The organism is Chryseobacterium sp. WG23, from assembly GCF_024586575.1.
GTDB lineage: Bacteria > Bacteroidota > Bacteroidia > Flavobacteriales > Weeksellaceae > Chryseobacterium.
Genome location: NZ_JALCZE010000007.1, coordinates 1 through 115,343, shown reverse-complemented (window position 1 = coordinate 115,343; position 115,343 = coordinate 1). Strand labels below are relative to the sequence as shown.

The 115,343-nt window shown below is 35.2% G+C and carries 94 protein-coding genes, 1 tRNA gene and 1 pseudogene (1 of these 96 running past the window's edge); 40 read left to right on the top strand and 56 right to left on the bottom strand.

What is annotated here, in order from left to right; translation table 11 throughout:
* The 3 genes in view from MP477_RS12255 to MP477_RS12245 are tightly spaced (at most 31 nt apart) and all read right to left on the bottom strand, a layout consistent with a single transcriptional unit that may run on beyond the window.
* Nucleotides 1-304, bottom strand: partial view of a D-arabinono-1,4-lactone oxidase gene (locus MP477_RS12255; protein ID WP_257190667.1) — the 5' end (the start) only. The gene continues 1,046 nt to the left of window position 1, outside the view; the window shows 304 of its 1,350 coding nt (coding positions 1-304); the start codon lies at nucleotides 302-304; the stop codon falls past the left edge of the window.
* Entirely contained in the window at nucleotides 297-1,871 is a 1,575-nt protein-coding gene (locus tag MP477_RS12250; protein ID WP_257190666.1) for an NAD-dependent epimerase/dehydratase family protein, read from the bottom strand. The genes MP477_RS12255 and MP477_RS12250 overlap by 8 nt, the downstream gene beginning before the upstream one ends.
* 31 nt (nucleotides 1,872-1,902) lie before the next feature.
* The gene (locus MP477_RS12245; RefSeq protein ID WP_257190665.1) at nucleotides 1,903-2,826 is read right to left on the bottom strand and encodes an aldo/keto reductase; all 924 of its coding nucleotides are present in this window, start codon (nucleotides 2,824-2,826) and stop codon (nucleotides 1,903-1,905) included.
* Between the two features lie 345 nt (nucleotides 2,827-3,171).
* Between MP477_RS12245 and MP477_RS12240 the strand changes: the two genes are divergently transcribed.
* The 5 genes from MP477_RS12240 (at nucleotide 3,172) to MP477_RS12225 (ending at nucleotide 7,110) form a co-directional block, all read left to right on the top strand.
* Nucleotides 3,172-3,245 (top strand) — tRNA-Asp (locus tag MP477_RS12240).
* A 618-nt stretch (nucleotides 3,246-3,863) separates the two neighbouring features.
* Nucleotides 3,864-4,076, top strand: coding sequence for a phage integrase SAM-like domain-containing protein (locus MP477_RS22835; RefSeq protein WP_373567428.1), 213 nt, complete (start codon nucleotides 3,864-3,866; stop codon nucleotides 4,074-4,076).
* A gap of 462 nt (nucleotides 4,077-4,538) precedes the next feature.
* Complete coding sequence (locus MP477_RS12235) at nucleotides 4,539-5,441, top strand: alpha/beta hydrolase (protein ID WP_230034840.1); 903 nt, start codon at nucleotides 4,539-4,541, stop codon at nucleotides 5,439-5,441.
* A gap of 197 nt (nucleotides 5,442-5,638) precedes the next feature.
* Nucleotides 5,639-6,094, top strand: a complete 456-nt coding sequence (locus tag MP477_RS12230; protein ID WP_257190664.1) for a hypothetical protein — start codon at nucleotides 5,639-5,641, stop codon at nucleotides 6,092-6,094.
* A 209-nt stretch (nucleotides 6,095-6,303) separates the two neighbouring features.
* The gene (locus tag MP477_RS12225; RefSeq protein WP_257190663.1) at nucleotides 6,304-7,110 is read left to right on the top strand and encodes an AraC family transcriptional regulator; all 807 of its coding nucleotides are present in this window, start codon (nucleotides 6,304-6,306) and stop codon (nucleotides 7,108-7,110) included.
* A 336-nt stretch (nucleotides 7,111-7,446) separates the two neighbouring features.
* Here MP477_RS12225 and MP477_RS12220 read toward each other — a convergent pair whose 3' ends face one another.
* The gene (locus tag MP477_RS12220) at nucleotides 7,447-7,599 is read right to left on the bottom strand and encodes a hypothetical protein (RefSeq protein ID WP_257190662.1); all 153 of its coding nucleotides are present in this window, start codon (nucleotides 7,597-7,599) and stop codon (nucleotides 7,447-7,449) included.
* Nucleotides 7,600-8,241: 642 nt separating this feature from the next.
* On the opposite strand from MP477_RS12220, the gene MP477_RS12215 reads away from it, so the two are divergent.
* Both MP477_RS12215 and MP477_RS12210 read left to right on the top strand, forming a co-directional pair.
* Nucleotides 8,242-9,000: a response regulator transcription factor gene (locus tag MP477_RS12215; protein WP_257190661.1), complete on the top strand. Its 759-nt coding sequence runs from the start codon at nucleotides 8,242-8,244 to the stop codon at nucleotides 8,998-9,000.
* Nucleotides 9,001-9,121: 121 nt separating this feature from the next.
* A complete protein-coding gene (locus MP477_RS12210; protein WP_230034949.1) occupies nucleotides 9,122-10,159 on the top strand; it encodes a L,D-transpeptidase in 1,038 nt (345 codons plus the stop codon).
* On the opposite strand, the gene MP477_RS12205 is transcribed toward MP477_RS12210, so the two are convergent.
* The 4 genes from MP477_RS12205 to MP477_RS12190 form a co-directional block, all read right to left on the bottom strand.
* The gene (locus MP477_RS12205; RefSeq protein ID WP_230034854.1) at nucleotides 10,152-10,679 is read right to left on the bottom strand and encodes a hypothetical protein; all 528 of its coding nucleotides are present in this window, start codon (nucleotides 10,677-10,679) and stop codon (nucleotides 10,152-10,154) included. The genes MP477_RS12210 and MP477_RS12205 overlap by 8 nt on opposite strands.
* Nucleotide 10,680: 1 nt before the next feature.
* Nucleotides 10,681-12,003, bottom strand: a complete 1,323-nt coding sequence (locus tag MP477_RS12200; RefSeq protein WP_257190660.1) for a PDZ domain-containing protein — start codon at nucleotides 12,001-12,003, stop codon at nucleotides 10,681-10,683.
* Between the two features lie 240 nt (nucleotides 12,004-12,243).
* Entirely contained in the window at nucleotides 12,244-13,566 is a 1,323-nt protein-coding gene (locus MP477_RS12195) for a PDZ domain-containing protein (RefSeq protein WP_257190659.1), read from the bottom strand.
* Between the two features lie 114 nt (nucleotides 13,567-13,680).
* Complete coding sequence (locus tag MP477_RS12190; RefSeq protein WP_230034861.1) at nucleotides 13,681-14,325, bottom strand: alpha/beta hydrolase; 645 nt, start codon at nucleotides 14,323-14,325, stop codon at nucleotides 13,681-13,683.
* Between the two features lie 248 nt (nucleotides 14,326-14,573).
* Here MP477_RS12190 and MP477_RS12185 point away from each other — a divergent pair, with 248 nt between their 5' ends.
* Nucleotides 14,574-14,993 carry a hypothetical protein gene (locus MP477_RS12185; protein WP_230034863.1) on the top strand — a complete coding sequence of 140 codons (420 nt, stop codon included), beginning with the start codon at nucleotides 14,574-14,576 and terminating at the stop codon, nucleotides 14,991-14,993.
* A 53-nt stretch (nucleotides 14,994-15,046) separates the two neighbouring features.
* On the opposite strand, the gene MP477_RS12180 is transcribed toward MP477_RS12185, so the two are convergent.
* The gene (locus tag MP477_RS12180) at nucleotides 15,047-15,679 is read right to left on the bottom strand and encodes a response regulator transcription factor (protein WP_257190658.1); all 633 of its coding nucleotides are present in this window, start codon (nucleotides 15,677-15,679) and stop codon (nucleotides 15,047-15,049) included.
* Complete coding sequence (locus MP477_RS12175; RefSeq protein ID WP_257190657.1) at nucleotides 15,669-17,642, bottom strand: sensor histidine kinase; 1,974 nt, start codon at nucleotides 17,640-17,642, stop codon at nucleotides 15,669-15,671. The genes MP477_RS12180 and MP477_RS12175 overlap by 11 nt, the downstream gene beginning before the upstream one ends.
* A gap of 200 nt (nucleotides 17,643-17,842) precedes the next feature.
* On the opposite strand from MP477_RS12175, the gene MP477_RS12170 reads away from it, so the two are divergent.
* Nucleotides 17,843-18,262 carry a hypothetical protein gene (locus MP477_RS12170; RefSeq protein ID WP_257190656.1) on the top strand — a complete coding sequence of 140 codons (420 nt, stop codon included), beginning with the start codon at nucleotides 17,843-17,845 and terminating at the stop codon, nucleotides 18,260-18,262.
* Between the two features lie 71 nt (nucleotides 18,263-18,333).
* On the opposite strand, the gene tyrS is transcribed toward MP477_RS12170, so the two are convergent.
* Complete coding sequence (tyrS, locus tag MP477_RS12165; protein ID WP_230034870.1) at nucleotides 18,334-19,629, bottom strand: tyrosine--tRNA ligase; 1,296 nt, start codon at nucleotides 19,627-19,629, stop codon at nucleotides 18,334-18,336.
* A 149-nt stretch (nucleotides 19,630-19,778) separates the two neighbouring features.
* Here tyrS and MP477_RS12160 point away from each other — a divergent pair, with 149 nt between their 5' ends.
* The 6 genes from MP477_RS12160 (at nucleotide 19,779) to MP477_RS12135 (ending at nucleotide 25,021) form a co-directional block, all read left to right on the top strand.
* Entirely contained in the window at nucleotides 19,779-20,339 is a 561-nt protein-coding gene (locus tag MP477_RS12160; RefSeq protein WP_230034872.1) for an RNA polymerase sigma factor, read from the top strand.
* 281 nt (nucleotides 20,340-20,620) lie between these two features.
* Nucleotides 20,621-22,390 (top strand): aminopeptidase P family protein, encoded by a 1,770-nt coding sequence (locus MP477_RS12155; RefSeq protein WP_257190655.1) that lies wholly within the window; start codon nucleotides 20,621-20,623, stop codon nucleotides 22,388-22,390.
* 408 nt (nucleotides 22,391-22,798) lie between these two features.
* A complete protein-coding gene (locus MP477_RS12150) occupies nucleotides 22,799-23,365 on the top strand; it encodes a Crp/Fnr family transcriptional regulator (RefSeq protein ID WP_257190654.1) in 567 nt (188 codons plus the stop codon).
* 54 nt (nucleotides 23,366-23,419) lie between these two features.
* Nucleotides 23,420-24,226 carry a saccharopine dehydrogenase gene (locus MP477_RS12145; protein WP_257190653.1) on the top strand — a complete coding sequence of 269 codons (807 nt, stop codon included), beginning with the start codon at nucleotides 23,420-23,422 and terminating at the stop codon, nucleotides 24,224-24,226.
* Nucleotides 24,189-24,446 (top strand): hypothetical protein, encoded by a 258-nt coding sequence (locus tag MP477_RS12140; RefSeq protein WP_257190652.1) that lies wholly within the window; start codon nucleotides 24,189-24,191, stop codon nucleotides 24,444-24,446. Before MP477_RS12145 ends, MP477_RS12140 begins: the two co-directional genes overlap by 38 nt.
* Complete coding sequence (locus MP477_RS12135) at nucleotides 24,443-25,021, top strand: NAD(P)H-dependent oxidoreductase (protein WP_257190651.1); 579 nt, start codon at nucleotides 24,443-24,445, stop codon at nucleotides 25,019-25,021. Before MP477_RS12140 ends, MP477_RS12135 begins: the two co-directional genes overlap by 4 nt.
* Before the next feature lie 76 nt (nucleotides 25,022-25,097).
* Here MP477_RS12135 and MP477_RS12130 read toward each other — a convergent pair whose 3' ends face one another.
* The 3 genes from MP477_RS12130 to MP477_RS12120 all read right to left on the bottom strand — a co-directional run bounded on the left by MP477_RS12130 (nucleotide 25,098) and on the right by MP477_RS12120 (nucleotide 28,106).
* Complete coding sequence (locus MP477_RS12130; RefSeq protein WP_257190650.1) at nucleotides 25,098-25,820, bottom strand: FAD-binding oxidoreductase; 723 nt, start codon at nucleotides 25,818-25,820, stop codon at nucleotides 25,098-25,100.
* An 82-nt stretch (nucleotides 25,821-25,902) separates the two neighbouring features.
* Nucleotides 25,903-26,775 (bottom strand): AraC family transcriptional regulator, encoded by an 873-nt coding sequence (locus MP477_RS12125; protein ID WP_257190649.1) that lies wholly within the window; start codon nucleotides 26,773-26,775, stop codon nucleotides 25,903-25,905.
* Nucleotides 26,776-27,200: 425 nt separating this feature from the next.
* Nucleotides 27,201-28,106 carry a type II CAAX endopeptidase family protein gene (locus tag MP477_RS12120; RefSeq protein ID WP_257190648.1) on the bottom strand — a complete coding sequence of 302 codons (906 nt, stop codon included), beginning with the start codon at nucleotides 28,104-28,106 and terminating at the stop codon, nucleotides 27,201-27,203.
* A gap of 215 nt (nucleotides 28,107-28,321) precedes the next feature.
* Here MP477_RS12120 and MP477_RS12115 point away from each other — a divergent pair, with 215 nt between their 5' ends.
* Nucleotides 28,322-28,885: a helix-turn-helix domain-containing protein gene (locus MP477_RS12115; protein WP_257190647.1), complete on the top strand. Its 564-nt coding sequence runs from the start codon at nucleotides 28,322-28,324 to the stop codon at nucleotides 28,883-28,885.
* Between the two features lie 87 nt (nucleotides 28,886-28,972).
* Entirely contained in the window at nucleotides 28,973-30,457 is a 1,485-nt protein-coding gene (locus tag MP477_RS12110; protein WP_257190646.1) for a beta-lactamase family protein, read from the top strand.
* A 95-nt stretch (nucleotides 30,458-30,552) separates the two neighbouring features.
* Here the strand turns inward: MP477_RS12110 and MP477_RS12105 are convergent, their stop codons facing one another.
* The 8 genes from MP477_RS12105 to MP477_RS12070 all read right to left on the bottom strand — a co-directional run bounded on the left by MP477_RS12105 (nucleotide 30,553) and on the right by MP477_RS12070 (nucleotide 39,139).
* Complete coding sequence (locus MP477_RS12105) at nucleotides 30,553-31,098, bottom strand: hypothetical protein (protein ID WP_257190645.1); 546 nt, start codon at nucleotides 31,096-31,098, stop codon at nucleotides 30,553-30,555.
* 73 nt (nucleotides 31,099-31,171) lie between these two features.
* Nucleotides 31,172-31,642, bottom strand: a complete 471-nt coding sequence (locus MP477_RS12100) for a hypothetical protein (protein WP_257190644.1) — start codon at nucleotides 31,640-31,642, stop codon at nucleotides 31,172-31,174.
* Nucleotides 31,643-31,647: 5 nt separating this feature from the next.
* Nucleotides 31,648-32,415, bottom strand: a complete 768-nt coding sequence (locus tag MP477_RS12095) for a hypothetical protein (protein WP_257190643.1) — start codon at nucleotides 32,413-32,415, stop codon at nucleotides 31,648-31,650.
* 148 nt (nucleotides 32,416-32,563) lie between these two features.
* On the bottom strand, nucleotides 32,564-34,129 hold the full coding sequence (locus tag MP477_RS12090) for an ABC transporter permease/substrate-binding protein (RefSeq protein ID WP_257190642.1): 1,566 nt from the start codon (nucleotides 34,127-34,129) through the stop codon (nucleotides 32,564-32,566).
* On the bottom strand, nucleotides 34,126-35,046 hold the full coding sequence (locus MP477_RS12085; protein WP_257190641.1) for an ABC transporter ATP-binding protein: 921 nt from the start codon (nucleotides 35,044-35,046) through the stop codon (nucleotides 34,126-34,128). Before MP477_RS12085 ends, MP477_RS12090 begins: the two co-directional genes overlap by 4 nt.
* Nucleotides 35,047-35,055: 9 nt before the next feature.
* On the bottom strand, nucleotides 35,056-36,231 hold the full coding sequence (gene egtB, locus MP477_RS12080) for an ergothioneine biosynthesis protein EgtB (RefSeq protein WP_257190640.1): 1,176 nt from the start codon (nucleotides 36,229-36,231) through the stop codon (nucleotides 35,056-35,058).
* Between the two features lie 66 nt (nucleotides 36,232-36,297).
* A complete protein-coding gene (gene egtD, locus MP477_RS12075) occupies nucleotides 36,298-37,281 on the bottom strand; it encodes an L-histidine N(alpha)-methyltransferase (protein WP_257190639.1) in 984 nt (327 codons plus the stop codon).
* 724 nt (nucleotides 37,282-38,005) lie between these two features.
* Complete coding sequence (locus tag MP477_RS12070; RefSeq protein WP_257190638.1) at nucleotides 38,006-39,139, bottom strand: 1-acyl-sn-glycerol-3-phosphate acyltransferase; 1,134 nt, start codon at nucleotides 39,137-39,139, stop codon at nucleotides 38,006-38,008.
* Between the two features lie 712 nt (nucleotides 39,140-39,851).
* Here MP477_RS12070 and MP477_RS12065 point away from each other — a divergent pair.
* Nucleotides 39,852-40,883 carry an HNH endonuclease domain-containing protein gene (locus MP477_RS12065; RefSeq protein ID WP_257190637.1) on the top strand — a complete coding sequence of 344 codons (1,032 nt, stop codon included), beginning with the start codon at nucleotides 39,852-39,854 and terminating at the stop codon, nucleotides 40,881-40,883.
* On the top strand, nucleotides 40,883-41,248 hold the full coding sequence (locus MP477_RS12060) for an HIT family protein (protein ID WP_257190636.1): 366 nt from the start codon (nucleotides 40,883-40,885) through the stop codon (nucleotides 41,246-41,248). The genes MP477_RS12065 and MP477_RS12060 overlap by 1 nt, the downstream gene beginning before the upstream one ends.
* A gap of 123 nt (nucleotides 41,249-41,371) precedes the next feature.
* Here the strand turns inward: MP477_RS12060 and MP477_RS12055 are convergent, their stop codons facing one another.
* The 11 genes from MP477_RS12055 to glsA all read right to left on the bottom strand — a co-directional run bounded on the left by MP477_RS12055 (nucleotide 41,372) and on the right by glsA (nucleotide 63,961).
* Nucleotides 41,372-43,540 carry a DNA/RNA helicase domain-containing protein gene (locus MP477_RS12055; protein ID WP_257190635.1) on the bottom strand — a complete coding sequence of 723 codons (2,169 nt, stop codon included), beginning with the start codon at nucleotides 43,538-43,540 and terminating at the stop codon, nucleotides 41,372-41,374.
* A gap of 8 nt (nucleotides 43,541-43,548) precedes the next feature.
* Entirely contained in the window at nucleotides 43,549-43,875 is a 327-nt protein-coding gene (locus MP477_RS12050; protein WP_257190634.1) for a nucleotide pyrophosphohydrolase, read from the bottom strand.
* Between the two features lie 173 nt (nucleotides 43,876-44,048).
* Complete coding sequence (locus tag MP477_RS12045) at nucleotides 44,049-44,507, bottom strand: hypothetical protein (RefSeq protein ID WP_257190633.1); 459 nt, start codon at nucleotides 44,505-44,507, stop codon at nucleotides 44,049-44,051.
* 71 nt (nucleotides 44,508-44,578) lie between these two features.
* Nucleotides 44,579-45,832 carry a condensation domain-containing protein gene (locus MP477_RS12040; RefSeq protein ID WP_257190632.1) on the bottom strand — a complete coding sequence of 418 codons (1,254 nt, stop codon included), beginning with the start codon at nucleotides 45,830-45,832 and terminating at the stop codon, nucleotides 44,579-44,581.
* Nucleotides 45,829-47,100 carry a condensation domain-containing protein gene (locus tag MP477_RS12035; protein ID WP_257190631.1) on the bottom strand — a complete coding sequence of 424 codons (1,272 nt, stop codon included), beginning with the start codon at nucleotides 47,098-47,100 and terminating at the stop codon, nucleotides 45,829-45,831. The genes MP477_RS12040 and MP477_RS12035 overlap by 4 nt, the downstream gene beginning before the upstream one ends.
* Before the next feature lie 89 nt (nucleotides 47,101-47,189).
* Nucleotides 47,190-49,592: a glycosyltransferase gene (locus MP477_RS12030; RefSeq protein ID WP_257190630.1), complete on the bottom strand. Its 2,403-nt coding sequence runs from the start codon at nucleotides 49,590-49,592 to the stop codon at nucleotides 47,190-47,192.
* On the bottom strand, nucleotides 49,585-50,367 hold the full coding sequence (locus MP477_RS12025) for an alpha/beta fold hydrolase (protein WP_257190629.1): 783 nt from the start codon (nucleotides 50,365-50,367) through the stop codon (nucleotides 49,585-49,587). Before MP477_RS12025 ends, MP477_RS12030 begins: the two co-directional genes overlap by 8 nt.
* Nucleotides 50,358-50,657 (bottom strand): acyl carrier protein, encoded by a 300-nt coding sequence (locus tag MP477_RS12020; protein ID WP_257190628.1) that lies wholly within the window; start codon nucleotides 50,655-50,657, stop codon nucleotides 50,358-50,360. Before MP477_RS12020 ends, MP477_RS12025 begins: the two co-directional genes overlap by 10 nt.
* Complete coding sequence (locus tag MP477_RS12015) at nucleotides 50,645-54,883, bottom strand: type I polyketide synthase (protein WP_257190627.1); 4,239 nt, start codon at nucleotides 54,881-54,883, stop codon at nucleotides 50,645-50,647. Before MP477_RS12015 ends, MP477_RS12020 begins: the two co-directional genes overlap by 13 nt.
* 19 nt (nucleotides 54,884-54,902) lie before the next feature.
* Complete coding sequence (locus MP477_RS12010; protein WP_257190626.1) at nucleotides 54,903-61,967, bottom strand: type I polyketide synthase; 7,065 nt, start codon at nucleotides 61,965-61,967, stop codon at nucleotides 54,903-54,905.
* Nucleotides 61,968-62,947: 980 nt separating this feature from the next.
* On the bottom strand, nucleotides 62,948-63,961 hold the full coding sequence (gene glsA / locus MP477_RS12005) for a glutaminase A (protein ID WP_257190625.1): 1,014 nt from the start codon (nucleotides 63,959-63,961) through the stop codon (nucleotides 62,948-62,950).
* A 581-nt stretch (nucleotides 63,962-64,542) separates the two neighbouring features.
* Here glsA and MP477_RS12000 point away from each other — a divergent pair.
* The 6 genes from MP477_RS12000 (at nucleotide 64,543) to MP477_RS11980 (ending at nucleotide 68,888) form a co-directional block, all read left to right on the top strand.
* Complete coding sequence (locus MP477_RS12000) at nucleotides 64,543-65,241, top strand: DUF1826 domain-containing protein (RefSeq protein WP_257190624.1); 699 nt, start codon at nucleotides 64,543-64,545, stop codon at nucleotides 65,239-65,241.
* Nucleotides 65,242-65,362: 121 nt separating this feature from the next.
* Nucleotides 65,363-65,830: a cupin domain-containing protein gene (locus MP477_RS11995; protein ID WP_257190623.1), complete on the top strand. Its 468-nt coding sequence runs from the start codon at nucleotides 65,363-65,365 to the stop codon at nucleotides 65,828-65,830.
* Between the two features lie 412 nt (nucleotides 65,831-66,242).
* Nucleotides 66,243-66,542: a hypothetical protein gene (locus MP477_RS11990; protein WP_257190622.1), complete on the top strand. Its 300-nt coding sequence runs from the start codon at nucleotides 66,243-66,245 to the stop codon at nucleotides 66,540-66,542.
* A gap of 399 nt (nucleotides 66,543-66,941) precedes the next feature.
* Entirely contained in the window at nucleotides 66,942-67,058 is a 117-nt protein-coding gene (locus MP477_RS22830) for a deoxyribodipyrimidine photo-lyase (protein ID WP_373567423.1), read from the top strand.
* 64 nt (nucleotides 67,059-67,122) lie between these two features.
* Nucleotides 67,123-68,151 (top strand): ferrochelatase, encoded by a 1,029-nt coding sequence (gene hemH / locus MP477_RS11985; protein ID WP_257190621.1) that lies wholly within the window; start codon nucleotides 67,123-67,125, stop codon nucleotides 68,149-68,151.
* A 62-nt stretch (nucleotides 68,152-68,213) separates the two neighbouring features.
* Nucleotides 68,214-68,888: a MarR family winged helix-turn-helix transcriptional regulator gene (locus MP477_RS11980; protein WP_230041140.1), complete on the top strand. Its 675-nt coding sequence runs from the start codon at nucleotides 68,214-68,216 to the stop codon at nucleotides 68,886-68,888.
* A 36-nt stretch (nucleotides 68,889-68,924) separates the two neighbouring features.
* Here MP477_RS11980 and MP477_RS11975 read toward each other — a convergent pair whose 3' ends face one another.
* From MP477_RS11975 to MP477_RS11950, 6 genes are all read right to left on the bottom strand, one after another.
* Nucleotides 68,925-69,215, bottom strand: a complete 291-nt coding sequence (locus MP477_RS11975; protein WP_257190620.1) for a hypothetical protein — start codon at nucleotides 69,213-69,215, stop codon at nucleotides 68,925-68,927.
* 148 nt (nucleotides 69,216-69,363) lie between these two features.
* Nucleotides 69,364-70,368, bottom strand: coding sequence for an NAD-dependent epimerase/dehydratase family protein (locus MP477_RS11970; protein WP_257190619.1), 1,005 nt, complete (start codon nucleotides 70,366-70,368; stop codon nucleotides 69,364-69,366).
* A 38-nt stretch (nucleotides 70,369-70,406) separates the two neighbouring features.
* On the bottom strand, nucleotides 70,407-71,174 hold the full coding sequence (locus MP477_RS11965; RefSeq protein WP_230041137.1) for a succinate dehydrogenase/fumarate reductase iron-sulfur subunit: 768 nt from the start codon (nucleotides 71,172-71,174) through the stop codon (nucleotides 70,407-70,409).
* A gap of 369 nt (nucleotides 71,175-71,543) precedes the next feature.
* Complete coding sequence (locus MP477_RS11960) at nucleotides 71,544-72,410, bottom strand: cyanophycinase (protein WP_230041136.1); 867 nt, start codon at nucleotides 72,408-72,410, stop codon at nucleotides 71,544-71,546.
* Nucleotides 72,411-72,429: 19 nt separating this feature from the next.
* The gene (locus MP477_RS11955) at nucleotides 72,430-73,257 is read right to left on the bottom strand and encodes a hypothetical protein (RefSeq protein WP_257190618.1); all 828 of its coding nucleotides are present in this window, start codon (nucleotides 73,255-73,257) and stop codon (nucleotides 72,430-72,432) included.
* 6 nt (nucleotides 73,258-73,263) lie between these two features.
* Complete coding sequence (locus MP477_RS11950) at nucleotides 73,264-73,458, bottom strand: hypothetical protein (RefSeq protein WP_230041134.1); 195 nt, start codon at nucleotides 73,456-73,458, stop codon at nucleotides 73,264-73,266.
* 375 nt (nucleotides 73,459-73,833) lie between these two features.
* Between MP477_RS11950 and MP477_RS11945 the strand changes: the two genes are divergently transcribed.
* On the top strand, nucleotides 73,834-75,072 hold the full coding sequence (locus tag MP477_RS11945) for a cation:proton antiporter (protein ID WP_257190617.1): 1,239 nt from the start codon (nucleotides 73,834-73,836) through the stop codon (nucleotides 75,070-75,072).
* Nucleotides 75,073-75,172: 100 nt separating this feature from the next.
* A complete protein-coding gene (locus MP477_RS11940) occupies nucleotides 75,173-75,625 on the top strand; it encodes an Hsp20/alpha crystallin family protein (RefSeq protein WP_257190616.1) in 453 nt (150 codons plus the stop codon).
* 127 nt (nucleotides 75,626-75,752) lie between these two features.
* On the opposite strand, the gene MP477_RS11935 is transcribed toward MP477_RS11940, so the two are convergent.
* Nucleotides 75,753-76,106, bottom strand: coding sequence for a nuclear transport factor 2 family protein (locus tag MP477_RS11935; protein WP_230041131.1), 354 nt, complete (start codon nucleotides 76,104-76,106; stop codon nucleotides 75,753-75,755).
* 405 nt (nucleotides 76,107-76,511) lie between these two features.
* Between MP477_RS11935 and MP477_RS11930 the strand changes: the two genes are divergently transcribed.
* From MP477_RS11930 to MP477_RS11885, 9 genes and pseudogenes are all read left to right on the top strand, one after another.
* A complete protein-coding gene (locus MP477_RS11930; RefSeq protein ID WP_257190615.1) occupies nucleotides 76,512-77,156 on the top strand; it encodes a hypothetical protein in 645 nt (214 codons plus the stop codon).
* 367 nt (nucleotides 77,157-77,523) lie between these two features.
* Nucleotides 77,524-78,963, top strand: coding sequence for a hypothetical protein (locus MP477_RS11925; protein WP_257190614.1), 1,440 nt, complete (start codon nucleotides 77,524-77,526; stop codon nucleotides 78,961-78,963).
* A gap of 205 nt (nucleotides 78,964-79,168) precedes the next feature.
* Nucleotides 79,169-82,231, top strand: a complete 3,063-nt coding sequence (locus MP477_RS11920; RefSeq protein WP_257190613.1) for a non-ribosomal peptide synthetase — start codon at nucleotides 79,169-79,171, stop codon at nucleotides 82,229-82,231.
* A 779-nt stretch (nucleotides 82,232-83,010) separates the two neighbouring features.
* Nucleotides 83,011-83,988 (top strand): aldo/keto reductase, encoded by a 978-nt coding sequence (locus MP477_RS11915; protein WP_257190612.1) that lies wholly within the window; start codon nucleotides 83,011-83,013, stop codon nucleotides 83,986-83,988.
* A 12-nt stretch (nucleotides 83,989-84,000) separates the two neighbouring features.
* Complete coding sequence (locus MP477_RS11910) at nucleotides 84,001-84,738, top strand: SDR family oxidoreductase (RefSeq protein WP_257190611.1); 738 nt, start codon at nucleotides 84,001-84,003, stop codon at nucleotides 84,736-84,738.
* A 19-nt stretch (nucleotides 84,739-84,757) separates the two neighbouring features.
* The gene (locus MP477_RS11905; protein WP_257190610.1) at nucleotides 84,758-85,672 is read left to right on the top strand and encodes an AraC family transcriptional regulator; all 915 of its coding nucleotides are present in this window, start codon (nucleotides 84,758-84,760) and stop codon (nucleotides 85,670-85,672) included.
* 511 nt (nucleotides 85,673-86,183) lie between these two features.
* On the top strand, nucleotides 86,184-86,819 hold the full coding sequence (locus MP477_RS11900) for a DUF4304 domain-containing protein (protein WP_230041119.1): 636 nt from the start codon (nucleotides 86,184-86,186) through the stop codon (nucleotides 86,817-86,819).
* A 258-nt stretch (nucleotides 86,820-87,077) separates the two neighbouring features.
* Nucleotides 87,078-87,884: pseudogene (locus MP477_RS22825) on the top strand (IS5/IS1182 family transposase).
* Nucleotides 87,885-88,709: 825 nt separating this feature from the next.
* Nucleotides 88,710-89,330 carry a DUF6134 family protein gene (locus tag MP477_RS11885; protein ID WP_257190607.1) on the top strand — a complete coding sequence of 207 codons (621 nt, stop codon included), beginning with the start codon at nucleotides 88,710-88,712 and terminating at the stop codon, nucleotides 89,328-89,330.
* A gap of 399 nt (nucleotides 89,331-89,729) precedes the next feature.
* Here MP477_RS11885 and MP477_RS11880 read toward each other — a convergent pair whose 3' ends face one another.
* From MP477_RS11880 to mnmE, 15 genes are all read right to left on the bottom strand, one after another.
* Nucleotides 89,730-90,959: a type II toxin-antitoxin system HipA family toxin gene (locus MP477_RS11880; protein WP_257190606.1), complete on the bottom strand. Its 1,230-nt coding sequence runs from the start codon at nucleotides 90,957-90,959 to the stop codon at nucleotides 89,730-89,732.
* On the bottom strand, nucleotides 90,956-91,261 hold the full coding sequence (locus MP477_RS11875; RefSeq protein ID WP_257190605.1) for a helix-turn-helix domain-containing protein: 306 nt from the start codon (nucleotides 91,259-91,261) through the stop codon (nucleotides 90,956-90,958). The genes MP477_RS11880 and MP477_RS11875 overlap by 4 nt, the downstream gene beginning before the upstream one ends.
* 504 nt (nucleotides 91,262-91,765) lie before the next feature.
* Nucleotides 91,766-92,479: a hypothetical protein gene (locus MP477_RS11870; protein WP_257190604.1), complete on the bottom strand. Its 714-nt coding sequence runs from the start codon at nucleotides 92,477-92,479 to the stop codon at nucleotides 91,766-91,768.
* The gene (dgt, locus tag MP477_RS11865; protein ID WP_257190603.1) at nucleotides 92,463-93,959 is read right to left on the bottom strand and encodes a dGTP triphosphohydrolase; all 1,497 of its coding nucleotides are present in this window, start codon (nucleotides 93,957-93,959) and stop codon (nucleotides 92,463-92,465) included. The genes MP477_RS11870 and dgt overlap by 17 nt, the downstream gene beginning before the upstream one ends.
* Before the next feature lie 80 nt (nucleotides 93,960-94,039).
* Nucleotides 94,040-94,759, bottom strand: coding sequence for a UPF0489 family protein (locus MP477_RS11860; protein WP_257190602.1), 720 nt, complete (start codon nucleotides 94,757-94,759; stop codon nucleotides 94,040-94,042).
* 1 nt (nucleotide 94,760) lies between these two features.
* Complete coding sequence (locus MP477_RS11855; RefSeq protein ID WP_257190601.1) at nucleotides 94,761-98,516, bottom strand: hypothetical protein; 3,756 nt, start codon at nucleotides 98,514-98,516, stop codon at nucleotides 94,761-94,763.
* Nucleotides 98,517-98,699: 183 nt separating this feature from the next.
* Nucleotides 98,700-100,085: a hypothetical protein gene (locus MP477_RS11850; protein WP_257190600.1), complete on the bottom strand. Its 1,386-nt coding sequence runs from the start codon at nucleotides 100,083-100,085 to the stop codon at nucleotides 98,700-98,702.
* 808 nt (nucleotides 100,086-100,893) lie between these two features.
* The gene (locus MP477_RS11845) at nucleotides 100,894-101,373 is read right to left on the bottom strand and encodes a hypothetical protein (RefSeq protein ID WP_257190599.1); all 480 of its coding nucleotides are present in this window, start codon (nucleotides 101,371-101,373) and stop codon (nucleotides 100,894-100,896) included.
* A 15-nt stretch (nucleotides 101,374-101,388) separates the two neighbouring features.
* On the bottom strand, nucleotides 101,389-101,868 hold the full coding sequence (locus MP477_RS11840) for a hypothetical protein (RefSeq protein ID WP_257190598.1): 480 nt from the start codon (nucleotides 101,866-101,868) through the stop codon (nucleotides 101,389-101,391).
* Nucleotides 101,869-101,873: 5 nt separating this feature from the next.
* Nucleotides 101,874-102,161, bottom strand: coding sequence for a helix-turn-helix domain-containing protein (locus MP477_RS11835; RefSeq protein ID WP_257190597.1), 288 nt, complete (start codon nucleotides 102,159-102,161; stop codon nucleotides 101,874-101,876).
* 135 nt (nucleotides 102,162-102,296) lie between these two features.
* The gene (locus MP477_RS11830; protein ID WP_257190596.1) at nucleotides 102,297-103,409 is read right to left on the bottom strand and encodes a hypothetical protein; all 1,113 of its coding nucleotides are present in this window, start codon (nucleotides 103,407-103,409) and stop codon (nucleotides 102,297-102,299) included.
* Nucleotides 103,410-103,422: 13 nt separating this feature from the next.
* A complete protein-coding gene (locus MP477_RS11825) occupies nucleotides 103,423-104,583 on the bottom strand; it encodes a site-specific integrase (protein WP_257190595.1) in 1,161 nt (386 codons plus the stop codon).
* A 401-nt stretch (nucleotides 104,584-104,984) separates the two neighbouring features.
* The gene (locus MP477_RS11820; protein ID WP_257190594.1) at nucleotides 104,985-105,584 is read right to left on the bottom strand and encodes a helix-turn-helix domain-containing protein; all 600 of its coding nucleotides are present in this window, start codon (nucleotides 105,582-105,584) and stop codon (nucleotides 104,985-104,987) included.
* Nucleotides 105,585-106,565: 981 nt separating this feature from the next.
* Nucleotides 106,566-106,943, bottom strand: coding sequence for a helix-turn-helix domain-containing protein (locus MP477_RS11815; protein WP_257190593.1), 378 nt, complete (start codon nucleotides 106,941-106,943; stop codon nucleotides 106,566-106,568).
* A gap of 258 nt (nucleotides 106,944-107,201) precedes the next feature.
* Nucleotides 107,202-108,587, bottom strand: a complete 1,386-nt coding sequence (gene mnmE, locus MP477_RS11810; protein ID WP_230041115.1) for a tRNA uridine-5-carboxymethylaminomethyl(34) synthesis GTPase MnmE — start codon at nucleotides 108,585-108,587, stop codon at nucleotides 107,202-107,204.
* 426 nt (nucleotides 108,588-109,013) lie between these two features.
* Here mnmE and MP477_RS11805 point away from each other — a divergent pair, with 426 nt between their 5' ends.
* Nucleotides 109,014-110,066 carry a hypothetical protein gene (locus tag MP477_RS11805; RefSeq protein ID WP_257190592.1) on the top strand — a complete coding sequence of 351 codons (1,053 nt, stop codon included), beginning with the start codon at nucleotides 109,014-109,016 and terminating at the stop codon, nucleotides 110,064-110,066.
* Between the two features lie 19 nt (nucleotides 110,067-110,085).
* The gene (locus MP477_RS11800) at nucleotides 110,086-110,601 is read left to right on the top strand and encodes a hypothetical protein (protein ID WP_257190591.1); all 516 of its coding nucleotides are present in this window, start codon (nucleotides 110,086-110,088) and stop codon (nucleotides 110,599-110,601) included.
* 1,247 nt (nucleotides 110,602-111,848) lie between these two features.
* Here the strand turns inward: MP477_RS11800 and MP477_RS11795 are convergent.
* Nucleotides 111,849-112,319 carry an Lrp/AsnC family transcriptional regulator gene (locus tag MP477_RS11795; RefSeq protein ID WP_257190590.1) on the bottom strand — a complete coding sequence of 157 codons (471 nt, stop codon included), beginning with the start codon at nucleotides 112,317-112,319 and terminating at the stop codon, nucleotides 111,849-111,851.
* A gap of 142 nt (nucleotides 112,320-112,461) precedes the next feature.
* On the opposite strand from MP477_RS11795, the gene MP477_RS11790 reads away from it, so the two are divergent.
* Together MP477_RS11790 and MP477_RS11785 are read left to right on the top strand one after the other, a co-directional pair.
* Nucleotides 112,462-113,853 (top strand): MFS transporter, encoded by a 1,392-nt coding sequence (locus tag MP477_RS11790; RefSeq protein WP_257190589.1) that lies wholly within the window; start codon nucleotides 112,462-112,464, stop codon nucleotides 113,851-113,853.
* 471 nt (nucleotides 113,854-114,324) lie between these two features.
* Nucleotides 114,325-115,074, top strand: a complete 750-nt coding sequence (locus MP477_RS11785) for a metallophosphoesterase (RefSeq protein ID WP_257190588.1) — start codon at nucleotides 114,325-114,327, stop codon at nucleotides 115,072-115,074.
* Nucleotides 115,075-115,343 lie beyond the last annotated feature (269 nt).

Genomic DNA, 115,343 nt, shown 5'->3' with positions numbered 1-115,343 from the left:
ATGTGTTTGCTTTTAAAATAGTATACAGTTCATGCAGATACATTCCACCTTGGCAGGTAACAGAGTCTTTTCCCACCGAAATTAGTTTCCGGTAGTTTTTTAAAGAAACCAGAATCTCATTACTGATAGCAATGGGAGAAAAGGAATGTCCTGAACCGATTACACGAATCTTTTTTTTGTTTTTTTCTGCGAAACAGACTATTTCTATGATCTGTTCTTCAATTTCCGGTTCAAAATAATTTTCAGCAATACAGGATTGATTTCCTGCCCAGTTATTCCAGCTGTAATTCTCTTCTTTAATCATTAATATTCGATGCTTCAGTGGCTACTATTGTTGATTCGCTGTATGCAGAGGTATTGATGCCGGTATGTTTTTCTGCTTCTACCTGTTCTTTGACCCATCTGTATGTTTTTTCTATTCCAACGGATAAAGAAATAGAAGGCTTCCAGCCAAGCACTTCCTCAATAAGACTATTGTCAGAATTTCTTCCGCGGACACCTTCTGGTCCTGCGATATGCTTCAGAGGCAGACTTCTGTCCGCAATTTCCATAACAAGTCTTGCAAAGTCATTCATTGAGATCATCTCTTCGGAACCCAGGTTGAGAGGTTTGTTATAATCTGATTTCATGATACGGATCACACCTTCCACGCAATCATTAATATAGCAAAATGAACGTTTCTGTTCACCATCACCCCATATTTCGAAAACGGATTCTGATGCAGCAGCTTTACGACAGAAGGCGGCAGGAACTTTTTCTCTTCCTCCTTTCCAGGTTCCGCATTCTCCATAAATCCCATGAAATCTTGCAATACGTACTTGCATTTGTGGGAATTCTTCCGAATACTTCATGGCAATTTCTTCACCATATAGCTTTTCAAGTCCGTAAATATCTTGTGGATAGGCTGGCCAGGCATCTTCTTCTTTCAATCCAATAGTGTGTTCAGAATTATCCTGTACATGCAAAGGGTAGACGCAGGCACTCGAAGAATAAAAATAACGTTTTACATTGTGATGTCTTGCCGCTTCCAACATATTTAAGCTAATCATTGTATTATTATATCCGATCCGGCTATGGTTGCTTTGAATAAAACCCATGCCTCCCATGTCTGCTGCGAGGTTGAAAACCCAGTCGACTCCTTCACAGGCTTTCAGGCAATTTTTCATATTACGGAGATCAATTCTGAGGAATTCATGGCAGAACTCTCCTGGTTGCATAAATTCAGGACTTATCCAATCTGCCCCTATTACATAGTATCCTTCGCGTTTTAACCGCTTCCCCAAATGGGAGCCTATAAATCCACTTGCTCCGGTTATCAATACTTTAATTTTATCATTCTTCAGAATACGTTTAGGCTCAATTAATTTTAGTATCTCAGCGATATAGGGATGATGGGTATAGACTCCCTCTAATTCTATTGGGAGAGTTCCGTTAATATCAAACCATTGGCCATCCGAATGATCAAGATCAAATCCCAAAGGGATATCCTCAACCTCTGCCTGGAAAGTAATGTTTACCGTATGGGAAGAAGCTCCCTGCTCAGAATCGTTAAATTCTGTAGAGAATGTACCCAGATACTTGGTTATTTTTATTTTGTCTTCCGGGATATTCAGTTCTAAAGCGGCTTTTCTAATTCCACAGGCTTCTATCCCTTCATTTTTCAGCATTCTGCCGCCCTGCATCCAGTAAATGTCTTTACTCGGCTTATTTTTACGTTTGGTAAGGAAAGCTTTATTATCTTTGACGATGATAAGGTCCACACAAATTAAAGGGACATTGTCAAGGATAGAGCGGTAAAGATCGGTAGGGATCATTCCGGCAGAAGATTTTAAAATGTTTTCATCTTTGTAATGTAGCGGGTTCTTTTCCATTGATTAGTTTCTTTAAGTTATTTAATGATTTTTATAAAAGATTGAATTGTTTTTGAAAATTGTTCATAATAGAAGAGCTGATATTTTCTTTATAGGCATGTATGCTTTTTTCTACCTCTTGTTTAGAAGATGCTCCTATTACTATGGTGTTCACGGCAGGATGATTCAGAATGAATTTGTAATTAAGTGCCATTAAGCTGATCTCGTTTTTATTGCACCATACATACATCTGCATGGCTTTTTCTAGTGAAACATCTTTTTCTATGGCATAATGACAGATGTTGATATCCAAAGGATTTTTACCGGAAAGTAACCCCATGCATAAGGCTGACCCCAGCATAACGGCAACATTATTTTTGTGGGCAGTGTCCAGTAAAACATCTGCCTTGGTACATAAAAGATTATAATCGAGATAAGGCAGGATAACATCGGCATAACCAGAAGAAATGAATTGATAGTGGAGATTATGATTCCGGACACCAAGGCCAATATTATGAATCACCTTTTCTTCTTTTAGCCTTAAAAGAGTCTCCATGCCGTTGTTTTTCAACATGCTTTTAAAATCAGTATCAGAAGGATCGTGGATGTGCACAATGTCCAGATAGTCTGTTTGTAATGTCTTTAAACTGTTATCAATACTCTTCAGGATAGCGTCTGCTGTAAATCCCTTATATTTAGGATGGGTACCTACTTTTGTAGAAAGGATAAAAGATGAGCGGTTTCCGTATTCTTGTAATGAAATACCAATCTTTTTCTCACTATCCCCATAAAAAGGCGAAGTATCAATGAGAGTTATACCATTTTCCAATGCGAATAATACGGTTTCTACTGCTTGTTTTTCCGATATTGGACCTTGAAAGAATACACTTTCATTGCAGGAACCAATACCCGCCCCACCGAGAGAAATTGGAAAAACAGGAGTTTTATTGATATATTTTATTTCTTTTATCTCCATATTGTGAATTATTTATAATTCAAAAATAATGATTTTATGTTGATAATATTTAAATTGACTGTTTTTTTTGAATAAACATGGGAAAGATGTAAATCGTAACTATTGTGGATCATATTTCGGTACAAAAACATGATAACTTGAGAGGTGGAATATTGAAAATAGCCTATAAATGGGACTTTATACAATGTTTGTCAATAGCTTTTTTTTAAAATTTTTATAATTGATAACCTGTAGTTTATATAAATATTATAGAAAAAAAGCTTATGTTTGTTTGGAGGGACTAAAAAAAGATGTATTTTTGCAATCACAAAAAGAAACTGAGTTCTTTCAAAAAAAATAAAACATGATCCGGTAGTTCAGCTGGTTAGAATGCCGCCCTGTCACGGCGGAGGTCGCGGGTTCGAATCCCGTCCGGATCGCAACTATTTAATCAAAATAGTACAAAATGCTGTAAAATAGATGTTTTACAGCATTTTTTGTTTTGTGCCTGTTCCAAAAGAAACTTAAAAACCACAATCTGAAAGTGACCTGTTGAAAAGGAATAAAAATGTCACTGAAAAATAAGAAAAAGCTTGTTCATAAATTGAACATCTTGTGGGACATTTTTAATGAATTTAATTTTAAATTTTTAAAAGTGGTACATATATGAATAAGACATTCAACTTTTTTTTCTTAAAAAAAGCTAAGATCAACACTCAGGGAAAAGCACTCATATACCTGAGAATTACTATGAAGGTAAAATTTCTGAGATCAGTACAAAACATACCATATCACCACCGAAATAGAACTGCAAGACTCAAAATGTAAAAGGCTCTTTAGAAGAATATAATTCACTTAATTTTATCTTAAAACATTTGAGCAGAAAGTTTATGATACCTACCATACACTCATAAGAGAAAGTGGACCGATAAGCTGTAAAATTCTTAAGAATAGGTTATTGGATAGAGATCAAAAAAAAATCGAATACTGATTCCAATATTTCAAGATTATGACGACAGAATGGAGAAGTTGGTAGGGAAGGAGTTTGCTAAAGAAACATTAGCAGTTATAATAGCTACTTAAGTCTTACCAAAGAGTTTTTAGAATGGAAGTATGACATTTCTGATATTGATATTAGAAAAATTGATTATGTCTTTCTTAATGATTTTGAATTTTTTCTGCGGACCGAAAAGCTTTGTAATAACAATACAGCTGTGAAGTATATTATAAATTTTGAGAAGATCATCAGTATTTGCTTAGCCCACGGTTAGCTGAATAGAGATCCATTTATGGATGATGAAGAAAAGCATTACTAAACTTTCCTATAAAATTTCCTGACAGTCTTATTAATTTTCGCTAAATAGTACTATATTTAAAAACCCTGACAAATAATTAACTATGGCTAAAACAACACAAATCATGATCAAACCTTGGAAATAAATGCACGAAAAGCATTAGCAGCAATGGTAGCAACCGCCCGCAACTCGACAAATAAGACACAATAAGCAATTAAAAGCCCATTGCACAGCAACTTTTTTAGTCCACACTATTGACACATTTGGTTTTGCCAAACACTCAAGCCAGTGTTTTGCAGTCCAAAAGATTCAATTCCCATACAGAACAAAACTTAGATAACGCAAAAAGATGAGCTATACAGCAAGTGTTATTTGAGCCATACAGCAAATAATATTTCTGACTTTGTCTTGAACTTTACAGCAATAAAAAAAATACAAATGGAAAATTCAATTTCAAAAGAAAAAGTTTACTTCAATGCAGAAGGAGTAAAATTATGTGGTAATTTATATAAGCCGGCAAATTTCGACGATACAAAACAATACCCTTCAATCATTACGCAGGGGTCTGCTTTTTCAATTAAGGAGCAAATGTCGGGAGGCTATGCCCGGAAAATGGCAGAAAATGGATTTGTTGCGTTGGCATTTGATTATCGTACTTATGGGGAAAGTGAGGGACAACCCCGCCAATATGAAAACCCCGAAATCAAAAGAAATGACCTTGAAGCGGCTGTCACCTTTCTGATTTCTTTACCATATGTCAATAAGGTAAATGCTCTTGGCGTATGTGCTTCAGGCGGCAATGTTGCTCATTTGGCTGCAACCGATGATAGATTAAATGCGATTGCCATTGTAGCAGGAATGGTGGGTGGACCTTCCGAACTTGGAGAAGCAAGAGGAAGTAATGAAGAAGAAATGAATGCCTTAATCCAATTCATTCAACAAGCCAAACAAGATTATGAACAAACAGGAGAAGCTAAAACGGCTACGGGATATAGTAGTACAGACAAAAATGCTTTTTATTATAATGAAGTGGATTATTATGAAAACGAAAAAAGGGGTAATATAAAAGAATTTAAAAATGAATATGCAATTATAAGTCTCGAACCTTTGTTTCAATTTGACCCAATGAGTAAAGCGGAAAATATAAATATCCCTGCCATTGTTTTTCATTCAGACAATTGTGTACTTCCAAATGCATCTAAAAATTTTTACAGCAAGCTAAAAGGTGAAAAAGAATTGGTTTGGGGAACAGAAACACAATTTAATTATTATGATAAACCGGAACTCGTAAATGATGTAACAACTAAGGCTACCGAATTTTTTAAAAAATACTTAAATTGATTTTCACAAAACAATAAAGATGGAAAACAAAGAAAACAACATTAGCGAATTAACGGCTGAGCAACAGCAAACCCTTATTACTTTTACGAATTTTTTGCCAAGCCAATTCGTACTGAAATTGCCAGAAATCCGACTGAGTATGGGTTAGCATATGAAGAAGTTAGCTTTCCAGCAATGGATGGAATAGAATTAAAAGGTTGTTTATACCCACTGAATCCGATAAACTCCTTATCGTAAATCATTTTCTTGATGCAAACCGCTATGGCTATCCCGGATACAAAATCCCGAATGATATTGTCGGTTTTGAAGTCAATCAGGTAGCACAGTATAAAACACTACATGATGCAGGGTATAATATTTTGGCTTACGATTTACGCAATCATGGCGAAAGCGAATCTGCTCATGATGGTTGCGGGGGTAGTGGAGTGTATGAACACATGGATGTTATTGGCTATGTATGCTACGCCAAATCAAGAAAAGATACTGCTCAGATGAAAACTGCGCTTTATAGCATATGCTATGGATGCAATTCTACCTTTGCAGCCTTCAGCAGGCATCCCGAAGAATTCAGCCATATTAAGGCATTGGGTTGGATTGCAGCCTGCATCGATAGGTATTATGATGGAACGACTGTGCAACAACCTCGGTATTGACAAAAAAGCTGGGATAGCTTTATCAGAAAAGACGATGTATGACATAACAGGTTTAAATTTCGAACAGTTATCTCCAGTTGAGCACGCAAAATCGGTAACTATCCGTGCAGGTACATGATGACTATCTTTTTTTGTTGGAATGATTACCATTCGTATTCTCTGTGCTGTTATCTTTGAAAATGAAGTGAATTGAATGGTCAAATAGTAAAATGGGAGAAAATAAAAATGACATATTTGACAACCTGCTATTTTCCTGTGCTTGTGAAAAATACAGGTCGGATGAGCAAATTTTGCCTGAACATTTTTTAGCTATTCATCTTTCGGGCGAAACACACATGCAAATAACCGGTAAAAACTTAGTATTCAAAGAGGGCAGTATAATTTTGGTTCGTAAAAACCAATTGTTCAGGGCTGTTAAAATACCTGGAAGCAACGGCGAATACAAAGCAGTTGCCATTTTTTTAAACGAGGATGTATTGCGTAAATATGCATCACTCCATAGAATTCCCGAACAGGAAAGATATATAGGTGAAAGCACAATAATTATCAAAAAAAATCCTTTCATACAAGGTTATTTTAAGTCGTTACTCCCTTATGAAGACAGTACGATAAAAAAAACACATTCGCTTTCCGACATAAAAATTAATGAAGCCATTGAATTACTGTTACAGTACAATCCCGATTTTAAAAAATTCCTGTTCGATTTCAGCAAACTGCACAAAATTGATATTGAAAAATTCATGTTGCAAAATTATAAATCCAATGTTCCCATTGAACAGTTTGCCAAGCTAACAGGACGAAGCTTAGCTTCTTTTAAACGCGATTTTAAAAAAACATTTGGACAATCACCCCGACAATGGCTACAGGGACAACGGCTTACGGAAGCTCACCGATTAATTACAAAGGAAAATCAAAAACCCACAGATATTTATTTAGATCTCGGTTTTGAAAACCTATCGCACTTTTACTTTTCTTTTAAACAAAAATATGGAGTGACCCCTACAGAATTAAAATGAACTTTGCTAACCTACACAAAGGAATGGTTAAAGGATTCCATTTTTTAATATTGTTATTCATTTCAATCAAGACTTTCAGCCTCCAGCTCTAAACCCTTTGCTTTCTTAACCGAACGTACGTTATTTAATAAACTGTACATTTTGTACATTCCATAGTTTATGTTATTTTAGTAAAAAATATAGCTCTTTGATGTCAAAAAGAAAATTTATTCTGTTGTCTATACTTAAAACATGGTTTTTTGCTACGTTTATTTCCGTTGTTTTTCTAATCGTGTTTTTAGGTATTACCAGAGAAATCATAAAAGAACCTAGGAATTGTGATATGAGTGGTCTCGCCTATGGCTTTATCATCTTTTGGCTGTTTTTCCTGAGCTTAACTTCCTTGAGCAGCTTATTTTCTTTTTTAAAACAATTCCAGGGAAAAATACAAATAGCTTTGTGTTGGTTTTTACTTCCCGTTATTGCTTCAGCTTCTTCATTTTTTTTCATTTTAGATGGGGAAATTGATGGGCAAGAGATTATGGTTTTTCTGATTATTAATCTACCCTGGCTGGCCCTATGGTTACTTTATTATTATAGATTTAATTCTTTATTCAGGTAATTGTATTATAAAAATATAAAAGTATATCCCGGAATTTCCGGTTTCTTCAATCCAATTCAAAAAAAATCATTACCCGGCAAGACTGTAATAGAGAAATATCAATGACACGGAGCTTCGATCAGTCTGGAGCTTTTCATAAGCTCAGCTTGCAATGTTGCTTTAAAACGGATTTTTGAAGGCTGCTCTAATTCGGCCGTTGTTTTAATATTTTCAGTCTGAATAATCCTCCATTATCCGAGGCGATTACGATAAAAACTTCATTGTTGAAATCTACTTTTTACGATGACCGAATTGTTTTGGCAGCTTCTTTATATCATGGTTATTGATAACAGTAAAGGAGTTTTTTGATAGTTTCTTTAAAGCTATCTTCAAACCCATCTTGTATCGATCTTCTAAAATGGTACAATCATGAAAATCTTTTCGCAAAAGTAAATCACGGTATTTTGAAAACTGCTACACTTTTGTGTAGATTTGTGGTACCAAAGCTAAAACTACTCCTTTGTGTAGTGTGTAGATTTGTATTTAAACCTATGGAAGATATTAATAGATTTTTTAATGATAAAAATGAAGTCGGTAAAGATGCGGATATCGACTTCAGCCAGTCCGGAGATTATCTGGAGGCCGTAAAAGCACTGGCAAGAACTACTTATCAGAGTCTATACGTTATTAATTATCAAACGAAAGCATTTGAATATGTTTCTGAAAATCCTCTTTTCCTGTGTGGAAAAAGCTCTGAGGAAGTAAAGGAGCTGGGCTATGCTTTTTATTTTCAGAATGTAAAACCTGAAGATGTAGAGATGCTGATTAAGATCAATAAAGCCGGATTTGATTTCTATGAAACCATTCCTGTAGAGGAAAGGAAACTGTATTCCATCTCTTACGACTTTTATCTTATCAACGGTAAAAAGAACCTTATTCTTGTCAATCATAAACTTACCCCGATGTTTCTTACAGAAGAAGGGCAGGTGTGGAAAGCTTTATGTATCGTTTCACTCTCTAACAGCAGCTCTTCCGGAAATGTTGTCCTTAGCAAAGAAGGATCGGATACCCTATGGAAGTATGATTATATAACAGATATCTGGGAAAAAACCGAAAAAATAAAACTCTCCTCCAGGGAATATGATATTTTAAGTCTATATGCAAGTGGTTTGACGATTAATGAGATCTCTGAAAAACTTTTTATTACGGCCGATACCGTGAAATTTCACCGGAAAAAGCTTTTTGAAAAAATTGGGGTAAATAATATTGCGGAAGCGTTAACTTATGCTAAAACCAATAAATTGTTGTAAAAAATATACTTTATTACCGTTTTTTTACGGTATTTTCTATAATGTCTTTTTTGATTCGATTTTAGGTCTGATATTTGTACTGGGTAGCCAAACTAAGTGACCTAATTTATTTATGAAGAACATGTCTGTGAAAAAATTATTTCTATACGCATTCTTATGCGCAGTATTTCTTGTTTCCTGTAAAAAAGAAGTAGAAAAAATAAGTGATACTTTTAAAGATACAGTTTCTTCCGTATCGGGAAATCCTGACGCGGAGACTGATTCCATCAAGAAAGATTCCGTACCGGTAGTTAAGAAAGAATCTGTACCACCGGTGATGCAGGAAAATGGATTCTACAATGCTTTCGTTATTCCAAAAGATAAAAAAATGAGGGATTCCCTCTATGCGGAATTCAGCAAAAAATACAACGAAAAAGAACGTACCGCTATTTTAGCCTTAAACAGATTGGATTCTAAAAGTAAGTGGAATGCAGATACCTTAGTGGTTCCTGCAAAAATAGATACCACCCTGATGGCTTATTCACCTTTTCCTATGCAGCTTGATGTATTAAGTGGTGTAAAGAAATTTGTCATCTTTTCATACCCTATACAGGCTTATGCTGTCTATTCTAACGGAAGTCTGGTGAAATGGGGCCCTACAAGTATGGGGAAAAAAGCAGCGCAGACAACAAGAGGACTTACTTTTGCCAATTGGAAAAAGAAACTCTCTATTTCTACTGTCAGCACTGAATGGAAACTTCCTTACAATTTTAATATCCATAATATTGGAGGAATCGGATGGCATGAATATACGCTTCCGGGATATCCTGCATCACACTCATGCTTACGGTTATTGAGAAAAGATGCCCAATGGTTGTATTCTTATGCAGATACCTGGATATTGAATCCGGGAGGTGCTACCACAAAAGCCAAAGGAACAGCAGTAATGGTATTTGGTGACTATAATTGGGGAGGAAGAAGACCTTGGAAGAAACTACTGGACGATCCCAATGCCAATAATATTTCTGTAGAAGAGCTGACCAAATTATTGGAACCGGATGTGCCCAAAATGCTGAAAGAACAAAGCAACAGAGAAAAAGTAGCAGATTCTATCAAAGCGGCTAAAGCAATGGCGACTCCGGTTGATAATGAAAGTCCTGTAGAACCCGAATCTAATTAATCTTTTTTTCAAACTGTAACGTAGATTCTTCAGCGAATCTTCTCAGTTTAAGCATCTCTTCTTTTCCTTTATGCTGCCCGAATCTTGCTGCAGCATAGGTAAGCAGAATAAAAAATAACATAACAAAAGAAGCGCTCAGTGCCCACGGGTATTCGGCGCTTTTTATTTGCTTTTCTACATAATACATTGTAAAGAAAGTCATCCACAGAATGGAAAAAGAGAAATAAAGAAACATGAAAAATGTCCAGACTGCTGAGCTGGGACCAAATACTCCACGGATTACCGTATGGTCATCTTCCATTTCTACCCGCAAAGAAAGGCGTGGTTTCCAATAATTGTCATATTCTGTTTCTACACAGATGGTAGCAACCTCTTTGTTAATGTTTCCGGAAAATTCATCCTTATGTCCGGCAAGGTATGTTTTTAAATTTTCCGCATATTCTTCTTTGGTAAGATGCGTAAACATTTTAAATCTCGGCCGGGTTCTTATCCTGTCTAAAGTAGTTTCTTCTGTTTTCATATTAATCTTGATAAGGTATTGGATCTTCTAAAGTGAAACTTATTTTTAATGTTTCATTTTTTCTTTGAACAACAATGGTAATATCACGGCCTTCAGAAGATTTCATTAATTCAATAATTTTTTGTAATGTCATATTTGATGCATTTTTACCGTTGATGCTGATAAGTCTGTCATCTGTTTTTAAACCTGCCTTATAGGCGGGAGAGTCTTTTCTGACCCCTGCAATTGAAAAAAGCGGTTTTAAACTGAAATTATACTGAAACGATTCTGCTTTATAGGTTTCATTCATAGAACCGGCATAAGGTTTGGGTTCAATTTTCACTCTTTCTTCAGCCCATTGCATACCGTCTTGCTTGAAATCAAGTCCGCTCATATTAAAATGAAAAGGATCATCAAAATTTCTATTTTTTTTAAGGTATAACTTTTTATTATTATAATCAAAAAAAATGGTAAAACGACGCATAATTTCTCCACCTATAGATCCTTTCCGGTCTTTTACAAGATTCACATGCTGGATAGAAAACTCATCGGGCATTGCAGTCAATGGTTTTTCAAACTGAAATTTTCCAATATAAAAATTATGAATTCTGCTTCTCTTACCATAGATATCTCCATTAAAGCCACGCCCCAGGAAATCATCAATATTGGGTCTGTTATAAACAAAGTTTTTAATGAGAGAAGGGAATAGCCATATGGCATCGCTGTTTCCGAGGTCAATTAATAATTTTGAACTTTTCTTTTCATTGGTCATCTCTATATCGGTATAGAGATAGGGTTTATCTTTTTCTATGGTAATCGGAAGTTCTTCAAATTTTTTGATTTTCTTTTTAAACAGGTCAGTATCTTCATATACCGTTAGCTTCTTAGCCAGATAATCTATTGAAACCGGATGGTTTTTGAAAAAATGGTACCCAATCACTCCGTTTACAGGAATCCCTACATGGGGTGAAATGTTGAATTCTTCATTGGTAACAATATAAAGAGACATAGAGGTATTGATAATAGCATCACCTATTCTGGCGGTATTGCGTTCAGACTTGAATCCATCAAGGCTTAAACTTCCGCCCAGGCCTGAAAACTTTATTTTTTCAACGTTTTCAAGCTTTATTTCCTTGTTTTCCAGACTGAAAAGCATGGTTTCAGACACTCCCGTATCTACTAAAAAAGTAAGCTCTGCCCCATTGATATTAATAGGAATAAAGATCAGATTATTGATAAGTTTAAAAGGAATAACCGCTTTTTTAGCGTTGATTAATTCAAAAGAATTCTGTGCATTACCTAAAATGCCAAAGAAAAAAAATAATAAAATAAATTTTAATTTCATTTACTGAATTTAACGAAATTATCTTAATTGTAAATAAAAACATTCCAAATGATGAATATTTACAGGGATTCGGTGCTTTTTATTTGTTTTCTACATAATGCATCGTAAAGAAAGTCATCCTGAGAATGGAAAAGAGAAAAAGAAAGGTGTGATTTACCTGCTTTGCTGGTACTTCCGGAAACTCATCCTTATACCCGCATATTTTTCTTTGGTGAGAGGTGCTTCCCCGGTTTTTATATATTAATCTTGATAAGGTATTGGATCTTCTAAAGTGAAACTTAAGGTTAGGGTTTCATTCTTTCTCTGAACAACAATGGTGATACTTTGCCCTTCGGATGATTTCATAAGCTCTATGATGGCCTCCAGGTTCATATCGGAAGCTTTATTTCTGTTGATGCTGATTACTTTATCATCTTTTTTGAGACCCGCTTTATCGGCTGGGGAATCTTTTCTTACTCCTGAAATTGAAAAGAGAGGCTTCAGAGTAAATTTATATTGAAAAGAATCCCCTTTATAAACCGAATTTGTACTGGTAGTGGATGAATGAGTTTCAATTTGTACTCTTTCATGTCCCCATTCTAACCCATCCTGTCTGAAATCCAGTCCGCTCATATTAAAATGAAAAGGATCATTGAAATTTCGGTTTTTCTTTAAAAATAATTTTTTGTTGGCATAATCAAAAACAATACTAAACCTCCGCATAATTTCTGAACCCACAGAGCCTTTTCTATTATCCACTAAATTAACATGCTGGATAGAAAATTCATCCGGCATAGCAGTCAGTGGTTTTTCAAACCGAAAGTCTCCAAGATAAAAATTATGTATCCTGCTTCTTTTACCATAGATATCTCCATTGAATCCGCGGCCCAGAAAATCTTCAATATTAGGTCTGTTATATACAAAATTTTTGATAAGAGTAGGGAAGAGCCATATCGCATCGCTGTTTCCAAGGTCAATCAAAAGTTTTGAACTATTCTTTTCATTGGTCATCTCTACATCAGCATAAACATAAGGTTTATCTTTTTCAATCGTGATAGGGAATTCATCATATTTTCTTATTTTCTTTTTTAGCAGGTCTGCATTTTCATAGATGGTAATTTTCTTTGCCTGGTAATCTATAGAGATAGGATGATTTTTAAAAAAATGATATCCAATGACTCCATTTACGGGAATTCCTACATGAGATGAAATATTAAACTCTTCATCAAGAATAATATAAAGAGACATCGAGGTATTGATGACTGCATCACCAATGCGGGCTGTGTTACGCTCAGATTTGAATCCATCAATGCTTAGGCTTCCTCCGAGACCTGAAAATTTTATTTTTTCAACGTTTTCGAGCTTAACCTCTTTGTTTTCCAGGCTGAAAAGCAGTGTTTCCGCTACACCCGTATCTACCAGAAAGGTTAATTCTGCTCCATTAATGGTGATAGGAATGAAGATAAGGTTATTGATAAACTTAAAAGGGATAACAGCTTTTTTGGTGTTGATCAGCTCAAATGAGTCCTGGGCATTTATAAAAATGCTAAACAATACACCCAGTAAAAGAAGCTTGAATTTCATTTACTGAATTTAGCGAAATTATCTTGATTGTGAATGAAAAAACATTCCAAAAGCAGGAATGTTTATATAAACTACAATAATGTAGTGTTTATCTTGAAATTATTTCAAATAAGATTATGCGTTTTTTGAATAAAAATCCATAAGGTCCATATAATTTTTTTGATTGACACCGTGTCCGCTCATATACTCCCTGAAAGTAAAATAACAGCTTAGATCATACAACAGGTCGGCAGCTTTTCTTCCCCATTCTAACGGAATGACCGCATCATCTGTTCCATGTGATATGAAAAAACGTAATTTTTCAAGTTTCTTCTTATCTTTTACAATACCATCTAACAGTTTCTCTTCCGGATATGAACTGAGACAGGCAATATTATTAAATAATTCAGGGTGCTTCAACGCCAGGGCATAACATAATATTCCTCCCTGGCTGAAACCACACAAATGAACCTTACTTTCTGTAAGACCATAATGATTGATAATTTTTAATATACTTTCCAATGCACCATCCAATGATTCTTTGGCCTGGTCCACATCAATGAAATTTTCTGGGTTGTTGAAGTCAATATCAAACCATGAATACCCTTCAAATTGGGTATCTCTGGGTGCTCTGAAACTTATGATAAGCCAATCAGCAGGTAATGTTTCTCTGAAACTGAAAAGATCCTGTTCATTGCTGCCATATCCGTGGAGCATAAAAAGAATAGGAGTACTGGCTGTAATATTCTCTGGTTCTCTTACTAGATAATCTAAATTCATACAGCAAATATAATTAATAAATCACATTGTAATCCTACCTTTTATAATTCGTTTGGGCAACTTATCAAAGAATATATTGTATGTGTAATGATTAGCTGGTTGTGCTGTATTATTACGTTTTACAGATTTATTTTAGTTTTTATTGATTTGATATTATTTACAATTTTTTATTGGAAATTTTTCATAAAAGTTATTTTTATATTAATAAAAAACTTATATTTGAAACATTAAAAAATCTATTTGAAGAAATGAAGCAATTTTACAAATCAAAAAGTTTACTTAGACTTTCTTTTTTATTCGTTTTATTATTTTCTGTGATTACCGTTGTAAGTTCTTGTAAAAAAGATGACGATGATGAATTTCAGGATCATGTGGTTCAGTTCGAAGTGAAAACAACTACCGGAGGAGTACTTAAAACTATTGTAACACAGGTGGGTACTAATAAAACCGATATTTTTGATCCAGTAGGAACCTCATGGAAAAGCGAAGAGTTTTTCGTAAATTCCAGTCAGGCACAATTGAATCTGGATGCCAATGCGTTACTTCCCGAAGTGGATTCAGAATTGACCATCAATCTTTGGATAGACGGTGAAATTGTAAGAACCAGCAAAAAGAAAGGAAAAGGAGTTTTAGTAGCTTCTATTGATTACAGCTTCTTAGAATTGTAAATAAAAATATTTAATATATCATTTAAAACCGCTTTTAAAGCGGTTTTTTATTTTCAGATCATATTCTGCTGTACAGCAATATTGATAAGTTCGGTAGAATTTTTTGCCTGAAATTTCTGTAATAGATTTTTACGGTGGGTATCTACAGTAAGAGGGCTCAGAAACAGTTCATTGGCAATCATCATGCTTGTTTTTCCTTCTGCTACCATCTGCAGGATCTGTTTCTCTCTTTTGGTAAGTCTGGGTACAGGATGGTCATGTTGCGACGGTTTACTGATAATCTGTCTGGATTCATTACAGAAAACAATATTTCCTGAGTGGGCTCCCTGTATACAAACCACCAATTCATCAATCGAGGTATTTTTAAGAATATAACCACTGGCACCGTTTTGAAGGGACTGCATAATGATGCTTCTCTCAGAACGGTTACTGAACATAATGACTGAAGTATCGGGGGATATTTTTTTGATTTCCCTGCAGAGCTCCGTCCCATTAGCATCAGGCAGCGTAATGTCTAAAAGGATAATATCAACTTTATGAGATCTTATAAAATCAATAATTTCCGAACCGGAAGTAAAACTTTCTGAAACTGTAAAATGCAGCTGATTGTTCAGCATCATTTTCAATCCTTCAATAACGATAGGATGATCATCTACAATGACAATATTTATTTTTTTATTCTCCATCAATATTGAGTTCTATGTTTATCGTTGTCCCTTGAATATCTGAACTTACCTCCATTTTTCCTCTCAGGTAATTGACCCTGTTTTTTAGATTCAGGAGTCCCATACTTTTACTGGTCTTTTCTATATCTTTTTCAAATCCTTTTCCATTATCCTCAATAGTGATCAAAAAGCTCTTCCCCGATTGTGAACATTGCAGCAAAATATTACTGGCTTCAGCATGTTTAATGGCGTTAGCCAACAGCTCCTGAACAATACGGTAAATATTAAGCTGAATCGTTACTGGCAGATTTTTTTCAATACCAATAGCCTGGAAATCAATCTCGAGGTCTTTTCTGATATAAAACTCACAAAGGTCCTGTAACGCGGTTTCCAACCCAAAATTAAGTAAGGATTCCGGCATTAGGTTTCTTGCCACATGGCGGAGTTCACTCACAGAGCTATCTAATTGTCCCAGAATTCTATAAAACTCCTGATCTTTTTCAGCATCTAAATGGCCGGATGACCACGTGGAGAAATTAATTTTAACGCCGGCAAGCATGCCGCCCAAACCATCATGAAGATCTCTTGCAATACGTTCCCTCTCTCTTTCTTCACCATCCAGAATGGCTTTGGTGAGTGATAGTTCTTCCTTTTGTTTAATATCGTTGATCTTTTGCTCAGATATTTTTTTGTTTTTTCTGAATAAGATAAAAAAGAAAATTAAAAGACTTAACGCTAATGCCAGGATGAGACTCAATCCCCATAAGTAGGAATTTTTCTTATTTACTTCTAATTCTTTTTGTTTTTTTTCAGCGTTTAACGTGGCTATTTTTCTTTCTTTTTCAGCCGTATTAAATTTTGATTCAATCTTATTAATCTCAAGCTTTGTATTTTCGGTATTCAAACTATCACTAAGCCCGGAATATCTTTGTTCCCATACCAGCGCTTCCTTCGCATTTCCCATTTCTTCACTGAGTATGGAGAGCTGCTTATAAATAGTCTTTCGGTTATTAAGGTCAAGGGCAAGTGATTTTTCTGTTAAAATACCTTCCAGTACATTTTTAGCCTCATTGTATTTCTTTAATTTTCTTAGAATATCATATTTGTTGAAATAGAACATTTGTGCCAGCAGATTCTGATTGAATTTTTTCGCATAAAAAATGCCTTTTTCAATCACAGGCAGTGCTTCAGTATTTTTTTGTTTGGTAATGCAATACAGTGTTTTGCTGTAATAATAAAATGCATTGACGGAGGATTCCGGATAAGGGCTGATCAGCTTTTCGGCTTTATCCAAACATTTCTTTGCTTCATCTCCATTAATCTGGTAGCAGAAATTGTTGGCAGCATTGAGATAGGTGAAAAATAGTTCTGAAGAATTCGGATAATTTTTTTCAAGAATTTCTAACGCTTTATTATTATAATTTTCAGCTTTTTTTAATTCGGCATTATACATGAGAACGACGGCAAGTTGTGTATATAGAAACCCGAGACTTCGGCTGTTTTCATATTTTTTAGCCAGCGGAATGCTTTTTTCAAGGATAATCTTAAGCAGGAAAGGGTAGCCCTTCTTATCTTTTTGTGCTACTCCATAGCTGTACCATGCTGAAGATTGAAGGAGATCCGTTTCTTCAGTCCTGAACTTCGATAATCCTTTAATGGCCTGCTGATAAAAAAGAGCTGCTTTTCCCTTATTACGGTCCAGGTAATATTGCGCTTTATAAAAATCATATTTTGCCGAAAGCAAAGGATTGTTTTTGATGAGTGTTTTCCCGTTTTCCAGGTACTTTCTGCTCAGAAGAGAATCAATATTCCTGTAATAATTGGACAGCAGAAAGTAAGCATCGGCTTTTGGAATATGGGAAGTCTGAGTTTTTGTAATGTTTTGCAGACTGTCTAAATAAGGTTGTTCATGAAGAGGAATAATTTGCTGTGACCGTAAACCGAAAGACAGGAATAAGCTTAATAGGATAAGTAATCTCTTCATGATGGAGCAATTCTGTATAATATTTTAAAAAATGCTCAATTTAATTAAAAATTTCAGCAAAAAAAATACCTGAATTTAGGTAGAAAAAATTACTCATTTTTCAGGATTGATAAAGTTTAGCGACTCTAATAGCTTTGCAGTTATCAAATCAATGATCATAGAATATTAAATATAGTAACTAAAATTTAAACAAAAAGATTATGAAAAAAATGAGAATGAGTCAACTGTTGAGAGGTACATTCGTGGTATTATTGGCAACCATGTTCATCGGTTTTGTTTCATCTTGCAATAAAGATGACGACGATGATAATGTTCCTGGAAGTGGGAAAAGCCATAAAGTGGTTTTTAAAGCGATTGCTTCTACAGGAGCTGACATTAATGTAGCGGTATACGGAATAGATGGTAATCCTACAACGGCTTCAAGTCTTAGCGGTACAACCTGGACAAGCCCTGAAGTAACCTCAGAAGCAGGAGCTTATAATGCCAATGTTGCAGTAAATGCCATTGGGGCAGATGCTTCTTCAACGTTGAAAGTTCAAATCTGGGTAGACGGAGAATTAAAAAAAGAAGGTACTTCCAGCGGCCAGTATTTATCGGCTTCTGCAAGCTACACATTTTAAAATCAATTATTTTCGAACGAAAAACGGCGCTGAGATAAAATCTCAGCGCCGTTTTAATAGTATATTCAGCATTAAATTACTTTTACAATAAAGTAGCTTTTTTTACCTTTTTGAAGTAACAGGAATTTACCGTCAATAAGGTCGCTTTCGCTAGCTGCAAAAGTATCATTTACTTTTTGTTTGTTTACAGAAATAGAATTTCCTTTTATTTCTCTCTGTGCTTCACTCTTAGATTTTAAGAACCCTGATTTTTCAGAAAGAAGATCAATGATGTTGATTCCCAATACCTCTGCCTTAGCAACTTCTTTTTGTGGAACACCTTCAAAAACCTCAAGGAAAATTTCTTCATCAAGGCTTACAAGATCCTCAGCGGTAGAACGTCCAAAAAGAATTTCCGAAGCTTTTAATGCCTTTTCATATTCTTCTTTTCCGTGTACCCAAATAGTAACTTCTTCAGCAAGTTTCTTCTGAAGTTTTCTCTCATGGGGAGCTGTTTTGTGTTCTTCAATTAAAGCTTCAATTTCTTCTTTTCCTAAGAATGTGTAGAATTTAATGAATCTTTCAGCATCCGTATCCGTAGCATTCAACCAGAACTGATAGAATTTGTAAGGTGAAGTTTTCTTTTTATCCAGCCAATAGTTTTCTCCACTTTCAGATTTTCCGAATTTAGAACCGTCAGCTTTTGTAATCAAAGGAACGGTTAATGCAAATGCTTCACCCTGCGCCTTTCTACGGATCAGTTCTGTTCCTGTAGTGATATTTCCCCACTGGTCAGAACCTCCCATCTGAAGTTTTACATTATTGTTTTGGTACAGGTGAAGGAAATCATATCCCTGGATCAGCTGATACGTAAACTCAGTAAAGCTCATTCCGTCTGCACCTGCTTCTCCTGAAAATCTTTTCTTTACAGAATCTTTAGCCATCATATAGTTGACCGTGATATTCTTTCCGATATTTTTAGCAAAATCAAGGAACGAAATATTCTTCATCCAATCATAGTTGTTGACTAATTCTGCTTTATTAGGTTCGTTTCCATCAAAATTTAAAAACCTTGAAAGCTGGTTCTTTAAACAGTCAACATAATGTAAAAGCGTCTCTTCATCTAAAAGATTTCTTTCTGCAGATTTTCCTGATGGATCTCCAATCATACCTGTGGCGCCTCCTACAAGAGCAATAGGTTTGTGTCCATGCTGTTGGAAGTGAGCAAGAATTTTTATCTGGATAAGACTTCCGATATGTAAAGAGTCAGCTGTCGGATCAAAACCAATATATGCAGTAGTTACCTCTTTATTCAGTTGTTCATCGGTTCCGGGCATCATATCGGCATAAAGACCACGCCATTTAAGTTCTTCTATAAAGGAATTCATTGATTTTTTCTTTAAAAATTTTACGGGGCAAAGATAGTAAATTCAGAAGTATGAAGGGGCAAAAGGGGAAATTTGCTGATTGATATATTTACCAATTCAGTTTTCCTCTCTCTTTGAATTTTCATCCAAATATGCTATATTTGTTAGTAATGAACGACGAACAGCTATTTCTGCTCATTCAAAAAGCCAAGGACAAGGACCAAAAGGCTCAGACTAAACTCATTAATGTTTTTTGGGTGGATGTTTTCTCTTTTGTGATGAAAAAAGTAAAAGATGAAAATGATGCTGACGAAATTACCGTGAACGTCTTTTCCAAAGTCTTGTCGAAGCTGGATATGTTTGATCCTCATTTCCAGTTTAAAACCTGGGTGCTTACCATAGCACAGAATACGGTCATTGACTTTTGGAGAAAAAGAAGCCGTGAAAATGAGGATGCCGTTGAAAACCTTGATGAGGTTAAAAATCAATATGCGAAATCTCCTGAAGAACTGATGATTTCCAATGAAGAGCAGAAAAAGATTATTAAGACTATAGAATCTTTAGATGCCAACTACCAGGATATTATCAAGCTGAGATTCTTTGAAGAGAAAAGCATCAAAGAAATTGCGGAAGAACTTGGCATTTCTGTTGCCAATACCAAAGTGAGGGTGATGCGTGCCAAGAAAGTATTGGCCGAGCTGCTTAAAAATAATGAGTTTGACGACAACTAAACGCTATCTGTCTTTTTAAGAATAAGTAAATTAAATATTTCAATTATAAATTACCCATTCCTGAACTCGGAGTGGGTTTATTGTGATAAAATATAGTGAGAAACTCCTCCAGAAGACTTAATTCATTGAAAAGGCTTATGGTATATTATAAGATTCAATATGTAATGGCTGTTTATTGGGAAATTAAGTAATAATAACAGATTATTACGGAAAATAGACGGTGGAATTGATCCTTCGGGTTCTATTTTTTCGTAACTTTCGGTGTTTTAAAAATGAAAAGAATGACTTCAAAGGAAAAAGTTGCTGCGCTTCGTGAAGAAATGCAGAAAAATAATGTTGATGCATTTATAGTATATTCTGCAGATCCCCATATGAGCGAGTATCTGCCCGAAGAATGGCAGGAGAGAGCCTGGTTGTCAGGATTTCTTGGTTCTGCCGGTTTTGTGGTAGTAACCAAAGATAAAGCGGGACTGTGGACAGACGGAAGATATTTTACACAAGCTGTGGATGAACTGGAAGGCTCGGGAATCGAACTTTTTAAAGACGGAATAGAAGGAACTCCCCATTATATGGATTGGATTATTTCGGAAATTCCTGCAGGAGGTAAAGTGGCCGTCAATGCTTTAGCAGCTTCTCATGCTAACTGGGAACTACTTTCTCAAAAATTTAATTCAAAAAATATTGTACTGGCTGATATTCCTCTTTTAAAAGAAGTTTGGAAAGAAAGAGGTACACCTTCAAAAAATCCAATCTTTGTACATCCTGTAGAAAGAGCAGGTCAGTCTGTAGCGGATAAAATTTCTGCTATCCGTCAGAAAATGGAGGATCAGGATGCAACTGTTCACATTATTTCAAGTTTGGATGATGTAGCATGGACTTTAAACCTTAGAGGAAGTGATGTACAGAGTAATCCTGTATTTTTAGGATATGTTGTGATCACTAAAAATGATGCAGTTTTATTCACAGACCTTGATAAAATGGAGGTTGCTGCCAGAAAGCAAATGGATGACTCTTTTGTGAAAATGATGCCTTATGAAGAGTTATATAATTATCTGAAAGCATTCAAAAATGAAAAAATACTGGTTTCTCCAAACACAAACCAACAGATTTTTGAAATTTTAAAAGCAGATAACCAGTTTATTAAAGCTCCCGTTCCCGGAAATCTGATGAAGGCTCAAAAAAATGAAACTGAGCTGGAAGGTTTCAGAAAAGTAATGGCGAGAGATGGAGTCGCTATGGTGAAATTCCTTTACTGGCTGACCCATAATGCAGGAAAAGAAGCCATGAACGAATATTCTATCGGTGAAAAGCTGAGAGGCTTCCGTGCAGAAGGAGAGAATTTTGTGGGCGAAAGCTTCGGTTCCATTATAGGGTATAAAGGTAATGGTGCTATCATTCACTATTCTGCAAAGAAAGAAGGAAGCAAAGAAGTGACTAATGATGCAAGTATCCTGGTAGATTCAGGAGGACAGTATCTTGAAGGCACTACAGATATTACAAGAACTTTTGCTTTGGGAACTGTTTCCGAAGATTTCAAAAGAAATTCAACATTAGTATTACAGGGGCTGATCCGTTTATCCATGGTAAAATTCCCGAAAGGAACTAAAGGTGTACACCTTGATGCTATTGCCAGACTTCCGTTATGGATGGATGGTAAAGACTACAACCACGGAACAGGACACGGTGTGGGAAGTTTTATGAATGTTCATGAAGGACCGCAAAGTATCAGAAAAGATCTGAATCCACAGGATCTTCTTCCGGGAATGGTATGTTCCAACGAACCTGGATATTATCTTGAAGGAGAATACGGGATTCGCCATGAGAATCTGATTGCCGTAAAAGAAGCAGAAACAACAATTCACGGGACTTTCTATGAATTTGAAACACTGACATTCTGCCCATTCTTTAAAGATACCATAGTGAAAGAAATTCTTTCAGAAAGTGAAATTGCATGGTTAAATGGTTATCATAAAACTTGTGAAGAAAAGATTGCTCCTTATTTAGAAGGAGAAGTTAAAGAATGGTTCCTGCAGTTGGTGAGCCCTCTTTAGAAATTTTGTGTTGATAAGGGATAGCCTTCAGCACAGCATTTAGCGTTAACAGAATAATTGTTAGATACATTTAAAGTCCTGTAATTTTGTTACAGGGCTTTTTTCTTTTATACAACCGTATTTTTACGGATAAAACTTTAGTGATTCCCCTGATACAGGGCAGCGAAGAGCTGCCTATATTTGCATCAACACAAACATCATATCTTCATATACATAACTCAATCAGTTTTTAAACGGTAGTAAAATCATTCCATCCTGGGATGGTTTTACTTTTTTGTAAAATATGACGATTCATAATGGGAGTTCATTTTATTTTTCTTTATAGTTTGTAGTCCGGTAATTTTATTTTCATCCTGTTTTTATTTATTTTCGCTGTATTCAAGTGGGAGTGGCAATAATTTAAAAACTATGATACAGGATTATTTTCGAATGTTTAATATATTTTCAGAAAATGAAATTGAAGAGGTATTACATCTTTTTGAAACAAGAAAATTAGAAAAGAACGATTGTTTTGTACAGGAAGGTGATCCATGTAAAGAAATAGCATTCATAGAATCCGGAATTTTCCGTTCGTATTATATTTCTGATCAGGGAAAAGATACCACTTACTGTTTCAGGTTTCCCAATGACCTGATGGCTTCCTATTCCTCATTTATTTCAGGAGCTCCAAGTATGGAAACCATGCAGGCTATTTCCAATGCTGATCTGCTTATTTTGAGAAAAGATAAAATAGAAGAACTGGTTCGTAACAATTCCAATTGGACATTATTTTTAAAAGCAATAGCCGAGCAGGAATATATGGAGCTTGAAAGAAGATTCTTTCAGCTACAACGTAATAATGCTGCCCAGCGGTATGCTGATTTACTTAAAAACCAACCGGACTATATCCAGAATATTCCGCTGCAGTTCCTTGCTTCTTATCTTGGCATTACCCAACGGCATTTAAGCCGTATCCGAAAGGAGATTTCTTTTTAGACATTTGTCCTGTTTATTGATTCGGAAGCTCTATAATTTTGTAAAAAAAAATAGATGGAGCATAATATTCTGATTATCGGTGGAACCGGATTGGTAGGCAAGACAATTGCCCGTATTTTAGAAAAAAGAAATCCTCATTTCAACATTTTTATTGGAGGACGTAAAGGAGGAAAAACTGATAAAGATTTAAAGATTGATGTCACAGATCCTGGTTCTTTTAAAGTTATTTCTGAGAAAAAAATTAACCTTATCATTCTTTCTGTGAATGATAAAACGGATCAGGTTCTCCGGTTTGCCATTGACAATAGTATTGATTATTTAGATATCACCAAACCTACTCCTGATCTGGTAAAAGCATATGATGTGGCAAAGAGTAGTAAAGTCAATAGCAGGATTGTATTCAGTTCAGGATGGATGGGAGGAATTGTCCCGGGATTGGCAAATACACTTTCAGATGGCACGGAAGATATCCGGGAGATCAAACTTTTTGTCTATTACTCTGTTAAGGACCTGGCCGGAGAAAGCTCTGCTCATTTTATGGCAGAAAATGTAGCGGTTCCTTTCAGCCACTATAAAAATGATAAACCTGTTTCTATCAGACATTTTTTAAATACTGAGGTTTTTGATTTTTCCTTTGGAATAGGAAAGCGGAGTGCTTATAATTTTGATGTTCCGGATCTTTATATTTTAAACCGGGTAGAAAGAGTTCCTGATGTCAGTGTAAAAATGACTTACAATTCAAAATTTATTACCTGGCTGCTTGGTTCTTTTCAGTACCTGAGAATTTTCAGTATCTTATCTTTAAAAGAAAGAAAGATGATCTTTGGATCCAGTGGAAATGGAGACCAGTCTGTTTTTTGAAATTGTGGTAAAATACAAGGGAAAGTACAGGAAATTAAGCTTGCAGAGTACAAAAGGACAAGCCGAACTGACTGCCTTATCAGCGGTTCTGCATACGGAAGAGCTCTTGAGAAACCCTCATGAAAATAAGGTTTATTTTGGACATCAGCTGCATGAACCCTTATCATTATTAGCTCAGCTTAATGCCTATGAAACCATTACTATAAACGTAACGCAATGAAAAAAATAGCCATTATCAACGGGCACCCGAATAAAGATTCGTTCAATTTTGGAATTGCTGAAGCGTACAGAAACGGAGCAAAAGAATCAGGGGCAGAAATACAGGATATTACAATTGCCGATCTCCATTTTAATCCTAACCTGCAATTCGGATATCAAAAAAGAATGGAGCTGGAGCCGGATTTACTTAAAGCCTGGGAAACCATCCAATGGGCAGATCATCTGGTATGGATACATCCTGTTTGGTGGGGTGGCCTTCCCGCCATAACAAAAGGCTTTATAGATCGGCTTTTCTTACCCGGAATGGCTTTTAAATATAGGGAAAACTCTGTATGGTGGGATCGGTTTCTGAAAGGAAAAACAGGACATATTATTACAACCATAGATCAGCCGGGCTGGTATTACCGTTTGTTTTTCGGTAGGCCCAGCGTTAACCAGCTTAAAAGGTCTACTCTGGAATTCTGTGGTGTGAAGCCGGTAAAGGTGACTTATGTTGGAGTAATCAGGGGATCCAGGGAAGAACAACGGCACCAATGGCTGAAAAAGGTAAGAGCTCTCGGGAAAAGGCTGAAATAGAACCGTGCTGTTCCAATATTTTAATTTTATCTGACAATTATAGACTCTAATTGTCAGATAAAATTTTGAGCAGGACTTATAATCCTTTCTTTCCTTCTATCCAATATGCCTGTGACCTGATGCATCTTGGAAGTACTCCTTTTGATTTTAGGAATTTTCTGATGAGTGTCATTGTATTCCCGTTTCCTGTTAAATAGAAAATAACATTATCATTATAGATAGCCTTTTTTTCTTCCCTTAAAAAATCAGTTAAGGATTCAATAATGACCATGATATTATTCTTTGGAGCATGGTAACCATATAAACTCAGGGTTTTCAGCGCTGAAGGATCTGCCAGTTCATGGAGGCAGCCAAATAAAAGGTTATTTTCTTCTGCAGCTTCCTTAATGGCAAGAGAACTTCCCAGGGATGTTTCATCACCAATTGAGAAATGCATTATCGCATCGGGATCAAAAAAGCGTTTTCCTCTGGGGATTAAAATTTTTATTGAATCTCCTGTTGAAAGTTTACTTATGAAATTACTTCCCACAGCTGCTGTATCATGAATATGAAAGAGAATGTCAAATGTACCGGCCTCTCTGTTGAAATTAAAAGGTGAGTAGTTACGGAAATCCCTGTCGTTTACCCTTATTCCTATGGCATAGGCCGGTTCGTAATGAACATCCTGCAAATCTGTGGCAAAGCGTATACAGTGAAGCTCATCAGTAACTTTCTTTTTATCGATAACAGTACAGTCTTTAAACTTTGAAGACCATACATTTTCTACAGTATCATTGATCCATTTTGGTAAGCTTGGCATAAATAATTTTTATAGCAAAGGAAGCTGTAAAATTAAAATATAGCGATAGCTGTTTCAGGGAATTAGATGGATTATTCGTGGGTTACTTTCCGTTTTTATTTTTATCCCGAAATTCTGACGGAGGCTGGCCTGCCAGTTTTGAAAATAAACGGCTAAAATAGGTATGATCATTATATCCCAACTCATAGGCAATTTCCTTTATCGTAAGATGGGTAAAAGCTAATAATCTTTTTGCTTCTATGATAATTTCCTGATGGATCCAGTATTGTGCGGGCTTTCCGGTCACTTCCCGGATAACTTCAGTGAGATATCCTCTTGAAATATTCAAAAGCTCAGCATATTCTGATGGACTTTTCGTGGTTTTAAAATTTTCCCTTACTCTAATTCTGAAAGCTCTTGCCAGCTGTAAAGAACGGTTTTCACCGGATGCTTCAGAGGCTGTTTCACGGGAATATATAAAAGCAAACATGCCCACAAAAGCATTCAATAAAGATTGAATAATCAAAAGCCCTTCTTTAGAGGTAAATGTTTCTTCAGTAAAAGAAGCCTCAAGCATAGCGGCAGATGTATTTATTTTTTCCATCCAGTTTTTATCAATTATAATGGGTTTCACTTCTTCCAGAGATTCTTCAAAAACAGCCCGTACGGTATCCGGAACCCAATCTGCCTTTACGGCTACAAACCAACCGTTTACATCTTTCATTAAGAGTCCCTGATGTACCTGATTAGGTAGCATACAAAAAATGGATGTATCCTGAGATTCTATAATTTTAAAATCAACCATCATTTTTACATGGCCGCTTTCCATACAGGTGAAAATATAATGGCTGTCACGGTGGATTCCTTTATCCAAAAGAAGATTTTCCGAATGGAGATAATGCTTATCCATTCTTTTAATAAGAAAATGGTGCTCAGAAATATCGCTTAAATCATAGGTAGGAATAGTATGCCTCATCTTTAGAAAGTGGATACACAAAGCTACAATATATCTTTCTTATCATATAGAAATTATTACTGTAAAAAGTTTAGCAATTAATCACATGAGCTAAACTGCAGAAAATTATTCTACTCCACGAACTCCATTTACTGTTGATAGGATGTAATGTCTGCCTTGCTACAGCGAAAAACAGAAACTGAAATCGTGGTGCTTTCCAGCTTTTATCGCCGTTCCTTTATGGGGCAGATGCTGAAAATGGGTGCTACGTGTACTTTTATTTTCAATCCGTTTAAACTTAAAATAAACTAAAGTGTTTATAGCATTTCACTCAGCTTTTGTGACTCAATTTTTAATTAGTTTAAACAGGCTTATCTATAAAGAATAATAAATTTTAAAAAAGAACAGAGCGTTATAATCATATAGCACTCTGTTTTTTATGCTAATTATGGATTGGCGGTAAGGAGATTGGAATCTTCAATTTTCTGTTCCGGCAACTCCTTTCGTTTTCTCCAGAAGAAGTATGCTACGATAGCTGTAGCGATGGGAAGAGCAATACCAAACTCGTCGATATAATAATTGGTATGTCCTTTGTCTACCGTAAGAGGTGTGAAAATAGCCTGGATAAAAAGATTATGGCTGGCATGTAAAATAGCCGCTGTCCAAAGGCTTCCGGATTTTAAGCGCAGCCAGGTGAAGATAAAACAGCATGCAAATATCATAACTGTAAAGCAGGTTAATGCAAGCCATTTGGGTCCGCCCGTGTTGTAATTGGAAAAAAGAAGAAGAGGATAATGATAAAGTGACCAGATCACTCCCATCCATAAGGAAGTTGCTGTATAGGAGTTTATTTTCGCCAGTTGTGGCGTAAGAAGTCCCCTCCAGCCAATTTCTTCACCCAGGGCAGAACCAACAGAACGTACCATTCCAAAACTGCTCATCAGGAGGATATACAGGATAATGGTTACTCCATCAGGAAGGTTCCAGCCCATCCCTTTTCCTGTTTCAGCCACAAATTCATGATTATAAAAACCTCCAGCACCACTTATCCAGATGATAAGGTAGGGGATAAGTGAATACAGCAGGGGAATACAATACGCTATCAGCTGATATTTGGTGAGACCCCATTTCCAGCCCAGGGAAGCAATAGGGATTTTTCTGATGCGACAGGTCAGCAGGGCTGCAATTGCAGGGCACCACATAACAATGGTTGCATAAGATATAGCTCCGCCTCCTAATTTTCCGGTAACAATACACATATAATAAACAGGCAGGCAAAACAGCAGGGTGAGCCCCAGATAAGTGGCGATATTTTTCCTGATATCCAATGGAGAGGCTGAAGTGTTTTCCATAAACAGATTGGTGTTTCGGGTTATATTAAATAATGTTTTATTGATTATCAATAAGATGTGATAAATATTTTTATTAAAATTACATTTATTTATAATACGATGGCCCATTTTATAGGAATTACTTTCCTGTTATAGTGCTTCAGCCTTTACTACTGAAAAATATGTAAATTAGCCTGCGAAAAATAATGAACATCTCTTTATAGAATAATCATACTATGTCCAAATTAAAAGCCGTAAGAGAGCAGAAAAACCTGACCCAGGAAGAATTATCAGAGAAGTCAAAAATTTCTGTACGGACGATCCAGCGGATAGAAGCGGGTACAGAGCCTAAAGGACATACACTCAGAGCGCTGGCACAAACCTTGGATATAGAAGAAAGCCTATTGCAGAATGCTGTCACAGTAAGTACTGATGAAGAAATCACAGAGAGTATTGAAGAATCACCGGAAATAAACTATTCTCTGATCAAAATGATCAATCTCTCTTCACTTTTATTTGTTGTGCTGCCACCCCTTAATATTTTGGTTCCCCTGCTGCTGATGCTTACAATGAAGCAGAAAAACAGTTTTGCGAGACAGATCATTTCGGTTCAGATGTTGTGGACGGCAATGGCCCCTATTGTATTTATGTTGGGAATCTTTCTAAAGCTCGGACGCCCTTTTACCCTGATCCTCATGATCCTGATTGTACTGTCTAATGTATTTATTATTCTCCGTAACGCAGCAGAAATTGACCGGAATAAAGAATTGTATTTCAGATTGAATTTCAGTATGATATAAAACTGTCAGGGCTTTGTCGGGTTTTTGTCGGGTTCATTTTGTGTGCTGAAACATACTAAAATCTAATCTTTGTCAAAAATATTAACAATGACAAAGTATACTCATTTTATACTTCCTTTTTTCATCTTTTTCTTTAGCAATACACAAGCACAAATAGAAAAAACTGACGCTTTGTACAAGACCATTATGTCCAGAGACAGTCTGCTTTTTTCAGTAGGATTTAATACCTGTAATATTTCTCAAATGGAGAATATTTTGAGCGACCGGCTGGAGTTTTATCATGACAAAGACGGTATGTCTGATAAAAAGAAATTCATGATCGATTTTAAAAACGGATTATGCAAGGCTCCGGAAATACACCAGGCAAAAAGAGTTTTAATTGATAAGAGTTCCGAAATCTATCCGATGTACCGGAACGGAAAACTATATGCCGTTATTCAGAATGGTAACCACCTTTTTTATGAAAAAGAAAAAGGCACACCTGAGAAATTGGGCGGAGAGGCTAAGTTCACCAATTTCTGGATGGTAGAAAATGGCAGCTGGAAACTGGTAAAATCCCTGAGTTTTGATCATCATGCAAAATCAGCAATTCAGGAGGATATTCCTGAAGATGACCAGGCGATTGAAAGCTGGTTGAAAGAAAATAAAGTCCCGGCACTTGGGCTGGGAATCATTGAAGAAGGAGAACTTAAACAGATAAGAGTTTTTGGAGAAATAAAAAAAGGAGTTCCGGCACCTTATAATACCTGTTTCAATGTGGCCTCACTTACCAAGCCTGTAACAGCAATGGTAGCACTGCGTCTGATCAGTTTGGGGAATTGGAATCTGGATGAACCTCTTGATCAGTACTGGGCAGATCCTGATATTATAAACGATCCAAGACACAGCAAACTGACGACCAGAATGATATTGAGCCATCAGACAGGCTTCCCAAACTGGAGATGGATGAATCCTGATAAAAAGCTGAGCTTTCAGTTTGAGCCGGGAACACAATATCAATATTCCGGAGAAGGTTTTGAATACCTGCGTAAAGCATTGGAAAAGAAGTTTGCGAAACCGTTGGACCAACTTGCCAAGGAACTGATTTTTCAGCCGCTTACCATGAATGATACCAATTATATTTGGGATCCTAATACAGAAGAATCGAGATTTGCGGTAGGATATAATAAAGAAGGAAAGCCTTATCCAACGGAAAAAAACAAAGCTGCCAACGCGGCGGATGACCTGCATACTACCATTCAGGATTATGGCAATTTTATGGTCAGTGTTATGAAAGGTAAAAATCTAAAGCCGGAAGTTTTTCAGGAAATGACTAAAAATCAGGTAAAAACAAAAGAACATAAATATTTTGGATTAGGTTTTGAAATCTATGACCTCGGGAATGGTGATTATGCCTTATCCCATGGAGGAGCTGATCTTGGAACACGCTGTATTGCCTTTGTACTTCCAAAATCAGGAAAAGGAATTCTGATATTTACGAATGCAGATAATGGGTATAAAGTATATGAAAAGCTGATGGCTCATTATCTGGGAGAAGAAGGAAAGAAAATTGCAGCTATAGAAAATAAATAATGTAAATGATCATAACAACAAATCCCTGCTTTTCACTTTAAAAACAAGGATTTGTTGTTTCAATATTTATTTAAAAATAGGAGAGGATATCACTCTTATTTTACCTTTTCTAAAAGATAGAGTTTAGCTCCGGAAAAAGCCAGTTTAGGCATCACATTACCTTCCAGGACCATTGTTTTGTTGTTGACATCAATAACTGAAATATAGTTGTTGGAGTTGTACTCTATATAGTTTTCCTTTTCCTTAGTTAAAGGGTTTTTTCCAAATTCAAGAGAATATTTTACCCAGTCCTCTTTCTCGGAACTGCAGTGTACCGGCTGGAATTTAGATTTTTTAGCCTTAAAAATGATCTGATCATAACTCTCTGTACAATCTGTACTGAATGAACTTTCGGGATTCTGATCTTTCGTAAAATCTTCAAAAGAACCACGGTATACACCCACTACTTTCCAGGTTCCGTCTAAACGGTCTTCATCAATCTTTCCTTTAGCTTTGCTTACGGCCCAGCTAATCCCATTCACGGTTCCTTTTACCGCCTTGTAGCTTACATTGACCGCTCCCTTTACCACTTTTGCGGCAGTAGATACTACACATGAATTTAATACAAGAACGGCTGAGGCGAGAAATATTATTTTTTTCATATTGTCAGGTTTTTTTATTTGCTGCGAAGATAATGTTTTTGAAAAGGATGGTTTAGAAATTTTATCATCATTTTCATTCCTTTTGGTCGGGCGATTCAGGCCTTTTAAAACTATAACCCAGATCATAATAGATCTTGTTTTCCTGCCTGGTTTTACCCATTGCCTGTACTTCTTCTCCAGGGAGCAGCCGTTTTTTCTCGATCAGGTTTTTCTTATATTTCTGTAAAGTAGGAAGCAGATAAGATATGGTAGTGACCTGATTCTGAACATTGGCATGAATAAACATCCATTCATCAGACTTTTTATTAACATAACAAGACAAAAAACCTCCTTGTTTTTTGGGACCGCTGTACTTCATTTTAAAGCCTTTTTGGACCAAAAGGCTGTCTCTGTTAAGTTTCCCGGGGATAATATCATACCAGATACTGGATGAGGTAAATGTCTGGGCAGAAGATATACAGGTTCCGGCAGCAAGAGCAATACCTAAAAGTATTTTCTGGCTCATCGTAATTGTTAGAATTAAAGTAAATATATTGCTTTTCATAACTTTTATTTAAATACCGGGATGTATTCCGGAATGTAGGCCTTTTCTTTTTTCAGAGTTTGAATATACTCTTTGCTGTATATGGCGAGACGGATGTTTGAAATATCAATCATTTTAGAATTTTTGTTTCCTGAATGATCGAATGAAAGGATTTCTTCCTCCTTTCCCTCTTTTTTAGACAGGATGTAGTAGAAATTTTCATTTTCCCAACAGCTTACTTTTTCAGATGAGCTGTCCTCAATAGGTACACGTTTGCTGTTTTTTTGTAGAAAACTCAACAGGTCTGAAAAATCATTTTTATTTCGTGAGGCCTTATTGGCATTCAGATACGCAAACTCTCCTTTATTGTTTTCCGCCATGTCCAAAGAAGGAAATACCACTTTATTTAAAATCGCTAAAGTATCTTTTGCTTCATCATAAGCTACTGTTTTATATTGATAGCCAAAATATTTGACAGGTTTCTTTTTCCTGCTCATCCAGTCATTGGTAGACTCAAGATAAAAGTCTGAGGGCAATCTTCCTTCTGATGCGTAGAAAGCCAACGTGTCTTTTTCAAACATAGCTGTTTCCAGGGCTTTTAATGCCGCGTTTTTATTCATCTTTTTGAGATCGGTTGATAAAATTTCATTAGTTTTCTGCAACCGCGATTGGTAGAACTTTGAAACACTAAATGTTTTATCCAGCTGATCTATCAGAAGGATATTCGTATCCTGAGCCTGGCAGGAATCCAAAAACAATAATAAGACCATAAAAGGAAGTATTTTATTCTGCATGTTTTTAATTATAGCTTAAATATAAAGATAGTTCATATAATATCTTTCAAATTTTATTCACTCTATTTTAGTGTTTTTTTAACTGTGGTTGGATTGGGTAAGTGTTCAGAAAAAAGAAGAAGTACCGGTCAGTAAAAATAAAGGCAACCTATTTTCCGTCTACATACCTCTTAAGATCAGAGATGCTTTTTATCTTCAGATCTTCAGCTTGTTTTCGGCGCATCATTAAGGCATATGCATTATTAAAACCAAGCGGCTTCAGCCATTGAATTCCATATTGTTTTTCAAATGCTGAGTTAACATATTGATAGGTTTTATCGGCACTTTGGGTAACATTTTTTAAAATTTGTGGCGTAGGCTGTAAGAGGACGAGAAGTCCGGTTCCCGTGTATTCAGGGTAAACATCAATAGCATCATTCATTAAGGCATCAAAACAGATTTTGGTTCCTCCCAAGCCTGTTTTTGTTTCTGCTTTATAGTCTGTATATCCTTCAATAAGCATAGTATACATCTCTGCAAGAATGTATTGTTCCCCAAAGATTTTTGAACCGATTCGCACCGTTCCTGAATTTCCTTTCCGGGGATTTTTATAGAGGTTATTCCGTATTAAAAAATCCTTTGCAATCTTTTCCGGGGTCTGGTTGAGGTGGTCAGATCTGTAATTCAAATCGGTCATAATAGAATCATTAAATTTTCCCGCCAGTAGATTTAAGGTTTCTTCCAGTTCCGGAAATTTTTTCAATGTTTTGGTTTTAATGATGGGAGCCGCAAAGTATGGGGGAAATATTTTTTTATCATCATCCAGTACATACAGGTCAAACGCTTTGATCCTCCCGTCCGTAGAATAGCCACTGATGAGGTCCAGTTCTTTTTCATAAGCTGCTTTATACATAATGGCATCATTGACAACCAATGGATTTACATTGAGCCCATATACAGAACGCAGACCGATATTACCATCCTGTCTTCCCATAAATTCCGGGGTAAAACCGGCTTTTATTTTATGAGGTGAAACAGAGGTCAGCAGATAACCGGCTGCCATGACAACAAGAACAATTGGTGCTATATATTTCAATTTCCGGAATACCAGATACCCCGATTTTTGTATCATGGCAATCACCTGATCCAATACAATGGCCAGTAATGCAGCAGGAATAGCGCCCGCCAAAATCATATTGGTATTATTAAGCGAAATACCCCCAAAGATAAATTCTCCCAGACCACCCGCTGCTACAAATGAAGCTAAAGTGGCTACCCCTACATTAATAACGGCGGCCGTCCTTATTCCGGCAATGATAACAGGCATAGCTAAAGGAAGTTTAACCTTAAAAAGCAGCTGCCTTCTGTTCATTCCCATTGCTTTGGCAGACTCAATCACAGCAGGATCTACGCCTGTAATTCCGGTATAGGTATTGCGGATAATAGGTAAAAGAGCATAGGTTAACAAGGCTGCAATGGCCGGTTTGGGGCCGATGCCAAATACAGGAATCATAAAACCCAGGAGGGCAATACTGGGAATGGTCTGCAAAATACCGGCAATACCGAGCACAGAACCGGAAAGTTTTCTTTTTCTGGCAATCAGTATTCCTAAGGGAAGCCCTACTATAATCGCCAGCAATAAAGACAGAAAAGTAAGGCCAAGATGCTGAATGATCTGGTTTAATAACTTTTCATGCTGTTCAGCCATAAACTGCCAAAGACTCTGATGCGTCATACGGTCTGTAATTTTCTGTAATGATTAAATGCTTTGACCAGATTTTCATACAGCCCCGTATGATTGTGATCTGAACTTAATTTCTGCAAGGCATTCCAGACACTTGTATTTTCTGAAAAGCCAGATTCGTAGTGCCAATCTTCAGTATTCAGGAAAGGGGCAATATCCTGTAAGGTCGCTACTTTATATTCCAGTAAAAGCCGGCTTTCAGCAAAAAAATCAAGGACGAAATTATTTTTAGGATGATAAAGCATTTCTTTTGGAGTACCGTTCTGAACAATTTTTCCCTGATCCATCAGGCATATCCGGTGACCTAGCTCAAATGCTTCCTGTACATCATGGGTAACCAATACTATTGTTTTGCTTTTAAGCTCTTCCAAAGATTTAAATTCTGAATGGATATCTGCTTTCGTAATATTGTCCAGGGCTCCGAAAGGTTCATCCATCAGTAAAACCGGAGTATCGGCAATCAAAGCTCTGGCAATGCCAACCCGCTGCTGCTGTCCGCCACTTAATTCATTGGGAAACCGGGAAAGTACCTCTTCCGAAAGGTGAAGCTTAGCTAAAAGTTCGTGAGTCCTTATTTCCGTTTTCTTTTTCTCCCATTTCAGCAGTTCAGGAACTACCGCAATATTCTGTTGAATGGTATAGTGAGGAAATAACCCGGAATGCTGCATCACAAAACCTATTCCCATTCTCAGCTCTTCAGCTTTCTGATCACGGATATTTTTGCCGTCAATCAGAATATTCCCGGAATCTGTTTCTATAAGCCGGTTGATCATTTTAAGAGTGGTTGTTTTACCACAGCCGCTGGTTCCTAAGAGCACCAGTATTTCCTGATCATAGGCCTGAAAAGAAATATGATCTACTGCGGTTTTTCCATTAAAACTTTTTGAAACTGATTCAACTGTAATCATTGGCAAAAATTATTGGGCAAGTCTGATTCCTGTAAACTGCCATTTTAAATAGGCTTGAAAGAAGTTTCGGTAGGTATTTCTGCTATGGCCGGCAGGTGTAGCTATGGAAGCACCACGCAAAACCATTTGATTGACCATAAATTTTCCATTGTATTCGCCCACAGCACCAGCTTCTTTTTTAAAATGAGGGTAGGGCAGGTAGGCCGAATTGGTCCATTCCCAGCGGTCTCCCCAGTTGAAATGATCCGATGCTGCTTCCCATTCTGCTTCTGTAGGAAGACGCATTCCTTTCCAGGATGCAAAAGCAGAGGCTTCATAGAAGTTGATATGGCACAGGGCATCATCAGGATCTACTTTCTGTAATCCGTTCAATGTATAATTCATCCATGTACCGTCAATATAATGCCAGTACAATGGAGATTCTGCCTGATTTTGCTTCACCCAATCCCAGCCTTCGGCATGCCAGTGCCTGAAATCTGTGTAACCGCCCGCTTCCATAAATGCTAAATAGTCACCATTGGTCACCAGCTGGCTGGCTATTTCAAAACTGGTAAGATAGACTTTATGTCTTCCCAGCTCATTGTCAAAACAAAACCCTTCTCCCTGAAAGCCTATTTCATAAACTCCTTCCGCAAAACGGAGCATCTGTGTATCCTCCTCCACGGCTGGTTTTAGCATTTTCTTCTCTTTTGTATAGGTGGGAAAGAGCGGATTATGCCCCAGGATATATTTAATATCAGTCATTAATAATTCCTGATGCTGCTGTTCATGGTTCATGCCCAGTTCCAACAGCGGCTCAATGGCTTCCATCATGAATCTGCTCTGAAGAAAAGCTTTCATATGCTCATCCACATATTTCCGGTATTGATAAATATCTGAAACAGAAGGCCGGCTGAGGTTTCCACGGTCGGTACGGATTACTCTTGCCCCAATAGTTTCATAATAACTGTTAAAAACAAAATTATACTGAGGATCGAAAACTTCATAGTCAGGAAAATAAGAAGCCAGAATAAAACTTTCAAAAAACCAGGTCGTATGACCGAGATGCCATTTCGGTGGACTTACATCAACGATAGGCTGTACTACATAATCCTCAATTTCCAACGGGGCACAGATCTCTTCTGAACGTCTGCGGATATCCGTATATTTTTTCACTATATCTTTTGTGGTGATCTCTGGTGTCATGTCTTTTAGTTTTAATGATGTAGTTTATATCGAATGCATCCAATACTTTTTTCAGATGCTTTACTTTTATTTTACCTGCCAGATACTGTCTACAAACCATTTTTTAGAATCTTTAATCTCTCCGGTTATGGCAAACCCTGCTTTCTCACCCAATGCTCTGATCTGTTCTGCAGAGAACTTCTGAGAAATTTCCATATCGATAAGTTCATGTTCTTCAAATGAAATGCTGATATTTCCAATTGTTACCTTTTGATTTTTAAGGCTTATCAGAAAGCTTCTGCAAGCTCCGCTTACAGGATCATAGGTTTGGTAATGCTGAAATTGTTCCAGATCAAAATTTCCTTCCAGTTCGTTATTGATGCGTGTCAGGAGATTAAGATTAAAGGCAGCTGTAATCCCGTCCTTATCGTTATAGGCATCCAAAATAATGTGGGGATTTTTTTTAAGATCAAACCCAACCAATACACGATCTTTTGGAGACAGGTTTTTATTCAGATGCAAACAGAAACTTTCAGCTTCCTCCAGGGACATATTTCCAATATTACTTCCTAAAAATAAAACCACTTTTCTTCTGTTGGATAATGAAGCCGCCTTTTGAAGCATCTCAAAATAATCACCTTCCAGGCAGGTTACTTCCATTGCCGGAAACTGACTGCTTAATTTTTTATAAAGTATGGAAAGGATATTTCCTGAAATATCTATGGGCATATACGTAAAGTCAGCTCCTTTTTTGACCAAGTATTCAAGTAAATAGGTAGATTTCATGGCATCACCTGCTCCCAATTCAATCAAATCGAAAGGTTCATTTTCAGGAATGAGAAGGTCTGCCAGTTCACCTGTTTTATTTTTAAAAATATCAAGCTCACAACGGGTAAGGTAATATTCAGGCATAGCCATAATTTTCTGGAAAAGACGATCTCCAATTTTATCGTAAAAGTATTTTGAAGATAACTTTTTGGGAGTGCTTTGTAAGCCGTTTAAAACATCCGGACGAAAATAATCAATAGAATAATTTTCAGTTTTAGCATGTGAATCTAACTGTACATTCATAGGTCTTATTTTGTGTGGTTTTTAGATAACTGCAATTATCTTGCCTTTCAAAACATCGAATTCCTCTGATATTTTATTAATTTAAATATAGACAATTTTATTTTTAATAGATTTCATCATGTTTTTAAAATATATGGGACTTTTTTCTGGAAAAAACGTATGAGATTCATGGATTGATTTGGAAATGTAAAACGCTCTTGTAAAAGGATTTGTAAGGGATTTTTAATAGGTATTATAGGTTGGAAAACGCAAGGGCGCAAAGATTTTTTAATAATGTGCTGTTTTAAGGCGCAAGGAAATCAAAGATTTCCAGCAAGTATTCTGTGATTTATGTAACGCAAAGGAATAGTGATTAGAACGTTTTATTATAAGGCAACAAAGAAGAGCAACTTTGTCGCTGAATAAGCTGTATGAAAAAAACGTAAGCTTCATCAAAATCGACTGGAATGGCATATAATAGATATGTAAATCTATGTGAGTTGCCTGGAGAAAGCTATAACCACAAATCGAAGATGCAACGTAGCCGAAAGTCACAAAAAGTTTAGGAACACTTTAGGAGAATGGAGTTACAAATAAACTACTGAGAAGTTCACATAAATTTTTTGAAAATCTCTGATTTTCTTAAAGTGTACTTACTAATATGTCATAAGTTCCTGACTTTCTAAAGTGAACTCAAGTGTTTAAAAAAAATATCAGAAAAATGTACTCAATCTGTGGAGAAAAATTAATTTTCTTCAAGCTTTATTTTATTGATTAACGGATTGGCATACATCGACAGGAAATGTTCTTTTGAAATGGGATCTGACGGGTCAATACGCATCTCCAGTCTTCGGATAAACAGTTGTTTTTCCTGTTCAGTATACTGTGAAGCATAGGTATGGGTATTGTGAAGCAGATCATAGGCTATAAATTTCGTTGGCCATAGCTTATAATTCCGGATAATGGAATCATCAATGATCTGTGCAACAGCCTGGAGCTGCTTATTTTTATTCTCAATGGTAGCTGCAATATCATCCAGTTCTTTGTCAATGACATGACCGGCATGCAGATGAATTCTTTTCTTTTGACCCAATATACCACTAAGCATGGTGGTAAAATCTTCATTTTTACCTTTTATGTATTCCTCTTCCCTGTGTTTGGCCAGAAGTTGAGGCATTTTTAAAGAATCGGTAGGGTCATATTCATAGGAGATGGAGATGGGAACAATCTTTAAGGATTTAAAATAATCCGTCAGGGACTGATCTCCCGCTGCCATTGCCAGCATTTTTAAAACCCCTTGCTGAGTAGCATCATTACCGTCTTTGGCACGGCCTTCACGCTGGGCAATCCATACGGAACGCTTTTCCTGGTGTAATTGCTGCTCAATATATTCGGACATGATCTGTGAACTTTTAAGCTGATCACGCAGCGACAGCCCTCTCTGAACTAAAAAGTTACGGTTCAGCTTGGCCAGCACATTCAGGAACTTTCTCCCAACAAGGTTGTCACCAATGGCTGAAGCCGTCATAATGTGGCCGCTCTCCAGTAATGCCAGGTTAAGCAGTGAAGTATCCAACACAATATCCCTGTGGTTCGAAATGAAAAGGTAAGGGGTATTTTTATCCAGCTGATCGAAACCTGAAGTCGTCAAACCATCAGAACTTTTCGTAAGGATCTGACGAACGGTCTGTGCTATAAAATGCCTCTGAAAATCACTGATGGAATGAATATTTTTAAACTGTTCCAGCCAAATTTGCTCATCCGTATCTGGAAAAGTAAAATTCATCAGCGCTTTCATCATAGGGTCGCGGGATACACTCCCTAACGCTTCATTCACCTCCTGATCATGGAAATACCGGATTTCATCAAACTTCGACATGCAATTATTTAAAATTTAAAACCTTTTTGCAAAAGAACAAAAATTATATGAGAATGCTGTAGAATGTAGATGAAAGTATTATGATTGGCTTAGAAATTGGAGAAATCATTTGGTGAATAGAAATAGACCTTACCATTGTTCTACTATATTTAAACCACAAAAAGTCACAAAAGCTTTTATTTAAAACACTTTAGTTCACTTAAGTAAGTTTAGAAGGATACTGTATAATAAGTTCACATAAGAAGAAAATCAAAGATTTTCATAAAACTCATGTGTACTTCTCAGCAGTTTGATATTAACTAAAAAAATCTTAAGTGTACTTTTATTAGTAAAGCTTGTTACTTGAAATTACTTAAGTGCTTAATTCTTTTGTATCTTTTGTGGTTCAACTATATTTTGAACCATTAAGAATTGTGAAGTTATTAAGGCACGTTAAAGTGAAAATCAGAGATCTTAGGTGAGTTTAGATTCCTGCGGAATGACAAATGCTATGCTTTATCTATCGGCAAACCTTGTCATTCCCTAGGAATCCCAACTCCTTTATTCCAATCATCTTAATTTATAAAATCAGAATTTCTACTAAGTTGATTTTCATTTGTATTATTTTTTGTTATTTATAATATTTATGGAATTTTATAAATTGTAAACGCTTAATTAGTTTACATTTTTATATAATTTTGCATTTCATAAAAATACAAAATTATATAAAGGAATGCCTGCGCTAAATTTTCAAGATAATGATGCTAGTTTGGAATCTCAATGGAGGGCAATTATTCTTTTTGGAAAAAATTCAGCCACCTATAAATTTGCTTTTGCAAAATCTTTATTAGAATTAGTGTCATTAGAAAAAACAGCAGTATCTCTTCAGGATATTGCTCCATCCTATGTTCAAAGTATATTGCAACATTTAAAACAGAATGACAAACAGGGAAATTCAAATTCAAGTGCATTTCTAGAGGCTTGCAGAAAGTTTAATGAAGATAAAATAGATAATGACCACCTGCTGGATATTACAATAAAGCATGGTTTCAATAATGTTATAGACGCTTTTCATACTGTTAATGGTAGCTTTGTTAATGATGTTTTTTATCTTAAAGATTACAATGGAAGTCAAAAGAATATTGTGATTACAGATAGTCTTTTGTCTCTCAAAGACAGTTTGCAGTTTACCAATTTTAATCAGGAAGTAGATGCCCGTTGGAATTTAGTAGAAACGGCTTGGAATTTAGAAATTAATCCTAATCTTTTGGAAGTAAGATTGGATGAAGAATTGAACCTTTTGTTCTTTGAAAACCGAATAATGAAGCGCAAAAATATTTCTTCGGCCAGAGATTCATTAAATGGATACCAGAAAGGAAAGTGTTTTTATTCTTTTCAGGATATATCGATAAAAAGTGATGATGACAACCTTTGTGCTATAGACCATTTCTTTCCGCATGTTCATAAAATACAATTGAATGATAATGGAGCTAACGTAAATGGGTTATGGAATTTAGTATTAACAGATCAGAAGGTTAACAATCATAAAAAAGCCAAAATTCCGGATATAAAATATTTGGAAAGACTTTATAAAAGAAATGAATTTTATATTGCCAGTAAACACCCCTTGGGAGAAACTATTGTCAATCAAACAGGGAAAACAGCAGATGAACGTAGACGGTTTTTGCAAAAGCAATATGATTTATCAGTAAATTTAGCCATTCAGAAATGGAAACCCAATATTGAACTTGAACCTTTATTCTAATGAAAGATTTTACTGATATAGCTGAAGACAAAATAATTTACAGAGGAAAATTTTTCTTTATTATTGAAGATGGTTTTCCTGTTTCACCTGGTCATTTGCTTATTATTTCCAATGAGGTAAAAACTGACTTTTTTGCATTAAGCACAGAAGAAAAAAATGATCTTCCAGTTATGATTGAAAAAGCAAAAGATATTATTTTATCTCAATATCAACCCGATGCCTTTAATATTGGTATGAATTGCGGTGCTGATGCCGGGCAAACTGTTTTTCACTTTCATTGTCATCTTATCCCGAGGTATAAAGGTGATATGGGTAATCCTAGAGGAGGGGTGAGGCATGTGATTCCGAGGAAGGGAAATTATTGAATATATTACTTAGTAGAGAGTGTGTTTGGATTCAATTTGTAATGCAGAATAAGATCTGTATTGATATAAAAAATCCAGTAGTGATAAATTTTAAATTATCTCTATCTATTCACTAAAAATAAATTACCTCAAAACCCTTATAAAAATCCCTAAGACATTAAAGTCAACAGTCTCTTCATCCCTAAGAATAATAGGTTTAAAGTTAGAATTATTTGACCTTGGTAATAATATTATTTCTTCATGATGCCAACCTTCTTCATCTGTCGTTTTTTTGCTAGAATATTCCTTAATTGTGTAATTACAGCCAAATTCTGTATCCGTGATATTTCTACTTTCAACTAAGGTAATTAATCCAGTACGTGATCCTCCTGTATATTTTTTAAACAGACAAATACTACCATTAGGTATAATTTTATTCATAGACTCACCTACCACAGTACAAGCAAAATAATCCTCTTTGTCAACTACTTCACTTAATTCTATGAATTTTACATTTTCCAGTTCCTGCAATTCGGAAAATAATCCTGCCGCAATATTTAGATCATAGAAAGGAATTGAATTTTCAGTAGGGATATCCATAAATTGTAATAAGTTTTCTTTTAGAGTAGGATTAAAAGGTTGAATAAATTGACTAAAGAAATGTCTTAAATTGTCATTACAAACATACATATAAGTTCCCTCGATCCCTCTCAATAATATTGTTTTATAAATACTAATAATGAAATCTAATAATTCGGATTCATTTTGAATAGAATTTTTTCCATTCTTATCCTTGTATTTTTGTTTGTCTACAGTGAATTTTCCAAGTTCAAAGTCATAATCCAATTCTGGGCCTATAATAATTCCTGCATAGTTAAGGTCATAGCCTTGTGTTGTATGGATGCATCCTACTTCATTAATAGAGTTTGGAGAGTTAATCCAATCTACAGAAATACTGTTCCATCTTAGTTTGTTTTCACCAATAATAATATCATATGCTTCAGGGTTTTTACTTGAAATCCATTCCCAAGCATATCCTGCGACTATTCTTGACAAACTATGAATTCCATTCTTCTTTTTTATCCGGTCAACCATTTCTGTCAGATCATTAAAAAGATAGAATTCGTAATCATCTGTTTTGTAATGCTCTAAAGGAAGCTTTGAGGGTTCGTCAAAAAGGGTGTGAATTAATTCTACATATTTATTTCCACCACGAACACGAAGTTGTGTCTTTAATTTTTCAACTCTTGTATAAAATTCTGATTCTAACTTTTTGAAACTCTCTTTAAGAGTGTCTGAGGGTTTTATAGATTGATATTGATCATAAAAAATGATTGATTTACTACTTTGCATAATAACCCAATCCAACTCTGAAGATGTAAATTTATTTAATCCTAACTTCTCAGAATTAGAATCAAATGTTCCAAAATAAGAACCTAAATTCACTCTCCTTCTCAGGCGGTGCCCTTCATCAACAATTATAAGATCATATTTATTTTTTGCCAATTCTGATGGTCCAATCACCATTTTAGCAGACAAACCATTCACATTTTTAAAAACATTAGAAATGGTTTTTCTAAATGAAGCCATAGGAATAACCAAAGCCATATTTAAATCAGCAAATTTGTCTTTCACCTCCTTTAGTAATGAAAAAAGCTCTTCATCTTCTTCATCAAAATCTGCATAATTAAAATCTTTTAAATTAGTTTTCAGTAATTTGAATAAAAAGATGGCTAAAATAGATTTGCCAGTTCCTGCTCCTCCATGAATGAGACTCACTTTAGCTTGTTCATCCAATAAACAGTTAAAAATCAGTTTCAAGCTTTTAATCTGTTCTTTAGAAAGAGATTTATAAGGTGAATATTTAAAAAGATCCGAGTTATTAAGATAATCTAGCGAATGTCGCGTAATGCCTAGCTGTCTGAGTTCATCCCAGATATCTTTGAATAATTCCCAGTATACTTTCTTTTCATGATATTGATGATTAGAAATTCCAAGATTACCATTTTGAAGTACATATTCGCCATCAGCTGAAATATACTTAATCAGATTTGCCTCCAAATCTAATGTAGCAGATTTATGGAAGAGATCACTTAAAATAAGATTTATTGAAGTAAGCTGTTTCTTTTCTTCCGACTTTAAATGTGTATTTATTCTAGTTATTACATCTGTGGTCTCTCCAACATAAGCAGATTTATTATGTTTATTCTTCAGTAAATAAACTATGGGCCAGGCTATATAATCTTTATGATTATTATTTATTTCTGTGAGGTGATCAAAGTTATATTCCTCTGTAATTGTAAAGTTTTTCATCTTAATACTTACAATTCATCGTACTTATTAGATTTCCCTTTTGCTTTGTCTACAGGATATTTTTCGCCATTTTTATGAAGCTTTTTTAAAATAATATTGTTGATATTTATATTATTTTTGTCTGCAAGAAGTAATCCATACATAAATACATCAGCTAATTCTTCTTCTAATTTATCTATATTAAATTCTTCATTTTTTTTCCATAGGAAAACTTCCAAAAGTTCAGACGCTTCAATGGATAAAGCTATTGCCAAATCTTTTGAATTATGAAACTGTTCCCAATCACGTTCATCACGAAATTTTATGAGTTTTTCTACTGTACTTTTGTCTATCATGAGTACTATTTAAAGGCGAAATTTGATTCAACCTTAAAAATAGTAAAACTTTAGCATAATCATCTTAAAAATATAGGTTTATTCGGTGAATTTTTACATATAGAGATTCATTCGAGGTTTCAAAGTATTACAATCATTTAATAAATAATGTAAAAAAGTATAATGATATTAGCCTAAACTACTGTCATGACACGACACATCCACCTCCTCAACCTCCACACCGGCAAATACACAAACACCACAGACAAAATCCCAGCCAGTATCCCCACCACCACAGCCATTGCCGTAGCATCCAGCTTATAATCCTTTGAAAAATTATACTGTCCTAAAAAAAGCATAGCTAATACCAAAGAACAGGTAATCACGCCATGCAGAATACTCAGTTTGGTCATTAACTTTTTAATATTCAACTGTTCATCTACGGTGAACTCAATGGCACCTTGTCCGGCAGCATCGGTTACTCTTTTGATGATATCAATCGTGAGGACAACGGGGAGAAATAGTGCCATGGGTAGGGTAAGGCGGGCCAGATTCTGTTCTCCGGAGAAGAAATGGGTGTAGCCCAATTCTTTAAAGCTAGCATAGGCGATAATGAAATTGAAGAATACATTGGGAAGGACATAATAGATCATCCGCTTTAATAAAAAGCGTTTGAGGGTGGTTTTCTTTAGTTTTTTAGGTGGTTTCGGTTTTATTTTAAATTTCATAGGGGCGAGGTCATCAGCTCGATGGCTTTATCTTTAATTTGATGGGCTTCTTCTTTGGGAAGGAAATTTTCATTGGACATAAAGGTGAAATCCATCTGTTGGTTGTAGGTGCTGGCTACCCAGGTATTGGAATTCAGCCATGGAAATGCCACCGTAGGACTGAGGATGGTTTCCACTTTAAAATGTCTGTACTCACTTGGGATATTGATTTTTCCCATATTGGATAGGGTAACATCATGTCCGCCTTCACTGGATTTCAGCATATTGATCATCCGGTCAACGATGGGGTGCATATGTTCACCCATCCACAGGAGTTCACGGGCTTCCATCGTATTGATTTTCTGAACGAGGTCTTTTTTAATTTCTTTGGCGTTGTTCAGGATGTTCCGGCTGCCTCTTTTCAGGGAAAGTTCCACTGTAGGAGCAAAAGCAAACAGATGGTCTTCTTTGATCTCCGGAATAAAATGGCGCACATCTACAGGGCTGATCACTTTACCTTTGGCTTTTTTGCCCTGTATATCCTGGAAAGCCTGCATTACGGAAGAACATAGTAAAGCATGAACGGAAATGCCATTGGCTTTACATTTTTCAGTAATGTGTTGGGTAGTGGCAGGATCCAGCTTCCAGTGAATCGCATAGTTGTTTCCTTTGTTTCTTTTTTTACTTTTTCGCTGGATAGAAAAGAATATCCTGGCGAATAATAAATAAAGCCTGGCTTTGTATTTTTTTCGGCCTGCATTGAAATCTGAAGGCAGAAAATCATCTACGGAATCAAATGCCTGATAGGAGACTAGTTCAGAGGATGGATCATCCAGCAATGTAAGGAGCTCGCGCATAAGGGTAACACCGGTGGTTCCGTCAGAAATACAGTGGGGCATTACCCACATGATTTCGGAGACTCCGTTTCCTCTGATCCATACTATCCTGGCCATAGGCGCTTTTTCTTCGTCAAATAAACGGAACCATTCTTTTTCAGACTCCAGCAGCCAATCCTGATCGGTCTGTCGCTCAACCATACGGAGTGGAATAGGAGTGATCTCTTTTTCTTCAGCAAAAAACGGATATTTTTCGCTTTGGGTATCTACCACCACCCGTAGTAAAGGGTGTTTCTGCTGGATTTTTTCCAGGGCTATCCTGAAGTTCTCCTCCTGGAGTTCTCCATTAATCCTGGCGGTAAACACACAGTTTAAAGGGGTATGAGGATCCACATACATGATCCTTTCCACCATCATTAGTTTTCTTCTGATCATGATACGGCGATATATTCCAGTTGTACTTTGATGATCTGCATCACTTCATCACGGATGGCCAATGCTTCGGTATAAGGAAGATATCCTTCACTTCCTACAAGGGAAAAGTCCATTTTTCCACGATAGGTAGAAACCACCATCGTCGTTGTATTCCCCAACGGACCAATGACTGACGGACTGAAAATAGTATCTACCGAAAACTCTTTATACTCATGAGGAATCTGGATGCGTCCCAGGTTGGAAAACATACAGTCGTTGGAGGATTTTCCGTTCTTTAGAAGCTTGGTGAAATTATTCAAAGCATCATGGCCGGATTCCATTACCATCATGGTAATATAAGGATTGAGCTTGGACGTTTTACGCTCTACAGAGGACTGCATGGAACGTAGGTTTTCCAGAAAACTCATCTTTTCATTGGAGGAAACCACAATCATCAGCCCAAAAGCGAAGATGTGGTCATTTTTGATCTGGGAAGCAAAACGTCTGATGTCTACGGGGCAGGAAATCTTGTTAAAGGCTGCAGATCCTTTTACTTTTCTGAATGCCTGAAGCAATGCCGCACTTAAAAACGTGTTCACGGTAACTTCATTGGATTTGCAGTAAGAAATCAGCTGCTGGCTTACCGATTCATCCACTTTCCAGTTAATCAGATAATCGTCCTGCCGGTCAACAGCTTTTTTACCTACAGGGATAAACCTGATGGCCGTTGCTGCCAGTCTGCCGATAAATTTAGCCTTCAGCTGCTGCTTAGGGCTGTTTAAAATATGGGCGGGAACGACATCCTGAATTCCCAATATAGGATTTTCTGTCCCAATATCAGTGGACGGATTATCGAGTGTTTTTAAAAATTCATCTAAAAAAGCCATTGCAGAGCCGCCATCACATAAACAGTGATGGAATGCAAAAAGCATATCTGAAACTTCCTCCCCTTTGATCCATACAAACCGGATCAGGGGAAGTTTTTCGTAATTGAACAGGGTATGCCATTCTTTCGTGGATTCTTCCTGCCATTGGTTTTCATGCTGGCGGGGTATGATCCGCACGGGAATGGATATAGAGGTTTCCTGTACATCAAACCATGGAATATTTTTTTCATCATGGATGATGAGTGCCCTCAGCCATGGATGTTTTTTTTGAATCTGGGCCAGGGCCCGCTGGATGTCTGCAAGCTTAAAGGTTCCTCTCAGCCTGAAAGGAATCACTGCATTGAAAGGTTCTGTTCCGTCTCCCAATAGCATACGTTCTCCGAATAACAATCTTCTTTTCATATGTAGATGTCTATCTTTTTTATTAGGTCATATGCAACCGCGTCGTTTTTATCAGTGTTGAGTCTGTAGATCATGGCGATTTTCATAGGCTATACAGAAGCTAATGTGGAATGTTCCTGTACAAAGTTTTCTAACAATTCTACCGCTTTATCGTTACCGCCCGCTGTATGGAAAGTATGCTGAACTTCCATAGCGGCAGCCCTGTATTTTGGATTTTCCAGTAATTCAAAAACGGTTTCACGAAGCGCTTCCACACGAAGTCGTTTGTATCGGATACTGATTCCGCAGTCGGCCTGTTCGATTAATTTGGCGATATGGAAATGATCATAAGCGATAGGCGTAATCAGCATAGGCAGTCCGTTTCTGAAGGTATCGTTAACGGTATTGAAACCACCGTGGCAGATCACCATATCTATTTGCTGCATGACCGCTGATTGAGGGACGAAACTGTTCACAATAAAGTTTGAGGGCCATTTTTCAAAGATCTCCGGTGGAGTAGCCGCAATCACTGTAACCGGCTGATCAGCAAATGCAGCAATAATCTTTTCAAAGAAAGCTTTTCTGATGTCCACTAATAATGTCCCTAAGGATACAAAGATCTTTGGAGTGATAGAAGCATTCAGCTTATCCCAGTCAAAAGGAGCATCATTGGGACGGCCTTTTACCGGACCTACAAATTTCATATGAGACGGAACGGTTTCAAAACCGGCAAAAGCCTGTGAGGTAAACACCATATTTAATTTATGAGAATGGATATAAATGCCTTCCTCATGGATGCCTACTTCTTTCTGAAGGTCCTTGATCAGGTTTTGCTGCCATTCCCAGATTTTTGGGGCAGATTTTTCCGTGTCTCCCATCACATCCGGTGGAACAGGGGTTGTGGTGACACAAGGGATATTATGTTTATGAGCGAAAAGGGCTCCTCCAAAACTAATACAGTCATTCACGATGACATCAGGTTTCCAGCTTTCTGTAAGACGGGTTAATCCCGGCATCATCATCTTGGCAAACGGGACGTAGGTTTCTTCCAGTGCCAGTTTCATCACTTCAGGTCCGGAACATGCCGGTCCGTCGTCCTGCCTTTTTAAAATACGGGCGATTTCATCCTGATACGGAATAAGGTCTTCTTCAGGATAATAATAAGAACCTCCTTCCGGAATATGTTTGCTGTCTAAAGGGGTAATCCCAAACCATTTTACTTCATGGCCACGCGCAATCAGACTCGCTCCTACACTTAAAGTAGGGCTGACATGTCCGAAGAACGGCGGCACAACAAATAAGAATTTAGACGGTTTCTCAGGTTTTGAAGCCCTTAATATAGCTTTTTCCAATAAATCTGCTGCAGTCGCTGAGCCTCCCGCTTCCACAAAAGACTGTCCCACTTTTTGGGCGGCTTCACGGTAGCCTGGATTATTTAAAATCTGATGGACGGCATCTCTCAGGTGGTTGGCTTTGAACCGGTTGAAGTTAAGACGTTCCCCTGCTTCTGTACGCACAACGCGTCCTGCCACATGTGACTGGTCGTAAGCGATAGGAATGACTACCAAAGGAATACCATTGGATAGCGTTTCGGAAACGGTATTGTGACCGCCATGGCAAACCACACCATCCAGATGAGGTAAGAGATCCAATTGAGGAACCTGCTGATACACCATAAAGTTTTCCGGCCACTGCTCGAAAAGTTGTGGATCAGAAACCACTACAACCGTTACATCTTCATCTTTAAAAGCATCAATAACCTTTTGGAAGAATGCTTTTTTATGATCGTGATCGAAAGTGGTTCCGATGCTTACTAAGATCTTTTTGTTGGTAGCGCTTTTTAATCTGTCCCAATCGAATTCACAAGAGATACGGCGCTCTGTAAGAACCGGACCTGTAAATTGGTACTGAGAAGGCAAATCCTCCATGTCACCAAAGAAATAAGTGGAGGTCAAAACAAGGGTCAACAGGTCAGAAGTAGCAAGGGAACGCTCTTCATTAACGCCAAGTTCTTTCTGTAAATCGATGATCTGATTCACTTCCCATTCGTGTACCTTGGGCAGCTCATTCATGATTTTAATGGCAGCCGGAGCAGTAACAGAAGTGGCATAAGGAATTCCCAGTGCTTTTGCAGCTATAGGTGCCGCAAAAAGCTGATGGTCTCCGATAATCAAATCAGATTGGTATGTTTTAAGTAGGGCAACGATACCTTTATAACAATGTCTGTTCAGAGGAATAAGGACATCTTCGTAAAGGAACTTGATGCTGTCTATTCCGTAGACTACTTTTTTTGAAATAATATCAAGATATTGTTCGCTCTCTTTCTTTTCTGCGTCAGACTGATCGTATTGGATCAGTAATAATTTTCCTCCTGCAGGAAGCTTAGCCTCCAAACTAGGGTCAAGGCTGATCCAGGCCACCTCATGTCCTCTTTCCAGCAGCGTAGCCCCGATGCTTAGAGTTGGATTGACGTGCCCGGTCAATGGTGGAACTATAAATGCAAATTTAGCCATGGTTTTGTGTTAAAATTTTAGATAAAAAATGAACGATAGTTTCTGCGATGAGATGAGGTTCCTGTATCGGGATATTATGATCACCGGGAATCAATTCAAGCTCGGAAGTGCTGATCTGTGTCTGCAACCATTCTCCTGTAGGCCTGCAGTTGGACTCTGAACCATACACTAACAAAGTGGGAACCGCCAGTTCGGTAAGAGGTGCCTCACCAAGAAAATGTTTTTCCCTGATCATATCTGCCTTAATGCTGGTCTGGTTAAACAGAAACTCATACATACGATGGTTTTTTTCCATCTGTCTTTTCCCCATCTGCACTTTGGTTGTATCCGTAAAATTGGCTACATAATGTTCAAGGAATTCCTTGCTGTACTCATCAATAATATTACGGGCCTTTTCGTCCTGAGGATCCGGTGCTTCCATAACAGCCAATTGGTTGACGCGATCCGGATATTCTAATGCTGTTTTCAAAGCGATAAGACCTCCGAAACTGTAGCCTACCAAATGTACTTTTTCCAACTGAAGATGATCTATTAAACTAATCAGATCGGATGACATGGTATCGAGATCATATCCATTGAGAAAACGCTCACTCATGCCGTGGCTTTTCAAGTCGTACATCACTACATGGAAGTGCTTTGCCAGGATAGGGGCAATATTAAAATAATAAATGGACAGATTGCTGAACATCCCGTGGATCAGCACCACGGTTTGTTCGGCATCTTTGTTGAGTTCCTGTATATGAACTTGCCTGTTATTGACAGTGATTATTGGCATTCGTAGATATAATTGATGATCATACTAAGGTCAAGATTGATCAGCTGGTCCAGGTCCATAGAGGACAGCCAACCGGTAAAATCAATCTGATCGCCAAAATGCGCTTTGATTTTTTCAGAAAAAGAGACAATTTCTATGCTGTCCATTTCCAAATCCCTGGTGAATGAACTTTCAGGAGTGATGTCCATTTCTTCTACAAATTCTGCGCCTATCACTTCAGTAATAAAACCTTTTAAAAGAGTAAATAGTTCTTCGTGGTTCAATTTTAATGTTGGGTTTACAATGTCCATCCGATAATATAATTTTGATGTTTAATAGTTTTGATTTCAATAGTGTTGATCCACAAGTGATCATCTTTTATAAGTTCGACTTCGAAGGCCTTAGGATTTCCTTTCAGTCCTGAACCCAGAAACTTTCCGTATGCTTCCTTGGCTACCCAGAAACGGGTCGTCCATTCTGCCTGATCTCTGTCTTTTAATAATGCTAATTCCTTTTCGGTAAATACCATGTCGTAGAATCCGGAGCTGCGCTCTTCAATGAGCTCCATATCGATTCCTACAGATTTTCCATACCGTGCTATTCCTACCGCATCTTTTCCTTTATGAGCCAGTGAGATATGAATATTTTCTGTAAAATCACTGATGAGGTAAGGTTTCCCCACTTCATCGGAACGGATTTCAAAAGTAATCGGGAAGCAGGCATGATCTTTTTCCTTGCGAAGAAGATTTCTTACGGCATCCTTTACGGCTACACGGCTTACCATCCAGTTTTTCTTTTTATTAGGCAATAGCTGCTGCTGAAATTGTTTTTCCGTTTGGTTGAAATATCTTTTGAGGATAAAATCCCACGAAGCCACTCTGGTATACGCCTGATGGAAAAAGAATACTTCAGGGGCAATTTCCTCCGAAAGGCGGTTGTGCAGCGGTGACATAGAAACATTCCATAACGCAGCATCGATTTCCAATCTTCTGTTTTGCCAGCCGGTGATGGCACACCAGACTTTTCCGTCTCTTGTAAGGACGATATTGGCTGTTGCAAATTCATCATTAAGCTCGGTAAGCATACAGGTACATTCAAAAATACCTTCCTGGTCATGCATATCACCAAAGAATTCAATGTCTCTGATCTTCACCGGGAATGCAATACGGTCTTTCACTAATGTAAGCTGCAGCCAAAGTCCGAATAATTGTCCTGCATTGTCCAGTAAAGAGCCTTTACCGCCATTTCCTTTGATCTTCCCTACAATACCTTTAGTTCCTACTGATGAAATTTCAGTAATTCCCTGATACTTTTCTCCGTGGAACATATGCATATCATAAATTTCTTCAGGAGTTCTTTCGATAGGCAAAAGATCACCCACGGAAAGGTTGAAGTCAGGGGTAGGTACCGGAGATGATTTTAAAATCACTTCTGCATTCGCAAAATTCTCGATGTCCAGGTAAGCATGGTGAGAGGAACGCCATTCTCCCTGTACTGTTTTTTCAAAAGGCTTGGCTACATTCATCCATTGGAAAACACTTACATTCATAATTTTATGAACCTGTGTTCCCGGTATTTCTGCTTCAGCAATTTCTGCCAGCTGCTCAAAAATCATGGTCATCGGGATGACCGGTTCCATATCAGCGACATGGGCCCATCCTTTAGGCTGTCTCAATAAACTGTGATCGATAAGATAAGGATGACTTTCAAGAGTAACATACATATCTTTGGAGAAATGGGTGCTTCTCGGTGCCTTAGCAGCTACAGGAGCCGGACGCTGGATAGTAATTTCCGGACGGTTCTGGAAAAGTGTTAGCACTTCTTCCTGCATACGGATCATATCTGCTACATTGTCCTGGAAGGCCTGTACAAGTGGATGGCCGCTTTTTGCAGCAATAGGCGAAGCGGTATATTGTTTGGAAGCCTCAAAAGAGGGAACCAGGCTTTTAATTTCTTTGAAATTACGGATAATAGGTGACCCCAATTCCAGTTTGATCCCTTTTCCTGATGGTTTTTTTTCCTGATTCTGAATCTCCAGAAAATCAAGGGCAATCGTCTTTCCTTCCACAAATAATGAAGCTACTACACGCTGCAGCTGAGACAGTGCAGATCGGGTAGGGACGCTGGAAGCAATCGTACTGAATGCTTTTCCTTTTAGGGTATCATCAATGAAACCAATCAGTCCTCCGGTACCCACCTGGATAAAGAATCTTGCCCCTTCCTCATAAAGCTTATCGGTCAGCTCCCGGAAGCGAACAGGTTGAACAAGATGCTCCGCACTCAGTTTTCTGATCGCATCCTGATCTGAAGGATAGGGCTCCAGGGTAGTGGCAGACCATAACGGGATTTTGGTCTTTTGGAATTGTGCCTTTTCCATACCCGCTAAAATCACATCCAGTTTATCAGCGATAAAAGGAGAGTGAAATCCGGACTGGAACGGCAGGATCTGATGGAAAATCTGTTTTGACTTTAAGAGAGGCACCACTTCATCCAATGCAGCATTACTGCCACACAGGATCACCTGGTTAGGACAATTGTCGTTAGAAACATAGATGTTTGAAATGCTGCTGATAAGAGGAATCACAGTACTCATACCGGCTCCGATCGCAATGAATTTAGAATCTTTTAATTCAAAGGTTTCAGGATTCAATACGTCGATCAGGGCTTTAACAGAGTTGGCTTCTGCCAATTCCGAGGAATATCCTGCCAGCCATTCTCCCAAGCTGTGTCCTGCATTCATATCAGGTATTATTCCCAGCTTTTTCAATGAATGATCAAGGATACTGCAGTTGTTGAAAATATGTAATGCGTCGTTTAGCAGGCCTTCGCCTTCATTTTCTATAGGAGCTGTTAAACCGAAATAACGGCTTACAGTATCTACTTCACCTTTGGTCAGACCGTCTAAGCCAGGGAATACAAAGGCCACTTTTCCGCCATCCTTTAATAATGGGGCAGAGGTATACCAAATATCCTGTTTATTTCTCCAGGTGATGTTCTTGGAAACTATTTTAAGTGCTTTTTCTATTCTTGCAGGGGTTGGATCGAATATCGCCACCCTGAAATTTCCTTCGCCTACTGTGCTGTCATTATTTTGTAATGCCGCAAGTAATTCTTCATGGGTAGGCCTTGCCAATAGCAATACATGGTCTTTCTTCGGCATATTATAGCCTTCAAGAACAACATGGGCATTGATTCCTCCAAACCCAAAGGCATTCACTGCTGCTACTTTTGGTAACCCTGTTTTTGACCAGTTTTTGGCTTCCTGAACAGGCTCGAATCTTGTGTTCTGCATATCTGCAGTCGGATTCTCACAATATAATGTAGGAGGCAGAGTATCATGATGTAGCGCCAGACAGGTTTTAATCAGTCCTGCGATTCCTGCAGCCGGCATGGCATGCCCGATATTGGACTTTACAGATCCTATACCTGCCGTGGGAGCCGTCTCTTCTTTTCCAAAGAATTGTGCTAAGGTCTGAAGCTCTGTTTTGTCTCCAAGAGGAGTTCCTGTACCATGGGCTTCAAGGTAACCGATTTGTTTTTTATCCAGTTCTGCATGGTTCCAGGCCTGTTCTAATGCTTTAAGCTGACCTTTCACAGATGGACTCATCACACTGGTGCCGTTACCGTCACTGCTTACGCCCACTCCTTTAATGACTGCATAGATTTTATCCTGATCACGTACCGCATCTTCCAGTCTTTTTAAGACAACGAAACCACAGCCTTCACCAATGAGTAACCCGTCAGCATCACTACTGAACGGTTTAATCTGCTGTTGATGTGACATCGCTCCCAGCTGGGCAAAAATACTCCAGAAAGCAGCATTTTGTCCGGTGTGTACTCCTCCTGCAATCATCATATCCGAACGACCCCGCTGAAGTTCCTGTACGGCGTGATCCACCGCAATTAAAGCGCTGGCACAGGCAGCATCCACGGTAAAGGCAGCCCCGCCCAAATTAAAGCGGTTAGCCACCAGTGAAGCGACAAGGTTGGGAATTAATCCCATGGCGGTATCAGCGGCAAAACGTCCTTTGCGTTCCTGGAAAGCGTGTTTTACCTTTTCAATATCCACAGAAGATACCTGAGGCAATAGCTCCTGCAGTAACGAAGAGATTTGTTCTCCGGTTCTTACAATTTCGATGGCACGGGTAGCTCCAGGACCGGTATAGTTTCCTTTACCGATGATAATTCCCGTTTTTTCAAGGGAGGTCTTTTTTTGAAAGACCCCGGCATCCTGCAATGCTTTCTGAACCAAATCAAGTGTTAGCAAATGATCTGGCTCTGTTCCTTCCACAGCCAATGGCAAAATACCAAATGCTGTAGGATCAAATTCATAATCAGGAATAAATCCCCCACGCTGACAATAAAAGCGGTCAACAGGGCTTGTGGCATCACTAAAGTGAACCGGATCTATCCTATCCGCCGGAGCCAATTGGGTAGAGTCTACTTTATTGACAATATTCTGCCAAAAAGTGTTGGCGTCCTGTGCCCCCGGAAAGACACAAGACAGACCAATTACAGCAACATCCGTTTTTTTCATACTTAGTTTATACAGAGGGTTACCAATTATTTCCTGACATGATCAGCACCTGGCTTTCAGTTCCGTATTTTATCTCATTAAGGAAGATCTCCTTACCTTCATCCAATGGGATTAAAGAGATACCGCGACGTTCATATTCTGTTTCCAGCGTTGATGAAACCATTCCGGCGCCTTTCCATGGTCCCCAGTTGATGGAAATTACTTTTCCTTTTAATCTTTTATTCAAAGCATTGGCATAATCATCCAATACACTGTTGGCCGCAGCATAATCTGTCTGGCCTTTGTTTCCATACACAGAAGCAATACTGGAGAAAAGAACCACAAACTGACAGTCTGAACGAAGTTGTTCTGCCAATACACGCAGAGGTTTTACCTTGGTGTCAAATACACGTCCGAAAGAGCTGGTTGTTTTCTGCTTGAATAATTTATCTTCTAAAAGACCTGCTCCATGAATTACTCCATCCAAACGGTCATACTTTTCATAAATATCGTTGATCAGGTTGCTTAATCCATCTTCATCACAAAGATCTAATGACTGGTAAACGATTGTATTTCCAAGCAGTTCCATATCGCGGATGGTACGAAGGATCTGATTGTTTTTGAATATTCTTACGGTCTCTTTTTCTACTTGGGCAGGAGAAGTGAATGTAGCAGATTTAATAAGATGAGCTCTTATTTCCTCTTTTGTTTTCATCGCTTCAAATTCTTTCAGATCAGAAGCTCCCTCTCTTGGGTCAGCGGATCTCCCCACCAGAATATATGTACAAGGATAGGCCTGTGACATGTGTTTGGCAAGTTCGGCTGTGATTCCCTGTGCTCCTCCAAGAACTAAAACAACAGACTTTTGATCCAGTTGAATATGTGCTTCTTCCAGGCTGGTGGACAATGGGGATGGGATGATATCTACTTTGTGTCGCTGTTCGTCTTTATAAATAACCTCTGCAGGTTTATCATTGGTCAGGATTTCCTTTACAGTGATCTCTGCAATCTGATGGACTGCCTGAGGAGTGCTCAGACTGATCAGCCTGCAGGTAGTATGATCAAATTCTCTGGCTAAACTTTTGAACAGACCAGGATATCCCTGATGGTGGCGTAATATACGGGCATCATTGATTTCCTGAAGGTGTGCCGGAATATCTGAGATAAGATAGACCCATTTAGCTTTATCGAAATCCATTTTTTTAATAAGATCTACATGGTCAATAATGCTGTGCCTCACTGCAGCAGAGAACATATCCAGCATGATCAGTCCGTCAAAGCCGGAAAGGTCTTTTTCTGTACCTACCAATTCTGCAATAGCACCATGTTTTTCTAATGCTTCTTTGATTGCTGAGGCCTGTTGGCTATTGTCCTGGGTGATGGCAAAGCGTTTCCCATGCAATACTTCTGTATTTTGCAGTAAAGAAACATCTGTTGGGGTAATATCAAAACGAAGACGGGATAATATATTTTGTGTCGGTTCAGAAGCGACAGCCTCCTTAGCTTCAGTTTTGATCTCGTTGGTTTCACTACTCATATCGCTGATCCAGCTTGCCAGCCCGCGAAGTGTTTTAATAGCAGCTAATTTTTCCATAAGATCATCGGCCTGCTCAAGGTTTTGACCAAATCCGATTTTGGTTTTAAGATCTCCGATAATTTCCATACGCTTAATGGAATCAATACTAAGGTCTGCTTCCAGATCTAAGTCTAATCCCAGCATTTCTTTTGGATATCCTGTTTTTTCACTGACAATAGTCAGAATGGCATTTTGAAGGTCTTCAAGAGATAATGCAGACTGAGCCTGAGGTTTTGAAGCCCGAGTTTCCGTTGTTGTTCCGTTTTTTTCTGAAACAGATGCTGTTCCTGCTCCTGAGTACTCGGTAAGCCATGAAACCAAACCACTCAGGGTTTTTATTCCTGCTAACTGTTCCATTACAGTATCTTCGTTGGTATTGCCATTGGTCAGGGTACCCAGTTCATTACGAAGTGTTCCTATGATTTCAACTCTTTTGATTGAATCAATACTTAAGTCAGCTTCCAGGTCCATTTCCATACCCAGCATTTCCTGTGGATAACCTGTTTTATCGCTTACTACCTGTAGCAGTAAAGATTTGATATCTTTTGCAGGAGCCTGTTTTACCTGAGCTACGGCTGCCGGAACCTCCTGACGAGCAGGCTGGACAGGAATTGCCACCATCTGTTGACCGGCAGGAACCTGAATTGGTGAAGTATAAACAGGGGCCGGATGTACCTGAGGATTCTGTCCCATAAAGGAAAGCATCACATCCCGTTGCGCCTGTATCATTAGTTTCATGCTGTTTAAATATTCCTGCAGCATACGTTCAGCTGTTGATAAGCTTTCAGTGGCAGGTGTTTGCTGATCATTAGTAAAATTATTCATGGCAATAGGAGTTAAAATTGGTAATGCACCATTGGAAGGCAGTGTGCCTGTAGTTGGATGTGCAGTTTGTCCATTAACCCGCCAAATGGCAGGGTTTTTCTTATAAAGCTCAGGCTGATTAATGTCGATAAGTTTAACGTTACGGCCATCAAAAAGCTTAGTGATATTAAAGCTACGTCCTGTACCCAGGTATTGGGCAAGCATGCAAAGCAGGTGGGTGAATTTATTACGACTGCTGTCTTCAACATACAGGGTCAGCTGGTCTTTTTCAAGACATGATTTCGCCAATCCGGTAAGTACTTTTCCTGGGCCTACCTCGATGAAGATTCTTGCTCCATCATTATACATTGCTTGCATTTGCTCCACGAATCTTACAGGCTGTACCAGGTGTTCGGTCAATCTTTCTTTGATGTCTGACGGATTCGGTGGGTATACTTCTGCTGTCGTATTAGACCATACAGGGATCTGCATTTCCTGGAAAGGAACGTCTTTTAATACATCAGCATATAAACCTTTAGATTTTGTCAATAATGGACTGTGGAATGCACATGCCACTTCTAATTTTTTAGCAGAAATACCTTCCTGTTTCAGGACTTCCAGTAATGCATTGATTGCTGGTGTGCTTCCTGCGATAACACACTGGGTAGGCGCGTTGAAGTTAACCGGATAACATCCTTCCACCTTAGCAATGATTGGCTGTAAGCGTTCGTGAGTGGCACTTGCTGCTAACATTGAACCGGGATCTCCACCTTCTACTGAGTCCAGAATAGACTGGGCTCTCCGGATACTTAAATCTACTAATTGATCTTCTGCAAATACACCTGAGAAACATAAAGCCGGTAATTCACCATAGCTGTGACCAGCCAGCATATCAGGAATGATTCCCAATGATTCTAAGAATTTGGCCAATGCAAGATCAACAATTCCCAATAGCGGCTGTGCCAAACGGGTATCTTTAATGGTTTCTTTCTGTTGTTTTAAATCCGCTTCATTAAATGTTGTAGAAGGGAAAACCACTTTTTCAAGCTCCGGATAGCTGTCGATAATCTTGCGCATTGCCGGGAAGACTACAAATAAATCACGAGCCATATTGATTCTCTGGCTTCCTTGTCCGGGGAATGTAAAGGCTACTTTACCTTCTTTTTTATTAACGGTGAAAGTATCTTTAGTTTCGATTCCTAATAAAACCAATTCAAGCTTCATCATTAGATCTTCAGCCGTATCTGCAACGATACTGAACTGAATGGGTTTTTCTGAACCGATGCTTAAGCTATAAGCGATATCTTTTAATGGAATTCCATCATTGATTTCCAATAAGGTTTTGATCTGGCTTGATTGTCCTTTAGCTTCTTCATACGTATCCCCGCGGAATACAAATAGTTCTGAAGGCCACGACTGCATCGCGATAGAATCATCTTGTTTTGGGTGATTAGCAATAACGGTGTGGAAGTTCGTTCCTCCAAATCCAAAAGCACTGATTCCTGCATAGCGGTTTTTCTCAGTCCATAATCCTGTTTCAGCATGGAAAGAGAATGGGCTGGTTTGTGCGTTATAATAGGCATTGGGTTGCTTAAGATGAAGGGTAGGAGGTTTCACTCCATGGTAAACAGCAAGGGAAGCTTTGATTAAACCAGCTAATCCTGCAGCGCACTTGGTGTGGCCAATTTGAGTCTTCACAGAACCTAAATGAGTCTGTCCCGGTAATGCACCTGAACGGCTGAATAAGTTTGTTAAGGCACTTAATTCTGTTTTGTCACCCACAACAGTTCCTGTACCGTGAGCTTCTACCAATCCTACAGATGCAGCACTGATTCCAGCCTGAGTGTAAGCGCGTTCTAATGCTCTTACCTGACCTACTTTTCTGGGAGCAGTTAAGCCAAGGGCTTTACCATCACTGGATCCACCAACACCTTTGATTACAGAGTAGATACGGTCTCCGTCATTGACGGCATCTTCATATCTTTTCAAAACAAGGATTGCGATTCCTTCTCCAAGGGCAATTCCGTCTGCGTCACTGTCAAATGTTGCACATCTTCCTTTTCTGGAAAGAGCGTGGGTGCTTGAGAACATCAGGTAATCGTTGATTCCGTTGTGTAAATCTGCACCTCCGGCAAGAACCATATCTGATTTTCCTAATACCAGTTCCTGGCAAGCCAAATCTAAAGCTGCCAAAGAAGAAGCACAGGCGGCATCTACGGTGAAGTTTCTTCCCCCCAGATCTAAACGATTCGTAATCCTACCTGCGATTACGTTGGCCAAAATACCCGGGAAAGAGTCCTCTGTGGTATGAGGGAAGGCCTCTTTTACTTCTTCATGAAGCTCTCCGAAAACCTGTTTGTAAAAACCTCTGAAACTGTAGCTGTTGGCAAGGTCATTACCTCCTTCAGCTCCAATAATGACAGAAATATTTTCTCTGTTAATATGTTTTTCTCCATATCCGGCGTCTTCCATTGCCCGTTTGGCAACTAATAATGTTAACAATTGTGTAGGTTCAATGGCTGCAAGGGATTGTGGAGGAATTCCGAATGCCAACGGATCGAAATCGATTTTTGGGATAAAGCCACCCCATTTTGAATGGGATACATCCGGTCCATCTGAGTCCGGGTGGTAGTAAAGTTCTTTATTCCAGCGTTCATCAGGAACCTCTGTAACACTGTCTTTTCCTAAAATGATATTTCTCCAGTATTCTTCCAGGTTTTTGGCACCCGGGAAAATACATTCCATACCAACGATAGCAATGTCCAGTGGTTTTTCGCCGGATATTGGCGCTTCCGGTAATGCTGCGGATTGAATATGTTCATAATTGTCAATGACATTTTGATGAAGGGCAGCCAGTGAAATAACCCGGTTATGCATGGTGGCAATCTGTCCGATCATATACATTCCTAAATCCAGCTGTTCGCTTTTAGGAATCGTAACCAACTGGTCTCCCTGACGCTCTATGCCTTTGGCGGCAATTCTGAGACGGCCTACATTTAGTTTTTCAAGCTGTTCCCAGACTTGCTTTTTATCCATTCCTGCTGCCAGAAGTTTGGTTTTTTCTGTATTGAAATGCTGAGCAAATGCAGTATTTAGACAACGGGTTTCGTGTCCGGGAGCGGTTTCCAACAGGACAGTGTCTTTTGCCTGCATAGCCTGCAACTGGAATTCCTCCTGGATAGCTCCGGTAAGTACCGCTTCCTGAGTATAGAGATAAGCCGTTCCCATCAATACACCAATTTTTACACCTCTTGCAGCAAGTGGTGCGGCCATAATAGAAACAAATGCTGTTGAAAATGAATTGTGGATTCCTCCTGCAAAAAACACACTGATGTTTTCAGGATGTTCTTCTTTTAAGATACGTTCAATTTGTTTTTCCCAAAGGACCATGCTTGAAAGCGGTCCCACGTGGCCCCCACATTCACGTCCTTCAAATATAAAATTCTTTGCCCCTTCTTTCAGGAAAATATCCAGCAGGGCAGGAGAAGGAACGTGCAGGAAGCTTTTTATTCCTGCCTTTTCAAATACTTTGGCCTGAGCGGGTCTTCCACCGGCAATAAGTATTACAGGAGGTTTTGCCTCCAATATATAAGCGGTTTGCTCTTCTCTTAATTCTTGTGGGGCAAATCCTAAAATCCCTACGCCCCATGTTTTTTCACCGGCCAGTTTTTTGGTTTCCATTACCAAAGCCTTTGCCGATTCACCTTTCAGTAAGGATAAAGCCACAAAAGGCAATGCTCCGGCTTCCGCTACAGCATTGGCAAATAAAGGAACATCACTCACGCGGGTCATAGGCCCCTGGGCGATAGGATAACGTAAGCCAAGTTCCTGAGCCATTGAATTGTCCTTATCTATCACCTGAAGTGCTTTTGCCTGTTTCAAATGACCGTACATGGCTTCTTTAAATCCAAAAACCATTTTTTTCAATGTTTTGAAATCCTCATAGAGATCTGTTGCCAGCGAAATATCCTGTCCCATTGGGATATAGCTCTTGCTGAGGTCAAAATCGATGAAATATTTTCTAAGGTCTTCGGCCGTGATATTTTCCGGTAATACCGGTGAATTGGGTCTTACCAATACACGGTGGTTGGCTATAATTCTTGTTTCTGTTCCATTTAGTTTTGAACAGACTTCTTTGATATCCTGAGGTACCGAGCTTTCAGGGAAAAGGGCAAGCTGGCTATCCAGTATAACACCTGTGGCTCCCAATGCCTTTACAGCTGCTGCGGTGTGGAGGCCAATTCCTCCCTGTACCCATACCGGGATGTTCGTAATTTCTTTAATAACACGCTGAAATAATACAAAAGTAGATTCATAACCTACCTGGCCGGCAGCTTCATTTCCTTTGATAATAATCCCTTTTGCCCCTGATCTTTCGGCTTGTATTGCCTCTTCGACACTGCTTACCTGATAAACGACAGGCAGCTCGGAAGAGAAATTAATGGAGGTTCCGAATGGAAGAATAGCAAAGCTCACTTTTTCCGGAATTCTGAGAGAAGTAAAAGTAGTATTAGAAATGTAAATACCATAAGAAGGTATATTGGTCTGGTCAAGCCGGTTCAATGCTTCCTGAGCGGTCATCAATTCATGCCCCAAGCTTAGGACAGGAAATGCGCCTGCGTTATGCAATTTAGGCATAAGGCTAACATCCGGTTTTTCAAAAGGAGTTAGTCCAATAATGGTTAAGTTTTTCATTGCTTTGTTGATATTAGCATGAAATTCCATAACAAACCTGCTATACCCATGGTATACAAGTAGTTGTTTGCTATAAGTGGAATTTAAAGTAGTTAGTTTTTTGTAATATTTTTAATTATAATAGTGATCTAATGATAATTTACTAATATTGAGTGGATTAGCCGTCCGGAGAATGTCAGCCAGGTATTTGGTTGATGTAAGATTGTTGATGTCCAGCTTTGCGAGGGGCTTTCGCCCAAAAATAGTCAAGTTTTTCATAGCATTTATGGTATTGAAATATGGATATAGATTTTCATAACAAAACACTAAAACCTACTGGCATAATAAGTGTTTGTTTATTATGAGGGAATAAAAGTAATAAATTTATATTATATCTTTAATCATAAATACAATTTGATAATAATTTTTTAACAAAAAAATTCTGATTGTTCAAATGCTATTAAAGTATACAATTTATATTTTTATTCTCGAAAACAGGCTGGTACAATCTGAGAATACACAATTATAATCATTTATAATTGTAATAATGTTAGGCAAAGATAGCAATAAAAAATAAAATATTTCAATAATAAGAGATTTGTTTTTTTTATATTACGAAAAGATAATATAAATAATAACCGTGTAAAATACACGAAAATCTGATGTTTCAAAAAATGAAATGAAACAGTATATTTTAGTAAAAATGAATTTTATAGTCTTATCTTCCTATTCCAGAATACATTGGGTAATTGGTTAAATAATTATATTATGATGTAACAGAAATTAAAAGATAATGTAATTTTGTGATATAATAATGCAATTAGCCCTGTGATAGGAATGCTGGATGCAAAAAAAAGCAGCATTTAGCTGCTTTTTTTATAAAAAATATAGAAAGATAATAGTCTTGTAAGGTGAACTGAATTACTGCTTTTGTATTGCATATGTATTTGCTATTCAGGAGGTAAGTGTTACGCTAAAATTATTTATATTTTAATTCAATAGGATTAATATAGTGAAAAATTAAAATAATCTTAAAATATACTTAAACCGTATTGTTTCACCAGATCCAGAATCATGTGATATCCTGCCAATGAATTTCCATGCTGATCCAATGCAGGGCTGAAAACACCAATCCCCATTTTTCCGGGAACACTTACTGTGATTCCGCCTCCTACGCCCGATTTGCTTGGTAAGCCTACCATACGGGAATATTCTCCACTGAATTCGTACATGCCGGCAGTAAGCATTTGGGATTCTATTAATTTTGAAATTTCAGCATTTTTATAGGTAACATCTCCATCAAAACGAACACATTGGTTGGCAAAGAAATAACCAATCTTAGCCAGGTCTTCCGCTGTAAGTTCAATAGAACACTGTTTAAAATAATTGTCAAGCTGATCTTCATTACCTGTAATCAAACCGTTATTTTTCATGAGATAGAACATTCCGCGATTACGGTGTCCTGTAGATTTTTCCGATTCATAAACCGATTTGCTGTAATCAATGCTTTGATTTTTAGTGATGTATCTTACCATATCCAAAATTTTAAGAAAAGGCTTCTCACCGTCACCGGAAATTAAAGAAGTGGTAAGGATTGCTCCTGCATTCATCATGGGATTTAGAGGTTTCCCCGTGGTTTCCAGATTAGAAAAATGGTTAAAAGGTTTGTCGGATCCGAAATACCCCATTTTATCAAAAACATTAGCTTCTCCTTTTTCATTTACCGCAACCATTAATGCTATGATTTTAGAAATGCTCTGCATGGTAAATTTTTTTTGTGTATCCCCTGCATTAAATATCTTTCCATTTTTCTCAACTACAGAAAAAGCAATTGCTTTGGCATCCATTTTTCCTAATTCAGGAATATAATCTGCAACTTTCCCCTGGGTGTAATAGGATCTGTTTTTTTCAAGGATACTGCTTAGCGTTTTTTCGGATATGGTTGAAATATCTGCTGTTTTTTGAGCGTAAACTACCGTATGTAAAGAAAGAAGTGTTGCTGTAAAAATTCCTTTTGCAGAAAATAAAAAGCTATTTTTTTTCATAGAGAATAAATGTTTAGATAAGTCTTGAAAAACAAAGATAAAGTATTTCATCTTCGTTGGCAATTCTTCTAAAGCTACAGCCTTTTGTGTAAACCAGTGAGAATACTCTTTAATTTTTTTAGGATTCCATATTTATAATGACCCAACCTTATATAGTTGAATGCAACAGGGCTGGCTCAAGGAAATTGCTTTCTTTTTTAATAGCTCTTTTTTTTTTCATTTCAAATTCTCTTACTACTTCTGGCGGTTCTCAGTTTCCTATTGGCATCTGCTGATATAATGGAGTCTGAAATATATCTTTCATGAGCATAGTATTCAGATTTCTTGTTGTCAACAGAAAGAACCACAACTTCTGATATTTAGACTCCTTATCAGCAGAGTCGGGAGCGTAGAGTATTCGTATATAAAGCCTTTGTGCTGACTAAAAATGAACGCCTGCGAATAAAAAAGACATAAGCAGGATGATTAGAGGGTGTATTAATTGCTTGCGGTTGATAAAATAACTCAAATCTTAACATGATCTTCTAAGCTATTCCTTATTTTTGCAAAGAATTAAACGGCTAAATTGTTTATTTTAAAATATGGACAGGATATTTTTTGACAACAGTCAAATTGGAGTAGTCTCTACTTTTTCCGAACTCGTCAATACAGATTTTTACGGCGCTATGAATGCTATTTGCTGGAAAAGGAATTTGAATGGGGATTTTAAAGAAATTGTATCTAAACTTCAGTTAAAGGAGAATGTGACAGAAGTATCTGCTGAAGACCTTTTGGCACTGCAGCTTTCAGAAAGGGGTAGTGCCGCAAGAGAAACGATCTTAAATGATTTACAGTTATTAACCGATTTTGGAGCCTTACCTTCTCTCAATTTGCTTCAATGCTATGACCGGGATGAAGAGCTGGATTTCTTCTCTACAGACGTATATTCTTATCATGTAGATCGTTCACCCATTGGAACAAATACTTTTTTATGTACCTACCATGGGGCTGCAAGTGAGATCTTACCCAATGAGCAGGCTATACAGAAAATCCTGATTCCTGAGATCCGGGAAAAGCTTAAAGAACTGCATGACGGTCCGGAAGCAGAATTTGAAAATTTCCTGGAAGAATATTTCTTCGATCTGCATTATCAGCCTAAACCTGGTGCAGAACCTGCCAATCTGGGAGTAGGTCATCTTTGGAGGCTGGCGGTAGATCATCCGGCACAGCAGGTCCTGCCTTGTATCCACAGGGCTCCCATTGAAAAGAATGGTGAATACAGGCTGCTGTTGATTTGTTAAATCATATACCTTATTTTATTAAGTCTTAGTAGAAAAAAAACTACTGAAAACCATTTTGTTGTCTTTTTATATATTTTTTGGTACATTGATCTTCATTATTATAAATTAATAGGTAACCCACATGGCTGATACACTTATATTGTCTGAAGGAGCAGAGTTTGATCACGTGATACAGGAGGTCTCAAAATACATCCACCTGTATGTAATGGCATTTGAAAAAAGTGAGCGTACCATTACACGTATAGATAAACGTGAAAACATGTATGGCGGAAATGGAATTGTATATATGATACAGATGTTCGGTCATAATGAATTGGCTAATAACCGCCTGGCTGCTTATATGGTTTTATTAAATAACGGTGACGAATCCGGATTCCATACCCACAATGAAAAGAATGAAGAAGAATTATATGTGGTTGTACATGGAACAGGAGAATACCGTGAGAGAACCGGAATACAAGGATCTGTTCGTAAAAAAACACTTCAAAAAGGAGATATTACCGCTATCAGCTCCATTGGATATCATTCCATTGAAAATACAGGAAATGAACCGTTGATTATGTTTGTTATTACTACTAATAATCCATAATAGTATGGATGGTTATTTTTGATACAGAATAATTCCTGACCTAAAAAAAACTGAAACCTCAGAGAATCCGATAGATGGCTTTAGGTAATTCTCATATTATTTTCAGGGTTTCTTATTTATTTTCTTAATCCTTTGTGAACGTACATACACCTTTGGATCAATTTATTGTTGATCAGGTTTTAAATATACTGTATAGATAATTTCTTTCAGGCCTGTCACTTTTTGAGACAGGCTTTCTTACTTGATTTTCAAATAAGTTTTTTTTGTTTCTGTTAAGGGTACGGCTAAATTCCGAGGAGATAAAAACACAGCAGCCCTCTGTAAAATTTTATTTAAGAATATTTTAACACAATAATTGTTTTTTAGGCACGAACATTGTTTATTTATATACCAATTACTTAAATATCATATTATGAATAATTCAGATTATAACAAAGCAGGAAATGCAGTCGATCAAACTGAAAAGTCTTTAAAAAATGCAGCTGATGAAACAAAATGGAAGCTAAGTGAATTAGCGGAAAAAGCTAAAGATTATATCAATGAAAAAAGAGATAATGATCAGGAAGCAACTCAGGAAGATTGGATGGAAAGGGTAAAATCTAACTTTTCCGACGCCTGGGAAGACATTAAAGATAATGCCAGTGAAGCTTGGGAAAAAACCAAAGATGCAGCTGAAGATGTGAAAGCGGAATGGAGAAAGAAAACCAATTAAGTTAGTTTAACAAATGGCCGGAGTTCTTAGAGCTTCGGTTATTTTTATATTTGATATTAGTTTATTTATAATCTACTTTTAAACACTTACTTGTTTCCTGGACAATTATCATAGTAGCATCTTTTTTCAGCTCTATCATTCAAAGCACCTTGAGATCTGTAATTTCCAGACTGATAATTTTTTAGCAGATATCAGGTTTCAGTTCACCCTTTACGGTTCTCCAACTATTTCTTACTATTTTTTCTCCTGCTGAGTTCACATTCAGCTTTATAATGTCATCTGCTATTATTCCCTACTTATTTTTAAGCAATTATAAATCGTATTAATTAGTTTATTAATATTCTTTTAATTTATTTAATAGTATATTTGTGTCTTATTTAATAAACAGATCATGATAAAGTGAATATTTTCTGGTTCAGAAGAGATCTAAGGCTGGAAGATGACTCCGGACTCCATCATGCACTTGATAGGGAAAGAGCCTGTGATAAAGCACAAAAGCCAGAGAAAGAGCATTGAAGCTTACAAGGAAGCACTGGCAGAATAACCCATTATATACTACTCACTAACAAAATAAAAAAAATTGGCTAAAAAAGGAATTTTATTAATCAATCTTGGCTCCCCAAGATCAATTTCGGTAAAAGACGTAAAAGAATATCTTGATGAATTTCTGATGGATGAAAAAGTAATTGATTATCGATGGATTTTCCGGGCACTCCTGGTCCGTGGAATTATTTTAAAGACCAGACCTGCAAAATCAGCGCAAGCTTATAAAACGGTGTGGACAGACGAAGGATCTCCCCTTATTGTTATCACAAAAAAGATACAGCAAAAGCTGCAAAAGATAGTAGATATCCCGGTTGAAATCGGGATGAGGTACGCTGAGCCCAGCATTGAGACAGGAATCAGGAATCTTGTTGAAAAAGGAATCACTGAGATTGTACTGTTCCCCCTTTATCCACAATATGCAATGAGTACCACCGAAACTGTGATTGAAAAAGCAGAAGAAATCAGAAAGAAAAAATTTCCCAACGTACGAATTAATTATATCCAGCCTTTTTATAACCGGGATTTGTATATTGACTGTCTGGCGGAAAGTATAAAGGAGAAGCTTCCTGAAAATTTTGATGCCTTATTGTTTTCTTACCACGGGGTTCCCGAGCGGCATATTTACAAAACAGATCCAACAAAGACTTGTAATATGAATGATTGCTGCAGTAAAGATAATCATCCGAGTCATTCGTTTTGTTATCGTCATCAGTGTTTTAATACTACAGATCGGGTAATCAAAAAACTTGGATTAGAGAAAGATAAAGTTATTGTTTCTTTTCAGTCCAGATTAGGAAAAGACAAATGGATAGAGCCTTATACAGATCATACATTAGAAACTATTCCCGGTAAAGGAATTAAAAATCTTGCGGTTGTTTGTCCGGCATTTGTTTCAGACTGTCTTGAGACCTTGGAAGAAATATCCGTTGAAGGGAAACACCTGTTTCTGGAAGCAGGAGGTAAAAACTTCACGTATATATCCTGCCTGAATGATGAAGACCGCTGGATTGAAGTCATCAGAAGCCTGTGTGAAGAGCAACTCAATCAATTCTATTTATTATAGTTTTAAATATATATTGTATAACTTTTTAAGATTTAGGTATATTTGTAAACTATTTAACGGATATGAATTACACGCTTATTAAAGATTTTATAGACCTGCTGCAGGAGTTTGAAACGGAAGTCCGTGCTTGTCCTGATTTGTATCCGGGAACTATTCAGGGTTTTAAAGCATGGGTTTCCAATAAAGAGAATACTGAAGAAGCTCATCTTGAAGAGCCATACTGGGAAGGTAAGGAGAATGGAAGAACACCGGAAAGTGCTATAAGTACATTACTTGTTCATCTTAACCGATATGCGAAAACCTACTCAAAATCTGCAATTTCAGATTCTGAATTTTCTACTCAGGAAGACTTTATTTATCTGATTAATTTGAAGGTTTTTGGAGAGATGACCAAGATGGCGCTCATCAAGAAAAATATTCATGATAAGCCGGTAGGTATGCTTATTATCACAAGACTGCTGCGTCAGGGGCTTATTGAACAAACTGACTCTGATTTGGACAAACGAAGTAAATTAATACGCATTTCCGAAAGGGGACTGCTGATCCTGGAAAATCAAATGGAGAAGATTCGCCAGGCTACCCATATCGTTGCAGGAAATCTTAATCACAGTGAAAAGATGGATCTGATACGCATTCTTAATAAGCTGGATCGTTTTCATTATCCTATTTTTTCACAAAATATCCATTCGGATCAGCTCATCAACAAAGTGTATGATGATTATGATTTTAAAGTTTGATAAGTTCTGCAAATTAACAGGATAATGATCAGTGGCTTATTTTGATTTTGCAGGATGCGCACTGTCCGATACTGCCGCATTGATGTTACCGGTGGCGTTTCCTGTATTATTGTTGCTTGTTTTTCTGCCGCCAATATGAGTCTTTGTATTTATACTGTCACCACCTGCAGTGCTGTCTTTGGAAATTGGGGATGTTGATGCCGCTGTATCAGAATAATTACCTGGTGTATTGGCAGAATCGGTAACTGTAGTGTTTTCAGTTTCCCTTTTTTTACAGGCCAGGACTACAAAACTTAGTGCAATGATGGATACGAATAAATTTTTCATAAGCTATAATGATAAGTTAATGAATTCTATGAATACTTTGTCAATCAAAATTACATAGAGGTTTGTCACCAGTCTATGAGTGAAATCATAATTACATTATTTTAAAAGAGCAATCAAATAGCATGGATTTGATTTGAACCGATTGGCTTTATCCTTTTTCACTGAGAAAATTATTAATATGAAAAATGAGGCTGTCTTCCACCGTAATAAATTCATAATTTAAAGTTTTTACAATTTTATCATTATTCATTTTCTGAAACGATGTTAAAAATTCTATGTTCGCTCTGGTCAGTAATCTTAATTTGGGGACCAGTCCTCCCGTAATAATATTTAAAATTCTTCCTATATGTAACATATTTGCCGATAGTACAAAAGAATTATTTTTATTAAATTTCTTTTTAATCATTTTAGAAAGATCACTGTATTTTTTGTTCTCAGAAACAACAATGAAACGTTCTCCAAACATATTTTTTTCCATCAGTTCGATTGCTATTCTTGCCACATCTCTTACATCCACACATCCTGTTCCACCGGGGAAAGTGTAAAATTTACCGGCAAAAATCTGTAAAAGTTCACCACTGCTTTTTTGCCAATTGCCACTCCCTATAATCATTCCCGGATAGATAATAATGGTATGTAATCCCTGATAAAATGCTTCACGAACTGCATAGTCAGCCTTATATTTTGAGATAGCATATATTGTATTGTTTTTACCATTGATAAGATCAGAATTTTCATCAATCGGTTTATTGCTTTTTTCCTTATTAAAAATTGCTGCAGAACTTACATAAAGAAATTTCACATTATTGAAATATCTGCAGCATTCAATAATATTTTCAGTTCCTTTAACATTGATGTCAGTAACCTCTTTTTGCCTTTCCGGATCGTAGCTCACTTTTGCAGCACAATGATAGACTTCTTCTACACTTTCCAGGGCACTTTGCACACTTTTCTTGTTGTTTAAATCTATTGTCACCCATTCTATCTTATTAAAATAGCTTTCAGCATTTTCTGTATAATATTCTAATGATTTTTTCACTTCTTCCAAATCACTGGAGCTTCTTTTTGCGGCACGAACTATTTTACCTCTTTTTAAAAGTTCCAAAACGATTACCCTGCCAAGAATTCCTGTAGCTCCCGTTACTAAAATCATTATAAGACAATTGAAGATTAAACTTTAAGAATTCTGCTTTATTCTGTACTGAGCCAGGCGCTCATATATTCTCTATTCATTCTGGCAATAGTATCCAAAGAAATATTTTTAGGACATTCTACTTCACATGCTCCAATTACTGAACAATTTCCGAAGCCCTCCTCATCCATTGCTTTTACCATATTTAGAACCCTTCTTTTTCTTTCAACTCTTCCCTGTGGAAGTAACGCAAAATGAGAAACTTTAGCACCAACGAAAAGCATTGCGGCACCATTCGGACAACAGGCTACACAAGCTCCGCAGCTAATACAAGCTGCAGCGTCCATCGCTTTATCAGCATCAGCTTTGGGAATGGCAATAGCATTGGCATCCAACGTATTTCCAGAAGTGTTGGCAGAAATAAATCCACCTGCTGCCATGATCCTGTCAAAAGCACTCCGATCTGTAATTAAATCTTTAATAACAGGAAACGCAATGCTTCTCCAAGGCTCAACAATAATAGTATCACCATCACCAAACATTCTCATATGGAGCTGACAGGTTGTAATTCCTGTATCCGGGCCATGTGCTCTTCCGTTTATATATAAAGAACACATTCCGCATATTCCTTCACGGCAGTCATGATCGAAGGCGACAGGTTCTTTATTTTCACTAATTAACTGTTCGTTAAGTATATCCAGCATTTCCAGAAAAGACGAATCGGTAGAAATATCCGAAATTTTGTAAATTTCAAATTTCCCTTTTGTTTTTCTGTTTTTCTGCCGCCAGATCTTTAAAGTAAGAGATAAATATTTTCTGGTATTCATAGCATTCTTAAATTGGAGTATTAAAAATATAGGTAATAACATTACAATTTTATGAGTGATCTCATATTATGCTGAATAGGAGATCGAAATCCCTTATTTCATTATAAGCCTGTTTAAACTAATTAAAAATTTAGTTACAAAAGCTGGGTGAAAGGCTATAAACACTTTAGCTTATTTTAAGTTTAAACTGATTGAGAATAAAAAGTACACATAAGCAAAAAATCTTTGATTTTTTTTTTTTAACTTACATGAGTTGTATGGAGCTTATTTCAGGGCTTTATTTAACTTAGGTATTCAATAAACTTTGTGACTTTTGACTACTACAAAATAAAAAGTGTAAACAAGTTCTGTAAAAAGAAAAGTTTTATTTTACTCTTCTTTATTGTCATTTTTCTTTTCTGATAGTGCTCCTGCAAATACATTGTTGCTAAAATCAATTTTACAACCTTCTGTTAAAATATGAGCTTTAAGATTTTCTGCGTAAATAGGATAGCCTTTTTTTACGGTTTCTATATTTGTGCAGCCAATTTCTTTTGCATTAAAAATCCAGACCATTCCGGATCCGTAGCATGTTGCTTTACATCCCTCTTCTATCAAAAGGGCTGTATCTTCTCCAAGACCGATTCCCCAGCAATCCCGATGAGAGATTATAGCGTGTGCAAGCCTCCCGAATCTTGCCCGGTGTACAAAATGGGTGTCAATAATATAGTTCCCGATTAAACCCAACCCGGAATCAAGCTCAATATCATTTTCCAGGATCGCTTCACCATTAACTGCTTCCAGGATTACAATATTAGGAATACACATTGCTCCTGCGCTGGTTCCCGCAATCATAAAATTTTCCTCCTTCTGATATTTTTCCCTTAAAAGATCTATTAAAACAGATTGCTGTAACGTTTGACAGATCCTATTCTGGTCGCCTCCCGTAAAAAAGACTGTAGCAGCGGCTTTTATCCTTTTGAAATGATCATCTGTATGAATCTGGTCATCCCGGATATCCAGAAAACCAAAATTTGTATATCCGATATCTTTAAATGTTTTTGTGTAGGTTTGCTGCATGCTTTCGGGTTCAGAAGTTGCTGCAGTAATCACCTCAATCCGGTCATCTTTGGATTTTGCCAGAAGCTTAAGAATTTCATGGTGTGAAAAATTTTTATTCATTTTTTTCATTTCAGAAGCACTTCCATCCTTGTCTTCTTTACCACCGATAATCAATAATTGTCCTTTGGGTTTCATATGTAATATTTAGTTGAGATTATAGAATTATATTTCTGTTTGTAAAGTTTAAGCTGTAGGCAGGCAAATGATTCTTTATCGGATCTCCACTGATTAAATTGAGTACAGAGCCATCGGTAAGAATATGTCCTTTCAGATTTTTTTTATAAACAGAAGTTCCTCTTGTTAGGTGCTCGTTTTTAATATTTTTAGCATTCACTGCTATAATAGAATGACTGCCAAAACATGATGCTTTGTAACCTTTTTCAATGATTAATAACATGCCGCTTCTTAATGCCAAGCCTACATATTCCTGATGACCGAGAACTGCTTTTACCAAACTTTTAAATCTTGCTCCATGTATAAACTGGGTATCAATGATGCAATTCTTAATGAATCCAAGACCTGCAGCGGTATCTCCGGTGTTACTTATTATCAGTTCCGAAAGATACATTGCTCCTGAGTTGATTCCGGCAATGGTAAAGCTTTCTTCATGCTGGTATCGTTTGCTTAAAAGCTCCAGCATTACTGAGTTCTTTAAAATTTCACAGATTTTAAGATTATTATCAACAAAAACAACAGATTTAGCATCCCGTATCCTTGGATAATAATGATCTGTGTCCTGTTTTTTTTGAATATGAATAAACCCGACATTATTATAGCCTTGCTTTTCTAATGCTGTAGAATAAATCTCTTTTTTATTCGCTGCTAAATTTGATGTTGTGATTATTTCAATACGAACATTTTTTTGCTCAGACAGCAAGGTGAAAGCTTTAATTAACAACTGATAGGATGTTGACTCATATTCTGCTTTATAAATATCTGTATCATTACCACGAATGATAATTATTCTGCCTTTTGGAGTCATACATAACTATTCATTAGCAGTTTTTACATTAGTGTCTCTTTCCTGCTTCATGGTATCAGACATTTCATCCAGCGTTTGTATTGTATCCGAAGCTTTGTCATTTACTGATTCTTTTTTATTGTCCTGATTAATATACTGTGTCTCAGATTTTGTACAGGCGGACAGAGTGCTTAATAAAAAAAGATATAATACATATTTCATAATAATTAATTTAGGTACTACCAAACTTAGTAATCAGAAAATGGAAAATTTATGATGGAAATCACAATTACAAAGAGGGTGCTCCTTTGGTCCAGCCAAAAATGGTAAATATGTCACAAGAAACTGGCTTATGAATGTAATTAAAATTATATACATTACATATGATTAGCAGCATCTGTCATAAGTCAAATATTGCAACTAATAGTATTGCAATTTTGACAGCAATCCGGAAAAAATATCACAGCTCTTCAACTGGTATTTTTTTTGTTTTTTTCTTTTCCAGTCGGCCAGCTGCCTTAACACTACCGTTAAAAACGGATATTCCAGTTTGAATTTAAAAATTTGTAAATACTTCAATCTAATAGTTATAGAGATATGCTTTGGACAGTATGTATTTTGTGTATGACCATTTTAGGACTGATGTTTTTGCTGAAAAAATTTAATCAGCCCTATCTTATTGCTTATATTATCGCAGGTGTGCTATTGGGGCCCCATGCTCTCAAACTTTTTGAAAAGACTGAGGAAATAGAGGTGATCGGTGAGATAGGAATATTACTGCTGATGTTCTTTATAGGAATGGAAATTAATGTTCCCAATAAAAAGAGCCTTATCATTAAGCCGATACTGGCACAGAGTATCAAAGTAATGCTGAGCTTTTTGTTTGCCTATTTCCTGGGCGAGATACTTGAACTTGATTTTAAAAGTGTTCTGCTCATCGCAATCCTCTTTACGTTCAACAGCACAGCAGTTGTTGTGGAATTTATGAAGAGGCATGGAAAACTTCACAGCGCCTTCGGAATTATTATCCTCAATATTCTGTTATTGCAGGATCTTCTCCTGGCTCCAGTCCTGACAGTCCTGAAATTCTGGAACGGTGAAAAGTTCAACATCTTAAACTTTGCACTTCCCTTGGCTATATGTGTAGGAATTTTTTTGATATTCAGAAAAATAAGAAATCTGAGGAAAATCAGGTTTTCAAGCACCTTCCTTGAAAACGACCATGACCTGCAGGTGTTTTCGGGACTTTTCATCTGTCTTGGTTTTGGTCTTGTTGCAGAGACCGTTGGCCTGAGTGCTGCACTGGGCAGCTTTATCGCAGGGGTTCTGGTCGGAAAAATCCAGGCATTCTACTGGCTCGAACATTCCCTGCTGCCTTTTAAGGTCTTCTTCATTTCGCTGTTTTTTGTATCCATCGGTCTACGGCTGGATATTAATTATCTTTTATCCAATTACAAGCTTATCGTCATAGGTACCTTAGTGGTACTGGTAAGCAACAGCATCATGGCATCTATATTCTTCCGGATACTGAATTTCAAATGGGAGAACAGTTTTTATGGGGGTGCATTGCTTTCCCAGACGGGTGAATTTGGAATCCTGGCGCTTTCAATTGCTTACAAAACGGGTATGGTGGCATACGATCTTTATAAAGCCGGATTAGGTATTACCTGTTTATCTCTTTTGCTGTCTACCATCTGGATCAGCTGCGGTACCTCAATCAAGAATCGTAAAGCAACCCGCATTTACAAAGGAAGAAAAAATAGAGAAAAAGAGAGTGCAGATACCACTTTAAATACCACGGAAGATGAAAATTTGACAGCAATGCTAAAAAAATAAGACACTTTGGCAACTGGTATTTTTTTTGCTGTTTTTTATATACAGCTGGCCAGCTGACGTGTTATTAAATGATTGTTAAACTATTTAAAAGGAGATTACTATGAATAATCTAATGAGAAGAAACGGAAACAATAATGTAGGCTTTTCGAACATCTTTGATGATTTTTTTGGCCGTGAACTTTTTAACTGGGGCAATAACAATTACTCATCGACCAGTACTACGGTACCTTCGGTAAATATAAAGGAGAATAGCGATGCGTACGAGGTACAGGTTGCTGCACCCGGAATGGACAAGAATGATTTTCAGATCAAATTGGATGGTAACCTGCTCACGATTTCATCCATGAAGCATGACAGCACCGAAACAAAAGAAGATAATTTCACACGGAAAGAGTTCAGTTATCAGTCCTTCCAACGAAGCTTTGAGCTTCCGAAGGATGTGGTGGACCAAGATAATATAAATGCGAAATATGAAAACGGGCTGCTTATGCTAACAATTCCCAAGAAGGAGGATGCGAAGCAGAAACCACCGAGAATGATAGAAATCTCATAAAAAGAGAACAAAAATGGCTGCCACTGGCAGTCATTTTTGTTCTCAATATATAATAGCTATTTAATAAAGATAGCTAACTCTAAATTGTAGGATTGACTATCTTTATGCTTATCTACACATGATAATACTATACAAGTGGTAACCCCTGTAGTTTCAAAAAGCTCAGTTTATCCCAATAACCTCGCTGGAATATTATTTTATCATTGACAATATGAAAAAAGCCACATCCTCTTAAGCCATTGGGGTCTTTCCATTCCATGATGGCCCATTCTCCGTCCTCAAATATATTTTCAACGATACAAACCATTTTTGCGGCGGAAAATTCATTTGATAACATCGTGTAGATTGCTGATTTTCCAACGATAGGATCATTTGCAACCTGATGATTAACAGCGTCATCGGTGTATAGCTCCGCTAAACCGGCAGCGTCAGATGCATTAAAAAGGTCTACCCATTTTTCTAGTATTTCTTTTGGTGTCATTCTATGATTTTTTTATCAAAAGATAACTAATTTTAGAGGTTACTCCTAAAGTAAAATACAAATTCGCCGAAAAAGTTTACCTACCTGTATTGTTAATTTTCTGGCAACATCAAAATAATTACAAATACTGGAGATGGCTAATTAGCAAATCGAATATAAATAATAACGAACCGTCTTATACAGGACGTATATTCTTTACAATATTTAAGCACTGTATTTTTACTGCATTTGATTTTAAGTAATTTATAATCAGTTAGTTGTGCTGTGAAGTGTAAATGCAGTGGTTGTTTTTTTAGATCTTACTTCTAAATTTGATGCATTCTACTATACAGTACTACACCCTCTAAGTATTGTATAGATTTTAAAATAACCTTTTTTTTACATGATTCTAAAAACAGACAAATTATGAAACATTTATTAGTATTATTAGCCCTCCCTATCGGAGCATTTTATTACTCCCAAGTTGGAATAAATACTCCTTCTCCAACACAAACTTTAGATGTAAATGGAACTGCACGAATAAGGCAATTGCCATTAGCACCCTCGCTCGGAACAGCTAAAGTAATAATTTCACAAACCAATGGTGACGTATATCAAATTGATCCGGCAGTATTTACGGCGAGTCTTAAAATCCCTACAACTGTCTTAAGTGTCAAGCTAAATACACCTGGTAGCACTTTGCTTCCGGGAGGTAATGTAACTAATACTGTAGTTTTCGATACAATTGATATTAATCCTGCTGCTAGTATTGGTACCTGGAGCAGCAGTACCAATACATTTACAGTTAATAAAGAGGGTGTGTATCAGATTTCTGCAAGTATTCAATTATCAGATTTCAGCAATCCAAGTGCAAATTTTTCAATCAGAACCAGTTCTTATAATCAAAGTTCTGGAGGGCTTGTGTTAGCAAATAACAAATACGCGGTAAACCAGGTGCTAGCTTTAAAATTGAATCCGGGTGATATTGTAAACTGCACAATAGTAGCAGGAGGAAATGATACTTTTTACGAAGAAAAAGCCATAATGTCAATAATTTACACGCCTTTATAATCTATGAAGTCTTAAATGAACTAGCTTCATTTTATTTAAACTGTTTTTTTATACTGACATACCTATTTAATTTTTACTTTATTCACAGTATAAAATGGTGGTTGCAAAGTAGCCTTCGTTCATTATGAAATTTAAATTCAACTATTTTACCTTACAGAATTAATTTAGCAATTACTGCTGGTAATTATTATAAAAATTAATGACTGCCTGTATTATCTGGCTATCAAAATTTTGTGGTATTAGTGTGGTATTTATAATTTGTTAAATTTAAGTATATTTAAATAATTTAATATTATGATAATTTAATAGTAAGTATTTAAGTTATATTTTATATGTAATGAATTTTATAAACACAAACACTGCGAAAATGGATAAAGTAATTATTATGTTTTTTATTTTTTTTAAAAATAAAATTATATTGCTTTTCATTTTGTTTTCCACACAATTCTATGCCAGAGAATACACAATATCTGAAATTGATAAGCTTCAAAATATAGAATCTAAAAGGCTGAAAAAAATAGGAGACCACCGGGCAAGCGTTTTACTTGATCAAGAATTGGTTGACATTTCTAAAAAAATAGGATATAAGAAAGGAATTATCCAGGGGTACCTTAACATTGCTAATACATTTTGTACTCTTAATCAATATGAACAAAGCTTATCCTATCTTTTTGCCATTGAAGATGAGGAAATTAATGATCTTGTATTAAAATCTACTTTTTATAATGAGCTTGGCAGAAACTATTCTCATTTAGGGTTATATAAACAATCGAATGCCTATTTTGATAAAGCGATTAAATATGCAAATCAAGTTAATGTAAAAAAAAAGAGAGATGTTTTACTATACTTTGCATATGCTTGGAAATTAGGCAGTTTTGAGGAGCTACAAATAAATGATTCGGTACAGTCTATGCAGAAAAAATGTCTTAGCCTCTCTCCAGAGCCATTGTTGTTTATAACCATTGCAGATCGGTATTTGAAGAATAAAAAACTGGATTCGGCAGAATATTACGTTAAAAAAGCTTCATTATTAATTAATAAGTATCCCATCTTTCAGAAATCAATTATGCTTCAATTTTTTGGAAAGCTATACAGTGAGAAGAAAGACTACAAAAAATCTCTGGATTTTTACCTCCAATCTTTAAGTATTTCCGAAAAGATGGACCGAAAAAAGGATATGAGAGATACGTATAAGTTAATATATAAAACGTACTATGCACTTGGCGATAATAGGAAAAAAGAAATTTATCTGGAGAAATATTTAAATATAAACGATGAGTTGGTAAACCTTGAAAAAAAAGCTGTAAATATTCCATTAGAAAAAGTAATACATGAAAAGCAAAAAATAGAAGAGGGTAAAAAGAATGGTTTATATGGCGGTATCGGTGGTTTTTTGTTTTTTGTTACTTTAATTGTTTTTTTTAAGAAAATATATCGCGAACAAAATATAAGTTTATTAGCAGTTCCGCAGAATATAGAAAACTTACAAAGAAACAATGTAGGAATATCTTTAAGTGAATTGAAAGCGATGGCTATGAATAATGATTCTCTTTTCATGGTCAGGTTTGAAGAATTTCATCCTACTTTCTGTCATAATCTTAGATCGGAGCTACCACAATTGACGGCTAAGGATCTTAAATTCTGTGCCTTAATAAAACTGAATTTTTCTAATAAAGAAATAGCCCAGTATGACCATTTGTCAATTCGAACTGTGGAGTCGAAAAAATATAGATTAAGAAAGAAATTAGACCTTGCCCCTGACATTGATTTTAATAGGTGGATCAAGGGAAGAGAATATTTGGAGTGATTAGGATCCATCGAAATCAATTCGAAGTTTTAGAAAAGTTTTTTTGTTGATCAGCTGTTAGTTTGCACTGATTAAATTTTATGATTTTAATAACTGAGAGAAGTGTATACTTTAAGATTAATAATAAGGATATAAAATAGATTAAACATTAATATATATTAATAAAGTGTTATAAATAAATATCCAATAAACAAAACTAATTCCAATGAAAACTCAAATCACCAATGAGAATGTTAATAATGATTTTAACACTCAGCAAAACCAATTTAAAAATGTAGTTTCTATTTTTAAGACTGTGAGCCGGTCCTTTCCAAAAAAATTAGCCCTAATTTCTGAAAATAGATCTCTTTCGTATGAAGAACTTGACCGCCGGTCCGATGAGTTGGCAGGGCATCTTATTGCCTTACAGCTAAAAAGTGGAACTTCTATAGCTGTATGTATGCCTCAATCTGTGGAAAGGATCATATCTTTTTTAGCCGTACTCAAAATAGGAGCTGCTTATCTTCCTATCGATGGTCAATTACCGGAAAATAGAATTAAAATGATGATTGAAGATGCGCAGGCAGAACTTGTTATCACAGAAAATACATATATCGAAAAGTTTTCAGATACGGTTCCCGGATTGATAAATATAGATGAATGGAAAACAAAGCCTATAGAGCTGGATATGGAAATCATAAATCCTGAGGATATAAGTCCGATGCAGACAGCATACATCATCTATACTTCCGGCAGTACAGGGTTACCAAAAGGTGTTGAAATTCATCATGAAGCATTCTCAACCTTTGTGCAGGCTTTTACAGAATTATGGGGCTTTTCCAGTAAGGATGTAACACTCCAATTCAGCTCTATAGGCTTTGATGTATCTATCATTGATATCTGGATCCCTTTATTAACCGGTGCAACTATAGTTCTGTATCCGGATAATAAAATTATAGGAAAACCTTTGCTAGATTTTATTATTGACCATAAAATTGATACTGTTCCGTATCTTCCTCCTGCTGTACTGAGTACACTCCCCACGGATCTCCCTATTGGATCTCTTCATACTTTATCAGTTGCAGGTGAGGCCCCGTCAGAACAAACGGTAAAAAGCTGGTGCAATCGTGTGCGGCTCATCAACGTATATGGTCCTACGGAAACTACAGTTAGTGTGGTCACTCATCAGTTTAAGATAGAAGATACAAACCCCCATATCATAGGACAACCTTTAGAAAGCGCTCAAATATACATATTGGATAAAAATCTTGAAAAAGTGCATAAAGGTATAACCGGAGAAATATACATCGGAGGAAAGCAATTAGCAAAAGGTTATATAAATAGGCCTCTGGAAACTGCAGAAGCTTTTATTGAAGCGCCGGAATGGATAAAATTTATTCATGGGGAAGAATACCGTTTGTATAAATCCGGTGACCGCGCATTTTGGAGAGAAGACGGCAATATTGAATTTGTTGGGAGGCTGGATGATCAGGTTAAGCTAAGAGGTTTCAGAATTGAATTGAAAGAAATTGAACATCATATAGGACAGCTTGCACAAGTTGCAAATGCAGCCGTAAAAGTTCATCGCCCGGAACAGGGACTTCCCATACTTGTCGCTTTTCTTGAGCTTTATGATGCTGATAAAGAATATGTAACACTTGAAGATGTACGAGGAAGATTGAAACAAAGTCTTCCTACCTACATGCTTCCCGATAAAATTGTTCTTTATGACAAACTTCCGCTGACATTAACAGGGAAAATTGATAAAAGCAAATTACATATTCCGCTACAGCAAGTAAGTAAGAAAGCCAAAGAAAAGGTTAATGCTTCAGATCTAAAACAGGAAATGACCGAGATATGGACGGATTTGCTGAACCTGGATGAAATTGATGAAAATGATAACTTTTTTGAACTGGGAGGGCATTCTTTGATGCTGGCTCAAATGCACGATCGGTTACCATTGAATGTTCGAAAAAAAGTTTCATTACCGGAATTGTATCGATTCCCAACAATTAATCTTTTTGTAGAAGAAGCACAAAATCGTTTGGCTAAAAATGAAGCAACGCAACAGCAAAAGGCCCGTCTGGTAGAAGAACAATTATTAAAAGATTCAGAACTGCCCTTTGATTTTGAAATTAAAGAACAGCCTGATCCACGGGTTTTAGGTAATCCTTCCAAAATATTTCTTACAGGTGTTACCGGATTCGTTGGTTCACACCTTCTTGAAGAACTTATCTTCAAAAACCCTAACGCTACCATATATTGCTTAGTACGTGCCGAAAATGAAAAGCTCGGTTTAGAACGGATTAAAAGTACATTCTTAAAGTTCAAATTAGTATGGATAGCAGAGTATGAAGACAAAATTAAAATTATATTAGGAGATCTAACAAAACCTAATCTTGGAGTTGAGGAAAACATATACAGAGAACTGGCAAAAGATATGCAGGTTATCTATCATATGGGTAGTGATGTGAGCTATGTTCAGCCCTATGAGCATATCAAAAAACCAAACGTAGATGGTATGGCAAATATACTACATCTGGCAGTTAATGATAAAACTAAATTTCTTATCATTTCTTCTTCAATGGGAGTATATAGCTGGGGGAGAAGTTTTACAGGAAAAACCTGGATGACCGAAGATGAGCCAATAGAGCAGAATCTTCCTGCAGTCTGCCGCGATATGGGGTACATCAGAAGTAAATGGGTGATGGAAAGTATGGCTTCCAAGGCCCGGGACAAAGGGCTTCCTCTAATCAATTTTCGCTTAGGTTTTGTAGTGTGCCATGGAGAAACAGGGGCAACACCTTTAAATCAATGGTGGAGTTCTTTAATGCGTTCCTGTATTGAATTGAAAGCGTTTCCTTACGTGATGGGGCTGAAAGATGAAGTAATTACAGTAGATTATGTATGTAAAGCAATTGCCCATATTAGTCAAAAGAAAGATGCTGTAGGCTTGAATTTTAACCTAAATCCATTGCCTGAACACGATCTTTCACTTACTGATTTTTGTGTGCGCATAACCGATTACTGTGGATTGCAAATGAAAGGAATGGACTTTCAAAATTGGTTTGAGCAATGGAGGCGGAATCAGGAACTACCGCTCTATTCTCTTCTCTATTTATTCACTGATGATGTACATGAAGGTAAATCCCTTGTTGAAGCTTATGAAGATACTTACTATTTTAAAAGTAATAATACAGAACGCTTTTTGAAAGATACAGATATTCGTCCTGCGATTTTTAACAAAAAGGTAATGGAAGCATATCTTCGATTTATGAAGATGATATAATATGATTTTTAATATCTAATTCGGTTATTACAAATAGTTTTATTTATTTGTAATAACCGTTTTAGATTTAATTTACTGTTGTTTAATGTGTTAAGTGTGCGTGCTGTATTGTGTAACATGCAGCTGCAGTCATATTTCAAAAGTAAGGCTGCCTGTTTCACATAGCTAAAAAATTATCCGGGGTGGTTTAGAAAATAGGATTTTACATGGATCTGGAATGTTTTTCAATATTAATGAGTTTTAACCACTTGAATGGGAATCACTACCTGTGATTAGAATTTCCCTTTTTTTGATTACGGCTTCACGGCACTTGAAAAAAATTTATGGAGAATGTATTGAAAATCTTGTTCAAAAGATCAAAATGGCTGTCAAGTTAGAGTGTCAATCTTTAATTGCAAAACGCGTAACTATTTTCCATAAACACTCTGGTAACTTCAATAAGGATAAAATATTCTGTAAATTAGCTATTATAAAAACCATGTATAAAATATGATATTCCAGGAGGGCAATCAGCGTTAAATCTATTTCTTACTAATAATCTGAAATACCCAAAGCAGGCAATTTAAAATAATATTCAAGGCATTCTATAATCCTATCAATCTCGTTGGAGAGGCTATTAATCAGATTATTAGATAATGTGGAGAACTTATTTATAGTGTTTAAAAAACGTTTGAAAATCTGACTACAACAATTACCAATCCGGCTACTTTTTATAAAACTATAACCAGGAATTTTGTACTTGAAATTTAAGTCAGTTACAAACGATTAAAAATAGAATTATGCAAAAAAGAGAATTAGGGAATAATAGGTTGGAAGTTTCCGCATTAGGCTTTGGCTGTATGGGGTTAAACTTTTTGGACGGAAAAGGTCTTGATAAAAAAGAGGCCACAACATTACTGCGCAATGCCGTTGAAAGAGGGGTCACTTTTTTTGATACTGCGGAAGCATACGGACCTTACACCAATGAAGAACTTATTGGCCAGGCGTTGCAGCCTTACAGAAAAGATGTAGTAATTGCGACAAAATTTGGCTGTAAAGATGCAAGGCCGGCTGTAGGTCTGGACAGCAGGCCCGAAACGATCAGAGCAGTAACAGAAGCATCTCTAAAAAGACTAAAAACAGATTATATAGATTTGCTTTATCAGCATAGGGTTGACCCTAATGTTCCGATAGAAGATGTTGCAGGTACGGTAAAAGACCTGATACAAGATGGTAAAGTAAAATATTTCGGTTTATCTGAAGCAAGTGCTAAAACGATCCGAAAAGCACATTCCATTCATCCTGTATCAGCATTACAAAGCGAGTACTCTTTGTTTTGGCGAGAGCCGGAAAATGAAATCATACCTACTTTAGAAAAGTTAGGAATTGGTTTCGTTCCCTTTAGTCCTTTGGGCAAAGGTTTCCTTACAGGTATCATAAATAAAAAATTAGCAGATATAGACCGCCGAAATGTTATTCCTCGTTTCAGCGAAGAAAACATAAAATCCAATATGGTTTTAGTGGATGCGCTTTCTGAGATTGCTCAACAAAAAAATATTACGGCCGGACAATTGGCATTGGCCTGGCTATTAGCTCAAAAGGCCTGGATAGTACCGATTCCCGGAACTACAAAATTACATCGTTTAGAAGAAAACATTGGCAGTACAAATGTTGTGTTAACAGCCGATGAACTGGCAAAAATTGATACAACAGTGAATGGAATTACACTTATGGGCGACCGCTATCCCGAATTTTTAGAAAAACAAATAGACAAATAAAAACTGGCAATAATGCAAAATATTAAAGGAAAAGTAGTTGCTATTACAGGTGCAAGTAGTGGAATAGGTAGAGCCATCGCCCTGGAATTGGCAAAAAACGGTGCAAAGCTTATTTTGGGTGCAAGACGAACAGAGCAATTACAGCAGCTTGTTGAAGAAATAAAAAGTAAAGGTGGCTTTGCTAATTTTACTCAAATTGATGTAAAGAATAAAGCCGATCTAGTCCGGTTGGTTAATACAGCTGTTGAGCAATACGGAAAATTAGATGTCATCGTAAACAACGCCGGTGTCAGCCAGCTAAGCCGTATTGACGAATTGGATATTGAAGGTTGGGAAGAAATGATCGACATTAACCTCAAAGGTGTTTTGTATGGCATGGCGGCGGCAGTTACCGTTTTCAAGCAACAACAATCTGGACATATCGTCAATATCATTTCAACTTCAGGAATAAAGATTGTGCCCATGCAAGGCGTTTACGCAGGGACTAAAAATGCCATTCGCACTATTGCAGAGGCGTTTCGTCAGGAATCAAACGGAAACATACGAATTACAGGTGTTTCGCCCGGAATTGTGAAAACAGATTTTGCGGACAACCTAAAAAACGAAGAAATGAAAATAACTATTCAAAAAGGAATGGAACAAATCGGCATAAACCCCATAGCCATAGCCAATGCTGTGATGTATGCAATGAGCCAGCCTGATGATGTTGAAATTGGCGATATCGTTATTCGTCCGTCAAAACAAAATTGATTAAATTAGTAAACGAAAAATGCAACAACAATCTGACATCAACCATATTAAAAGTATATCGCAACTCGTTCGCTTATTGGGACTTCCTGCGCCATTGCACCCACTGATTGCGCTGGTTGATTATAATAATGTTTCGATTGAAGTGTTTCCAAAAGGACAAAAAGTAAGTCTTGATTTTTACAAGATCTCCTTTAAACCTACATTCAAAGGACAGATAAAATACGGACAGGGATATTACGATTTTGAAGAGGGTGGCCTAGCATTTTTGAAGCCTAAACAAATTGTTTTTTCACCCGAAGATACAGAAAGTTATGAAGGTATAGCCTTGTATTTCCATTCGGACTTTATCCGGAATTATCCATTGGGGAAAACAATAAATCAGTATGGTTTTTTCTCTTATGATGTGTCAGAGGCCCTATTTTTATCGGCAAAAGAAAAAGAGATTATAGCCAATTTATTTGTTTCAATAGTCAATGAATTAGATAACAATATTGACAATTTCAGCCAGGATGTTTTGGTATCTCAAATAGAATTGTTGTTGAATTACAGCAATCGTTTTTACAATAGGCAATTTATTACGAGGAAAGCCGTCAATCACGATATCATTACTTCTTTGGACAAACTTCTGAACACCTATTTTGAAGGAGAAAATAGTCTGAAAAATGGCTTGCCAACAGTGAAATATATCAGTTCAGAATTAAAACTTTCACAACGCTATTTGAGTGATATGTTGCGTTCTTTCACAGGGTTAAATACACAACAATACATTCAGAGTGCAATCATAGAAAAAGCCAAAGAAAAATTATCAACAACAAATCTATCCGTTTCAGAAATTGCTTATGAACTGGGCTTTGAACATTCACAATCATTCAGCAAACTTTTCAAGATAAAGACCAATGTTTCGCCTTTGGAGTTCAGACATTCATTTAATTGAAGTAGTCATAACTCTAATTATTTTTTAGTTGTTAATTTATTGCAACTGTCAGATTAAGGATTGACTAATTCAGTTAAAAGGAAGATATTTTATTAATAAATACTTCGCGACACTACCTTTAGTTTATTTATCCAAAATTTGGCGGCGAGAGGATATTTCTTACCCCATGCTTATATCCTTTTCGTGAAAAGTCCATGACGATTTGATTTTAAAATATCTTCCGTATATCCTCGATTTGCTTATCTTTACTTTTTTATTAACCAAACAAAAGGAAGAGTTGACGAATGGTATAAGTTGAAAAATTTTATAGTAAAATAACTCGGAAAAATACTACAGCTAACAAAGGTTTGCGACAGGGGTTGAGTGCAAAATCTATTAACAGTTTCTCAATTGAACTTTAGTAATAATATCAGCTTTTGTGCCTCGGTTTGACTTTCGTCAAACTCGCATTTTCTGCCCGAACGCAAAGCCCCAAAACGTGAACAGAAATACTTACAGATCATAGAGCCATATGAAACCAAGAGAATTAATAACGACTAATATTGAAATGACATTATTTGAACCATTGACACAAATTGGTTTTACATTTTCAAAAAGCACTTTGATATTTAAGAGAAAAATAAACGGTTTTGTTCAGACTATCAATTTTCAACTAAATAGATATAATCAAGAGTATGTATGTGCAGAATTTTGGACATCATTTGGAGTGTCTTCAAACGTATATTCAAAATGGCATAAGGAAGAATTTTGTGAAAAACCAATAAATGACAGTTTAGGTGGAGCAATGGATTGGAATATTAAAGGTTGGGAATTCCCAATCATTGATAACAAAAGAGAATTGCATTTTCAAATTATAGACGAAAATGAAAGAGAAAATGTTATGACAGTGCTAAAAAAAAACTTTTTAAATATTGGAATACCTTATTTGGATAGACTTTCAAATTGGGAAAATGCAGCCAATGAAATTGTTGAAAGTGAATGTTCTCATTATAAAGCTTGTGACTTTTTTTTAATTGCAGGCCTTAGAGATAAAGCATTATGGGCTTTGGAACAGGGACTTGATTGTTGGGAAAGAAAGCCAAAAGGATCATTTCCAGAAGACAGAGATAAAATTAAAATAAGATTGAAAAAGTACTTTGGAAAATAGTGCTTCTGCTCACACACACTAACAAACAAAACATAAGAAAATCTTTAGAAAAAAGTTAAAAATATATTATTTTAAAACTTACTGGAAAGACGGTTGGACTGAAGATAACCAAAGGCAATAAATGTTGCTGACTTGAGTAAAGATATCCTTTCCATTTTTTAATCTTAAGAAGGTTGTTTCCATCGTATTACTGAAATGATCTTGACTTTACAAAAACATTGTATAGCTTATTTAGAAATAAAAAAAAAGGATTCGGAAATTATTGTCGCTAAACCAAAAAAATCCTATCCCTTGTACAAAGTAAGAATTAGAAATGTACCTTATATTCCCATCGGAAAACGAGGCTTTAAATCAAAATTTCCTGTTTGTGAGATTATTAACTGTATTTTATATAAACTTAAAACAGGTCTTCAATGGAATCTTTTGTCTGTATTGCAGTTATTTAGCAACGATGTTCTTCATTATAAAAGGGTCTTTGGCTATTATCTAAATGGTGTAAAGCCAGAATATGGGAAGCTTGCTGGAGTGGTATTGTGCAAAAGAATAAATCAAAAATTGATTTATCTAGCAGAGATGCAGATAGCAGCCATACACTAGCTTTAAAGGAAGGTGAAGCGGTTGGTTATCAGGGGTCGGAAAAAGCGTAAAACAACTAATGCTATATATTTAGAAATGGACTACCCTTAGCCATGTTGATGCCTGTCTGTGGGAATCACAATGACCTGTTTAATATTGAAAAAGCATTTTACAGAAATAACAGTCTTACCTGCATCAGGCATTTCATGGGATGGACTTTTCCTGAACTTTGATGCCGGATTTGATGCTGAAAATCTACGTTCAAAAACATTAGAACTGAGATTAATAGCAAATATTGCTCATAATAAAAGAAACTCCGATACAGATAACGATCATTGCTTCAATGGGCAATTGTACAAAAAAACGATATGCAATAGAAAGAACAAATGCTTATCTGATAGCTTCAGATCGATACTAAACAGATTTGATACCACAATAACAAGTTGGATAGGATTCAATTATGTAGCTTTTATAGTTATTGCTTTTTGAAAATTTGAAAAAGGAAAGTCGAAAATGACTTCATTGACTAATTCACTGTACCTGTATATCAATTTCCGGAAAGTACACCATGTTTTGATACTTGACAGTACTGGAATGTTTAGGATTTTTCAATCCCTGTACCGAGATGGCGATTTCATTTTGTAACCTATTTATTTTTGTTTAATTTGTTAACAGTGTAATATAACGCATCAATTTTCCAATTTTTCAAAAAAAATTTAGGTTATTGTATTCATCTCACAGCCGGTAAATGGGCTGCGTTCCAAATTATTCTAAAAATGGGGAACAGGAAACGATGAATTCAAAATACTATACTTTCTTCAGCATCAGCGGCTTTAAAAAATTACCTTCTTAAATTTCCAAAATTTAAAAAAAACAACGTTCAGAATTATAAATTGGAACGTAGTATTGTGAGTAAATAGTTTATTTTCAATTAGTTAAATTGTATTAATGTATAAGTTCGCATTTATCCTGCGGAACATTCTAAGCCTTTCCTAAGCCTAATTTTGCATCATAAATATTTTTATTATGAATGTAGAAAAATTAAAAACAGGTATCGCAGACACAAGAGTCAAATTATGATTAGGAAAAGTAATTTTCACAAATTTGTTCGAAGAAAAATGTAGCTGTTCTGATTAGCTGCCCTATTAGAATCTTTCGGAGCAGGCGGATAAATTAACTGAAATCAATATCAGTTTGGTACATATGAAATACTTTGTATTAAAATTTTTCACTCATCAAAATTCGTTTCGGACCCATATACATCAATAGAAAGCCTTATAAAAATAAGCCATTATTATTTAAAAAAATAAAAAAATGAAAGCATTTCTGATTTTTTCGATATTGTTGCACAATAATCTTCAAGCAAACATTACAACATCAATTGCCAAAGAATATTTGAATTATTCTATTATAAAAGACGATAGAACCATTGGCAATATCCGTGTGGAACGTTCTTTAAAAGACGATATCACCGAATACCTTTTTGAATCCCGAGCTAAAGTAAAAATAATTTACAGTATTGAAATTTACGACAAAATGGATGTCACTTTTAAACAGAATATTCTACAGCAGGCCAAACTTTACCGAACAATGAACGGAAAACTAAAAGTGAACAACACGGCTACCTGGAACGGAAGTTTTTACAATCTTTCGGATAAAGATGGAGCTAATGGCTCTCTAAAACAGTCCATTTTCAGCTCTACTGCAAGTTTATATTTTAATGAGCCTCAAAATATAAAATCTGTTTTTTCGGAGAAATTCCAAAAAATGATTCCTATTCAGAAGATTAATTCCAAAAAATACAGGATCAATCTGCCGAACGGAAACACTACTACTTACACATACAGCAGCGGAATTTGCACCTTAGTTGAAGCCAATACGGATTTTGCAAACCTTAAATTTGTTCTTGATACAAACTCTGATAAAACCCATTAAAAGTATAGTGCTCCTCAATAATAGGATAATACAATAGGCTGCTGCTTAGATACAGTATCTAAAGAACTCTGTATTAATGGTGGTTTATGCAGATCGAGGTGTACAAAAGTGGTACAGGATTAAGATGCTGCAACATCTTTTTTTCTACATTTTCGCAAGAATTTCGTCTTTGAAAACGCCTATGAATAAAGGGTTTTATCGATTTCATAGTTAAAATAAAAATAGCATTTGTACTACTTTTGTACACCTGCAATCTTATAAATTGCTGTAAATTAAATAATTGACAATTCCCGAAAGCATCAGTAATAATTGATACATTTCGCCTGTATACCTCAATTTTTATCTATTTTTAAGACGAAAACAATTTACAATTTTAACAAGAAAAGCTCAAATTTTCTATTAAAATGTTTTAATCAATCTACTTATTAATTCTCTGTTGGATTTACTAACTCCAGAATCTTTTGATAGATTTGACCATTTACAAAGTGCAGAACTTGTTTGCTCAATAACATTCTCTATGAATTCTTTTGATAGTTTGGCTTCCCTTCCTAATTTATTCAGATGTTTGACGGTAATATTTCGTCCTTCTCCCATTACCATAGTGCTTTGTTCGCCACCTGGTCCAGATGAGAAAGTAAGGTCGTAAGCGGGTGATAATTTCCATTCACCAAATTCATTCATCAAAAACGAAAAATTCTTAGCATGGTCGTCTCTATTGTGTGCCATAACATTGAAAACTGCCAACCGAAACATTTTTTCTACCTCTCTAATATCTTTGGTTAAAACAGCTGTCAATGATAGTAAATCTTCATAATCAAGAGATGGAAACCTAAAATTGCTGTGAACGAGTCCACTCACCGTATGCATATGGAGACGCTGATTTGCTTCTCTATCAAAACGCTTTACGGCAAAATAGCCATTCCCTTTCTGTGAAGGAAACAAATGAACTTCAGGCATTTTAATTCCTGCATCTACAGCCATTAAAGCGTAAACGTATTCTATTGATCCAGCATCTTTTCCATCTAATGAGTTTGGAAATTTTACCATCCAAGGTTCAAAATTATCGCTTAACAAATTCGCTCCGTATGATATATTTTTTCTCTCTGCATCAACGCCAATCAATGCTTTTGGCCGTGCTCCAGCAGAGGATCCGTTCAAAGCCAAAAGTTCTGCGATCACTTCTTCTGAATCACCTTGCAAAACGTTTTCTGTTTGAGTAGCCAAAACGTCCAAATCAATCATCTTATTACTACTATCTGGACTCTGATCCGGCTCATAAATCAATGCGCCCATACCGTGCAATCCAACGTACGCTAAACGGTCAAGTGGTGAAATGTCAGATGAAGAAATTCCTTCCGAGCGAAGCATACGATCAAAGAGCAATCTTCCCCAACCGTCGGGCAAGCTATCATTGAAAACACCAGCCAAACCTTCAAATGGATCTCTTGAAAGCTCTATCACGTCTCGTTGCAAAGGAAGTTTTATAGGTGAAATTTCTATATTGGTTTGCAGGAATTCTTCATCGTATTGAAAATAGATGATACCATCACGAATTGCCAAACGACCAACGGGTTGAATTCCAGAACCAAAATTCAATCCTACTTTTATTTCTTTGATGGATGTTTTCATTTTCTGCTTCCTCTTTTTTTAATGGGCTTTTCCACTGATTTTAGTACATCATCAATAGATTTAAAACTCTGTTCCTTCGGTTTTAAAATATCAACCATTTCTTCTAAACCACCAACAACTGAAAGCAATTTTAAAAATGAATCCAATGAGATCAAGCCTTTCTGCTCAAATTTCCTCAGAGTTGGTAAAGGAACGCCTGATCTTTCAGCCAATCCTTCCTGTGTTAGATTCATTTGCAATCGTCTTTCTCGGATATTATCAATCAGTTTTTTTTGAACTTTAGACAAAGAAATAAATAACATAATAGTAGTATTTATTATAATTAATTAGCAATAAATAATATTATTGTATTACAAATATAAGGAATTATTACAAGATATGTGGAACACATAGTCAAATTAACCACCTAATTACACTGCAAAATTTAAGAAATACTGTTTTATAATTAGATTGTTTTTAAATATTTAATTAAATAATCAATTCAAAGTTTAACCAGTTGAATACGGATTTTGACCTGATTGTTGAAAAAAGTTAAACAAATTTATAATTACTCTGAAACAGCTTATATTGCATAATGGTTTTGAATATATTGTATATAATGTCTGTATGTTTTAGAAATCCTGCCGTAAAGCCTATATATGTTTATAAGTCATTGCTTGATAGTCAACTAAAAGACAGAAAAAGAAATCAAAGAAAAGCTAATTTATTTCCCGATACAGAAAGTAGACTACTTCCTGTTTATGCAGGTTTACAGAAAAGTAGTATCATGATTAGTAAAATTATGTGTTGTATATAGGTGATTATAGTTAATATTCAACTAAAAATTTCAAAGTATCATAGAATTTTAATAATTGTTTATATTCATAAATTATTTTTCCAAAATGTTTTTTTTGTGATTTATCATATTCTTCCTTAGGATATAAACTGAAATTTCTTATATAATATTTAATTACTGAAGTAGATAAATTAATCTCATATTTTTCTGAATAATGCCTAATTTTTAATAAACATAATACTATGTTTGGATTATTTTCTAATACTATATCCATTTCTCGATTTGCTAAAAAATCAAGAAATAGTTTGTCTTTTATAAATTTATCATTACTCAAATCATATATAATAGAAGAAAAATTAAAAAAAGTCGAATGCAATAGTGCATTTTCTATATTTTTATTAATTGCGATATGATTGTTAGCAATAGCCCAAGTGTCTTCGATAAACCAAACATCAATTGGTAAATTGTCTACAAATATTTTGTATCCTCCAAAATTATTTTTCTTAAAGTTACCATATGTGTTTAAAATTTCTTCTAAGAATTTAATATCATTAGGCTTCTTTAAAACCAAATCTAAATCATTAGGTTTCTCATATTCTTCTAAAAAATAGTTTCTTATAACACCACTAAATACGTAAACTACAAAATGATTCATTAGATCACGAATCAAAGTTTTTATATGATGATCTAAAATACTATCTAAGTAAATTCTAAATTTTTTATCTATTTCAAATTCTTTGTCCACTTATTTTTTGATAATGCATTAATGCGTATTTGTCAGTCATTCCTGATATATAATCTACAATTATTCTAAGCTTGTAGTAATCATCTAAACCTTGAAACCCTTCAAAATCGAATTTTGATATATCAATTTTGTCATTTATGCTTGGTTCAACACTTGTTACCTTTTCAAGAATTGCGGTATTAATAATTGATTTAGAAATTAAGTTATATGCTTTTCTTTCTAAACCATTCTTTTTATTTATTATAGCTGCAATATAAAAGTCAAGTAAGCCTTTTATAACGGAGTATCCTGTTACTTCTAAAGAATTAACTTCATCTGAGTCGTAGATTTTATTTTTACAAATATTTCCTAACTTATCTTCTATATTTAAAATATCATCATCTAATAATTCCTTCTGATATTGACCATTCATAATACTATTATAATTGTCTTTAAAAATATCAAAAGCTTTAGTTACTAAATAATCTATTAAAAATATTCTGAGCCGTACCATTTTAGTTTTTTCGCTAGAGCTCTCATATTCAATTTCATTTACTTTTTTTAAAAATTCATCATCATCATTATCTTTTTTTACTACTTGGAGTATATGATCAAATTTATATAATCCTTTATTAAAACCATCTTCAACATCCATAGTTCTATAAGCTATAGTATCTGCAGCCTCCATTAAATAGCACAATGGATGTCTAAAATACGTTTCACCATCCTTTAGACCACAATTATCCATGATTTGCTGAAAATACTTATGTTCTGAGTAAAAAACACCATGTTTTTTATTACCAATTTTATCTCCACTTTTATCTCTAGTTTCAGTATTAGGATATTTTATATATGTTCCTAATACTGCAGACGTAAGATTTAAACCATATACATTATCAAGAATCTGTAATTTTGTCAAAACTCGTAATCCCTGAGCATTTCCATCATATTGCGTAAAATCAAGTTCTTGAGACTCTTCTATTTTAAGCCTTTTCAATTCTGGTAATTGTTTATTATTTTCCAGCAATTCTTTAAAATAGTTTGAGATTGTATCTTCACCAAAATGACCAAAAGGAGTATTACCAATATCATGAAATAGGCATACACTTTGTAGTATCATTGGTACCGTTCGCAATAGTGTTGCTCTCAAACATTCATTTTCATTTTTTAAAAAATTAAATTCTTCTTCTACAATATTTTCATTTTCGTTATTATAAATTTCATTAATTAATTTTATAGCAAATGTATAACCAATAGACATAACTTCCTGAGAATGAGTTAATCTCGTATGAATATTATCATCATCAGATAAAGGAAAAACTTGAGTCTTATCATGCATCCTTCTTATCGCAGGACTATATATAACTCTACCGTAATCACTTTCAAAATCATTTCTAATACCATACTTCTGTGTGCCATTATCTGGTTTGCTATTCGTATCATTAGTAGATTTCAATCTTTTGTTACTTAGGAGTTTTTTCCATTCAAGTTTATTTGCCATGTATTAGTTTATTATTAATTTATTTTTAATTAATAACAATAAAAATTGTTATTTTAAAGTTTCTTATATCTGTAAAGATACTAAACGGTTTCTATTAAATTTATTAACTTTTCAAGAAGATATTCTGAATTCAAATCTTCCTCTTCCTTCAAATAATCTACAAAGGTAGGTTCTGTTGCAATAGTGATTGCTTTACATCTTTTAATTAAATATTTAAAAAAATCAACATTTTCAGGACTAATAGATTTTTTAGTTTTGAAATAATCCAAATCAATATCTAATATAAAATTATCAATCCATACATCTATTGCTAAGTTACATAGTTCAAATTTTTTAAAGTTATTAATAAGTATTTCCGATTCAATTACAGCATTACTATCAGGATAGTTATAGTTATTTATTACTTTTTGATTTTCATATTCTTTATCACTAATACAATAAACTCTGTTAGGTTTTTTACAATAGGAATCGTAACTATAAACTAATATTTTTTTAAAAATTTCTAAAAGCACAGCAGCATCAATATGTTCATCGTGATGCAACAAATCAATGTCATTGAAATCACCTTTTACTAATGTTTCCAATAATTTTTTTTGCTCAAAATCCCAATCATCCTGAGTTTTTATTTTGTACTTTAATTTCTTCAGCTCTCCTTGGTATGCTCTATGTAAATCGGTATGATGATCAAAAGTTAAAAGATATAAGTTTTCTCTTCTTTGAGAATGCCAAAACTTCAAAACATGATGATGTTTTTCACAAATATATACAGGTTTCTCTTTAATAGTTCTCAACTCACACATACTAATAATTTGCGACTGCTCTATATTGATTTATATCTTTTTTATCTATACCAAAACTATTAATTAATTCTTTTGATTTTAATGTATTTAATAGCTTATAATTATAATCAGTTTTTTTGAATGTTGGTTTATGTTGCTTTACAAATAATTCTCTGTAGATATATCCAATACTCTTTACTACTTCAATTAAATCAGGATTATTCAACGAATCTAAATATAAATTAGTTAACTTAACACTATCCTCAATGGAATCAGTACTCTTAATAATTGAAGTTAATGTATTTGATTCAAGCGAAATCTTTGCTCCTTTTTGCAAAATTAGTCTTCCAACCAATTCAGATATTTTTTTACTATCAATAATAATTTGCTCTTCTAATTTTGATACATACAATATTTTATTATTAAGAGAAATCTTATCAGATCTCAATATTAACACCATATCATTTTCATCACATTCAAAATCTTCAAGCTTCTCTAAAACAGCATTAAAGTTCCTTTCTAAAAGTTTTATATGATTGTTTTTAAATAGCTCTCTTAATAGATCATAATTTGATTTAGTGGTGGTTAATTTCTTATTTGTTAGAGATACAACTTTATTAGTTCCTAATTCTTTGAAATCTAATTTATTCCAACCGAAATAACAACTATTCAAAAATTTATCATAATTTTCATCCGAAATTTCATTACATAACATTAAGCTCTTTTCGAATGACTCATCTTCTTTCGATAATTTTTGTTTAGATAGTTCATTCCCAATTTCTTCTATATTAAGATAACTTACTAAACTGTTATCAATTTTATCTTCACTTTCTTTATAATAGTCTATAACATTATTCCATTTAGGAACAACTTTATTGTTAATTAAAAGTTTTTCTTTGACTTCTTTGTCTTTAATCGAACTCAAATCCAATATTTTCGTATTTAGTTTTTCAATAATTTTGAATTTTAACTTAATATCTAAATCCTCATTATTTAAAAGCATTTTTAAACTCTCTTCATCTTCATTCGCATTATTTTCTAATTTCAAATATACATTTTCTACATAGGTATTAATTTCGTCATTAATATACTTTAGTAAAGGTTCACAATTTGAAATTATCATAGCATTATAATTAGATGTTTCAAATGGTAAGTCATCAACTTTATCACAAAACTCATTTAATAGTAATAAAATATTTTCAGTCGTAATTTTATAATGTCCTTTGTTATAAATTAATTCAAATAAATACTTTTTGTTTTCATTTGGTTTTTCTAATCTCAAAATTTTAATATTTATAAGCGGTAACAATCTTTCAATTTGGGATTCAAACCAAATGGGACTGTTGTTTTTATCATAATTATATAAATATTGTATACTTTCTTCAATTGTTTTCTTTATTAATCTACTACTTTGGATTTCAATTAGTTTTTCCAAACTCAAATTCAAAATTATCGCTTCAAAGATGTAATATTTTTTGTTAGCATCGTAAGTACTTTTATTAAATACATATTCCCAAAATCCACTCCATGCAATGGTAATCTTTTCAATAAATCTATTTAACCCTTCTTTACGGTCGATATATCCATCAACAAATTCAATAGATCTCTGTTTCTCATTAGATAATAAATCAATTATAGCATCATATTTTTTTGAGTAGTTATCATATTTTTCTCCTAAGAAATCCAATAAATCAAAATTCAAAATAGAGTCTCTACTAAACCACTTTAATTCTAATTTGTCTGCAATTGTTTCTGTGTGTGTAAGTTTGTATTCAAAACTTTCATTAAAAGAAGCCTTTACGCTCTTTTCGAACTTTTTATCATCTATCGTAAGAGAAACTTCGTGGAACAAAGAAATATACTCATTGTAATTTTCATTAATGTGTCCCTCCAAAACTAAATTTCGTAGTAAACCATTATTGGAAAACTCACTTAAATATTGATTAATATCTACTTCCTTAAATATCTGTTTTAAATCCCAATTTTCTATTTCGTTTTTTTCTCTCTTTAATTTTTCAATTTCTTTTTTAAGTGCTTCAATTCTATCATTATGTTTACTTTCTATAAAATATTTTCTTTCCTCAAAATTAAAGTCTGGATTAATCTCATTTTCAATTTCTTCAAAATCAAAACTAAAAACGTTACTTTGAGAATTGCTATAATGTGGGTGCTGATATCTATAACTAATTTTACCTTCTTCAATTAATTCTTCAAATTTTTCTTTTTCCTTTAAATCAGTAATATTAATTTCGGAAAAATAAATCGCAGAAGAAGGAATTTTAGTTAAAATCTGGTTTATGTAAATTTGTCGTAGTTCTTTTATATCAGATAAATTTTCATCATATATGTTTCGAATTTCCTCATTTTTTTCAGTTATTAAATCCGTTTTTTCTTTGAGCAAATTATTAATGTATGATTTCTTATTATTAATCAAATTATACAACTTACCCTTTTTACTATTTAGTTTATTGAAATCTTCGGGGTCGATATTTTTATAAGTTATCATTGCGAATAACTCTGCTTCACTTCCTTTTATAATATCGGGGTTTAAAACCTTCCTATAAATAACGAATTCATGAAATATATTAACTAACAGTCTCATGTCTATATCATCAATGAAAGTAGTAATATCAGATAAAAATTCTTTAGTAAAAACTTGTTCTAAATCGGACTCCTTTAATAAAGTTTTAAGTTGTTCTTCTGCATTTGTGGAATTAATAAATGGAATAACCGGAATTATATATTCAAAGAATTTTACTCTTTCTTTTTTATCACCAAATAAATCATCTCCAACAGCATATAAAAACTTAATTCCAAAATTTTCGTATTGCTTTTTATTTTTTAGTGTGTCAGCATTATTCAATAAAATATTAAGTTCTCTTAATTTGGTAAATATGTTTGTATTATCAAATCTGTCTAAATCTTCTATTACAACAACATTAAAAGGATTTTTCTCAAAGTAATATAGAATCTCATCATAATGTTCATTTAATATCGATTTATTAGATTTTTCTCCAATCTCAATTTCTCCTTTTAGATTTACTTTATTAATTGTAGAGTTTGTAAACAATTCGACAACTAATTTCGAAAAATAACCAACTCCTAAAAATGCTAATAAGAAGATTAAGTTTGGGCTCAATTCAAAATCCTTAAGTCTAAATGTCCACGTCTTCGGATCTACATAATCTAAAAAATTATATTTAAACAAAAGAATTATACAAACAACCCAAATAATAAAACTCAATGGTATAAGTCCCCACAACTGCCAATTAGGAATGTTTACGATTCTTTTAAATCGAGATTCTGGCAGGTTAGATGGTTTTACTTTATAAACAATTTGTTGTAAGATACTAATTTCAAGTTGCCTTTCTAGCTCTTCATTATTTATAATAGTTTCTTTAAATTCATTTACTATTTCTTTTTCAGCCTCTTTTTCCGACTTCCCATTTTTAATTTTTAAATCAAAAAGTTCTTTAAAATTTTCTTTTGTTTTAGTTTGGTTAAATGCTGCTAAAGATATATTCAAAAAATTATATTTTTTCTCATTCCAATACTGAAATGTCTTTAATATAGTACTTTTTCCAGAACCGTATCCACCCGTTAAAGCTATATTATTAATTCCCTTTGCATTTAAAGTATCCTTTAATTGATCTAAATACGGTTGTATCTTATCAATATCTTCAGATTTTGTTAAAATTTTTGGTGCAAGCGAACTTATTATAGTTTCTTCAACATCAACTTTCTTTCTGAAAAAATTAGAAAATAAATTTTTATTCATATTTCATTATGGCGTTCTTACAAATTTAACTAAAAAAGTCCTCTTTTCAAAAGAAGACTTTTCAACAGTTATCATAAAATCAATAGATTCTACAATGTTATTTTTTCGTTCACGATTACAAACTCATATTTCTTTTAAAAACTAATTTTAGAATATGTTCTATACTTAGAATCAATATAATTTCTAATCTATCTTTTCGATATAATTAAAAAAGAATAATCCAGCAGTAGCAGTTCCAAGCGAACCCGTTCCTCCTTCAACATAAGAAAATTTAATTTTTCTTCCTTCCATCAATAAAACTTTTAGTTTTTTATAATCATCCAAACTTAAATCATATCTTCCATTCCACCCATCTTTTATCTTTCCACTTTTATTATACAAATCATCTGGTTCTAAATTAACTATAATATCTTTATTTACAAAAGAAGCCAGATCACTGTGTAAATCGTCAAATTCTTTAATAGTTTTGATTATGTGAATTTTGTAATCATTAATTCCGTTATTATTTATTATTTTTTTTATAACACCATGCAAAAAGTAGTATTCTTTCACTATTCCCGAAGACATACTTTCACCGTCTTCATAGTTATCTATTAATTTATTATAAGTAAATATTGGAAACTGCGTTGTTTCACTATTTTTCGATGAATTTAAATCTGTCTGTACATCTTCATTTTTTATCAAAGTTTTTATGAGTTTCAAATCAATTGTATAGAAGTCGGATTTTCTTTTATTGTTTTCATCTGTATAGTTTATAACAAAAAGTGTTTTTCCGTTTTCTTTTACGGTTTTAAATCCATTAATGTTTCTCTTAGATTTGTCAAGATATAGTCTTCTGTGTAGAAAACTCATATTTTCAATACTTTGATAACCTTTTTCTCCTAAATCAGACATAATTAGAATATCAAAGAATACTATTCCTTTTTCGTTAGTAGAATACAAAATTATTTTAATCCTGTCTTCGTCTTTTTTTTCATCAGTATAAGAGTACTCTTTTGCAATGGTCGTTTTAAATTCAATTTCCTTATCTCTACCTCCTATTACATCAAATATTTCTTTTCTTAAAACTATACTATCATTAAGAAGTATTGATTTAGGATATATAGATTGTAGTAACTGTTTCTTATTTATAACATTAGATTCATTCACTAAATCATCTTCAAATACAGGATTTTTAGGTAGACTCTTTTGTCCTTGCAAATGATTCTTCAACATCATATAATCGTTGATTAGCTTTGCATTATGAGGTTTCATCCCTATTGCAATATATTGTTGCTCTTTAAAACTCCTGTCTCCTCCTAATCTATCAACACTGGTAAAGAATTCTTCCTGAAGTTTTATATCAGTGCAAACATTCTGTACGGCTTTTTCTATTTCCAAAGGTGTTTGATATCCCAACCTCTGTGCAGATATTACCATCCATCCTCTAAAAGAGTTCGAACCATAATAAAAATTAACTTTAGCATTTCTGCAAAAGTCATTTCTAACATCTTTAGTAAGGGTTTGCGCTTGTATTAATAGGATGTTTGAGAAAATAATCATCCCTAAAAAAAATAATTTTGTTTTCATTTTATTTATAGGTTTTCAATTTTATGAACTTTTATATAACATTCCTTATGGAAACCCGTAATAATGCTTAAAAAACAAAAAAAACAGGCTTGAAACGTTAGTCTCTACCTGTCTCTGAGGGAGTCGAAGCCCTGTGGTACAAAGTAAAGCAACGCTCAAGCCATAGACCTGAGCATTTTGCTAAACTCTTCTTGTACCACTTTGAATTTTCGACTTTTCAGAGACAAGAAATCAGTTTCGCTAAATGCGGTGTATTGTTATTTTAAATTAAATTCTATTTATTTTTTATTCTTATAATCTTTTTTACTGTTTTACTACCAGTAAAACTACAGCTTTTGACTATTTTATACAACATTTTTATATTGTATTTTGCTTTGACAGCTATGTTTTCAGCTGCTCTTTATTCGAAAATATTTAGTTAAGATTCTGTATTTATTAATATTTTGAGTTTGTAGAACTCCTCCTAAAACATTTACTACAAAAGATTTTCTGCAATCTTAATTTAAGCTTTTTTATTTTTTCAATCTCCAGAATTATAACAGACTTCTGTTGTATAGTTCAAAATTAATCATGGACTTCGCCTATGTTAAATAATCAAATGTTTGCAAACTATATTTAACAGGAGGTTAGGTCGTATTTCTTTCTAAGTTTATTTGTTCTTAAGTTTTGGATCCGCAAATAAGCCCACGTTTCTTTGAGTTCTTCCTCTTTAATAAAAAGATACTGAAAGTAAACTTTTTTCATTAAGCCTAAAAAACCGATGTAATATTACAACGGTTAAGTTTTTAGTATTGTGATTATTTATGAATCACTCAAGGTCTTGCTTACTTTTGATACCATATTTGGCCCTCAACTTTGCTATCCTAATTTCATCTTTAAGTACCATAAAACTATATCTAACAAGAGCTGTTGATTTAATAAAAGCGCTTGGAATATTTTTCCGGCTGTAACTTAAAAACATAGACGCAATTCGCCAATCATTCTTTCCTGCTATAAGATAGTTTGCCATGAGTTCGTAATCTTCAGTTATTGCAAGAGCAAGTTCATTGTGTAAACCTTGTGGCATCTTTTGAGAAATTTCCTTCAAATCAGTTTTAATCTGTTCTGAATAAAGTTCATTATAAGGCTTATTTATGTGTAACTCAGTCCAAATTGGCTCAAACGTTCGGAAATCACGCTCATCCAAAATTATTTCTGCATTAACATATTCAAGAATATCGGAATCCATATTTTGGATTATGTATAAAAATGCTTCCTTAAGCTCTTTTAATTTAGTTTCTGCTTCCATTACTAATAAATTATTTTATAAATTACCTTTGCGTTTTGCGCTGTCTCTTAATCTTGAAATTCTTACAGATAATTGAAATTCTTTAAATATATCTTGAAGTCTTTTATCTGTGGGGATTATACTTAGCATCGGAATTTCTTCTTCCATATAAGACAAACACATTCCTGCAATATGTTTGTCATGCTCTCCAGCAATCAGATAAGTCGCGATTAAAATATAATCATCATAAATGCAGGCTTCAAGTTCATGATGTAGGCTTTTACACATACTTTTGCAAATTTCATCCGCATCATTCAAAATCTGTTTTTGTTGATCATAACTAATCTCTGGTCGATTATCACTTAATTCCTCCCAATGATTCTCAAATTCACTGTAATAACGCTGAGCTAAAAATTCATCTGCTCCATCATCATCAATCTCTTCAAGAGACATATTTTGAACCTTATACAAAAAAGTCTCTTTGATTTGTTTCAATGTAAATTGTTGTTTATTCATTTTAACTAAAATTTTGATTTTAAAAAATATCCTGAAACACGGTTTTCGATTGCAGATTCATCCGACTGCTTACTATTAAGAAGCCAGTCATCTAAGTCCTCTCGCTTGTAGAAGACTTTTCTACTTGGTTGATAAGAAGCAATTTTCTTGTTTCGGCGAAGTTCTCGGAGTGTCGGTACGCTTACATTAAGGTACAAGGCAGCTTCTTCTGTGGTAAGGACATTTTTCGTCTGAAGAAGAGTAAGCAATTCTTGTTTGTCAAGAGTGCTTAGATTTGTTGGTTGTTTTTGCATTTTGATAATTATTTATTGATTAATTATATGCAAATAGACCATTTTTCAATGCGAGTATAATGCGGAATGTTACCGCATTAAATTCGCATCAAATTAAAAGTATTGAATGATGTATTGGTAGAGTTGTGCTATCTATTAATTAAAGTAATTGTACAAATTTTTTACATTTTCGAGTTTTATAGAAAACTTTTTTTCTATCAGATTACTCCCAGCTCTGGAAAAACTATCCGTACGGGTAAAACCATGATCAGGTGCAGTGAAGCATTTACCCAACTTTTTCTCAATATCAGCATTTGCGTTGTTCTTAAAAATTTCTTCTCCACAGCAGAAATAGATCGGTACAAATAATCCCTGCCAATTAGGATTTTTACGTGTGCATGAAATCCAATTGATTTTGTCCTCCTTTTTTATTTCTTCCTTAATAAGGACTTCACTGAAAACTTTTTCGAATTTATCATAGCCTGTATCTTCAATATATTTATTGGCAACAAGGAAATCGTATAAATCCTTTAAATCTATATTTTCTTTGACTTTAAAAGATTTATCTACAAAAGGAATAAGTTTCATATTGAGTGCAGGAACTCGATTATTGATTCTACAATTTTCAAGGAATAATATGTATTCTAAAAAATCATATACAAATGCCACCTGTATTGCAAAATACTGTAAACTTATAATTACATCTTTGCCGTCAATCTTTAAATCAGACAAAATATTTGGCTCTCTTTTTCTATAAATCAAATAGGAGTAAACATCTTCATCTACACGCTTACTTTTAATTCTCTGTTTGGTATCGGAAATTTCACGTTCGATATTTTTTATGAGGTCTCCTTTTAATTTTTGGAATCTTTGTTTTAGCTCTTCAAGAGAGACTGTTTCAAAATTATATTCAATGTCATATGTAATATCGGAAATATAATTTTCGTAGCATTGTTCTATAAGCCATTTTAAGTACTGTTTTTTCTCTTCGTTTCCAATAGGAAGAAGAGAAAGAACAACATTTTCTTGTTTTGGATGATTTTCAATGGTTAGTTTGAATTTATATTGCAACTTCATAGGAGATAAGCGGTTTTCTTTCCAAAACTTTAGCTTATCTCCGTAGTCTTTAAGTTGTTCAAATTCTTCGTAAAACTGCTGTATTTGTTCAATTGTAAAATTATTATAGTCTGTGACTAATTTTTCCCAAATTTTACCGGTATCAAACTTCTGCTTTACTCTTAAATATTCCTGCTCTTGAAAAAAATCCATTTATCTGTATTTTCTACAAATATAATTCAGGCATTTTACTTACCGCATTTATTTTCTTTTTATCGATAACTTTTGCGTAAATCTCGGTTGTTTTGAAGTGGCGATGCCCTAATAATTTACTTACGGTATAAATATCTGTACCCATCGTGAGTTGCAGGGTAGCAAAGCTGTGTCTTGCACTGTGGAATGTAATATGTTTATCGATTCCTGCTTCTTCTACCCATTTGTGGAGTTTTTTGTTTTGATAAGCGCTGTAATTCAGGTTTTCAAAGATGCTGTCTTTAGGATTCTTGGTTCGGAGTGTTTCAGGAGTAACCTCTAATATCTTTATTGCCTGTTCTGCTATGGGAAGGTGTTCTACTCCTTTTGTTTTCTTTTGAGTGTATTTCAGCATCCAACCGTTTTCAGCATCGTAAGAAAGATTTTTCCACGTTAAGTTTTTGATATCCGAGAATCTGAGTCCTGTTAACGCACTGAATAAAAAGGCATCTTTCATTATTGGATAATAACATTCTGTTTTAGCGAGTTTCTGCAATTCTTCTAATGTAAGATATTGTCTATTCGTTTCTTTTTCTTTGATTCCTTTTACTCCGACTACTGGATTTTCTTTAATCATCTTCGATTGGTACGCCTCTTTTAAAGCAGTTTTCACTTTATTGAAGTAAGATAATGCGGTATTTTGTGCGAGTTTGTTTCCGTTTTGGCTTGAAACTTTCTGATTCAAAAGATAATCTTTAAAGGATTCCAAGAACAAATCATCTACGTTTTCTATTGATATATCCTTATTCTTACAGAATTTTTGGAGGTGTTTGTAGGCACTGTTCCAGTTTCCGTAAGTTCCGTTTACCTCGAAACGTTTGTCTGTTAAAGTTTTAAAGTATTGCAGAAATCCTATTTTCCCTTTAGTACTGCTCACAAATCCATGTTTACGGCTCTGCATATCCAAAATCCTTTTTGCTTTTATCGCTTCGGCTAAACTTGATGTTTCTTTGTTATGAAGTTTTTCAGTTTCGGTTTTCGGTTTATCATAAAGATACAATTGTAGGAATTCATAGTGTCTGGTTTTTCTGTCAGCATCATGATACATCAAAAACAAACTATTCATTTTCGGTTTTCCTTTTTCGGCATTCTTTTTTGATAATTGCCCGTTGCGTTTCATCAGATAGATTTTCATAATTTTCTCTTTTTTTGTTACTAATTATGATACAACATTCAGCCTAATCAATGATACAGGCAACACAAACCTCCTGTATTACACCTTTTCTTTAGTTTTATTTTGTAGAAGTTACTTTTGGTTAGAGAAACTCACCACTTTTTACGCCCTGTTTCTTCCTGATACTTCTGGATTTATTTTCAACTAAAATTTTACAAATATTTTATTTTCTTATTCAAAGGAAAACCTAATTTCTTTTGGGTTGAGGCTTTTGAATAAGCTGATGAATTTTCTAATTCTAAATTTTTAAATCAGATTATGATTTAATCTTTTAATTTAACCAATGTAGTCGAATCAAATTTCAATTTTTAATTAAATCTGGATATTTGATACTAAAGAAGCTATTATAATTGGTGTAACTATTAAAAATCATCTTCAAAGTCCTCTTTATCTTTTTTGAGGTCTTTTGTCCTTACTATTTTTTGTTTTGTATGGTAACCACTTTTAACAGTGTATTCATCCAAGAAGTCATATTGTTCTAATTCTTTAGTCCAATTGGTGATACTGTCAATAGATACATTAAATCTCTTAGCGGTAGTTTCTCTTTTTTGGAAATATCCTTTTTCTGTTTTACTCATCGAGTTGTATTCTCCCCAAAGGAGTTTAGAACCCTCCTGTAAATCAGGGTGGTTGTAGATGTCAAAGAGAATTATAATCGTTCTATTATCTTTTTTCCCGTTTACCAAAGGAATTTCCACATCTTTTAATTTATCGGTTAAAACAAATTTTCTTTTGTCCTCGGTATCTTTTACCAGATATCCTTTTTCAATAAGTCGTTTTCTGGACTTTTGTACGGTATTTTTGTGTAATTGCAGAAGCTCCGCTACGTCAATGTGAGTTAAAATATTAAATCCGCTTTTAAGACTAAAGGAATAATCCAAAGCGAGAATCAGCTTTTCTGTAATGGATAATTCTCTGTTTGCTAAGATTGCAGGAGGAACTTTTATATTAAGTTTTTTCAATTTTTCAGTTTTTTCGTTAAAAAATATCTTCTTTTTCTTACTTCTTTTTTCTAATTTTGACTACTGTAATTGGAACTACTATAGTTCATTTGGAGGTTCAAAAGGATAAAATCACTTATTTTCAGTTTCAATATCACTTTTTTGCGCTTTCAATAACACTTAATTTCATTTTCAATAACACTTTTTTTTCGTTACAATAATACTTATTTTCGGCTTATATATAATAATATTAATTAAATATAAATTTAAAAAGGCTATTTAATAAAATAGTAAACGCCAACAGAGTTGTCGTGCTTTATTTTTTTGAATTAATTGAAAGTTCTTTTTCCTTTGAAAATCTATTGTTAATCAATATTTTATGAATATCCTTTGAATACTACCACAATAGTAATGAATTTCTTACTACTATAATTTTGGATAGTAGTACTACTGACTACTACAATGTCCTCTTATTTTAGAAAATATCCTCTGTAAAATGACTACTATAAATATCCTCTGTAAAATGACTACTATAAATATCCTCTACTACTAAAAATGACTACTTATTCTTTGGAGTTAAAATCAAAAACGAATTACCATAAGTCCCTACTACTCTTATTACCAAAGCTAATAACAGCAGTAGAGACTTATACTAATTTACATTAATAGTAAGATTTCCTTTGAAATAAAAAACAGAATGTTCTAAACCGTAAAATTATGTTTTAGAAGTATTTATCGTTTGAGAATAAAAAAACGATGTAACTTCGGAAAATCAATGTTAGATTAAATTATTCAAATGTAATTCAAATTGTCTTTATAGAAAATTTGTTTAAGCACCATTTAATTGAGAAAATAGCTCCTTTGAATAATAAGATAGAACCCTAAAATGCTTGCCGACTCCAAACAAAGAAAGTACAGCATTTTAATTTTTGAAGATTATAAAATACTCAATCTCCGATTTAAAAATGCTGTAACTTAAAATAAACGGTATTCTACAAAGAATTAAATGAATTCTTCCAATTGAGATTTTGGAATGATATGTTTTTTACCAAGACGTAGCGTTTTAATTTTGTCCTCTTTAATAAGTTTCCTTACAGTAGAATCACACATATTTAAGAGAACACAAACCTCTGATATACTAAGATAAGATTTTGCTTTTAACAGTTCTATATCAAAGGTAGCAGTAGTCTTTTTGAGTTTACTAACCTTTGAATCAATAATAAATTCTTCTTTGGATTTTAGAAGTTTTTCCTCTTTGACTTTTCTCTTATAATCCCTTTGATTACAGGTGTGAGAACAATATTTTGTAGTGAATGTTTTGGCTACGAATGTTTGGTTACAATAGCTACAAATACGATTAATCCTGATGTTACTGCTCATTTGGTACTTTCCGATTTTTATATGTTAGATAATTTCACTCAGTATTTGGCAGTATTTGCCATTATTTAGCAGTATTTATCACTGATAATTTCTCCGAGTGTCATAAAATTCAAAAAATCAGTACGATTTTACAACGCAGTATCACGATTAGTAACAAAAATAATGTCAATTAATGGTATAAAATGTCATTAAATGTCACTCAACGTTTTTATAAAATATTGATTAAACGCAGTATTCATAAGGGTTTACAGAGATTGTCTATTTTCCGATACAAAACTTCGAGAAAATATTTCCCAGTATTTCGTCGTTTGTGACTTCACCTGATATCGTCCCAAGATGTTCCAGGGCATTTCTCAGCTCATACGCTAAAAGTTCTGTAGAAATCTGAACAGAAATGGCCTCTTTTACCTGATGTACAGCATCCAGTGATTTGTGTAAAGCCTCAAAGTGACGCTGGTTGGTAATAACCACATTGCTTTCTTCAGTTTTTAAATGCTCAACATAAGAGGATAATTCATTTTTAAGATCCTGAATATTTTGATTTTCAACAGCGGAAATTTTTATGAAATCAAATTCATGGGTAAACGCATTTCTGAAGATATCTTCTATAGCTTCATATTTTGTAGGAATTACTTCATCAATTTTTGTAGCACAGATAATAAGCTTAAGATCATCTCTCAATAATGAGGTGATCATTTCAATATCCTCTGAATAATCTTCAGTAGCAGCATCTGCCAGATACACCAGGATATTGGCGTTTTCAACTTTTTCTTTGGCTTTTTTTACCCCTATCGCTTCTATTTCATCTACGGTTTCACGAAGTCCGGCGGTATCAATTAATCTGAAGGCGTGTCCCTTGATGTGGAGTACTTCCTCAATGGTATCTCTGGTTGTTCCTGCAATATTGCTTACAATGGCTCTTTCTTCTTTTAATAGAGCATTAAGAAGGGTAGATTTTCCGGCATTGGGTTTTCCGATAATGGCAACAGCAGTTCCGTTTTTGATGGCATTTCCATACTGGAAGCTTTCGATAAGAGAAGTAAGTTTCAGTTCGATTTTATCCAGCAGTCCACTTAATGCGGTTCTGTCAGCAAATTCCACATCTTCTTCAGCAAAGTCAAGTTCCAGTTCAATAAGAGAAACAAAATTCAGAAGATCAGTTCTTAAGAATGATATTTCGTTGGTAATTCCCCCTTTCAGCTGGCTAATGGCAACCTTTCTGGAAGCTTCGTTTTCTGAAGCAATAACATCTGCAATCGCTTCTGCCTGAGATAGGTCAATCCTTCCATTAATAAAGGCACGAAGGGTAAATTCTCCTGCCTTAGCCATTCTTGCTCCATTTTTAATCAGGGTTTCAAGAATACGTTTTCCAATATGTGGGGAACCGTGAAAGGCAATTTCTACAGAATTTTCTGTAGTGAAACTTTTTGGTGCCAGAAAAATAGAGAGCATCACTTCATCAATAGATTCCTCACCATCCATAAAATATCCATAATGAATGGTATGAGATTTCTGCTTTTCCAGTTTTTTACCCGGAAAACTTTTCTGAACTATTGGTAATGCTTCATTTCCCGAAACTCTGATAATGCCTAAAGCACCTATTCCATTGGCTGTCGCCAGTGCACAAATGGTATCGTTATTCATGCTGCAAATTTAAGCTTTTTACTGCAGATTTTTAACAGATTCTATGATACACATTATCTATTATCTTCTTGGGTTTGAAAGACATTCTGTAGCTGTAAGTAAAGAGGGAAGATATTATGAGAAATGTCATTTATTATTTATGATATTGTTATTGGAAATTTAAATAATAAAGAAATGTTTAATGAATGTGTGTAAGTGATTATTGTTTTTAATTTGTTGTTTTTTAATAATTTATATGGTTTTTTAATCTCTTTTTGTTGAATTATTTCTTTGCGGAATTATAAATTTCATCACAGAAATATAATAAATATTCTAATGGTAGATTTTAGTTTGGTATGCTAATTGTTTATTAGGCCCTCAATGTATTAAAAAATTATATATTTATTATTAAAATATATAAAAACTGTTAAAATAGTTTAAAGTCGTATGAATAATTTAAATTTCACCACAATTAGTATAAAAATATCTTTTTTACTAATTTTTGCCTTCTGCAGCATGGTCAATGCTCAGTGTATACCCTACACAGGACAGGCAATACTTAGTGGCAATACCTATTGTTTGAATGGAAACCTTACAGTGAGCAGTAGTATCGCGATTCCGAATGGAGCAACACTTATCATACAATCCGGGCAGTTGCAGTCTGTTGATATTCAGGTTAATGGAGAATTGGATATCCTGGATGGGGCAAGTGTAAAATCTACAGGATCCATTACGATTGGAACATTCGGAACCCAGAAAAATTCGAAAATTAAACTAGGAAAGAAATCATTTCTGTCACTTACAGGATCTGTTTCTCAGGGAGACCCTACTTTTATGGGTGCATTTCCGGGAACCAGCTCTACTATAGAAATGGATGCAGGGAGTGTTGTGGAGATATGCGGAACATTTACCCAGCAGTCAACAACTTATCCTTCCGTTAAATATATAGGAGCTCCCAATGGAAAAGCCTACTGTATTGCAAAAGCTGATGTAAGTGGAGGAGGTCCCGGATCTGTTATCAGTAATGATAGCCAGATAGTAGCCATTGCTATGGGATCCGTTAGTGATCTTGGTGCCGGTGGTTCAAGTTTCTGCGGGCCCAACGCGACACAGGCTACATGCCCGTCTTTATGGCCTGATGGATTATCAAATGATAAAACAAGTTGTGGTAATGCACCTGTTATCATTAACGAAATTGATGATGTTTGTACAAAGCCCGGTGCTTCAGGAACTCCTGATGGTTTTACTAAGTTTGGAATTACTGTACAGCAGAAAAATGCTGCGTGGCCGGAAAATATACCTAACGGTTTCATCGCTCTGGAATCTAAAAATAAAGGTTTTGTCATTACAAGAGTACAGCATGTGAGCCAGACACCACAGCCTGGTGATGCTGTTGCAGATCCAAAAGAAGGCATGCTTTTATATGATATACAGGATAAATGTGTGAAGCTTTATAACGGCACCGAATGGAAATGTGTAGAGAAAAGCTGTAATGATTAATCTAATTTATAATAAACAGATGAAAAATATAAAAAATATCAGTACTGCAGTTGCGCTTATTATTTTTAATTCCTTTTTTGCTCAGGTAGCTATTGATAAGCAGTCTGTAGAAGGAAACAGTACAGTATTGGATTTTAATAATGTTTCCAACAATACAAAAGGATTAATTCTTCCGGCTACCTCCGGACTTCCCACAGGAACACTGGTTAATGGAACTTTTATCTTTGATATGAATGATAAAAAAGTAAAAGTATACGAAAATGATGTATGGAAAGATTTGTCAGATGCAGGAAATTCAAATGCCGTAGCTGTAAATAATTCAACAGAATCAGGGAAAGGTGTAGTTATAGGGGATTCTTCCAGCTCTGCAGATGGAGTTCTGGTACTGGAGGCTCCGGATAAGGCAATGATACTTCCAAAGGTAGCCATACCTCATAGCAACGTTAAGAATCCATATCCCGGTATGATTTGTTACGATACGGCCAGTAAAACATTGGCAATATTTGATGGATCAGTTTGGAATTATTGGAAGTAATTATCCTTAATACAATAGATCAATTAAAATATATTAAAAACAGCTGTATAAATCTATACAGCTGTTTTTATGATAAGCCTGTTTAAACTAATTAAAAATTGAGTTACAAGCTGAGTAAAATGCTATGAACACTTTAGTTTATCTTAAGCTTAAAATGATTGAAATAAAAAGTACATTCAAGCAAAAAATCTTTGATTTTTTTAACTTATGTGAGTTTCAGTGGGCTTATTTTCACAACATTATTGAACTTAAGTGTTCAAGAAACTTTGTGACTTTTGACTATGCCGAATCTTCGATTTGTGGTTAGAATAAAAAGGGCAAACAAGTTCAATATGAAGGAAGATCTGGATAACCATCTTCTTTAGTATATAAAAAAAAGATTACACATTTGCATGTGCAATCTTTAATAAACAAATAATATAAGTTGTAATATCTTAAGAAGTATTCGTTCTGAAAAAATACTTCTCGGTTAATTGTGTTTTAAGATATTATTTTCATCATAAAGTATTGTGTTAATAGGCTCCTTTTTTTCGTTTGTGTTTCTGTCTGATATTATTTGTTTAATTTTTTAAAAACGCTCCCCCTTTAGTTTTGTCATTTGTGTTTTTTGTCATTTGTGTTGTGTTTTTACTTTTTACTAGATTTAAGTAACTAAAAGGGGAGGCTTGCAATTCACTTTCTACTTTTTCAAAATAATTTAATGATTGTTAATTTTAATTTTTTTTGAAGTTTATATTTTTCACATTGCAAACATATCTAATTACAGAGAATATTTCCAAAAAATAGCATACGACACAGCTACACTATGTATGTGTGTAGTTTGTTTATTTGCTGATAATCAGTTGATTAATTTTTAATTGTTTTTGAAGTGAAAATCAAGTAAAAGAAATAAGAAATGATTTTTTTTTGTTGGCTGCATAAATTATTAGATTATGAGTGGATGATTTTTCAATAAAAAAACAGTAGAAAATGTAAAATTTATGTTTTTTATTATGAAGTAAGCTTTTAGGAAATTGTATTTTTTTGAACAAAAAATAAGATGTTTTTATTGGGATGCTGTTGTGGAATTAAAATTTTTAAACTGAAATCTGATTCTGCATGATACAGGAAAAATTACAGATTAAAATCTTAAAAAAGAAAAGTGTTTAATTTTTAACAGATCTCTGATGTATCTTTATAATCTTCCGTGAGAGCAAAAATAATAGATGTCCCGAAGAAAAAAATAAGCTGATGATAAGCTGAAAAAATTAAAGAATTTGAGCGCTTTCTTTAATACTGCTCATCACGAAAATACTTTTTGTCTGGCCAATTCCTTCAATTTCTGATAGTTTGTTCACAAAAAACTCATGAAATTCATCCATATTAGGAGCCAGAATCTTCAGCATAAAGTCAAAATCACCACTGATGTTGTAGAATTCCACAACTTCCTTCAGTTTTCCTACTTCCTCAATGAATTTTCCTGCTGTTTTTTTATTGTGAACATTCAAGGCAATCATACAGATAACCATCATTCCTTTATTCACTTTTTTACGGTCTACTATAGCCGTATATTCTTTAATGATCCCTAGCTTTTCCATACGCTTAATACGCTCATGGGTTGGAGTGGGGCTCAGGTTGATCCTTGCTGAAATATCCCGGACACTCATTTTAGCATCCTTTTGGAGAAGGCGGAGAATAGACAGGTCTTTTTCATCCGGATTGTAATTTTCTGTTGCCATTTGTTCTGTTTTTATAATAATATGTCTTTAATACAGTTTAATTGTTCTTTTATGGTGTATGTAATTGTATTATTGTTCCAAATTTACTGTAAAATTTTCACATATGTTCTGTTAATTTTAATTTTGCAGGAAATTTGAATATATGGATACAAGGAAGAATGTAATATTAATTTTAGCATCGGTGGGAACATTTGTAGAGGCTTTGGATATTACCATTATTAATTTAACGATTCCTTCTATCCAGGAACAGTTCCATATTGGTGCAGAAACCGTTCAGTGGCTGCAGACCCTATATGTATTGTTTTTTGGAGGTTTCCTGATCATTGGAGGAAAACTTTCTGATCAGCTTGGAAGAAAGAAAATGTTTTTACTGGGAGCTTTTATCTTCATGTTAACATCATTAGGAGCCGGATTATCGGAAAAATTTGAAGTGCTGGCAATATTCCGTGCTTTGCAGGGATTGGGGGCCGCCTTTGTAATGCCGTCAGCATTATCTATTGTGACCAATACTTTCAGAGGCGAGCAGGAGCGAAACCATGCTATTGGAATTTTCAGTTCTTTTGCGGCTATTGGTTCCGGAAGTGGCCTTTCTGTAGGAGGCATCATCAGTACTTATCTAAGCTGGCATTGGGTATTCCTGATTAATGTCCCGATTCTTTTAGTTACACTGATCCTGTCTTACTACTATTTGCCAAAAGATGAGAAAAGCGAAACCGTGCAGAAAACAGATGCTGTTTCAGGGATCCTGATGGTATTAGGTCTTTTAAGCTTAACCTATGGAACACATGAGCTGATTCATATTAAAGAGCAGCCTTTCCTGGTGATAGGATCTTTAGTACTTGCCGTGGTACTTTTAGTATGGGTCTTCTACCGATTGAGGTCTGTAGCTGAGCCGTTAATTGATTTGCAACTGTTTAAATATAAATCCCTTGTGGTTTCTAATGCCGCTTTCTTTACTCTTGGAGCATTTTTTATCGGCTTTTTATTTCTTATTTCATTAATGCTTCAGAAAGATATGGGATATACTGCTGCCTCAGCAGGATTAATGCTGGTTCCGTTCAGTATTGTCTCAGCTTTAACTGCCAAATTTATTTTACCACAGGTTTCCAAACGATTAAATTCTTCTCAAATGGGAATTTTTGGATGGTTATTTATGCTGACGGGAGGAATGTTATTATTGGGAGCTGTCTATACAGGACATCCGTTAACAGTAGTGTTATTGGGAGCTGCATGTATTTCAGGAATTGGGATGACCTTTTGTTTTACCGCTTTATCCGTCATGGGAATTCAGGATGTTGAACCTTCCAATTACGGTGTGGCATCAAGTTTGAGTTCTACAAGTTACTTCTTGGGAGCTGGGATAGGTTTATCTTTCATGACTTTAATGAGTCAGGTTTTTCCATCAGAATTTGCTGTGGGAAGTCTGAATCTGATTATCCTGATTGGTTATGCTGTTTTAGCACTGGGAATGTTATCCTATTTTATAATAAGAAGCTTAAAAGTGAAACGTGCTGAGATGGCAGTTTCATCATAAGTGGCCTTAAAATTACACAAACTATATGAGAAAGGGAATCGGTACTTGTGCCGGTTCTTTTTTATTGAAACTAACATCTCTTGGTGTAATTCGGATCAGGTGCAAAAGTTGGGTGTAATATAAATTTACCTCAATACACCTTTCTTTGACGCAAAGTTCTATTTTTATTACGCTTGATTTTTAAGTGAGCCAATAATGAATCGATTAGAAATCGATTTTGATGAAGCTAACTTTTTTATATCGCTTATTCAGCGACAAAGTCGCCTTTCTTTGCTTTCTTAAAATAGAGCATCCGAATTATTTTTCCTTTGCGTGAATAAAAGGTTATTTCCATCCTATTTTCAGGTCAAAATATAAAAATCACATATTTAATGTCATCCAAACAAGAAGTTTTAGTTTAATCCAATTTGCTTAGTCCATAACTTTTGAGACTGATCCTGTAATTCTATTTGTTCTTTTTATTTTTGCAGTATGAGAATACAAATCATTAGCGATCTTCATCAGGAATTTGGAAGTACTGAACTGTGTTTTGACAATTCGGATGTTATAGTATTGGCTGGAGATGTAAACTTGGGAACCAAAGGAGTAGAATGGATAAAGTCTAAGATCCCGGATAAACCGGTAATTTATGTTCTTGGCAACCATGAATATTATAAAGGGGCATATCCCAAAACGCTTTACAAAATTAAAGAAGCGGCTCAGGACTCAAATGTTTTTGTACTCGAAAATTCTTTTGTGGATATTGACGGAATCCGTTTTCATGGAGCAACATTATGGACTGATTTCTCCATTTTCGGGAATGCTATGGAGTACGGAATGCTATGCCAGTCTAAAATGAATGATTACAAAATGATAAGACGAAATCCTTCCTATTCAAAATTGAGAACCGTAGATACTTTTAAAATACACCAGTTCTCAAAACTATGGTTACAGGAAAGTCTTGAAAATTCAAAAGGACTTAAAAATATTGTAGTCACCCATCATGCACCAAGCATTCAGTCTGTACCCGAATACTATAAGGAAGATCCATTGACCTCTGCTTATGTTTCTGATCTTGAATTTTTTATAACGGAACATAATCCATTATACTGGATTCATGGACATATTCATACTCCTTGCAGGTATAAAGTAGGACAAACGGAAGTTATCTGCAATCCCCATGGATATATAGATGAAAAAGATAACGGGTATGATAAGGAATTGATTATTGAGGTAATATAAAGAGCAATAGGCGGATTTATCGATTTATTTATTTTCATTGTACTATATTTTTAGCTTGCAGTAGAATTGTTGGATAATACAATGTTTCATCAATAATTACATTAAGGGAGATGTCTTAAAAATTTATACCTATAAAAATATCAATAGAATTGGGCTTTAGCCTAGTGATGGTCGGAAGAAAAACTTTCGATTTTCATTTATTGATTTATCGATTAATTAAGTTCTATCTTTGGTTGATAGAATCATTAATATGTCCATTTTCAACGAAC

Excerpts from the sequence above, each read along its gene's own strand:
- egtB (WP_257190640.1), bottom strand. The coding sequence starts at position 36,231 with ATGACACCAGAGATCACCACAAAAGATATAGTGAAAAAATATACGGAT.
- MP477_RS11835 (WP_257190597.1), bottom strand. The coding sequence starts at position 102,161 with ATGCAAAAACAACCAACAAATCTAAGCACTCTTGACAAACAAGAATTG.
- MP477_RS11790 (WP_257190589.1), top strand. The coding sequence starts at position 112,462 with ATGGATACAAGGAAGAATGTAATATTAATTTTAGCATCGGTGGGAACA.
- MP477_RS12145 (WP_257190653.1), top strand. The coding sequence starts at position 23,420 with ATGGAGCATAATATTCTGATTATCGGTGGAACCGGATTGGTAGGCAAG.
- MP477_RS11920 (WP_257190613.1), top strand. The coding sequence starts at position 79,169 with ATGAAAACTCAAATCACCAATGAGAATGTTAATAATGATTTTAACACT.
- MP477_RS12070 (WP_257190638.1), bottom strand. The coding sequence starts at position 39,139 with ATGTCGAAGTTTGATGAAATCCGGTATTTCCATGATCAGGAGGTGAAT.
- MP477_RS11840 (WP_257190598.1), bottom strand. The coding sequence starts at position 101,868 with ATGAATAAACAACAATTTACATTGAAACAAATCAAAGAGACTTTTTTG.
- MP477_RS12025 (WP_257190629.1), bottom strand. The coding sequence starts at position 50,367 with ATGCCAATAATCACTGTCAATAACAGGCAAGTTCATATACAGGAACTC.
- MP477_RS12085 (WP_257190641.1), bottom strand. The coding sequence starts at position 35,046 with ATGATTACAGTTGAATCAGTTTCAAAAAGTTTTAATGGAAAAACCGCA.
- MP477_RS11795 (WP_257190590.1), bottom strand. The coding sequence starts at position 112,319 with ATGGCAACAGAAAATTACAATCCGGATGAAAAAGACCTGTCTATTCTC.
- MP477_RS12010 (WP_257190626.1), bottom strand. The coding sequence starts at position 61,967 with ATGGAATTTCATGCTAATATCAACAAAGCAATGAAAAACTTAACCATT.
- MP477_RS12040 (WP_257190632.1), bottom strand. The coding sequence starts at position 45,832 with ATGATCAGAAGAAAACTAATGATGGTGGAAAGGATCATGTATGTGGAT.
- glsA (WP_257190625.1), bottom strand. The coding sequence starts at position 63,961 with ATGAAAAAAAATAGCTTTTTATTTTCTGCAAAAGGAATTTTTACAGCA.
- MP477_RS12195 (WP_257190659.1), bottom strand. The coding sequence starts at position 13,566 with ATGAAATTCAAGCTTCTTTTACTGGGTGTATTGTTTAGCATTTTTATA.
- MP477_RS12170 (WP_257190656.1), top strand. The coding sequence starts at position 17,843 with ATGAAAAAAATGAGAATGAGTCAACTGTTGAGAGGTACATTCGTGGTA.
- MP477_RS11875 (WP_257190605.1), bottom strand. The coding sequence starts at position 91,261 with ATGTTATTTATTTCTTTGTCTAAAGTTCAAAAAAAACTGATTGATAAT.
- MP477_RS12125 (WP_257190649.1), bottom strand. The coding sequence starts at position 26,775 with ATGAGGCATACTATTCCTACCTATGATTTAAGCGATATTTCTGAGCAC.
- MP477_RS12235 (WP_230034840.1), top strand. The coding sequence starts at position 4,539 with ATGGAAAATTCAATTTCAAAAGAAAAAGTTTACTTCAATGCAGAAGGA.
- MP477_RS11950 (WP_230041134.1), bottom strand. The coding sequence starts at position 73,458 with ATGAAATATGTATTATATCTTTTTTTATTAAGCACTCTGTCCGCCTGT.
- MP477_RS12095 (WP_257190643.1), bottom strand. The coding sequence starts at position 32,415 with ATGCAGAATAAAATACTTCCTTTTATGGTCTTATTATTGTTTTTGGAT.
- MP477_RS12110 (WP_257190646.1), top strand. The coding sequence starts at position 28,973 with ATGACAAAGTATACTCATTTTATACTTCCTTTTTTCATCTTTTTCTTT.
- MP477_RS12000 (WP_257190624.1), top strand. The coding sequence starts at position 64,543 with ATGGACAGGATATTTTTTGACAACAGTCAAATTGGAGTAGTCTCTACT.
- MP477_RS11955 (WP_257190618.1), bottom strand. The coding sequence starts at position 73,257 with ATGACTCCAAAAGGCAGAATAATTATCATTCGTGGTAATGATACAGAT.
- MP477_RS11825 (WP_257190595.1), bottom strand. The coding sequence starts at position 104,583 with ATGAAAATCTATCTGATGAAACGCAACGGGCAATTATCAAAAAAGAAT.
- MP477_RS12205 (WP_230034854.1), bottom strand. The coding sequence starts at position 10,679 with ATGAAAACAGAAGAAACTACTTTAGACAGGATAAGAACCCGGCCGAGA.
- MP477_RS11990 (WP_257190622.1), top strand. The coding sequence starts at position 66,243 with ATGAATAATTCAGATTATAACAAAGCAGGAAATGCAGTCGATCAAACT.
- egtD (WP_257190639.1), bottom strand. The coding sequence starts at position 37,281 with ATGAATGTACAGTTAGATTCACATGCTAAAACTGAAAATTATTCTATT.
- MP477_RS12055 (WP_257190635.1), bottom strand. The coding sequence starts at position 43,540 with ATGAAAAACTTTACAATTACAGAGGAATATAACTTTGATCACCTCACA.
- MP477_RS12190 (WP_230034861.1), bottom strand. The coding sequence starts at position 14,325 with ATGAATTTAGATTATCTAGTAAGAGAACCAGAGAATATTACAGCCAGT.
- MP477_RS11885 (WP_257190607.1), top strand. The coding sequence starts at position 88,710 with ATGAAAGCATTTCTGATTTTTTCGATATTGTTGCACAATAATCTTCAA.
- MP477_RS12210 (WP_230034949.1), top strand. The coding sequence starts at position 9,122 with ATGTCTGTGAAAAAATTATTTCTATACGCATTCTTATGCGCAGTATTT.
- MP477_RS11930 (WP_257190615.1), top strand. The coding sequence starts at position 76,512 with ATGAAACATTTATTAGTATTATTAGCCCTCCCTATCGGAGCATTTTAT.
- MP477_RS12105 (WP_257190645.1), bottom strand. The coding sequence starts at position 31,098 with ATGAAAAAAATAATATTTCTCGCCTCAGCCGTTCTTGTATTAAATTCA.
- MP477_RS12180 (WP_257190658.1), bottom strand. The coding sequence starts at position 15,679 with ATGGAGAATAAAAAAATAAATATTGTCATTGTAGATGATCATCCTATC.
- mnmE (WP_230041115.1), bottom strand. The coding sequence starts at position 108,587 with ATGAATAACGATACCATTTGTGCACTGGCGACAGCCAATGGAATAGGT.
- MP477_RS12160 (WP_230034872.1), top strand. The coding sequence starts at position 19,779 with ATGAACGACGAACAGCTATTTCTGCTCATTCAAAAAGCCAAGGACAAG.
- MP477_RS11880 (WP_257190606.1), bottom strand. The coding sequence starts at position 90,959 with ATGAAAACATCCATCAAAGAAATAAAAGTAGGATTGAATTTTGGTTCT.
- MP477_RS12060 (WP_257190636.1), top strand. The coding sequence starts at position 40,883 with ATGAAAGATTTTACTGATATAGCTGAAGACAAAATAATTTACAGAGGA.
- MP477_RS11945 (WP_257190617.1), top strand. The coding sequence starts at position 73,834 with ATGCTTTGGACAGTATGTATTTTGTGTATGACCATTTTAGGACTGATG.
- MP477_RS11940 (WP_257190616.1), top strand. The coding sequence starts at position 75,173 with ATGAATAATCTAATGAGAAGAAACGGAAACAATAATGTAGGCTTTTCG.
- MP477_RS11915 (WP_257190612.1), top strand. The coding sequence starts at position 83,011 with ATGCAAAAAAGAGAATTAGGGAATAATAGGTTGGAAGTTTCCGCATTA.
- MP477_RS11975 (WP_257190620.1), bottom strand. The coding sequence starts at position 69,215 with ATGAAAAATTTATTCGTATCCATCATTGCACTAAGTTTTGTAGTCCTG.
- MP477_RS12100 (WP_257190644.1), bottom strand. The coding sequence starts at position 31,642 with ATGAAAAGCAATATATTTACTTTAATTCTAACAATTACGATGAGCCAG.
- MP477_RS11935 (WP_230041131.1), bottom strand. The coding sequence starts at position 76,106 with ATGACACCAAAAGAAATACTAGAAAAATGGGTAGACCTTTTTAATGCA.
- MP477_RS11970 (WP_257190619.1), bottom strand. The coding sequence starts at position 70,368 with ATGATTTTAGTAACGGGAGCTACAGGAATTCTTGGCAGGGTAATCGTT.
- MP477_RS11925 (WP_257190614.1), top strand. The coding sequence starts at position 77,524 with ATGGATAAAGTAATTATTATGTTTTTTATTTTTTTTAAAAATAAAATT.
- MP477_RS11785 (WP_257190588.1), top strand. The coding sequence starts at position 114,325 with ATGAGAATACAAATCATTAGCGATCTTCATCAGGAATTTGGAAGTACT.
- MP477_RS11965 (WP_230041137.1), bottom strand. The coding sequence starts at position 71,174 with ATGAATACCAGAAAATATTTATCTCTTACTTTAAAGATCTGGCGGCAG.
- MP477_RS11900 (WP_230041119.1), top strand. The coding sequence starts at position 86,184 with ATGAAACCAAGAGAATTAATAACGACTAATATTGAAATGACATTATTT.
- MP477_RS12225 (WP_257190663.1), top strand. The coding sequence starts at position 6,304 with ATGGGAGAAAATAAAAATGACATATTTGACAACCTGCTATTTTCCTGT.
- MP477_RS12200 (WP_257190660.1), bottom strand. The coding sequence starts at position 12,003 with ATGAAATTAAAATTTATTTTATTATTTTTTTTCTTTGGCATTTTAGGT.
- MP477_RS12150 (WP_257190654.1), top strand. The coding sequence starts at position 22,799 with ATGATACAGGATTATTTTCGAATGTTTAATATATTTTCAGAAAATGAA.
- MP477_RS12135 (WP_257190651.1), top strand. The coding sequence starts at position 24,443 with ATGAAAAAAATAGCCATTATCAACGGGCACCCGAATAAAGATTCGTTC.
- tyrS (WP_230034870.1), bottom strand. The coding sequence starts at position 19,629 with ATGAATTCCTTTATAGAAGAACTTAAATGGCGTGGTCTTTATGCCGAT.
- MP477_RS12090 (WP_257190642.1), bottom strand. The coding sequence starts at position 34,129 with ATGACGCATCAGAGTCTTTGGCAGTTTATGGCTGAACAGCATGAAAAG.
- dgt (WP_257190603.1), bottom strand. The coding sequence starts at position 93,959 with ATGGCAAATAAACTTGAATGGAAAAAACTCCTAAGTAACAAAAGATTG.
- MP477_RS12020 (WP_257190628.1), bottom strand. The coding sequence starts at position 50,657 with ATGGACATTGTAAACCCAACATTAAAATTGAACCACGAAGAACTATTT.
- MP477_RS11980 (WP_230041140.1), top strand. The coding sequence starts at position 68,214 with ATGAATTACACGCTTATTAAAGATTTTATAGACCTGCTGCAGGAGTTT.
- MP477_RS11960 (WP_230041136.1), bottom strand. The coding sequence starts at position 72,410 with ATGAAACCCAAAGGACAATTATTGATTATCGGTGGTAAAGAAGACAAG.
- MP477_RS12050 (WP_257190634.1), bottom strand. The coding sequence starts at position 43,875 with ATGATAGACAAAAGTACAGTAGAAAAACTCATAAAATTTCGTGATGAA.
- MP477_RS11830 (WP_257190596.1), bottom strand. The coding sequence starts at position 103,409 with ATGGATTTTTTTCAAGAGCAGGAATATTTAAGAGTAAAGCAGAAGTTT.
- MP477_RS11815 (WP_257190593.1), bottom strand. The coding sequence starts at position 106,943 with ATGAGCAGTAACATCAGGATTAATCGTATTTGTAGCTATTGTAACCAA.
- MP477_RS12030 (WP_257190630.1), bottom strand. The coding sequence starts at position 49,592 with ATGGCTAAATTTGCATTTATAGTTCCACCATTGACCGGGCACGTCAAT.
- MP477_RS11805 (WP_257190592.1), top strand. The coding sequence starts at position 109,014 with ATGAATAATTTAAATTTCACCACAATTAGTATAAAAATATCTTTTTTA.
- MP477_RS12185 (WP_230034863.1), top strand. The coding sequence starts at position 14,574 with ATGAAGCAATTTTACAAATCAAAAAGTTTACTTAGACTTTCTTTTTTA.
- MP477_RS11850 (WP_257190600.1), bottom strand. The coding sequence starts at position 100,085 with ATGAAAACAAAATTATTTTTTTTAGGGATGATTATTTTCTCAAACATC.
- MP477_RS12215 (WP_257190661.1), top strand. The coding sequence starts at position 8,242 with ATGGAAGATATTAATAGATTTTTTAATGATAAAAATGAAGTCGGTAAA.
- MP477_RS11855 (WP_257190601.1), bottom strand. The coding sequence starts at position 98,516 with ATGAATAAAAATTTATTTTCTAATTTTTTCAGAAAGAAAGTTGATGTT.
- MP477_RS12115 (WP_257190647.1), top strand. The coding sequence starts at position 28,322 with ATGTCCAAATTAAAAGCCGTAAGAGAGCAGAAAAACCTGACCCAGGAA.
- MP477_RS11845 (WP_257190599.1), bottom strand. The coding sequence starts at position 101,373 with ATGGAAGCAGAAACTAAATTAAAAGAGCTTAAGGAAGCATTTTTATAC.
- MP477_RS12130 (WP_257190650.1), bottom strand. The coding sequence starts at position 25,820 with ATGCCAAGCTTACCAAAATGGATCAATGATACTGTAGAAAATGTATGG.
- MP477_RS11910 (WP_257190611.1), top strand. The coding sequence starts at position 84,001 with ATGCAAAATATTAAAGGAAAAGTAGTTGCTATTACAGGTGCAAGTAGT.
- MP477_RS11995 (WP_257190623.1), top strand. The coding sequence starts at position 65,363 with ATGGCTGATACACTTATATTGTCTGAAGGAGCAGAGTTTGATCACGTG.
- MP477_RS12250 (WP_257190666.1), bottom strand. The coding sequence starts at position 1,871 with ATGGAAAAGAACCCGCTACATTACAAAGATGAAAACATTTTAAAATCT.
- MP477_RS12065 (WP_257190637.1), top strand. The coding sequence starts at position 39,852 with ATGCCTGCGCTAAATTTTCAAGATAATGATGCTAGTTTGGAATCTCAA.
- MP477_RS12220 (WP_257190662.1), bottom strand. The coding sequence starts at position 7,599 with ATGAAAAAAAATGAAGAAGCTGAAGCAATAACGGGAAGTAAAAACCAA.
- MP477_RS12120 (WP_257190648.1), bottom strand. The coding sequence starts at position 28,106 with ATGGAAAACACTTCAGCCTCTCCATTGGATATCAGGAAAAATATCGCC.
- MP477_RS12045 (WP_257190633.1), bottom strand. The coding sequence starts at position 44,507 with ATGATCTATTATGTCCTTCCCAATGTATTCTTCAATTTCATTATCGCC.
- MP477_RS11905 (WP_257190610.1), top strand. The coding sequence starts at position 84,758 with ATGCAACAACAATCTGACATCAACCATATTAAAAGTATATCGCAACTC.
- MP477_RS11860 (WP_257190602.1), bottom strand. The coding sequence starts at position 94,759 with ATGTGTGAGTTGAGAACTATTAAAGAGAAACCTGTATATATTTGTGAA.
- MP477_RS12245 (WP_257190665.1), bottom strand. The coding sequence starts at position 2,826 with ATGGAGATAAAAGAAATAAAATATATCAATAAAACTCCTGTTTTTCCA.
- MP477_RS12155 (WP_257190655.1), top strand. The coding sequence starts at position 20,621 with ATGACTTCAAAGGAAAAAGTTGCTGCGCTTCGTGAAGAAATGCAGAAA.
- MP477_RS12175 (WP_257190657.1), bottom strand. The coding sequence starts at position 17,642 with ATGAAGAGATTACTTATCCTATTAAGCTTATTCCTGTCTTTCGGTTTA.
- MP477_RS12035 (WP_257190631.1), bottom strand. The coding sequence starts at position 47,100 with ATGAAAAGAAGATTGTTATTCGGAGAACGTATGCTATTGGGAGACGGA.
- MP477_RS11800 (WP_257190591.1), top strand. The coding sequence starts at position 110,086 with ATGAAAAATATAAAAAATATCAGTACTGCAGTTGCGCTTATTATTTTT.
- MP477_RS12015 (WP_257190627.1), bottom strand. The coding sequence starts at position 54,883 with ATGAAAAAAACGGATGTTGCTGTAATTGGTCTGTCTTGTGTCTTTCCG.